The 115,343-nt window shown below is 62.9% G+C and carries 96 protein-coding genes and 2 tRNA genes (2 of these 98 running past the window's edge); 44 read left to right on the top strand and 54 right to left on the bottom strand.

All coding sequences use genetic code 11. From position 1 onward, the window contains the following. Positions 1-126: the 5' end (the start) of a phosphomannomutase/phosphoglucomutase gene (locus tag CK218_RS06095; RefSeq protein ID WP_095827163.1), read on the bottom strand. It extends 1,395 nt beyond the left edge of the window; only the first 126 of its 1,521 coding nucleotides appear in the window; the start codon lies at positions 124-126; the stop codon falls past the left edge of the window. 200 nt (positions 127-326) lie between these two features. Between CK218_RS06095 and CK218_RS06090 the strand changes: the two genes are divergently transcribed. After that, positions 327-403, top strand: a tRNA-Pro gene (locus CK218_RS06090). Positions 404-544: 141 nt separating this feature from the next. Here CK218_RS06090 and CK218_RS06085 read toward each other — a convergent pair. The 6 genes from CK218_RS06085 to CK218_RS06060 form a co-directional block, all read right to left on the bottom strand. Then, positions 545-2,335, bottom strand: coding sequence for an alpha/beta fold hydrolase (locus CK218_RS06085; RefSeq protein ID WP_095827162.1), 1,791 nt, complete (start codon positions 2,333-2,335; stop codon positions 545-547). After that, positions 2,332-4,869: a glycoside hydrolase family 2 protein gene (locus CK218_RS06080; protein ID WP_245434920.1), complete on the bottom strand. Its 2,538-nt coding sequence runs from the start codon at positions 4,867-4,869 to the stop codon at positions 2,332-2,334. The genes CK218_RS06085 and CK218_RS06080 overlap by 4 nt, the downstream gene beginning before the upstream one ends. Before the next feature lie 37 nt (positions 4,870-4,906). Next, on the bottom strand, positions 4,907-5,905 hold the full coding sequence (locus tag CK218_RS06075) for a DUF1839 family protein (RefSeq protein WP_095827161.1): 999 nt from the start codon (positions 5,903-5,905) through the stop codon (positions 4,907-4,909). A gap of 1 nt (position 5,906) precedes the next feature. Then, the gene (locus CK218_RS06070; RefSeq protein ID WP_095827160.1) at positions 5,907-6,830 is read right to left on the bottom strand and encodes an amino acid--[acyl-carrier-protein] ligase; all 924 of its coding nucleotides are present in this window, start codon (positions 6,828-6,830) and stop codon (positions 5,907-5,909) included. Between the two features lies 1 nt (position 6,831). Continuing rightward, positions 6,832-7,971: an acyl-CoA dehydrogenase family protein gene (locus CK218_RS06065; RefSeq protein ID WP_095827233.1), complete on the bottom strand. Its 1,140-nt coding sequence runs from the start codon at positions 7,969-7,971 to the stop codon at positions 6,832-6,834. 68 nt (positions 7,972-8,039) lie between these two features. Then, positions 8,040-8,285 (bottom strand): acyl carrier protein, encoded by a 246-nt coding sequence (locus CK218_RS06060; RefSeq protein WP_066997751.1) that lies wholly within the window; start codon positions 8,283-8,285, stop codon positions 8,040-8,042. A 352-nt stretch (positions 8,286-8,637) separates the two neighbouring features. On the opposite strand from CK218_RS06060, the gene CK218_RS06055 reads away from it, so the two are divergent. Beyond that, positions 8,638-8,961 (top strand): hypothetical protein, encoded by a 324-nt coding sequence (locus CK218_RS06055; RefSeq protein ID WP_095827159.1) that lies wholly within the window; start codon positions 8,638-8,640, stop codon positions 8,959-8,961. Between the two features lie 27 nt (positions 8,962-8,988). On the opposite strand, the gene CK218_RS06050 is transcribed toward CK218_RS06055, so the two are convergent. From CK218_RS06050 to CK218_RS06035, 4 genes are all read right to left on the bottom strand, one after another. Next, complete coding sequence (locus CK218_RS06050; RefSeq protein WP_095827232.1) at positions 8,989-10,605, bottom strand: ABC transporter ATP-binding protein; 1,617 nt, start codon at positions 10,603-10,605, stop codon at positions 8,989-8,991. A gap of 17 nt (positions 10,606-10,622) precedes the next feature. Then, on the bottom strand, positions 10,623-11,747 hold the full coding sequence (locus CK218_RS06045; protein WP_095777923.1) for an ABC transporter permease subunit: 1,125 nt from the start codon (positions 11,745-11,747) through the stop codon (positions 10,623-10,625). Continuing rightward, positions 11,740-12,663 (bottom strand): ABC transporter permease subunit, encoded by a 924-nt coding sequence (locus CK218_RS06040; RefSeq protein WP_066997760.1) that lies wholly within the window; start codon positions 12,661-12,663, stop codon positions 11,740-11,742. Before CK218_RS06040 ends, CK218_RS06045 begins: the two co-directional genes overlap by 8 nt. Positions 12,664-12,837: 174 nt before the next feature. Beyond that, a complete protein-coding gene (locus CK218_RS06035) occupies positions 12,838-14,430 on the bottom strand; it encodes a peptide ABC transporter substrate-binding protein (RefSeq protein WP_066997763.1) in 1,593 nt (530 codons plus the stop codon). A gap of 167 nt (positions 14,431-14,597) precedes the next feature. Here CK218_RS06035 and CK218_RS06030 point away from each other — a divergent pair, with 167 nt between their 5' ends. Then, complete coding sequence (locus tag CK218_RS06030) at positions 14,598-15,167, top strand: TadE/TadG family type IV pilus assembly protein (protein WP_245434917.1); 570 nt, start codon at positions 14,598-14,600, stop codon at positions 15,165-15,167. Next, the gene (locus tag CK218_RS06025) at positions 15,167-16,984 is read left to right on the top strand and encodes a pilus assembly protein TadG-related protein (RefSeq protein WP_348628712.1); all 1,818 of its coding nucleotides are present in this window, start codon (positions 15,167-15,169) and stop codon (positions 16,982-16,984) included. Before CK218_RS06030 ends, CK218_RS06025 begins: the two co-directional genes overlap by 1 nt. 6 nt (positions 16,985-16,990) lie before the next feature. Here CK218_RS06025 and CK218_RS06020 read toward each other — a convergent pair whose 3' ends face one another. The 10 genes from CK218_RS06020 to CK218_RS05975 all read right to left on the bottom strand — a co-directional run bounded on the left by CK218_RS06020 (position 16,991) and on the right by CK218_RS05975 (position 33,262). Continuing rightward, positions 16,991-18,634 carry an alpha-glucosidase family protein gene (locus CK218_RS06020; RefSeq protein ID WP_095827156.1) on the bottom strand — a complete coding sequence of 548 codons (1,644 nt, stop codon included), beginning with the start codon at positions 18,632-18,634 and terminating at the stop codon, positions 16,991-16,993. Next, complete coding sequence (glgX, locus tag CK218_RS06015) at positions 18,634-20,634, bottom strand: glycogen debranching protein GlgX (protein ID WP_095827155.1); 2,001 nt, start codon at positions 20,632-20,634, stop codon at positions 18,634-18,636. Before glgX ends, CK218_RS06020 begins: the two co-directional genes overlap by 1 nt. Before the next feature lie 196 nt (positions 20,635-20,830). Continuing rightward, positions 20,831-22,459: an alpha-D-glucose phosphate-specific phosphoglucomutase gene (locus tag CK218_RS06010; RefSeq protein WP_095827154.1), complete on the bottom strand. Its 1,629-nt coding sequence runs from the start codon at positions 22,457-22,459 to the stop codon at positions 20,831-20,833. A gap of 3 nt (positions 22,460-22,462) precedes the next feature. Then, entirely contained in the window at positions 22,463-23,908 is a 1,446-nt protein-coding gene (glgA, locus tag CK218_RS06005; protein WP_095827153.1) for a glycogen synthase GlgA, read from the bottom strand. A gap of 66 nt (positions 23,909-23,974) precedes the next feature. Then, entirely contained in the window at positions 23,975-25,240 is a 1,266-nt protein-coding gene (gene glgC, locus CK218_RS06000; RefSeq protein WP_066997781.1) for a glucose-1-phosphate adenylyltransferase, read from the bottom strand. A 14-nt stretch (positions 25,241-25,254) separates the two neighbouring features. Further along, a complete protein-coding gene (gene glgB, locus CK218_RS05995; protein WP_095827152.1) occupies positions 25,255-27,489 on the bottom strand; it encodes a 1,4-alpha-glucan branching protein GlgB in 2,235 nt (744 codons plus the stop codon). Positions 27,490-27,604: 115 nt separating this feature from the next. After that, positions 27,605-30,067 carry a glycogen/starch/alpha-glucan phosphorylase gene (locus CK218_RS05990; RefSeq protein ID WP_095827151.1) on the bottom strand — a complete coding sequence of 821 codons (2,463 nt, stop codon included), beginning with the start codon at positions 30,065-30,067 and terminating at the stop codon, positions 27,605-27,607. Between the two features lie 149 nt (positions 30,068-30,216). Next, positions 30,217-30,999, bottom strand: coding sequence for an ATP-binding cassette domain-containing protein (locus CK218_RS05985; RefSeq protein WP_066997791.1), 783 nt, complete (start codon positions 30,997-30,999; stop codon positions 30,217-30,219). A gap of 2 nt (positions 31,000-31,001) precedes the next feature. Beyond that, positions 31,002-32,066, bottom strand: a complete 1,065-nt coding sequence (locus CK218_RS05980; protein WP_066997793.1) for an ABC transporter permease — start codon at positions 32,064-32,066, stop codon at positions 31,002-31,004. A gap of 161 nt (positions 32,067-32,227) precedes the next feature. After that, entirely contained in the window at positions 32,228-33,262 is a 1,035-nt protein-coding gene (locus tag CK218_RS05975) for a sugar ABC transporter substrate-binding protein (RefSeq protein WP_066998169.1), read from the bottom strand. Between the two features lie 212 nt (positions 33,263-33,474). Here CK218_RS05975 and CK218_RS05970 point away from each other — a divergent pair, with 212 nt between their 5' ends. The 4 genes from CK218_RS05970 (at position 33,475) to CK218_RS05955 (ending at position 37,466) form a co-directional block, all read left to right on the top strand. Then, entirely contained in the window at positions 33,475-34,701 is a 1,227-nt protein-coding gene (locus tag CK218_RS05970; RefSeq protein ID WP_095778019.1) for an ROK family transcriptional regulator, read from the top strand. Between the two features lie 2 nt (positions 34,702-34,703). Further along, on the top strand, positions 34,704-35,150 hold the full coding sequence (locus tag CK218_RS05965) for an RbsD/FucU domain-containing protein (protein WP_095827150.1): 447 nt from the start codon (positions 34,704-34,706) through the stop codon (positions 35,148-35,150). Then, the gene (locus CK218_RS05960; RefSeq protein ID WP_066997802.1) at positions 35,147-36,070 is read left to right on the top strand and encodes a carbohydrate kinase; all 924 of its coding nucleotides are present in this window, start codon (positions 35,147-35,149) and stop codon (positions 36,068-36,070) included. The genes CK218_RS05965 and CK218_RS05960 overlap by 4 nt, the downstream gene beginning before the upstream one ends. Positions 36,071-36,323: 253 nt before the next feature. Next, the gene (locus CK218_RS05955) at positions 36,324-37,466 is read left to right on the top strand and encodes a DegT/DnrJ/EryC1/StrS aminotransferase family protein (protein WP_066997804.1); all 1,143 of its coding nucleotides are present in this window, start codon (positions 36,324-36,326) and stop codon (positions 37,464-37,466) included. A 20-nt stretch (positions 37,467-37,486) separates the two neighbouring features. On the opposite strand, the gene cysQ is transcribed toward CK218_RS05955, so the two are convergent. From cysQ to cysD, 3 genes are read right to left on the bottom strand one after another with little or no spacing between them, the layout of a single operon-like run. Then, entirely contained in the window at positions 37,487-38,272 is a 786-nt protein-coding gene (gene cysQ / locus CK218_RS05950) for a 3'(2'),5'-bisphosphate nucleotidase CysQ (protein WP_179294446.1), read from the bottom strand. A 10-nt stretch (positions 38,273-38,282) separates the two neighbouring features. Continuing rightward, entirely contained in the window at positions 38,283-40,220 is a 1,938-nt protein-coding gene (gene cysN / locus CK218_RS05945; RefSeq protein WP_179294436.1) for a sulfate adenylyltransferase subunit CysN, read from the bottom strand. A gap of 2 nt (positions 40,221-40,222) precedes the next feature. Then, positions 40,223-41,128, bottom strand: a complete 906-nt coding sequence (gene cysD / locus CK218_RS05940) for a sulfate adenylyltransferase subunit CysD (protein WP_095827148.1) — start codon at positions 41,126-41,128, stop codon at positions 40,223-40,225. A gap of 455 nt (positions 41,129-41,583) precedes the next feature. Between cysD and CK218_RS05935 the strand changes: the two genes are divergently transcribed. Together CK218_RS05935 and CK218_RS05930 are read left to right on the top strand one after the other, a co-directional pair. Then, a complete protein-coding gene (locus CK218_RS05935; RefSeq protein ID WP_095827147.1) occupies positions 41,584-42,873 on the top strand; it encodes an O-antigen ligase in 1,290 nt (429 codons plus the stop codon). Continuing rightward, a complete protein-coding gene (locus CK218_RS05930) occupies positions 42,804-43,805 on the top strand; it encodes an NAD-dependent epimerase/dehydratase family protein (RefSeq protein ID WP_348628711.1) in 1,002 nt (333 codons plus the stop codon). The genes CK218_RS05935 and CK218_RS05930 overlap by 70 nt, the downstream gene beginning before the upstream one ends. Here CK218_RS05930 and CK218_RS05925 read toward each other — a convergent pair. The 3 genes from CK218_RS05925 to CK218_RS05915 form a co-directional block, all read right to left on the bottom strand. Next, positions 43,793-44,287 carry a sugar transferase gene (locus tag CK218_RS05925; protein ID WP_095781959.1) on the bottom strand — a complete coding sequence of 165 codons (495 nt, stop codon included), beginning with the start codon at positions 44,285-44,287 and terminating at the stop codon, positions 43,793-43,795. The genes CK218_RS05930 and CK218_RS05925 overlap by 13 nt on opposite strands. A gap of 45 nt (positions 44,288-44,332) precedes the next feature. Next, a complete protein-coding gene (locus CK218_RS05920) occupies positions 44,333-45,244 on the bottom strand; it encodes a glycosyltransferase family 2 protein (RefSeq protein WP_245434915.1) in 912 nt (303 codons plus the stop codon). Positions 45,245-45,330: 86 nt separating this feature from the next. Further along, positions 45,331-47,367, bottom strand: coding sequence for a nucleoside-diphosphate sugar epimerase/dehydratase (locus CK218_RS05915; protein ID WP_179294435.1), 2,037 nt, complete (start codon positions 47,365-47,367; stop codon positions 45,331-45,333). A 406-nt stretch (positions 47,368-47,773) separates the two neighbouring features. On the opposite strand from CK218_RS05915, the gene CK218_RS05910 reads away from it, so the two are divergent. The 8 genes from CK218_RS05910 to CK218_RS05875 all read left to right on the top strand — a co-directional run bounded on the left by CK218_RS05910 (position 47,774) and on the right by CK218_RS05875 (position 55,455). Further along, complete coding sequence (locus tag CK218_RS05910; RefSeq protein ID WP_095827145.1) at positions 47,774-48,565, top strand: ABC transporter permease; 792 nt, start codon at positions 47,774-47,776, stop codon at positions 48,563-48,565. 7 nt (positions 48,566-48,572) lie between these two features. Then, positions 48,573-49,316, top strand: a complete 744-nt coding sequence (locus CK218_RS05905; protein WP_095827144.1) for an ABC transporter ATP-binding protein — start codon at positions 48,573-48,575, stop codon at positions 49,314-49,316. 192 nt (positions 49,317-49,508) lie between these two features. Continuing rightward, on the top strand, positions 49,509-50,639 hold the full coding sequence (locus CK218_RS05900) for a DegT/DnrJ/EryC1/StrS family aminotransferase (protein WP_095827143.1): 1,131 nt from the start codon (positions 49,509-49,511) through the stop codon (positions 50,637-50,639). Further along, a complete protein-coding gene (locus CK218_RS05895) occupies positions 50,636-51,574 on the top strand; it encodes a glycosyltransferase family 2 protein (protein WP_210201058.1) in 939 nt (312 codons plus the stop codon). Before CK218_RS05900 ends, CK218_RS05895 begins: the two co-directional genes overlap by 4 nt. Then, positions 51,571-52,521: a WxcM-like domain-containing protein gene (locus CK218_RS05890; RefSeq protein ID WP_095827141.1), complete on the top strand. Its 951-nt coding sequence runs from the start codon at positions 51,571-51,573 to the stop codon at positions 52,519-52,521. The genes CK218_RS05895 and CK218_RS05890 overlap by 4 nt, the downstream gene beginning before the upstream one ends. Further along, complete coding sequence (locus tag CK218_RS05885; RefSeq protein ID WP_095827140.1) at positions 52,511-52,888, top strand: GtrA family protein; 378 nt, start codon at positions 52,511-52,513, stop codon at positions 52,886-52,888. The genes CK218_RS05890 and CK218_RS05885 overlap by 11 nt, the downstream gene beginning before the upstream one ends. After that, positions 52,885-54,396, top strand: coding sequence for a glucosyltransferase domain-containing protein (locus tag CK218_RS05880; protein WP_179294434.1), 1,512 nt, complete (start codon positions 52,885-52,887; stop codon positions 54,394-54,396). The genes CK218_RS05885 and CK218_RS05880 overlap by 4 nt, the downstream gene beginning before the upstream one ends. 411 nt (positions 54,397-54,807) lie before the next feature. Then, entirely contained in the window at positions 54,808-55,455 is a 648-nt protein-coding gene (locus CK218_RS05875; protein WP_095827138.1) for a sulfotransferase, read from the top strand. A 110-nt stretch (positions 55,456-55,565) separates the two neighbouring features. On the opposite strand, the gene CK218_RS05870 is transcribed toward CK218_RS05875, so the two are convergent. The 6 genes from CK218_RS05870 to CK218_RS05845 form a co-directional block, all read right to left on the bottom strand. Beyond that, on the bottom strand, positions 55,566-59,870 hold the full coding sequence (locus tag CK218_RS05870) for a glycoside hydrolase family 99-like domain-containing protein (protein ID WP_143749602.1): 4,305 nt from the start codon (positions 59,868-59,870) through the stop codon (positions 55,566-55,568). 182 nt (positions 59,871-60,052) lie between these two features. Beyond that, on the bottom strand, positions 60,053-61,030 hold the full coding sequence (gene rfbD / locus CK218_RS05865) for a dTDP-4-dehydrorhamnose reductase (protein WP_095827136.1): 978 nt from the start codon (positions 61,028-61,030) through the stop codon (positions 60,053-60,055). Continuing rightward, on the bottom strand, positions 61,027-62,193 hold the full coding sequence (gene rfbB, locus CK218_RS05860; protein WP_245434936.1) for a dTDP-glucose 4,6-dehydratase: 1,167 nt from the start codon (positions 62,191-62,193) through the stop codon (positions 61,027-61,029). Before rfbB ends, rfbD begins: the two co-directional genes overlap by 4 nt. 11 nt (positions 62,194-62,204) lie before the next feature. Then, positions 62,205-62,759 carry a dTDP-4-dehydrorhamnose 3,5-epimerase gene (rfbC, locus tag CK218_RS05855; protein WP_095827135.1) on the bottom strand — a complete coding sequence of 185 codons (555 nt, stop codon included), beginning with the start codon at positions 62,757-62,759 and terminating at the stop codon, positions 62,205-62,207. Further along, entirely contained in the window at positions 62,752-63,642 is an 891-nt protein-coding gene (gene rfbA / locus CK218_RS05850; protein WP_095778025.1) for a glucose-1-phosphate thymidylyltransferase RfbA, read from the bottom strand. Before rfbA ends, rfbC begins: the two co-directional genes overlap by 8 nt. 218 nt (positions 63,643-63,860) lie before the next feature. Beyond that, on the bottom strand, positions 63,861-64,451 hold the full coding sequence (locus tag CK218_RS05845; protein ID WP_095778026.1) for a biotin transporter BioY: 591 nt from the start codon (positions 64,449-64,451) through the stop codon (positions 63,861-63,863). A 201-nt stretch (positions 64,452-64,652) separates the two neighbouring features. On the opposite strand from CK218_RS05845, the gene CK218_RS05840 reads away from it, so the two are divergent. Next, positions 64,653-65,561, top strand: a complete 909-nt coding sequence (locus CK218_RS05840; protein WP_095827134.1) for an MBL fold metallo-hydrolase — start codon at positions 64,653-64,655, stop codon at positions 65,559-65,561. 1 nt (position 65,562) lies between these two features. On the opposite strand, the gene CK218_RS05835 is transcribed toward CK218_RS05840, so the two are convergent. Then, a complete protein-coding gene (locus CK218_RS05835) occupies positions 65,563-66,348 on the bottom strand; it encodes a DUF1499 domain-containing protein (RefSeq protein ID WP_066998193.1) in 786 nt (261 codons plus the stop codon). A 79-nt stretch (positions 66,349-66,427) separates the two neighbouring features. Further along, positions 66,428-68,056, bottom strand: coding sequence for a fatty-acid--CoA ligase (locus CK218_RS05830; protein WP_095827133.1), 1,629 nt, complete (start codon positions 68,054-68,056; stop codon positions 66,428-66,430). A gap of 195 nt (positions 68,057-68,251) precedes the next feature. On the opposite strand from CK218_RS05830, the gene CK218_RS05825 reads away from it, so the two are divergent. Together CK218_RS05825 and CK218_RS05820 are read left to right on the top strand one after the other, a co-directional pair. Then, a complete protein-coding gene (locus CK218_RS05825; protein WP_066997860.1) occupies positions 68,252-68,608 on the top strand; it encodes a hypothetical protein in 357 nt (118 codons plus the stop codon). 159 nt (positions 68,609-68,767) lie between these two features. Next, positions 68,768-69,157 carry a DUF427 domain-containing protein gene (locus CK218_RS05820; RefSeq protein WP_095827132.1) on the top strand — a complete coding sequence of 130 codons (390 nt, stop codon included), beginning with the start codon at positions 68,768-68,770 and terminating at the stop codon, positions 69,155-69,157. Positions 69,158-69,232: 75 nt separating this feature from the next. Here the strand turns inward: CK218_RS05820 and CK218_RS05815 are convergent, their stop codons facing one another. From CK218_RS05815 to ppdK, 3 genes are all read right to left on the bottom strand, one after another. After that, positions 69,233-69,979, bottom strand: a complete 747-nt coding sequence (locus CK218_RS05815; RefSeq protein ID WP_179294433.1) for a polysaccharide deacetylase family protein — start codon at positions 69,977-69,979, stop codon at positions 69,233-69,235. A gap of 152 nt (positions 69,980-70,131) precedes the next feature. Continuing rightward, positions 70,132-71,235, bottom strand: coding sequence for a glycosyltransferase family 9 protein (locus CK218_RS05810; protein ID WP_066997866.1), 1,104 nt, complete (start codon positions 71,233-71,235; stop codon positions 70,132-70,134). A gap of 121 nt (positions 71,236-71,356) precedes the next feature. Continuing rightward, entirely contained in the window at positions 71,357-74,041 is a 2,685-nt protein-coding gene (gene ppdK, locus CK218_RS05805) for a pyruvate, phosphate dikinase (RefSeq protein WP_095827130.1), read from the bottom strand. A gap of 218 nt (positions 74,042-74,259) precedes the next feature. Between ppdK and CK218_RS05800 the strand changes: the two genes are divergently transcribed. The 4 genes from CK218_RS05800 (at position 74,260) to CK218_RS05785 (ending at position 76,924) form a co-directional block, all read left to right on the top strand. After that, the gene (locus CK218_RS05800; RefSeq protein ID WP_066997872.1) at positions 74,260-74,604 is read left to right on the top strand and encodes a VOC family protein; all 345 of its coding nucleotides are present in this window, start codon (positions 74,260-74,262) and stop codon (positions 74,602-74,604) included. 171 nt (positions 74,605-74,775) lie between these two features. Continuing rightward, a tRNA-Gln gene (locus tag CK218_RS05795) sits at positions 74,776-74,850 on the top strand. A gap of 359 nt (positions 74,851-75,209) precedes the next feature. Then, the gene (locus CK218_RS05790; protein ID WP_095827129.1) at positions 75,210-76,157 is read left to right on the top strand and encodes an ABC transporter substrate-binding protein; all 948 of its coding nucleotides are present in this window, start codon (positions 75,210-75,212) and stop codon (positions 76,155-76,157) included. A gap of 131 nt (positions 76,158-76,288) precedes the next feature. Then, positions 76,289-76,924, top strand: coding sequence for a TetR/AcrR family transcriptional regulator (locus CK218_RS05785; RefSeq protein WP_095827128.1), 636 nt, complete (start codon positions 76,289-76,291; stop codon positions 76,922-76,924). A 61-nt stretch (positions 76,925-76,985) separates the two neighbouring features. Here the strand turns inward: CK218_RS05785 and CK218_RS05780 are convergent, their stop codons facing one another. From CK218_RS05780 to CK218_RS05770, 3 genes are read right to left on the bottom strand one after another with little or no spacing between them, the layout of a single operon-like run. Continuing rightward, on the bottom strand, positions 76,986-77,657 hold the full coding sequence (locus tag CK218_RS05780; RefSeq protein WP_095827127.1) for a 4-carboxy-4-hydroxy-2-oxoadipate aldolase/oxaloacetate decarboxylase: 672 nt from the start codon (positions 77,655-77,657) through the stop codon (positions 76,986-76,988). 35 nt (positions 77,658-77,692) lie between these two features. After that, entirely contained in the window at positions 77,693-78,715 is a 1,023-nt protein-coding gene (locus CK218_RS05775) for an amidohydrolase family protein (RefSeq protein ID WP_095827126.1), read from the bottom strand. Positions 78,716-78,734: 19 nt separating this feature from the next. Continuing rightward, entirely contained in the window at positions 78,735-79,832 is a 1,098-nt protein-coding gene (locus CK218_RS05770) for an alcohol dehydrogenase catalytic domain-containing protein (protein ID WP_245434934.1), read from the bottom strand. Between the two features lie 236 nt (positions 79,833-80,068). Between CK218_RS05770 and CK218_RS05765 the strand changes: the two genes are divergently transcribed. Together CK218_RS05765 and CK218_RS05760 are read left to right on the top strand one after the other, a co-directional pair. Next, the gene (locus CK218_RS05765) at positions 80,069-80,422 is read left to right on the top strand and encodes a DoxX family membrane protein (protein ID WP_095777955.1); all 354 of its coding nucleotides are present in this window, start codon (positions 80,069-80,071) and stop codon (positions 80,420-80,422) included. A gap of 28 nt (positions 80,423-80,450) precedes the next feature. Next, positions 80,451-80,990: a cupin domain-containing protein gene (locus CK218_RS05760; protein ID WP_095827124.1), complete on the top strand. Its 540-nt coding sequence runs from the start codon at positions 80,451-80,453 to the stop codon at positions 80,988-80,990. A gap of 56 nt (positions 80,991-81,046) precedes the next feature. Here the strand turns inward: CK218_RS05760 and CK218_RS05755 are convergent, their stop codons facing one another. After that, entirely contained in the window at positions 81,047-81,946 is a 900-nt protein-coding gene (locus tag CK218_RS05755; protein WP_095827123.1) for a LysR family transcriptional regulator, read from the bottom strand. Positions 81,947-82,053: 107 nt separating this feature from the next. On the opposite strand from CK218_RS05755, the gene CK218_RS05750 reads away from it, so the two are divergent. The 3 genes from CK218_RS05750 to CK218_RS05740 all read left to right on the top strand — a co-directional run bounded on the left by CK218_RS05750 (position 82,054) and on the right by CK218_RS05740 (position 85,339). Beyond that, positions 82,054-83,433 carry an aminomethyltransferase family protein gene (locus CK218_RS05750; protein WP_095777958.1) on the top strand — a complete coding sequence of 460 codons (1,380 nt, stop codon included), beginning with the start codon at positions 82,054-82,056 and terminating at the stop codon, positions 83,431-83,433. Between the two features lie 156 nt (positions 83,434-83,589). Then, positions 83,590-84,438: a formyltetrahydrofolate deformylase gene (purU, locus tag CK218_RS05745; protein WP_095827122.1), complete on the top strand. Its 849-nt coding sequence runs from the start codon at positions 83,590-83,592 to the stop codon at positions 84,436-84,438. Between the two features lie 16 nt (positions 84,439-84,454). After that, positions 84,455-85,339, top strand: coding sequence for a methylenetetrahydrofolate reductase (locus CK218_RS05740; RefSeq protein ID WP_095827121.1), 885 nt, complete (start codon positions 84,455-84,457; stop codon positions 85,337-85,339). 183 nt (positions 85,340-85,522) lie between these two features. Here CK218_RS05740 and CK218_RS05735 read toward each other — a convergent pair whose 3' ends face one another. Next, positions 85,523-86,107, bottom strand: a complete 585-nt coding sequence (locus CK218_RS05735; RefSeq protein WP_095827120.1) for a YceI family protein — start codon at positions 86,105-86,107, stop codon at positions 85,523-85,525. A 34-nt stretch (positions 86,108-86,141) separates the two neighbouring features. Continuing rightward, entirely contained in the window at positions 86,142-86,969 is an 828-nt protein-coding gene (locus tag CK218_RS05730) for a hypothetical protein (protein WP_095827119.1), read from the bottom strand. 329 nt (positions 86,970-87,298) lie between these two features. Here CK218_RS05730 and CK218_RS05725 point away from each other — a divergent pair, with 329 nt between their 5' ends. The 7 genes from CK218_RS05725 to CK218_RS05695 all read left to right on the top strand — a co-directional run bounded on the left by CK218_RS05725 (position 87,299) and on the right by CK218_RS05695 (position 93,490). After that, positions 87,299-88,093, top strand: coding sequence for an ABC transporter ATP-binding protein (locus tag CK218_RS05725; RefSeq protein ID WP_245434912.1), 795 nt, complete (start codon positions 87,299-87,301; stop codon positions 88,091-88,093). Then, the gene (locus CK218_RS05720) at positions 88,090-88,800 is read left to right on the top strand and encodes an ABC transporter ATP-binding protein (protein ID WP_095827117.1); all 711 of its coding nucleotides are present in this window, start codon (positions 88,090-88,092) and stop codon (positions 88,798-88,800) included. Before CK218_RS05725 ends, CK218_RS05720 begins: the two co-directional genes overlap by 4 nt. 1 nt (position 88,801) lies before the next feature. Beyond that, on the top strand, positions 88,802-89,089 hold the full coding sequence (locus CK218_RS05715; protein ID WP_095827116.1) for a hypothetical protein: 288 nt from the start codon (positions 88,802-88,804) through the stop codon (positions 89,087-89,089). Beyond that, positions 89,086-89,967: a branched-chain amino acid ABC transporter permease gene (locus CK218_RS05710; protein ID WP_095827115.1), complete on the top strand. Its 882-nt coding sequence runs from the start codon at positions 89,086-89,088 to the stop codon at positions 89,965-89,967. The genes CK218_RS05715 and CK218_RS05710 overlap by 4 nt, the downstream gene beginning before the upstream one ends. Beyond that, positions 89,964-90,965, top strand: coding sequence for a branched-chain amino acid ABC transporter permease (locus CK218_RS05705; protein WP_095827114.1), 1,002 nt, complete (start codon positions 89,964-89,966; stop codon positions 90,963-90,965). Before CK218_RS05710 ends, CK218_RS05705 begins: the two co-directional genes overlap by 4 nt. An 8-nt stretch (positions 90,966-90,973) precedes the next feature. After that, positions 90,974-92,188 carry an ABC transporter substrate-binding protein gene (locus tag CK218_RS05700; protein WP_245434910.1) on the top strand — a complete coding sequence of 405 codons (1,215 nt, stop codon included), beginning with the start codon at positions 90,974-90,976 and terminating at the stop codon, positions 92,186-92,188. A gap of 312 nt (positions 92,189-92,500) precedes the next feature. Beyond that, positions 92,501-93,490 (top strand): membrane dipeptidase, encoded by a 990-nt coding sequence (locus CK218_RS05695; RefSeq protein WP_066997935.1) that lies wholly within the window; start codon positions 92,501-92,503, stop codon positions 93,488-93,490. A gap of 43 nt (positions 93,491-93,533) precedes the next feature. On the opposite strand, the gene CK218_RS05690 is transcribed toward CK218_RS05695, so the two are convergent. The 5 genes from CK218_RS05690 to CK218_RS05675 all read right to left on the bottom strand — a co-directional run bounded on the left by CK218_RS05690 (position 93,534) and on the right by CK218_RS05675 (position 99,799). Beyond that, positions 93,534-94,436 (bottom strand): aspartate/glutamate racemase family protein, encoded by a 903-nt coding sequence (locus tag CK218_RS05690; RefSeq protein ID WP_245299654.1) that lies wholly within the window; start codon positions 94,434-94,436, stop codon positions 93,534-93,536. Between the two features lie 336 nt (positions 94,437-94,772). Continuing rightward, on the bottom strand, positions 94,773-96,104 hold the full coding sequence (locus CK218_RS05685) for an HlyD family type I secretion periplasmic adaptor subunit (protein WP_066997938.1): 1,332 nt from the start codon (positions 96,102-96,104) through the stop codon (positions 94,773-94,775). Continuing rightward, positions 96,097-97,830 carry a type I secretion system permease/ATPase gene (locus CK218_RS05680; RefSeq protein WP_179294432.1) on the bottom strand — a complete coding sequence of 578 codons (1,734 nt, stop codon included), beginning with the start codon at positions 97,828-97,830 and terminating at the stop codon, positions 96,097-96,099. Before CK218_RS05680 ends, CK218_RS05685 begins: the two co-directional genes overlap by 8 nt. Positions 97,831-98,091: 261 nt before the next feature. Next, positions 98,092-98,292 (bottom strand): hypothetical protein, encoded by a 201-nt coding sequence (locus CK218_RS29955; protein ID WP_128373525.1) that lies wholly within the window; start codon positions 98,290-98,292, stop codon positions 98,092-98,094. 124 nt (positions 98,293-98,416) lie between these two features. After that, the gene (locus CK218_RS05675; protein WP_095777969.1) at positions 98,417-99,799 is read right to left on the bottom strand and encodes a calcium-binding protein; all 1,383 of its coding nucleotides are present in this window, start codon (positions 99,797-99,799) and stop codon (positions 98,417-98,419) included. A gap of 925 nt (positions 99,800-100,724) precedes the next feature. Here CK218_RS05675 and CK218_RS05665 point away from each other — a divergent pair. Further along, positions 100,725-102,437 (top strand): HAD family hydrolase, encoded by a 1,713-nt coding sequence (locus tag CK218_RS05665; RefSeq protein WP_095827228.1) that lies wholly within the window; start codon positions 100,725-100,727, stop codon positions 102,435-102,437. Between the two features lie 30 nt (positions 102,438-102,467). Here the strand turns inward: CK218_RS05665 and smc are convergent, their stop codons facing one another. From smc to CK218_RS05650, 3 genes are all read right to left on the bottom strand, one after another. Continuing rightward, the gene (gene smc, locus CK218_RS05660) at positions 102,468-105,926 is read right to left on the bottom strand and encodes a chromosome segregation protein SMC (protein WP_095827110.1); all 3,459 of its coding nucleotides are present in this window, start codon (positions 105,924-105,926) and stop codon (positions 102,468-102,470) included. A gap of 60 nt (positions 105,927-105,986) precedes the next feature. Continuing rightward, positions 105,987-106,715, bottom strand: coding sequence for a DsbA family protein (locus tag CK218_RS05655; RefSeq protein ID WP_067327871.1), 729 nt, complete (start codon positions 106,713-106,715; stop codon positions 105,987-105,989). Between the two features lie 197 nt (positions 106,716-106,912). After that, positions 106,913-107,413, bottom strand: a complete 501-nt coding sequence (locus tag CK218_RS05650) for a DUF721 domain-containing protein (protein WP_067327870.1) — start codon at positions 107,411-107,413, stop codon at positions 106,913-106,915. A 31-nt stretch (positions 107,414-107,444) separates the two neighbouring features. On the opposite strand from CK218_RS05650, the gene mutY reads away from it, so the two are divergent. Continuing rightward, positions 107,445-108,578 (top strand): A/G-specific adenine glycosylase, encoded by a 1,134-nt coding sequence (gene mutY, locus CK218_RS05645; RefSeq protein WP_095781695.1) that lies wholly within the window; start codon positions 107,445-107,447, stop codon positions 108,576-108,578. Positions 108,579-108,588: 10 nt separating this feature from the next. Beyond that, positions 108,589-109,200: an HAD-IA family hydrolase gene (locus tag CK218_RS05640; protein ID WP_095781696.1), complete on the top strand. Its 612-nt coding sequence runs from the start codon at positions 108,589-108,591 to the stop codon at positions 109,198-109,200. A gap of 45 nt (positions 109,201-109,245) precedes the next feature. On the opposite strand, the gene CK218_RS05635 is transcribed toward CK218_RS05640, so the two are convergent. Then, the gene (locus CK218_RS05635; RefSeq protein ID WP_095827109.1) at positions 109,246-110,379 is read right to left on the bottom strand and encodes a site-specific DNA-methyltransferase; all 1,134 of its coding nucleotides are present in this window, start codon (positions 110,377-110,379) and stop codon (positions 109,246-109,248) included. Between the two features lie 175 nt (positions 110,380-110,554). Here CK218_RS05635 and CK218_RS05630 point away from each other — a divergent pair, with 175 nt between their 5' ends. Next, positions 110,555-111,244 carry an HAD family phosphatase gene (locus tag CK218_RS05630; RefSeq protein ID WP_095827108.1) on the top strand — a complete coding sequence of 230 codons (690 nt, stop codon included), beginning with the start codon at positions 110,555-110,557 and terminating at the stop codon, positions 111,242-111,244. A 30-nt stretch (positions 111,245-111,274) separates the two neighbouring features. On the opposite strand, the gene CK218_RS05625 is transcribed toward CK218_RS05630, so the two are convergent. After that, positions 111,275-112,018, bottom strand: a complete 744-nt coding sequence (locus CK218_RS05625; RefSeq protein ID WP_066997974.1) for a hypothetical protein — start codon at positions 112,016-112,018, stop codon at positions 111,275-111,277. A 128-nt stretch (positions 112,019-112,146) separates the two neighbouring features. On the opposite strand from CK218_RS05625, the gene thrC reads away from it, so the two are divergent. The 3 genes in view from thrC to CK218_RS05610 are tightly spaced (at most 16 nt apart) and all read left to right on the top strand, a layout consistent with a single transcriptional unit that may run on beyond the window. Then, positions 112,147-113,544 carry a threonine synthase gene (thrC, locus tag CK218_RS05620; RefSeq protein ID WP_095827227.1) on the top strand — a complete coding sequence of 466 codons (1,398 nt, stop codon included), beginning with the start codon at positions 112,147-112,149 and terminating at the stop codon, positions 113,542-113,544. A 14-nt stretch (positions 113,545-113,558) separates the two neighbouring features. Next, complete coding sequence (locus tag CK218_RS05615) at positions 113,559-114,851, top strand: pitrilysin family protein (protein ID WP_066997977.1); 1,293 nt, start codon at positions 113,559-113,561, stop codon at positions 114,849-114,851. Positions 114,852-114,867: 16 nt separating this feature from the next. Continuing rightward, on the top strand, positions 114,868-115,343 hold the 5' portion of the coding sequence (locus CK218_RS05610) for a GNAT family protein (protein WP_066997979.1). 121 nt of this gene lie beyond the right edge of the window; only the first 476 of its 597 coding nucleotides appear in the window; its start codon is at positions 114,868-114,870; its stop codon lies beyond the right edge, outside the window.

The following is a 115,343-nucleotide window of genomic DNA, read 5'->3' as shown; positions in this document are numbered from 1 at the left end:
GGTCGAGCCGGGATGGCCGACCCACCAGCGCGCGTCGTACTCGCGAAAGCCCGACGCCTTGATCAGCGCCGAGGTCTCGAATTCGAAGCTGTTGGGCCGGGCTTCGCCAACAATCGTGAAGGTCAATGGTCGAAACTCCAGAGAGCCGGAATGCCGATCTGTAAAGGGCGCGGCTTATCACGAAAGCCTTTAAGCCGGTCTTTATCCGACGGCTATATCGCATGCCATCCGGGCAAGCTGGGTGAAAGCCGAGAAATGCGACACAAGTGCAGCCATTGACGCTTGCAGGATCGGAAAGTGGCGGCTATAAGCCCGCCGTCTGGTCACGGAGTGTAGCGCAGTCTGGTAGCGCACATCGTTCGGGACGATGGGGTCGCAGGTTCAAATCCTGCCACTCCGACCAGAACGAAATCTCCCGAAAGTCTTTAGTTTCCCTGATTTATTCAAACCTTTCGGCGTCGCGCAGAGAACCGTATCGCTGCGTGACGCTTCAAGACGCGACGCGCTTGCCGCATGTCAATACTCAAGCCGAACTGATGATCCCCTACGGCGCCAGGAAGGAAGGGCTTGCCGTCGCGCGCGCCGGCTCGGAACGAGCATAACCGTCACGCCTGATGCCGCCATGGTCGATCAAGCGAGCGATCACGGCGCGCCGTGCGTGATACGGCGTCAGCGTGTGGTCGGCATTCGGCAGCGAGACCCTGGTCACGCCGCGAATGCTATCGAGCCGCTCTTCCTCCGAGCCAAAATGGCGGGCGATCTCCTTCAGGCTCAGATCGCCTTCCGAGGTTACCAGGAGGACCCGCACGCCGCGGCCGCATAGGTCGCGCATCCAGCGTTCCACCCGCCGCTGTCCAAGCAGCGCGGCCGGATGCAGCATCGACAATGTGGACTTGATCGCCTCCAGCCCGCGCCGGACGATCAGCCGGGCGCATCGCGAAGCGATCCCGCGCCATGCGGCGTCGGCCGGCTCGCGGCTCTCCTGCCTGGCGGCAGCGTTCTGCCCGAGCACGGCCTTGGACGTCTCGTAAGTCTTCCAGACCGCCATCTCCAGCGCGTAGGAACCGTTCCAGGCGAAGCAGAGCGGGTTGATCATGGTCAGCATCCGTACCCGCCGATCGGCCCGCGCCGCGTGAAAAGCCTGAAATGCGCCTGCGCAGGTGCCGACCAGGCCGACCCCGGGGTAGCCGGCTCGCTCCATCCAGTTGATCGCACGACTTACATCATGGCGCGTGCGCCGGTCATAAAGGAACAGGCGCCCTTCCTCGGTCGGATCGCTGAGGCCAAGTCCGGGCAGGTCGACGCGCAGCGAGGCTACGCCTTCCGCCGCCAGAGCTCGCGCCGCTTCCACCGTGCCGCGCGCCCAGCCGACATGCGGCACGCCACCGGCATTGAGGAAGATCACCGGCTCAGCCTCGGTCTGGCGTTCGCGCGGTCGGCAAAGCACACCGCAGATCATCGGCGCCGGTCCAATCAGCACCGGGCTTTCCGTGTAATGCGGACCGTCCAGTATCTCCGACGCAGCGCGCGGCATGGCCTTTCCCGCTGCCGCTTCGCCGGTCTGGTCGGCGATCCAGGCGGCGCAGCGATCTAGAGCGGCGGCCGGAATCCGGTTGGCGGTCGGGTCGCACATCAAGAGAGGATAGCCATCGAACTCGGCCGTCGCGATTTCCGCAGCGCCAGCCGTGTCGCCGCGCACCTCTTCCGCAGCCAGCGGCTTGCCGTTTGTAAGCACCAGCATCGGCAGGGATGGAAGGCCAGCCGCGGCATGCCGCCAATCGAGCGCCGAGAGATCAGCCAGCGTTTCATGCGAAATTCGGAAGCCGGCGGCCTCGCGCCCCTCGGCGAAAACCCCTTCGCCCGCCGAGCGGCTGGCCAGCGGCGCGTCGATCATGCGCGACATGGCTGTGATCTCGCGAACATAGGCCTTGCCGGAGGACGGCGGCGCGAGCAGCACGAGACCCGCCACGTCGTCGCGTCCGGCCGCCGCCAGCGGGGCCAGCAGGGCACCAAGCCGGAAGCCGACCAAAATGACGTCCGCCACGCCGCAATCCTGCTTCAGCCGATCGATCGCCGCGCCTATGCTCGCCGTCCACCGTTGCACCTGACCGGGCGTTGAATGGTCCCCGGCGGCATTGCCGCAGCCGGGATAGTCGAATTGCAGCGCCGGCAGACCGTTTTCGGCCGACTTGTCAGCCAGAAGCCGCAGGAAACGCCGGCTGCACAGGTCCTCGTGGCCATGCGCCCCAGCGATCACGACACCCCGGCCGCGCCGCCCGGTGCCCCTGCCTTCATGAAGCCAGCCGATCGTGTCGGCGAAGACGACCCCCTTCATGCCACGCTCCCAGCAGGCCGCAACGACTGCATGCTCTCCACCCTGGTCTCTACATTGTCGGCTTGCGGCGCATCGTAGGCCACCTCGCGATCGCCATTCAGCGCCGTCACGACGCCGGCCGGAGTGGCAGAGGCCGGCCCATCCAGGCCAATTTCCTTCACCGCGCCCGGCATCAGGTGGAAGCCGTTCTCGCGCGGGAAGAACAGCCCATCCTTGATGGCGACGTGATAGGCGGCGCGTCTGCAGGCGAGCCGCAGACGCCAGCCGTCGCTTCCGCGCATCAGCCCTGCGGACAGGCCGACATCGCGTCGCGCGGTCATGGCGCCTGGAAGCACATGAAAGGCTTCGGCCAGGATCTCGCCGTCGTGGCCTTCCAGCCTTGCCACCGTTACTTCGTGCCCGGCTGGGCCGAAGCGATAGGCGTAAGACAGATCAAAGAAGGCGCCGAGCAGCGAGAATGCCGACAGCGACTGCGCCCCGCGCGCCTGCAGAGTGACCGGCCGGCGCACCGCCACCACCGGGGTGACGCCGTCGCGCAGGCAGGCAAGCGATAGCGTCGCCTCGACTGCCCTTGCCGTGTCATTGACGAGATGGACGCCCAGCCCGTTGACGCCCTCATCGCTCAGCGTCAGCCGGAGCGGCGCGAAGGCGCGTCTCAGCGCATGCCAGACCGATTTCGGCCGACCGGCAGAATCGACGACGCCCCACCCTGCTCCCGGGAGCAGATCCTTCCAGAAGAACACCAGCGCGCCCGCCGTCGGGGAGGCCGGTCTGCGCCATTCATCGATCGTGCGCTCAACCACCTCGGCAATGACGGCGCGCGAGAGGTCGAGGTAGCACGCCGGATCCTCCATGCGCAGCCGGCGAGCGTCGACGCCGAACAGCGTCTCCAGATAATGCTCGCGCACGTCCTCGAAATCCCACGACGCACCTGCATCGCGCGGCACGCCGGCCTTCCAGCGCGGGTCGTGGCCGGGCGGAACGGGCAGATGCTCATCGAGCGTCGCCTGTTCCGGCACGTTGGCGAAGGCGAGGCATTCGCTGGCGAAACGCACCTCCGCGCGGCGCGCGTCCTCCAGCGGCCGGCAATAGGCGCCGACGCCATAGTAGTGCGTCGGGCCGGCATCCGCGGCAAAGGGCAGGCTGCCGCCGGAGGGCGAGGAGGACACCAGCGCCAGATCGGGCAGGATCGCCTGCGCGGCCGGACGCACGACATCGTCGAACCAGGGTGTCGGATCCATCGCCACCGGCATGCCGAGCATCGCGGCCTGCTGCGCCACCTCGCTGCCGCCGCACAGCACCGCCAGCGACGGCGAATGCCGAAGCCGCCTCAACAGGTTCTCCACCTCGCGCGACAGCGCCGCCCGCCAGGCCTCGCTCTTCGCCGGATAGTCGAAATTGGCGAGCATCAGGTCCTGCCAGACCAGAATGCCCATCTCGTCGCACAGCTCGTGGAAGGCATCGCTTTCATAAGCGAAGGTGCCGCCGACCCGCAGCATGTTGACGCCGGCTTGGCGCGCGAGATCGAGGTCGGGCTCGATTTCGGCTCGCTCGCAGGGCAGTCGCACGGGATCGGAGGGCGTCCAGACCGCGCCGCGGCAGAACACCGGCACGCCGTTGACGACCAGGCGAAAATCGCGTCCGTCGGCACCGCGATCGATCTCGATGCGGCGGAATCCGACCCGGCCCAGCCGGCTGCGCACCGTGCCCAGCGTCGCCATCACTTCGTGCAGCGCCGGCTCGCCATGTCTGTTCGGCCACCATGGGGCGACATCGGCAATGGCCAATTCCGCCGTCAGCCGGGTGGGTGTCTCGAACTTGAGGGGCGCGCGCACTCCGGCACAGCTGACATGCGCCCTTTGCGCATTGTCGAAGGGTTCGGCGAGGGTGATCGCAACGGCAAGATGCCCGGTGGCGCCGTCGAGCCTGGCGCGCATATGGGCATCGAGGATGCGCGGCCCGCCAACTTCCCGAATCAGCTTGATGGGACGCCACGGCCCGACGACATCGAAGCTCGGACACCAGCCCGGCATATGGCCGATCAGGGTCGTGCGCACCAGCCGCAGCCGCTGATCGTCGATCATGCGAGGGCGCCAGCGGGCGCGCGGACCGATCGCCGTTTCCAGATGGCGGTCGAGACTGCGAAAGACGATGGCGAGCTGCTCGCCCCCTGAAAGGCTTACCGCAGCCTCATGGCGCTCGAACATCGAGGTCGAGGTGAGCAGCAGCCGCTCGCCAAGCCAGACCTCGGCGACAGTCGCCAGCCCCTCGAACACCAGCCGCACCGAGCCGGTCGCGTCGAGCCTGCGGCTGTACCAGACATCGCGGTCGTGCAGCCGGGTTGGCTGCTTGCGGTCCCAGCGGCCATGCTTTTCCAGCGTGGCGGCCGCCGTGCCGGGACAGGCCGCGCCCAGCCATTCGGCGTTTGCGTCGATGTCATTCGGCGAAGCCCAGGCACCGGCCGCCGAGATAGCCATCCGCCACCCACGATCCAGCAATCCGGCAGTGCCGGCGATCGACACCGTGGCGTCCATTCCCCCACCCATCATCAAATGCGCCTCGGCCGGCCCGCTAGGCCGCCTTGGAGGCGACACCGGCCATGCGGGCGTCCAGCACGTCCATCACCGTTTCGTAAGCCTGCGCCATCGGCGCGATTGCTTCGGTCAAGCCGTCGAAGCGCTGCCGCGCCATCGCGCGGGCGAGCTTGAACTGCATGACCTTGGCGCCCTCGGCAATGTTACCGGCGGCTTGCACCGCCTCTGCCAGACAGGTTTCGCCGTGCTGCCCCAGCCATTCGAGATGACTGCCAAGAAGTTCGAAATTCGCGCCGACCTGCCGCAGCGTGTTGAAGGCATAGGTGTGGAAATAGGCAGGCGACTTCGTCGCCAGCCTTTCAGCGTGGCGGCCGAACGCGGCCGCATAGGCGCCGAGCGGATTGCGCTTCGGCCGCCGCTTCAGGTGATGCGCGAGCAGCGCCGCCGCGGTCCCGACCGTGTCGCGGGCCGGGCGCGTGGCGTCGAGCTTCACGAATTCCGCGTAAGGAAACAGCGGCAGGTCGCCTGCCGTCACACCATCCCATTGGCCGAAGATGCCGTCATAGTCTTGGCCCTCGAGCGCGAAGTAGCCGTCATTGTGGAAGTAGCGCATCTGCCGCGCCTCGGGATCGAGCGCATTGATGCCGACCGTGGTCTTGGAATGGCCGCTGCGGTAGGTGATGCCTTTGGTGTCGGGCAGGTAGAAGGCATCGACCTCGACCAGCGGCAGCCGGCCGAGCTCGACTTGCGTCAGCACATGCGTCTCCAGCCGGTCGAAGACCGCCAGCTCCTGGATGTCCAGCCCCGCCAGCCTCTGCAGGTCGGCGGTCGGAAACTTGAAGAACGTGAACTGATCACCTTCGAAATCCTGCGCCGCAGTGAAACCGAGCGCTGCGACCGGATCGTGCCCGGTCGCGTGCAGAACCTCGATCAGGAGATCCACGTAGCAGTTGGTTTGCGGCCAGCGCCTTTGCGGATCGTGCAGCCAGTGCGGCCGGTAGCTGGCCGGATCGAGGCCGGCGATCGCGCTCAGCATCTCACACGCCCCACAGCACGTCGCGGACCGCCGCCGGCCAGGCTTCCGTGTCCGGCCCGTGGTGGCGGAACAGCGCCAGCGCCACGCGCTCCAGCCCGAAGCCGACGCAGGCCGAATGGCAGAACTCCCCGTCGGCGAACTTCAGGCCCCAGGTCTGGCCAAAATGGTCCTGGTGATAATTGAAGCTCAAGCAGGCGGTCGGCTTCTCGATGCTGGTCACCGGAATCAGCAGCTCGAATTTCAAGCCCTGATCGCGCTGGTTGTTGGCCATCATCCTGCCGCCTCGGCCGAAGAACGGATCGTTGGCAAGATCGACCTCGCAGGGCAGGTCGAGCGACTCGATCATGGCCCTGCCGCGCTTCAGCCAGCTTTCGCGGAACGAGCGCACCTGCTCGGCCGTGCCGATCTTGACGAATTCGCGCATGCGGAAGAGCTGCATGCGCGCCGGGTCTTTCGACGGCTCGTGGCGGAAGCAGTAGGAGGAGAGTTCGAAAAGCAGGCCCTGCGCCGGCACCGGGCCGCGCGCAGCGATGGTAGGATAGAGCGGATAGCAGGCGGCGGGTGTCAGCGCGAGGTCCGTCGCCTTCTGCAGCTCCGTCCAGTCTCCGCCGTCAGCCATCATGCCGAGCAGCTGCGCATGCTCCCGCTCGCCGCCCATGAAGGAATGCACGCAGCCGGCAAGCTGCGGAAAGTTTTTCATGTAGCCGCTCTTCTCCAGCGTCGCGCGGCTCATGCCCGGCGGAAAATGGATGCGGGTGGCCTTGTCGGGCGCGCCGAGGCGGCTGACGAGACGCTCGAACCGCTCGATCACGTCCTCGAACGCGCCCGAACGGCCATAAAGGCCGTCAACGCCGGATTCGAACAGGATGCCGTTCTCGAACAGGCTGTCCAGCAACGACTTGGAGTCGAATGTCTTGGCGTCCATCTCAGCTCCCCAGGCCGGTGTCGAAGCGGCTCATCAGCATGAGCGTCGCGGTATTGGAAAGGATGCGGTCGTTGGAGATCATCACCGGCGCCGAGGTCACATCGCGCAGCTGCCGGCCGACGCTGAACGGGGTGCCGTTCTTGTAGCCAAGAATGCCGTTGACCAGCATGGCGAGACGCACCACGGCGCCGGCTTTCTCGCTGGCCGCGACCTTCAGCGCGTTGATCTCGGCGGCGAAGCCGATCGAAGACAGCGCGTCGTCCTCGCCCGCGGCCGCTTCGAAGCGGTGGATGGCGGCCGCAAGGTGGCCTTTCATCTCCTGCAAAAGGGCGGCCGCTTCGGCCAGCCTCAGCGCGCCCGGCGGCATGGAGTCGGGCTGCTTGCGCGCCGCCGCCTTGACGAAGGCCTGCGCCCGATTGAAGGCGTCGGCGGCGATGCCGAACCAGGTCGCCGCCCAGAAGATGTGCGAGCTGGCCAGCATCGACTGCGCCGCGATCTCGGAGAACGGCTTCGGGAATATCTGCGCCGCGTCACCCGTGGCGACCAGATGAAAGCCGTCGGAGCAGGTGCCGCGCATGCCGAGCGTGTCCCACACCGACGTGCGCTCAAGCGTGCGGTTGCCATCGGCCGGGATCACCACCATCACCTGATCGGAGCTGGCCGCATCGGGGGCGCGACGCGCCGTGGCGAGGATGGCGTCGGCATAGTTGCCATAGGAGATGACGGTGGCTTCCTTGGTCAGCGCGAAGCGCCCGCCGGCGACCTCGACCGCACAGATCGAATTGCGCAAATTGCCGCCGATGCCGGCCTCCGTAGTCGCCGAAGCCATCAAAAGCTGCTCGTCGGCGATGCGCCGCATATAAGCGCGGTGCCAATCGCTGGCGCCTCCGTGAGTGACAAAGCTCGACGTCTTGATCTGATGCATGGCATAGATCATCGCGCTCGAGCCGCAGGCCTGGCCGAGCTGCACGATGAGGTCGGCGATCTGCATCGTGCCGAGCCCCTCGCCGCCATGCTCGATCGGGATCGCCACGCCGAGCAGGCGCTCGCGCTTCAGCGCCTCGATCGTCTCCGCCGGGAAACGCCCCTCCTTGTCGACGGGGTCGGCATGGCCGGCGGCGATCTCGGCGACGCGGCGCATGCGCTCGGTCGCGACTTCGGGCGCCTCCGCGAGCGAGGCCGCCTCTATCTTTCTCAACACGTTCATGGCTACGCCGCCTTGCGCGTCAACTGCGAAACCGCATCCGCGATGCTGGCCAGCGAAGAGAAGGTGCGCCGCGTCAGCATCGTCTCGGGGAATTCGATGTCGAACTCCTCTTCGAGCGCCAGCATCATCTGCACGGAGGCGAAGGAGGTCAGCCCCGCGTCATAGAGATTGGCGTCGTCGGCGAGCGCGCCGAAATTCAGCGGAATCATCGGATGCTGCTCGAGCAGCGAACGTATCTGGTCGATCATGGAGGCCCCACCCTTGCGTTGTGCAGCCGGCAATATCGCAGACGCAGCGCAACCGTGGCGTTAACGCCGCAGAGCAGTTTCAACCATGCCTAAGGATCGGTAACGGACCGCAATACAATTTTACGGCTCTCGATTCGGAGGGGCCTCTGTCCGGGATTTTTTGTGGCTGCGTGTCCGCATCGATATCACGCCACGGCCCCTCCGCCGCCGCCGCGACCTGGCAAAAGCCTGCCGTCAATCAATCGATCAGATAAATGGTCGACAATGGGCCCTCACTTTGGCCTAATGGTTGCCGCTATCCCATTCGAGAGCTGCTGGACGATTTTTGGAACGGCGAGACCGGGGTAAGAGTATGAAGTTCACGCTGCGGGCTCTCTTGCCGTTGACCTTGATCGCAGGCTGCTCGTCGAGTGTTGCGTCGATCAATCCGGCGAAATACGGCGGGATGAGCTGCGCCGAGCTCAACAGCGCGCTCGGCGACACCGCCACCGATATTTCGCGGACGGCAATCAGCCGCGGCAAGGTCGCCAATACCAGCGTGCCGACTTGGCTGCTCGGCGGCGAGCGCGTGAAGACGGTCGTGGCCAATCGCGATACCGCCAGGATCGAGCGGCTGCAGCAACAGCAGCAGGCGATCATCGCTGCCAGGAAGAGCCGCTGCCCGTCCTCGCAGTGAGCAGGGCGTCGCCGAGCGGCGGAAATCTCAAGCGCTGATGCGGAACCTGGTCGTATCGATCGCCGCCTTCATCAGTGTCTGCGTGTAGGCTTCCCGCGGATTGCCGAAGATCTCCTCGGCCGGCCCTTCCTCGACGATCTTTCCCTGCTTCATGACGATGATGTAGTCAGCCATGGCGCGCACCACTGCGAGGTCGTGGCTGATGAAGAGGTAGGACAGTCCGTGGTCCGCCTGCAGCTTGCGCAATAGCTCGACGATCTGCTTCTGCACCGAGCGGTCGAGCGCCGAGGTCGGCTCATCAAGCACCACCACTTTCGGCTTCAGGATCATAGCGCGGGCAATGGCGATGCGCTGGCGCTGTCCGCCGGAGAACTCATGCGGGTAGCGGTTGCGCGCGTTGGGGTCGAGGCCGACCTCGCGCAACGCCTCGACGGCACGCTGGTCGCGCTGCTTGCCCGTCAGCGAAGGCTCGTGCACCAAAAGCCCTTCGGTGATGACCTGGCCAACCGTCATGCGCGGCGACAGCGAGCCGAACGGATCCTGGAAGACGAGCTGCAATTCGCGCCGCAGCGGCCGCATCGCGTGGCGGTCGGCCTCTGAGATGTCGCGGTCGCCAAAGCGGATGACGCCGTCGCTGGGGAGCAGCCGCAGCAGCGCGCGGCCGAGCGTCGATTTGCCGGAGCCGGACTCGCCGACGATGCCGATCGTCTGGTTGCGCTTCAGCCGGATCGATATCTTGTCGACGGCCCGCAACATCAGCGGCTCGCCGCCGAGAAAACCGCCGCCGATCTTGAAGACGACCTCGACGTTGCGGCCTTCGAGCAACACGGGCGAATTGGCGGGCGCGGCCGCCTTGGTGCCGGTCGGCTCGGCGGCGAGCAGCATCTTGGTGTAGGCGTGCTGCGGATTGGCGAAAAGCGCTTCCGCCTCGCCCTCTTCCACCACCTCGCCCTGGCGCATGACATAGACGCGGTCGGCGAAACGGCGGACGATGCCGAGATCATGGGTGATGAAGACGATCGCCATGCCGAGCTTGCGCTGCAGTTCGGCAAGCAGCATCAGGATCTGCGCCTGAATGGTGACGTCCAGCGCCGTCGTCGGCTCGTCGGCGATCAGAATATCGGGATCGTTCGCCAAAGCCATCGCGATCATGACGCGCTGGCGCTGGCCGCCCGACATTTCGTGCGGATAGGATTTCATCCGCCGCTCGGGATCGGGGATGTGCACCAGTCTCAACAGCTTCAGCGCCTCTTCACGCGCGGCCTGGGCGCTCAGGCCGCGATGGCGGCGGATCGGCTCGATGAGCTGGTTGCCGATGGTGTAGAGCGGATCGAGCGAGGTCATCGGCTCCTGGAAGATCATGCTGATCTTGCGGCCGCGAACCTTGTTGAGCTCGCTCTTGGTCATCTCCAGGAGGTTGCGGCCGCGGTAGTCGACCTGGCCGGTCGCTTCGCCATTGGAGGAAAGCAGGCTCATCGCGGCCATCATCGTCTGGCTCTTGCCGGATCCGGATTCGCCGACGACGGCGACGGTCTCGCCGGCATTGACCTTTATGCTGATGCCCTTCACCGCCTCGACGGTGCCGTCGAGGGTCTGGAAGCGGACGCGCAGGTCCTTGACGCTGAGGATCGTTTCGGAAGCCATGTCAGCGATCCCCATCCTTATCGATCTTTGGGGTCGAGCGCGTCGCGCAGGCCGTCGCCGACAAAGTTCAGCGCGAACAGCGTCGAAACGAGGAAGAAGGCCGGGAACAACAGCAGCCAGTTGGCATAGCCGATGTTCTTGGCACCGACCGAAATCAGCACGCCCCAACTGGTCATCGGCTCCTGCACGCCAAGCCCGAGGAAGGACAGGAAGCTTTCCAGGATGATGACCTGCGGCACCAGCAGCGTCATGTAGATCACCACCGGCCCGAGCAGGTTGGGGATGACGTGGCGCACGAGGATGCCGCGCTGGCCGACGCCCATCGCTTCCGCCGCCTGAACGTATTCTTGCCTGCGGATCGACAGCGCCTGGCCGCGCACGATGCGCGCCATGTCGAGCCACAGCACCGCCCCTACCGCCAGGAACATCAGCACGAAGTTGCGGCCGAAGAACACCACCAGCATGATGACGAAGAAGATGAAGGGCAGCGAGTAAAGCACGTCGACGATGCGCATCATCACTTCGTCGACCCTGCCGCCGGCAAAGCCGGCCGTCGCGCCGTAGATCACGCCGATGACGCCGGCGACGACACCGGCAAGCAGGCCGATCGCGAGCGAAATGCGCCCGGCCATCAGCGTGCGAGACAACAGATCGCGCCCGGTGTTGTCGGTGCCGAAGAAGAAATACTGCTGCTTGACGGCCGCGCTCATGGTCAACTCGAGCCCATCGGGCGACTTGCTCTCGATCTTCGTGTCGTCGAAGGCGTCGGAGCGGTCGAGATAGCGGATATTGCGGTCGTCGATCGGCTTCTTGGAGGTGACGGTGACGACGACGCGGCTGCCGTCCTGGTGCCACTCCTTGATGTCGACGCGCATGCGTTTGATCGCGTCGCTCAGCGCGCCCTGGATCATGTCGGGCTTCGGATAGGCCGACAGGCTCGGCGGCGTGCGCACATAGTCGCCGTAGATGGTCGTGTATTCATGCGGCACGACCATAGGGCCGAATACGCTGATGACGGCAATGAATGCCAGATAGTAGAGGCTGAACATGGCGGCGCGGTTGCGCTTCAGCCGCGCCCAGGCATTGCCCCAGAGCGAGCGGCCGACGATCGGCTCCGGAGCGGCTACGGCAAGCTCAGTCATAGCGCACCCTCGGATCGACGACCGCATAGAGAAGATCGACGATCAGGTTGAAAACGATCGTGAAGAGCGCGATCACCACCACGGTTCCCATGACCAGCGTGTAGTCGCGGTTGAGCGCAGCGTCTACGAAGTAGCGGCCGACGCCTGGAATGGAGAAAATGGTCTCGACGATGATCGAGCCGGTGAGCAGCGCCGCCGCCGCCGGACCGGTGAAGGAGACGATCGGCAGCACGGCGCCGCGCAGCGCGTGCTTGACCACCACCGACCAGTCGGAGAGGCCGAGCGCGCGGGCGGTGCGGATGTGGTGCGAGCGCAGGCTCTCGATCATCGAGCCGCGCATCAGGCGGGCGACGATGGCGATCTGCGGCAGGGCGAGCGTCAGCACCGGCCCGACCTTGTTGATTAGGGCGCCGTCGCCCCAGCCGCCGATCGGCAACAGCTTCCAGGAAAGGCCGAAGACGAGCTGGATCACCGGCGCGGTGACGAAGGTGGGGATGGTGCTGCCGGCCGTGGCTAAGGCGATCACCGAATAGTCGGCTATTTTATTCTGATTGAGCGCCGCGATCGTGCCGAGGATCGAGCCCAGCAGCAGCGCCAGCACCAGCGCCGAGGTACCGATCTGGACCGAGATCGGCAGGCCCTTGGCGAAGAGTTCGGTGACGGTGAAATCCGGCAGGTTGTAGCTCGGTCCGAAACTGCCGCGCAAAAGATTGCCGAGATAGTGGAGATATTGCAGCCAGAGCGGATCGTCGAGGCCGAACTGGGCTTCGAGATTGGCCCTGATCTCGGGGCTCAAGCCCCGCTCCTGGTTGAACGGGCCGCCTGGGGCGACGCGGATCAGGAAGAACGCCACCGTCACGATGACGAACAGCGTCGGGATGGCGGTCAATAGCCGCCGGAAGACATAACGCAGCATCGGCGCCCCGCTTCAGCCAGGGCGACGGCTCTCCAGACGAGATCGTGGCGCGCTGGCATCTCTGATCTTCGCACCGGCGTCGCCGAAAATACAATGCGACTTTCGGCCCGGCACGACGACAAACCGCGGCCGCCGCTCCCTAAAAGAGAGCGGCGGCACGGCCAAGGTTCCTTGTCAGTCCTTGGAGATGAAGCGAGACGGATGAATGTCCATGACATTGTCCTCGAAGCCATGCAGCTTGGAGGAAACGATGTCGTGGTAGCTGTAGTAGAGCAGCGGGATCTGGCCGACATCGTCGACGAGGATGCGCTCGGCTGCGGCGAGGTCCTTCATGCGCTCCTCAGGCTTGCCGCCGGCGGCGGCTGCCTTGTCCATGGCGGCTTCATAGGCAGGGCTGTTGTAGTTCGAGTAGTTGTTGCCGCTCGCCTTGCGCGAGATGCCTAGGAAGGTCTCCGGATCCTTGTAGTCGGCGATCCAGGCGGCGCGGGCGACGTCGTAGTTGCCCTTCTGCTCGAGGAAGCCATAGTGGGTCTTGGTGTCGGTGTTGAGCAGCGTCACCTCGATGCCGAGCGGCTTCAGCTGTTCCTGGATGGCGACCGCCGTGTTCTTGTGGTTCTCCGAGGTGTTGTAGCGGATCTCCATCTTCAACGGATGCTCGGGTGTATAGCCCAGCTTTTCCAGCACTTTCTTGGCCGCATCCTCGCGGTCGATCTGAGACATGTCGGCGTATTTTGCCAGTGCCGGCGTGTAGCCCTCGATGCCCGGAGGAACCATCGAATAGCCGGGCAGCATCGAGTTCTGCCAGACCTTCTCGGCGAGGAAGTCGCGATCGATCGCCATCGAGATGGCGTTGCGCAGCTCGACGTTGTCCCAAGGCGCCTTGTCGGTCTTGACCGCATAATAATAGGTGCCGAGATATGGCCCCACACGGATCTGGTCACCGAATTTGGTTTTGAGATCGGCGAGCTGTTCGGTCGGCAGGTCGCCATAGCTGTCGAGTTCGCCGGCCTCGAAGCGCTTCATCGCGGACGAGCGATCCTCGGTCGGGATGTAGTTGACCACGTCGAGCTTGACGCTTGCGGCGTCCCAGAACTTCGGGTTCTTGACCAGTTTCATATGGTCGTTGGGAACCCACTCCGCCAGCGTATAGGCCCCGTTGGAGACCAGTTTGCCCGGTTTGATCCAGTCGGCGCCGAGCTTGTCGATGGAAGCCTTGTTGACCGGATAGGTCGCCTGGTGGGTCAGCATCTCCAGGAAGTAGGGCGTCGGAGCCTTCAGCGTGACTTGCAGGGTGTTGGCGTCGATCGCCTTCACGCCCATATCCTCGGCCTTGCCTTTCTTGGTGTTGAAGTCCTCGGCGCCTTTCACCGGATAGAGCATCGAGGCGTATTCTGCAGCGGTGGCCGGGTCTTCCAGCCGATGGAACGAGTAGACGAAGTCGTCCGCCGTCACCGGGCTGCCATCCGACCACAGGCCGTCCTTGCGCAGCTTGAAGGTGTAGACAGTGCCGTCGTCGGACACCGTCCAGCTTTCGGCGGCGCCCGGAATGAGGTTCGTCTTCGGGTCATGCATGACGAGGCCCTGGAACAGGTCGCGTATGATATCGGCCTCGTAGACCGTCGACGTCTTGTGCGGATCGACCGTCTCCGCCTCGGCAGCGGATCCGCGATTGTAGACGGTCTCGGCAAAGGCAGGCGTGTAGAAGGCACCGGTCGCCAAAGCCATCGTGGTGGCGAACACGGTCGCCTTCAGCAGGTTTTTCAGCATGAAGTTTCTCCCTTTGGGCGCGGCCCCTCAACCACGCCTTGAGTGTTGACGCCCCGGAACCGTCAACGGGTCCCTTTTGAGCGCGCCCCCGGTTCCCTTCCGGCGGCTGGTGGCGGGAGACTAGACAGAGGAATATCTTATTTCAACTGCCCGCTGCTTGACGTCGAGTGAGCAGCGTTTCGCTAAAACAGCGATATCTAAAGCTTAGGCGCCCCGTTCAACTGTGTGCACCTTTCGGTTGTTCCAGCCGTTTTCTGTTTTTGCAAGCAGGTTTTGGCATTCTCCGGCCCATGCTGAAGAACCGAAATTTCCTTGCTCCTTGGTTCCGATTCCGGGCTGACGCCGCGGGCACATCGGCGGTCGAGTTCGCCATGCTGGCGCCGATCTTCATCCTGCTGTTGCTCGGAATGGTTGCATACGGAATCTATTTCGGCGCCAGCCATTCGGTCCAGCAGATCGCCGCGGACGCGGCGCGAACGGCGATCGCCGGCCTCAACCAGACGGAGCGCCAGGCGCTGGTCACCGATTTCATCAGCCATGACGTCGCGGGCTATGCTTTTGTCGACCCGAAAAAGCTGACGGTGGACGCCAACGACAGTACCGTCGACGGCAGCCAGTTCATCGTCTCAGTCAGCTATGACGCGCGCGACCTGCCGATCTGGAGCCTGTTCCGGACACTGCCGTTGCCGGGGACCACGATCCAGCGCCAGTCGACGATCCGGGTCGGAGGCATATGATGCGCTACTCCGCGGGGGGAGTGATGGACGCTGCGCGACGGCTGATCGCCGATGGGCGCGCCAATTTCGCGGTTATGACCGCGCTCTGCACGCCAGTGGCGCTGACGCTGACCGCGTTCGCGATCGATGAGGGCTCGCTCTATAACGAACGCCGCGCCGCGCAGTCGATCGTCGACCTCGCCGCGATCACCGCCGCCGCCAACATCAACAAAGCCCAGCAAGCCGTACTGACGACGTTGAAGGACAACGGAATCACGTCCGTCGCCGTGCAGCAGCAGGGCACCAACATCGTGCCGACCGCCAGCAAGGCGGTCGTCGAGGTCGTGCCCGGACGCTATTCGGGGGTCAGTTCCATCGCGGCCGGCAGCCGCTTCGAAGCGGACAAGCTGCCCTACAATGCCGTCCAGGTGTCGATGAAGAAGCTCGGCACGCTCTATTTCGCCGCTTCGGTGATGGCCCCGCCGGTGATCGGCACGACAGCCACCGCAAGCGCCCAGCCCGCAGCAGCATTCTCGGTCGGATCACGGCTCGCCAGCGTCAATGGCGGCGTCCTCAACGCGCTGCTCGGCGCGCTTCTGGGCGGCAACCTCTCGCTCAGCGTGATGGACTACAATTCGCTGATCTCGGCCGATGTCGACGTGCTCTCCTTCACCGATGCGCTGGCGACGCAGCTGCGTCTGACCGGTGTTACCTATTCGGATGTGCTCGGCTCGAAGGCAACGGTCGGCCAGATCGCCACCGCCATGGCCAACGTGCCCGGGCTCGACCGCACCGCCAAGCTCGCGCTGCAGACCATGGCCTCGAGCGCCACCAACTCGGTCAAGGTCCCGCTTGGCCATCTCGTCGACCTCGGCTCGGTAGGCAGTCTCGGGCTCGGACAGAAGCCCGCCGAGCTTTCGGTCAGCGCCAGCGCCATGAGCATGCTGAGCGCAGCCGCGGCGCTCGCCAACAGCACGAACCAGGTTACGGTCGACCTCGGGGCGATGATACCGGGACTGACATCGACGACGCTCCAGGTCGCCATCGGCGAACCCATGCAATCGTCGCCATGGCTGGCGGTGGGAGAATTGGGCACGGTGGTGCGCACGGCGCAGACGCGCATCAAGCTCAATGCCAGCGTCGGGATTGGAAACGGGAACAACGGCAATGGCTTTGGCAACGGCACCGGAAATGGCACAGCCGGAATGAATTTGGGGGGCGGCGTCAAGCTGCTTGCCGTCAACCTGCCGCTCAATATCGAGGTCGCCTATGCCGAAGCCAAGCTGACCGACATCAGCTGCCCAACCGGCCCCTCCAGCATCAAGGTCTCAATCGCCGCGCAGCCGGGCGTCGTCGCGGCCCATCTCGCCGACAGCAACGCCGGCGGCTTCGCGGATTTCGACAAGCCGCAATCCTTCAGCGACGCCGACATCGCCGACGTCAGCCTCAAGATGCTGCTGGCCAACCTCAATCTGCTGCAGATCAAGGGATCGTCGGCCTTCTCGGTCACCAACATGGCGCCGACGAACCTGACCTTCAGCGCCACCGAGATCGCCAACAAGGCGATCAAGACAGTGTCGACCAAGAACCTGACGCAGTCGCTCACCACCTCGCTGGTGAACAACCTGTCGCTGACGGTCAACGCGCTCGGCCTCGGTCTCGACGCGACCACCCTGCTCGGCACGGTGAAGCCGGCGGTGACGACGCTGCTCAACGGCGTCACCGCGCCGGTCGACAACCTCGTCTACAATGTGCTTGCGGTGCTTGGCGTGCATGTCGGCGAGGCCTATGTGCGGGTCACCGGCGCGACTTGCGGACGCTCGGTGCTGGTGCAGTAGCGACCGTCAGCCAATTCTCCCGACGAAGTACCCTACAGGCGGCAGCGCCAGCGCAGTTTCTCCGAGAACACCGCCAAGAACGCCGGCGACGTCTACGGCAAGAACCGTTATCTCGACATCGCTGATCTCGGCCGGCAGCGTCCAGTTCGCCGGCTCACCGGCGAAGTTGAAGACGCATAGCAAGTTCTCGTTTTCGCGCTGACGGATGAAAGCAAGCACATCGCCCTCCGCCCCTAGGAACCGGATCGAGCCGGCGATCAGCGCCGGATGGCGCTTGCGAAAGGCCAGCATCGAGCGATAGGCGGCAAGGACAGAACCGTCCTCGCCCTCCTGCACATCGACCGCGCGGGCGCGATGCGCCGGCGGTACCGGCAGCCAGGGCTGGGCCGCGGAGAAGCCGCCATTTTCGGCCCCGGCCTGCCACACCATCGGAGTGCGGCAGCCGTCCCTGCCCTTCACGCCCGGCCAAAAACGGATGCCCAGCGGATCGCGCAGGTCCTCATAGGCAAGCTCGGCTTCCTCCAGCCCAAGCTCCTCGCCCTGGTAGAGGCAGATCGAGCCGCGCAGGCAGGACAGCAGCGCGATCGCGAATTTCGCTACCGCATCAGGATTTTCGCCCGGCTGCGTCCAGCGGCTGACATGGCGCATGACGTCGTGGTTGGAGAAGGCCCAGCAGACCCAGCCGTCGGCAACCGCGTTCTCGAACGCCTCGACGCAGCCGCGCACATGGGCGGCCGAAAATTGCGGGCCGAGCAGGTCGAAGGTGTAGCACATCTGCAATTTGTCGCGGCCGGAGGTGTAGGCGGCGAGCGTCTGCAGCGAGCGCTCCTCGTCGCCCACTTCGCCGACGGCGGCACGGTCCGGATATTCGTCGAGCAACGCGCGCAAGCGCTTCAGGAAATCGAGATTCTCGGGCCGCGTCTTGTCGAAGAGATGCTCCTGGAAGGCGTAGGTGGTGGTGGCGACGTTGGTGCCGGCGACGCTTGAAGCCAGCGGCGGGTTGTCGCGCAGCCAGCGGTCGTGGACATAGTAGTTCACGGTATCCAGCCGGAATCCGTCAACGCCGCGCTCCAGCCAGAAGCGCACGGTGTCAAGGACCGCATCCTGCACCTCCGGATTGTGGAAATTCAGATCCGGCTGCGCGGTGAGAAAATTGTGCATGTAGTATTGCCGGCGGGTGGCGTCCCACTCCCAGGCCGGCCCGCCGAACAGCGATTGCCAGTTGTTGGGCGCGCTGCCATCCGGCTTGGCGTCGGCCCAGACATACCAGTCCGCCTTGGCATTGTCGCGGCTGGCGCGGCTCTCGACAAACCATTCGTGCTTGTCGGACGAATGCGAGATCACCTGGTCGATGATGAGCTTGAGGCCGAGCCGGTGCGCCTCGGCGACCAGCGCGTCGAAATCCTCCAGTGTGCCGAACATCGGATCGACATCGCGATAGTCCGACACGTCATAGCCCATGTCGGCCATCGGCGACTTGAAGAAGGGCGAGAGCCAGACGGCGTCGACGCCGAGCGAAGCGACATGGGCAAGACGCGACGTTACCCCCTTGAGATCGCCGCTGCCGTCGCCGGTCGTATCCTGGAAGGAGCGCGGATAGATCTGGTAGACCACGCAGCCGCGCCACCATTCGGCATTCCCACCAGCCATTACGAACCCTTCCCGGCGTGGGCGTTTCCGGCCGCCCTGCGCTCGATCATGAAATTGACGGTGCGGCCGGGCAGCGGCCGCGCCAGGTCGATCGCCTGCGTGTCGATCGCCGAACGCCACTCGTAGCCATCTCGCAGCGGCAAGGTGAAGACGCATTGGCGGCGGTCGCCATTGACCATGACGGCAAGGCGACCGCGCTGGCTATCGCCGAGGATCATGACGAGGCGGTGTCGGCCGAGGTCGGTCCAGTCGCTCTCGCCGAGCGGTGCGCCGGTCTCGGTCAACCACTCGACGTCCGGGATTTCCATTCCGTCTGCAGCTTTGCCGGTCAGGAAATTCGTGTCGGATAACGGTGGAAAGGCACGGCGCAGTTGCGCAAGCGCTGCTGTGTACCGCTCCAGCGCCCGGTCGCGGCCGGCCCAGTCGAGCCAGGTGATGGCGTTGTCCTGCGCATAGGCGTTGTTGTTGCCCTTCTGTGTGCGGCCGAACTCGTCGCCGGCGGTCAGCATGATGGTGCCGCGCGAGGCAAAGAGCGTCGCAAGCAGCGCGCGCTGGTCATCGAAGCGGGCCTTGGCGATTTCGGCGTCATCCGTCTCGCCCTCGACACCGCTGTTCCACGACAGATTGTCATTGTGGCCGTCGCGATTGTGCTCGCCATTGGCCGCATTGTGCTTCTTCTCATAGGCAACGATGTCGGCCAGCGTCATGCCGTCATGCGCGGCGATGAAATTGACGCTGCGGCTCACCGGCTGGCCCGCCCTGCCGAACACATCGGAGGAACCGGCAAGCCGCGTGGCTAAAGCGCCGATCGCGCCCGCGTCGCCGCGCCAAAAACGCCGGACGTCATCGCGATAGCGGTCGTTCCATTCAAGGTATGGCGGCCGGAAATTGCCGAGCTGGTAGCCGGTCGCGCCAATATCCCATGGCTCGGCGATCAGCACGCGGTCGGCGAGCACGGGGTCGCCGGCGATGGCTTCGAGAAGCGGCGCGTCCGGATCGAACGTGCCGTCAACGCGGCCGAGCACCGGCGCCAGATCGAAGCGGAAGCCGTCGACGCCGGCATGGCGGACGAAATGGCGCAGCGTGTCGAGCACCATCCTCTGCACGACCGGGTGGTCGCAGGCGACGGTGTTGCCGGTGCCGGTGTCATTGGCCAGTCGGCCGTCCAGCATGTGCCGGTAATAGGTCCGGGCGTCGAGGCCGCGCAGCGACAGTGTCGGCCCGAGCCGGTCGCTTTCGCCGGTGTGGTTGAAGACGAGGTCGAGGATCGTGCCGATACCCGCTTCACTCAGCGCCGCGACGGTATCGCGCAATTCGCTCAGGCCGCCCGGTGCCAGGCGCGGATCGAGCGCCATGAAGGTGACGGGGTTGTAGCCCCAGGCATTGTTCAGCCCCAGCGGCGGCAGATGGCGCTCGTCGATCGAGGCCGGGATCGGCATCAACTCGACGGCGGAGACGCCGAGACGCTTCAGATGCTCGACGACAGCCGGATGGGCAAGCGCCGCGATGGTGCCCCGCTGGGCCTCGGGGACGTCCGGATGCAGCCTGGTGAAGGAGCGGACGTTGAGTTCGTAAATCAGGCCGCCGGGCCGGAACAGCAGCGGCTTCGCGGGCACAGGCTCAGGCAAAGAGCGCGCCACGGCCTTCGGCATGAGCGGCGCAGTGTCGGCGCCTTCATTGCGTTTGGCGGCCAGCCTCCAGTGATATTGGTATGGACGATCGACCTCGACGGCATACGGATCGATGAGAAGCTTGTTCGGATCGAACCAGAGGCCGCGCTCCGGCGCATAGTCGCCGTCGGCGCGAAAACCGTAACGCGTGCCGTTCCCAAGGCCGGGGACAAGGAGTGCATGCACGCCCTCGCCTTCCGGGTTGAGTTCCAGCCGGTCGATCTCGCGCGCGCCGCTGTCGTCGAAGAGCGAGACCCAAAGACGTCTGGCTGATGAGGAGCAAACGGCAAAGCGGATGCCTTCGGGAGTGATGCTGGCGCCGAGGGTCATGCGGGCCTCTCCCCTTCTCCCCTTGTGGGAGAAGGTGGATCGGCGCGCAGCGCCGAGACGGATGAGGGGCGTTGGAAGGAATGAGGCGTCGATGTTCTGGACACGGGTTTGCGCCAAGCTGGAGCACCCCTCAACCGTCCGAACTTCGCTCGGCCACCTTCTCCCACAAGGGGAGAAGGGGAAATCCTCACCACTTTCAAGTAATCACGCTCGGCTTGTTGCGACCGGTGTGGCTCTTGATGCCGGCGATGTCGTCGGCGGCGGCGATGAGGTCGGCGAGCGCTTCCTGCGTGTCGAGGTCATGCCTCGCCTTGTCGGGCTCGTAACGCTCGATATAGACGCGCAGCGTGGCGCCGGACGTGCCGGTGCCGGAGAGCCGGAACACGACGCGCGAGCCGCCCTCGAACAGGATCCTGATGCCCTGGTTTTTGCTCACCGAGCCGTCGACCGGGTCGTGATAGGCGAAGTCGTCGGCGCTGGCGATCTTCATGCCGCGCACGCTGGTGCCGGGCAGCGAGCCGAGCTTGGCGCGCAATTCGTCGACCAGTGCGTTGGCGCGGTCTGTCTCGACCTCCTCATAGTCGTGGCGCGAATAATAGTTGCGGCCGTAGCTTTCCCAGTGCTTGGTGACGATGTCCTTGCAGCTCTCGCCGCGCACGGCGAGGATGTTGAGCCACAGAAGCACGGCCCACAGCCCGTCCTTCTCGCGCACATGGTTGGAACCGGTGCCGGCGCTTTCCTCGCCGCAGATCGTCGCCATGCCAGCGTCGAGCAGATTGCCGAAAAACTTCCAGCCGGTCGGCGTCTCGTAGATGCCGACGCCGAGCTTCTCGGCAACGCGATCGGCCGCTCCGCTGGTCGGCATCGAGCGGGCGATGCCCTTCAGGCCTTCCTTGTAGCCGGGCGCCAGATGCGCGTTGGCGGCCAGCATTGCCAGCGAATCCGACGGGGTGACGAAGATTCCCTTGCCGATGATCAGGTTGCGGTCGCCGTCGCCGTCGGAAGCGGCACCGAAATCCGGCGCGTCCGGCCCCATCATCTCGTCATAGAGATGTTTGGCATGGACCAGGTTCGGATCGGGGTGATGGCCGCCGAAATCGGGCAGCGGCTTGAAATTGCGGCAGGTCCCGTTCGGGGCGCCGAGCCTACGCTCGAGGATCTCCTTGGCATAGGGGCCGGTCACCGCGTGCATGGCGTCGAAGCGCATGCGGAAGCCATATTTGAAATTCGCGCGGATGGCGTCGAAGTCGAACAGGCTCTCCATCAGCTCGGCATAGTCCTTGACCGGGTCGAACACCTCGACCGTCATGCCGCCGGCTTGGAAGGTGCCGATCGTGTCGATGTCGACGGTGCCGATGTCGGCGATCTTGAAGCTCGAGATCGTCTTGGTCTTTTCGAAGATCGCGTCGGTGATCTTCTCCGGCGCAGGGCCGCCGTTGCCGGCATTGTATTTGATGCCGAAGTCCTCGTGCGGGCCACCCGGATTGTGGCTGGCCGACAGGATGATGCCGCCAAAGGTCTTGTATTTGCGGATGATGTTGGACGCGGCTGGCGTCGACAGGATGCCGCCCTGCCCAACCATCACCTTGCCGAAGCCGTTCGCAGCGGCCATGGCGATGGCCGTCTGGATGACCTCGCGGTTGTAGAAACGGCCGTCGCCGCCGATCACCAGCGTCTTGCCCTGAAAACCCTCCAGAGCGTCGAAGATCGACTGGATGAAGTTCTCGGCATAGTGCTCCTGCTGGAAGACGGGCACCTTCTTGCGCAGGCCGGAGGTGCCGGGCTTCTGGTCGGTATAGGGTTTGGTAGGGACGGTCCGTATCATGCTTCAGGCAGTCCTTTTTGAAAGCAGCAAGCGATAGAGTTCGACATATTTGTCGGCGCTCTTATCCCAGGAAACGTCGGCCTTCATGCCCTGGCGCTGGATCGAGGCCCAGGCGGCTGGTCTGGCATGCGCCTCGACCAGGCGACGGATGGCGTGCAGGAGGGCGCCGCCATTGTTCGGGGCGAATTGAAAACCGGTGGCGACGCCGGCCGAAAGTGCCGCCTCGTTGGCGTCGATGATGGTGTCGGCGAGGCCGCCGGTGCGGGCGACGACCGGCACGCAGCCATAGCGCAGGCCATAGAGCTGTGTCAGCCCGCAGGGCTCGAAGCGTGAAGGGATGACGATCGCGTCGCAACCGCCCTGCATGATGTGGGAGAGCGCCTCATCATAGCCGATGACGACGCCGACGCGGCCGCGATGCCGCGCGGCCGCGGCAAGCAGCGAGCCTTCGAGGCCGGCATCGCCCGAGCCCAGAACCGCCAGCCGTGCTCCGCGCTGAACGATGCCGTCGACGACCGCGGCCAATATGTCCATGCCCTTCTGCCAGGTCACACGGCTGACCACGCAGACGATCGGGCTGTCGTCAGGCTCGAGACTGAAACGGTCCTCCACGGCCTTGCGGTTCAGGGCGCGCGCTTCCAGCGTCTCGGCCGAGTAGTTGGCGACCAGGTGCTTGTCGGTCGCCGGGTTCCAGATGTCGACATCGATGCCGTTGACGATGCCGTAGAGGTCGACGGCGCGCATGTTGATCAGGCCGTCGAGGCCCATGCCGAATTCCGGCGAGCGGATTTCCTGCGCGTAGGTCGGGCTCACCGTGGTGATCGCCCAGGCGGCCTGCAGGCCGGCCTTGAGGAAGCCGACGCCGCCATAGTATTCGACGCCATCGAGCTGCATCGCCACGCCCGGCAGGCCGAGCTCGCCGAAAATGCCGGAGCCGAACTGTCCCTGAAAAGCAAGGTTGTGCACGGTGATCAGCGACGGCACGCCGATCGCGTTGCCGTAGCGCATATAGGCGAGCGTCATTGCCGACTGCCAGTCATGGGCATGCACGATATCTGGCTGGTAGCCGGAGATCGCGCCGCCGGCGATGTCGCCGCCGACCTGGCTCAGCGCCGCGAAGCGCCGCCAGTTGTCGGGCCAGTCGGAGCCGGAGGCGGTACCATAGGGCCCGCCCTGGCGGTCGAAAAGATGCGGCGCGTCGAGCACGAAGAGCTCGAGCTCGCCGATCTTGACCGCATGAACCGAAGCCTTGCCGCCCTGCAGCAGCGGGTACTGGTAGACGGCCTTCTTTTTCTTGAAGGCGTCCATCACCACCGGGTAGCCGGGGATGAGCGTGCGCATCGCCACGCCCTTGCTGGCGAGCGCGATCGGCAGGGCACCGGTCACGTCGGCAAGCCCGCCGGTCTTGATCAGCGGGAAGATTTCGGGCGTGACGGACAGAACCTGCATGCGCCTAAGATCCACGGCTAAAGTGACAGCTTGTTGATCAGGCTGACAACTTGCCGATCAACCCTATCAGGTTGACAGCTTGTTGATCATATCCTGAGTGATCAGGCATATGCCCTTTTCCGAAACGCGGAAGCGCTTGGCGTCGAGTGCCGCATCCTCGCCGACCACCAGTCCCTCCGGAATGTGGACGCCATGGTCGATGACGACGCGCTTGAGGCGCGCGTTGCGCCCAACCTGAACGTCGGGCAGCATCACCACTTCCTCGAGCTTCGAATAGGAATTGATGCGCGCGCCGGTGAAGATCAGGCTGCGGCGCAGCGATGCGCCGGAAACGATGCAGTCGCCGGACACCAGCGAGGAGATCGCCTCGCCGCGACGGCCGTCCTCGTCATGCACGAATTTGGCCGGCGGCTTCAATTCGGCATAGGTCCAGATCGGCCAATCCCGGTCGTAGAGATCGAGTTCGGGCGTGACATCGGTCAGGTCGATATTGGCTTCCCAATAGGCGTCCACCGTCCCGACGTCGCGCCAGTAAGGCTCCGACTCGTGCGAGGAGCGGACGCAGGATTTGGCGAAGCGGTGGGCGATCGCCTTACCGTGCTGGACGATGTAGGGGATGATGTCCTTGCCGAAGTCGCGGCTGGATCCTGGCTCGGCCGCGTCGCGGCGCAACTGCTCCATCAGGAACTTGGTCTTGAAGACATAGATGCCCATCGAGGCCAGCGCATGGTCCGGCTTGTCCGGTATGCCGGGCGGGTCGGCGGGTTTCTCGATGAAGGAGATGATGGTGTCCTTCTTGTCGACATGCATGACGCCGAAGCCGGTCGCCTCCATGCGCGGCACTTCGAGGCAGCCGACGGTGACATCGGCGCCGGCATCGACGTGCTGGCGCAGCATCAGCTCGTAATCCATCTTGTAGATGTGGTCGCCGGCTAGGATGACCATGTATTCGGGGCCATAGGCCTCGATGATATCGATGTTCTGGTAGACCGCATCCGCCGTGCCCTCGTACCACTGCGTTTCCGAGACGCGCTGCGAGGCGGGCAGGATGTCGAAGCTCTCGTTTCGTTCGGGGCGCAGGAAGTTCCAGCCACGCTGCAGGTGGCGGATCAGCGAGTGCGCCTTGTATTGGGTGGCGACGCCGAGACGGCGAATGCCGGAGTTGAGCGCATTGGACAGCGCAAAATCGATGATGCGCGTCTTGCCGCCGAAATAGACGGCGGGCTTGGCGCGCCGGTCGGTCAGCTCCTTGAGGCGGCTGCCGCGGCCGCCGGCCAGCACATAGGCCATGGCATCGCGCGCCAGCGGCTGGGTTCTCTTGATCTCTGCCATCGTTTGCCTCCCTCCTAAGCTGTCCGGACCTTTGCTTCGTCCGCGACGAATTCCAGCATGATCGTCGACAGCGGCGGCAAGAGCATCGTCGCCGACGTGCCGCCCCCTTCCCTGCTCGCCACGATCATGCCGCCATTGCCCATGCCGGAGCCGCCATACTCGGCGGCGTCAGTGTTGATGATCTCGCGCCACTCGCCCGCCTTCGGCAGCGGCACGCGATAGTTCTCGCGCGGCACCGGCGTGAAGTTGGAAATGACGGCGATCGGGTTGCCGTCCGGCGCGCTGCGCAGCCAGGCAAAGACCGAATTGTCGCGATCGTCGACGATCAGCCAGGAGAAGCCTTCCGGCTCGCAGTCGCGCGCATGCAGCGCCGGGCGCGAACGATAGAGGTAGTTCAAGTCCCGCACCGCCTGCCGGACGCCGCGGTGCGGGGCGTGCTCCAGCAGATTCCAGTCGAGCGCGCGTTCCTCGCTCCACTCGCGGCGCTGGGCGAATTCCTGGCCCATGAACAGGAGCTTCTTGCCGGGATAACCCCACATGAAGGCGTAGTAGGCGCGCAGCGTGGCAAATTTCTGCCAGTCGTCGCCTGCCATCTTGTGGAGCAGCGTGCCCTTGCCGTGCACGACCTCGTCATGGGAGAGCGGCAGCACGAAATTCTCGGAGAAAGCGTAGACAAGGCCGAAGGTGATGTCGTTGTGATGGTGCTTGCGGTAGATCGGCTCCTTGGAGAAATACTCCAGCGTGTCGTGCATGAAGCCCATGTTCCATTTGAAGCCGAAGCCGAGCCCGCCTTCATGCACCGGCTGCGATACCTTCGGCCATGAGGTCGATTCTTCGGCGATCGTCATCACCCCGGGATGATGGCCGTAAAGCTCCTTGTTCATCTTCTGCAGGAAGCTGACCGCCTGCAAATTCTCGCGCCCGCCTTTCTCGTTGGGTATCCACTCGCCTGACCTGCGCGAATAATCGAGGTAGAGCATCGAGGCGACAGCGTCGACGCGCAAACCGTCGACATGGTATTTTTCGGCCCAGAACAGCGCGTTGTTGACGAGGAACGACACCACCTCGCGGCGGCCGAAATTGTAGATGGCGGTATTCCAGTCGGGGTGAAAACCCTGGCGCGGGTCGGCATGCTCGTAGAGCGCGGTGCCGTCGAACTTCACCAGTCCATGCTCGTCGACGGGGAAATGCGCCGGCACCCAGTCGAGGATGACGCCGACGCCGGCACGATGCGCGCCGTCGACGAAGCGGGCGAAGCCGTCGGGGTCGCCGAAGCGCGCGGTCGGCGCATAAAGGCCGGTCGTCTGGTAGCCCCAGGACGGATCGTAGGGGTGCTCCGAGATCGGCAGGAACTCGATATGGGTGAAGCCGGTTTCGACCACGTAAGGAATAAGCTGCGCGGCGAGCTCGTCCCAGCTGAGAAAGGTGCCGTCATCGCGGCGCTGCCACGAGCCGGCATGGACCTCGTAGATCGAGATCGCCTCGCGCCGCGGATCGGCCTTTTGCCAGAAGCTGCGATGGGCCTCGTCGCCCCATTGATGCGCCATCGGCGGCGCCGTCACCGAAGCGGTCGCCGGGCGCAGCTCGGACTCGAAGGCGAACGGATCGGCCTTGAGGGGCAGGCGCACGCCGTCGGGACCGATGATCTCGAACTTGTAAGGCTGGCCGGCGCCGAGGTCCGGAATGAACAGCTCCCAGATGCCGGTGTCCTTGCGGTCGCGCATGGTGTGCCGGCGGCCGTCCCAGTCGTTGAAGGCGCCAACCACCGAGACGCGCCGGGCATTGGGCGCCCATACCGCGAAATGCACGCCGGTGGCCCCCTCATGCTCGATGATATGGGCGCCGAGCTTGTCGAAGAGCCTCAGGTGTGAGCCCTCCGCCATGTAGTAGTCGTCCATCGGTCCCAGCACCGGGCCGAAGGAATAAGGGTCGGTCAGCCACCAGTCGCCGCCGGCATTCCTCGCGTGATAGCGCAACGGCTGACGCTTGCGGATCGAAAGCTTGCCCTCGAAGAAGCCGGCATCGTTGCTGCGCCCGAGTTCCCCGGCTTCCTTGCCGGTGAGCGTATAGGCGGTGACGCATTCGGCATTGGGTACGAAGCAGCGGGCGACAAAGCCCTTGCCGGCCGCGTGCACACCCAGAATTGCAAAGGGATCGCCATGCGTTCCGGCGACAATGGCCGCGACATCGCCGGCTGGCGCCAGTCCGTCCGGCCCGCTTGTTGCAGCGGTCGCGCGCGGCTTCCTCATCAGGCGGCGTCCCTCCCTGGGAACTATTCTGGTTTGTGCATATGTTGGCCCAAAACGGCTAGGCACTTTTGGGCGACATGCACGTCCACGTTGTCGGCGGCCTCATGCAATCACATCAGACAGGTACGTTCCAGATTTCTTTCGCGTATTGGCGAATGGTGCGATCGGACGAGAACCAGCCGACGCGGGCGACATTGCGGATGGCGCGCGCGTACCAGTCGGGACTGTTGCGCCAGACATCGTCGACCTCGCGCTGGCAGGCGGCGTAGGAGTCGAAATCGGCCGCCACCATGAACCAGTCGCTCTGATAAAGGCCGTTCATGAGGTCGCGGTAGCGGTTGGGATCGTCAGGCGAGAAGACGCCGGAGGAGATCGCCGACACCGCCTGCGACAACTCCGGCGAGGACGCGATCACGCCGCGCGGATTGTAGCCGTTGTCGCGGCGTTCGGCGACCTCGGCGGTGGTGAGGCCGAAGATGAAGATGTTGTCGTCGCCGACGCGCTCCTTGATCTCTACATTGGCGCCGTCGAGCGTGCCGATGGTCAAGGCGCCGTTGAGGGCAAACTTCATGTTGCCGGTGCCGGAAGCCTCCATGCCGGCGGTCGAGATCTGCTCGGAAAGATCGGCCGCCGGCATCATCACCTCGGCGAGGCTGACATTGTAGTTCGGGACAAACACAACCTTGAGCAGGCCGCGCGTCGAGGGATCGCCGTTGATCACCCGGGCGACGTCGTTGGCCAGTTTGATGATGAGCTTGGCGTTGTGGTAGCTCGGCGCCGCCTTGCCGCCGAAGAATTTAACCCGCGGCATCCAGTCCCGCTCGGGATGCGAGCGGATCTGGTCGTAGAGCGCGATCGCCTCCAGAATATTGAGCAGCTGGCGCTTGTATTCGTGGATGCGCTTGACCTGGATGTCGAACAGCGCCGAAGGATCGAGCCTGATGCCGAGCCGGTCGGCGATGAGGTTTGCAAGCCTCACCTTGTTCTGGCGCTTCACGGCGGCAAACTTCTCGCGGAAGGCGGAGTCGCCGGCAAGAGGATCGAGATCCTTGATCGCTTCGATGTCGTCCATGAAGCGGTTCCCGATCGCTTCGCGGGCAAGCGCGGTCAGGCCCGGATTGCACTGGATCAGCCAGCGCCTGGGCGTGATGCCGTTGGTCTTGTTGTTGATGCGGTCGGGATAGAGCTTGTGGAGATCGGCAAACACCGTCTCCTTCATCAGATCGGTGTGCAGCGCCGAGACGCCGTTGATCGAATGCGAGCCGACGAAAGCGAGGTTGCCCATGCGCACGCGGCGGTCGCCATTTTCCTGGATCAGCGAGATGCGGGCGATCTGCTCGCCCGAGAATTTTCCGGTGGCCCGCGCCTCCAGGAGAACCTGGGCGTTGATGGCGTAGACGATCTGCATGTGGCGCGGCAAGAGACGCTCGAACAGCGGCACCGGCCAGCTTTCCAACGCCTCCGGCAGCAACGTGTGGTTGGTGTAGGCGAAGGTACGCTTGGTGATGTCCCAGGCAAGGTCGAAATCCATGCCGTGAACGTCCATCAGAAGCCGCATCAGCTCCGGCACGGCGACGGCCGGATGGGTGTCGTTCAGGTGGATCGCGGCCTTGTCGGGCAACGATCTCAGGTCGCCGTACTGGCTGAGATGCCGCTGGACGATGTCCTGCAGCGAAGCAGTCGAGAAGAAATATTCCTGGCGCAGCCGGAGCTCCTGCCCGGCCATGTGCGAGTCGGCCGGATAGAGAACGCGCGACAGCGCGTCCGCCTTGTTGCTTTCGGCGAGCGCGCCGATGTGGTCGCCGGCATTGAACTTGTCGAGCAGAATCGGGTCGATCGGCATGCCGGACCAGAGCCGCAGCGTGTTGACGCGCTTGGCGCGCCAGCCCGCCACCGGCGTGTCATAGGCGACTGCCAGCACATGCTCGTTGGGCCTCCAGACATGGCGCTCCAGGCGGCCGTCCTTTGAGGTGATCGATTCCACGGAGCCGCCGAAGCCGACCTCGAAGGAACGTTCGCGCCGCTCGAACTCCCACGGGTTGCCGTGGTCGAGCCAGGTCTCCGGCAGCTCGACCTGCCAGCCGTCATGGATCTCCTGCCGGAACATGCCGTTGGCGTAGCGGATGCCGTAGCCGTGGGCGGGAATATCGACCGTTGCCATGCTTTCCATGAAGCAGGCGGCGAGCCGGCCGAGGCCGCCATTGCCGAGGGCTGCGTCCGGTTCAAGGCCGGCGATGAGGTCGAGATCCACGCCGAGCGAAGCCAGCGCCTCACGCATGTTCTCCATCAGGCCGAGATTGGAGAAGGCGTCGCGCATCAGGCGCCCGATCAGGAATTCGAGCGAGAGATAGTAAACGCGCTTTTCCTGCTGGTCGTAGGCTTCCTTGGTCGCCTGGATCCAGTGATCGACGACGCGGTCGCGCACCACCTTGATCGAGGCGGTCAGCCAGTCGTAGGGCGTTGCGACGGTGGTGTCCTTGCCGACCCGGTATTTGAGCGACATCAGGACTTCTTCGGCGAGCGTCCTGGGATCGGGGTGGTCGAGAGCGGGGGCTTCGATCGTCATGGCGGGCTTCATGTCGCCTCTCGTTCGGTTGGCCTGATCATAGCGGCTTTCACCGTTTCTCCTACCCCAGTTTGCCGCGCTGCAGCATATAATGTTAAATCGATTTAGGACGGAGTGTCCATCCGATGCACCTGCGGCCAATTACCATGGTGGAGCGGAGATCAGGCCGCCAGCGCGTCCTCCGGCGGCTTCTTGGCGCCGGTCATGAGCGCGACGGCATCCGACATTGAAATCTGCTTCGGATCGACGACGCATAGACGCCGTCCAAGCCGGTGGATGTGGATGCGATCGGCGACCTCGAAGACATGCGGCATGTTGTGCGAGATGAGCACGATCGGCAGGCCGCGCTTCTTGACGTCGAGGATTAGCTCGAGGACGCGGCGGCTTTCCTTGACGCCGAGCGCCGCCGTCGGTTCGTCCATGATCACCACCTTCGATCCGAAGGCGGCGGCGCGAGCCACGGCGACGCCCTGGCGCTGGCCGCCCGAGAGCGTCTCCACCGCCTGGCTGATGTTCTGGATGGTCATCAGGCCGAGTTCGGTCAGTTTGTCACGGGCGCGCTTTTCCATCGCCGGACGATCCAGCATGCGGAACCAACTGCCGAGCGGACCCGGTTTGCGGATCTCGCGGCCGAGAAACATGTTGTCGGCGATCGACAGCGCCGGCGACAATGCCAGGTTCTGGTAGACGGTCTCGATCCCCGCCTCGCGGGCCTCGATGGGCGATTTGAACTGGACCTGCTTGCCGTCCAGCTCAATCACCCCTTCATCGGGATGCACGGCGCCGGAGATCGCCTTGATGAGCGTCGACTTGCCGGCGCCGTTGTCGCCGATCACGGCCAGGATTTCTCCCGGGTAGAGATCGAAGTCGCAGTTGTTGAGCGCGGTCACGCGGCCGTAGCGCTTGGTCAGACCGCGCGCGGTGAGAACAGCCTGCTGGGTCATGGTTACACCGAAACCTTTCTGATCCACTGGTCGATCGCCACGGCGCCGATAATCAGGACACCGGTGAGCAGCACTTTCCATTGCGGGTCAGCGCCCAGCATGTTGAGGCCCATCGAGACGACGCCGACGATCATGGCGCCGAACAGCGTGCCGAGGATGGAGCCGCGGCCGCCAAAGAGCGAGATGCCCCCGATCACGGTCGCGGTGATCGCTTGCAGATTGTAGTCGGTGACGGCGGCGGACGGCGAGATCGAGCCGTTGCGGCCGATCGACACCCAGGCAGCGAAGGCGGCGATCAGACCGGCAAGCGTATAGACGGCCATCAGCACGGACTTGGTCTGGATACCGGAGAGTTTCGCCGCTTCCGGGTCGTCGCCGACGGCATAGACATGGCGGCCCCACGCCGTGTGGTTGAGCACATACCACAAGAGCAGCACCAACAGCACCATGGCGATGACGCCGGCCGTCAGCACGGCGGAGCCGACCCTGAAGCTCAGCGCGAAGAGATGCAGCAGCGGCGCCTGAGCGTCGACATCGGCGTCGCGGATCGTCTCATTGGCCGAGTAGATGAAATTGGTGGCCATGACGATGTTCCAGGTGCCGAGCGTCACGATGAAGGGCGGCAATTTCATATAGGCGACCAGCAACCCGTTGAGCATGCCGCAAACCGCGCCTGCGCCAAGCCCAAGCACCACGGCCAGGATTGTCGGCATGCCATAGGTGATGGCGCAGTTGCCCATGACCACCGCCGAGATGACCATCACCACGCCGATCGAAAGATCGATGCCGGCGGTCAGGATGACCAGCGTCTGGGCAGCGCCCAGGATGCCGACGATGGCGATCTGCTGCAGGATCAGCGTCAGCGTGTAGGACGAAAAGAAGCGGCCGCCGATGGCAACGCCGAAGATGATGACCGACAGCACCAGCACGATCAGCGGCACCGCCGCCGGCGTGGAGTGCAGGAAATGCTGGGCGCGCTTGACGAACGACTTGCCGTGCTCGTCGAAGGCCGCGACGCTGGAGTCGCTGCCCGAAAGTACCTTCTCGAATTCCTGAATCTGAGACATGTATCCTCCCGTATGCGCACAGCCTTCTCATTGCTGCGCGCGCCGTCGACGCCTCTTCCGGTCTGTCGCCAGGATTGTCCGCGCTTGACGAAGGCGCATCGTCCACCCGATGCGGCCGGGGATCAAGCCCCCAGCCGCAAGCTTTGTGAACCGTCAGAGCGTCAGCCCCAGCACTTGGCGAGGCCTTCCTTGGTGTCGATCGACTTGACGCCGTTGGCCGGCTTGTCGGTGACGAGATTGACGCCGGTGTCGAAGAAGTTCTTCCCTTCGGTCGGCTTCGGCTTCGTTCCGTCCTTGGCAAATTTGGCGATCGCCTCGATGCCGAGCGCCGCCATCTGCAGCGGGTACTGCTGCGAGGTGGCGCCGATAACGCCCTCGGCAACCGACTTGACGCCCGGACAGCCGCCGTCGACCGAAACGATCAGCACCTGCTTTTCCAGACCGACGGCCTTGAGCGCCTGGTAGGCACCGACTGCGGCCGGCTCGTTGATGGTGTGGATTACGTTGATGGTGTTGTCCTTTTGCAGGAGGTTCTCCATCGCCTTGCGGCCGCCTTCCTCGTTGCCGTTGGTCACGTCGTGGCCGACGATGCGCGGATCGTCTTCGTCGCCGATCTTGTTGGGATCCTTCACGTCGATGCCGTAGCCCATCATGAAGCCCTGGTCGCGCAGAACGTCGACGGTCGGCTGCGAGGGAGTGAGGTCGAGGAAGCCGATCTTGGCGTCCTTGGCCTTGTCGCCGAGCGTGGCGGCGGCCCAGGCGCCGATCAGCTTGCCGGCCTCCAGATTGTCGGTGGCGAAGGTCGCATCGGCAGCGTCGATCGGATCGAGCGGGGTGTCGAGGGCGATCACCAGCAGGCCGGCGTCACGCGCCTTCTTCACCGTCGGCACGATGCCCTTGGTGTCAGAGGCGGTGATCAGGATGCCCTTGGCGCCGTCGGCGATGCAGCTCTCGATCGCCGCGACCTGGCTCTCGCTGTCGCCATCGATCTTGCCGGCATAGGTCTTCAGGTCGACGCCGAGTTCCTTGGCCTTGGCGGTGGCGCCTTCCTTCATCTTCACGAAGAAGGGATTGGTGTCGGTCTTGGTGATCAGGCAGGCGCCGACGCCTGCAGCCGATGCGGACGAGGCGAATGCGAGCAGGCCCAGCCCGGCCGCCGCGAATACGGTGGACTTCAGCAGCGATTTCTTGGTCACGATTTCCTCCCAATGGAACCATTCCGGACGCCGGCCAACCCGACGCCTCGAGCGCATCCAACCATTTTTCCCAGCGTGGACGCCACCCCAAAAGACACCAGTCCGCATCATCTGTCAATAATTAAATCACTCTTATTTATTATTGACAGACTTGCGCTGTTCACTCATTCTGAACGAAAAGCCAGTGTGGGGAAACCGACGGGAGGAACAGGGTGGAGACCGGCATTGCGAGGCACGGTTCGCCCGAGGCTCTGGAGAGCCGGCTGCATCGCGGCACGAACCAGAGCGGCATGCGCGACCACAATGAAAGGCTGGTGCTGTCACTGGTGCGCCAGCATGGCAGCCTCGCCAAATCCGACATCGCGCGCATGACCGGGCTGTCGGCCCAGACGGTATCCGTCATCATGCGGGAGCTGGAAGAGGACAAGCTGCTCGTGCGCCAGGCGCCGCTGCGCGGCAAGATCGGCCAGCCGTCGATCCCGATGGCGCTCAATCCGGAAGGAGCTTTCTTCATCGGTCTCAAGATCGGCCGCCGCAGCGCCGAGCTGGTGCTGATCGACTTCCTCGGCAATGTGCGATCGATGCTGCAGAATTCCTATCGTTATCCGGCGCCGCGCGAGACGGTGGAGTTCGTCGGCGCTGGGATCAAACAAATGCGCGGCGAGCTGACACCGGCGCAGGACAAGCGCATCGCAGGGCTCGGGATCGCCATGCCGTTCGAGCTTTGGAGCTGGGCCGACACAGCCGGCGCGCCGCGCGAGATCATGGATGAATGGCGCCATCGCGACATCCGCGCCGACATCCAGTCCCAATGCGACTTTCCGGTCTATCTGCAGAACGACGCCACGTCCGCTTGCGGGGCAGAGCTCGTCTTCGGCCAGGCAGGCGCGGCGCGCGACTTCGTCTATTTCTATATCGGCGCCTTTGCCGGCGGCGGCATCGTGCTCAACGGCCGCCTGTTCGGCGGGCCGACCGGCAATGCCGGCGCGCTGGGTTCGATGCCGGTGCCCGGCCCGGACGGCAAGCCGACACAGCTTATCGACGTCGCCTCGATCGCCATGCTGGAAAAGGCGCTGAGCTCCAAGGGCATCGACGGCTCCTATCTGTGGACCTCGCCGCAGGAATGGGGTGAGATCGGCGCCGAGCTCGACGACTGGATCGCAAGTGCTGCACAGGCGCTGGCCTATGCGATCGTCGCCGCCTCGTCGGTCATCGATTTCGAGGCAGCGGTGATCGACGGCTGGATGCCGCTCGACGTGCGGCGGAGGCTTGTCGATGCGGTGACGGACGCGATCACCGGTATCGACGCCGAGGGGCTGAAGCTGCCGGTCGTACGCGAAGGAACGGTCGGCATCCATGCGCGGGCGCTTGGCGGCGCCAGCCTGCCGCTTTCCGAACGCTTCCTGATCGGACCGACGACGATTTCCAGGAGCGCCTGACCATGCTGATCGGCATTCCGTCGCTGCTCGGCCCGCAGCTTCTGGCGACGCTCAGGGCCAAGGGCCATGGCGACGAGATCGCCATCGTCGACGGCAATTATCCGGCCGAGGAACAGGCGCGCAGGCTGATCCGCGCCGACGGCCATGCCGTCATTCCGGTGCTGGACGCCGTTTTGAGCGTGCTGCCGGTGGATGAGGCGGTGCCGGAGGCGCTGTTCCGCGCCTCGGTCAAAGGCGATCCGGCGCTCGCCGATCCCGTGCATCACGAGATGGAAGCGGTCTGCGCGAAACGCGCGCCGGGCCGCAAGGTGATTGCGCTGGCGGGGGCCGACTTCTATGCACGCGTCAAGGCCGCGCATGCGATCGTCGCGACCAGCGAGCCAAGGCTTTATGCCAACATCATCATCCGTAAGGGCGTGATCCATCCGCCGGAGACCGAGACACAATGATCCTCTGCTGTGGCGAAGCCCTGATCGATATGCTGCCGCGCACGACGACGGAAGGCGAAGCGGCCTTCGCGCCTTATGTCGGCGGGGCGGTGTTCAACACGGCGATCGCGCTCGGGCGGCTCGGCGCTCCGGCAGGCTTCTTCTCAGGTCTCTCCTCCGACCTGTTCGGCGGCCAGTTCCGCGAAGCGCTGGGAGCAAGCAAGGTGAGCTCGACCTATGCGCACACCTCGCCCAGGCCCACCACGCTCGCCTTCGTGCGGCTCACCGATGGCCAGGCGACCTACACGTTCTACGACGAGAACACCGCCGGGCGCATGCTCGCCATCGAGGACCTGCCGAAGCTCGGGGCCGAGATCGAGGCGATGCTGTTCGGCGCGATCAGCCTCATCTCGGAACCGGCGGGATCGGCCTATGAGGAGTTCATGCGGCGCGAGCACAACAGCCGGGTGATGATGCTCGACCCCAACATCCGGCCGAACTTCATTCCGGACAAGGCCAAGCATCTGAGGCGCATCCGCGAGATGATGGCGATGGCCGACATCGTTAAACTGTCGGACGAAGACCTCAACTGGTTCGACGAAGCGGGCTCGCACGAGGAGGTCGTGCGCAACTGGCTGGACCGCGGCCCCAGGCTGATCGTCGTCACCCATGGCAGCGAGGGCGCCGTCGGCTACAGCAGGGAGCACAAGGTCACGGTGGTGCCGCGGAAGGTGAAGGTGGTCGACACCGTCGGCGCGGGCGACACCTTCAATGCCGGCATCCTTGCCTCGCTGCACGAGCAGGGTCTGCTCACCAAGGCAGCGATCGGCGGCCTCTCGGAGGAAGCCATCCGCAGCGCGCTGGAGCTTGGCGCCAAGGCGGCCGCGGTGACGGTATCTCGGGCCGGCGCCAACCCGCCATGGCGGCACGAAATAGCCTGATCGGCTGCCCGGTCTCGCCGGCGGTCCGTGCCCGAGCGATCACTTTATGTTTCGAAGGGCCGGAACAGCGCGACGAGAGCCGCTTCGAATATGCTTGGAAGCCCGGATTTCCGGCTTCTTCTGGCAATGGGCAGGCAAAAAAACGGTAACAGGCTGCGACACTTGCGCAATTCGGCCTGGCCATGGGCGGCTTTTTCAGCCGTGGCAAGTCTGGTACCAGCGGGCCGGTTTACTGGCAGCATCTGAGGCCGACATGCAGTTCATCGATCTTGGCGCGCAACGCGAACGAATCCGCGACCGGCTGAAGGCCGCGATCGACACGGTGGTCGAAGACGGCCGTTACATCCTCGGCCCGCAAGTCGCAGAATTCGAGAACAAGCTCGCGGCTTATGTCGGCGTCAAGCACGTGGTGGCCTGCGCCAACGGCACCGATGCGCTGCTTCTGCCGCTGTTTGCGGCCGGCATCGGTCCGGGCGATGCCGTGTTCGTGCCAAGCTTCACCTTCGCCGCGACGGCCGAGGTGGTGGCGCTCGCCAAGGCCGAGCCTGTCTTCGTCGACGTCGATCCCGACACTTACAACATCGATATCGCCAGCCTCGAGGCGGCGATCGACATGATCAAGAAGCAAGGAAGGCTGAAGCCGAAGGCGATCATCCCGGTCGACCTGTTCGGACTTGCCGCCGACTACGAGGCGATCATGGCGATCGCAAAGCGCGAGGGCCTGCTGGTGATCGAGGACGCGGCCCAGTCGATGGGCGGCTCGGCCGACGGCACGATGTGCGGCGCCTTCGGCCATGTCGGCTCGACCAGCTTCTATCCGGCCAAGCCGCTCGGCTGCTACGGCGATGGCGGCGCGATGTTCACCAATGATGCTGCGCTCGCCGACAAGCTGCGCTCCTTCGCCTTCCACGGCAAGGGCGAGACGCAGTACGACAACATCCGCGTCGGCATCAATTCCCGCCTCGACACGCTGCAGGCGGCGATCCTGATCGAGAAGCTCGCCATCCTCGAGGAAGAGATGGTGGCCCGTCAGGCGGTCGCCGACCGTTACGCCAATGGGCTTGGCGACATCGTCAAGGCATCACGCAATCTCGGCCACGGCCGCTCGGCCTGGGCACAATATGCCATCGAGACGCCGAAGCGCGACGGGTTGAAGGCGCATCTCGGCGAAAAAGGCATCCCGTCGGTCATCTATTACGTGAAGCCGCTGCACGAACAAATCGCCTACCGCGACTATCCGCGCACGCCGACCGGTCTTGCGGTTTCGGAAAAGCTGCCGAAGCAGATCCTCTGTCTGCCGATGCACGCCTATCTCAGCGAAGCCGACCAGGACAAGATCATCGAGACGATCCGCAATTATATCGGCTCCAACTCGGCGCAGGTCGCGGCTGCCTGATCTCCCCCTTCAGGAGGAGATTAAGCCTCCACGCCCTTCCCCGTCGCAATGAAGTACGGGTTGGCGAAATCCGTGTCAGTGGCCTGGTTGCGTTTGCCGTAGCGGAGCGGCTGGCCGTCCAGCGTGCGGGTCATGCCGCCGGCGGCGCGCAGCACCGCATCGCCGGCCGCCGTATCCCATTCCATGGTGCGACCGAAGCGCGGATAAACGTCGGCCTCGGCGGCGGCGAGCAGGCAGAATTTCAGCGACGAGCCTATCGAGACGATTTCGGTGGCGCCGAGATCGCGAATGAAGGCTTCGGTTTCCGGCGTGTTGTGCGAGCGGCTGGCGACGACAGCGAGCGGCGTGCCGCCTGCCCGCACGGTGACTGGCCGACGGCCGGCGACACGATAGTCGCCGTCAACGTCGATCGCTTCCGCCGTCCCCGGCCGACCGGAGAAGAAACGTCCTGTGCAAGGCGCGAACACGACGCCGACTTCCGGCACGCCGTGGCGCACCAGCGCAATGTTGACGGTGAAATCGGTGCGGCGGTTGACGAATTCCTTGGTGCCGTCGAGCGGATCGACGAGGAAGAAGGCGCCGTCGAGGTCGGGCGTGGCAATACCCGCCGCAACCTCCTCCTCGGCGACGCAAGGGATGTCCGGATAAGCGGCGCGCAGGCCGGCCAGGATAATCTTTTCGCTTTCGCGATCGGCTTCCGTCACCGGCGAAGAGTCGGACTTGCTGTCGACGGCGCAGCCTTCGTGGAAGACGCGCATCACCGCGCGGCCGGCATCGAGCGCGAGGCGCTCGAACACGCCAAGCATTGCCGCGTCCTCAGATGCCGCCGCCATCGTCATACTGCTCTTCGGCAACGTCGCGCTCCGTCAGCCAGTGTTCCAGGGCTTCCGCCATCTCCTCGGGCGTCCTGCCGAGAGTCTTGAGGTGGATCTCGGGGTTCTCCGGCGTCTCGTAGGGAGAATCGACGCCGGTGAAGTTCTTGATCTCGCCGCTCAAGGCGCGGGCGTAAAGGCCCTTCGGGTCGCGGCGGGCGCATTCCTCGAACGGCGTGTCGACGAACACCTCTACGAATTCGCCCTCGCCCATCAGCTCGCGCGCCATGCGCCGCTCGGCGCTGAAGGGCGAAATGAACGAGACGATGACGATCAGGCCCGCATCGGCCATCAGCTTGGCCACTTCGGCGACGCGGCGGATGTTTTCGACCCGATCCGCGTCGGTGAAGCCGAGATCGCGATTGAGGCCGTGGCGAACATTGTCGCCGTCGAGGATGTAGGTGTGGCGGCCGGACGCGAACAGCTTCCTCTCGAAGAGATTTGCGATGGTCGACTTGCCGGAACCGGACAGACCGGTGAACCAGAACACCGCCGGGCGCTGGTTTTTCAGGTCGGAGCGGCCGCGCTTGCCGACGTCGAGCGATTGCCAATGAATATTTTCGGCGCGGCGCAGCGAATGCAGGATCATGCCGGCGCCGACGGTGGCGTTGCTGATGCGGTCGATCAGGATGAAGGCGCCGGTCGTGCGGTTCTCCGCGAAGGGATCGAAGGCGATCGGCGCCCGGGTCGACAGGTTGCACACCCCGACCTCGTTGAGGTCGAGAGACTTCGCAGCCTCATGCGCGAAATCGTTGACGTTGACGCGGTATTTCAGATCGGTGACGGTCGCGCTCACCTGATCGGTTTCGGTGCGCAGGATATAGGACCGGCCGGGCAGCAGGGCCTGCTCGTCGAACCAGACCAGATTGGCGGCGAACTGGTCGGCGACCTGCGGACGTGCGGCCGGCGATACCAGCATGTTGCCGCGCGAAACCTCGACCTCGTCCTCGAGGACGAGCGTGATGGCCTGGCCGGCAACAGCCTGCTCAAGGTCGCCGCCATGCGCCACGATGCGCTTGACCCGGGAGGCCCTGCCCGACTTGGCGACCACGACCTCGTCGCCTTTGGAAACGGAACCGGATGCAATTGTTCCGGCAAAGCCGCGAAAATCGAGGTTGGGACGGTTCACATACTGGACGGGAAAGCGGAACGGCAATTCGATCGCCGCCTCGTCGACGGACACGGTTTCCAGATGCTCGATAAGCGACGGCCCGGAATACCAGGGCGTGCGCTCCGAGCGGCTGGTGACATTGTCGCCGAAGCGCGCGGACATCGGAATCGGCACGATACTGTTGAAGCCCAGGCTTTGCGCGAATTCGCCGTAGTCGGCGACGATCCGGTCGAACACGGTCTTGTCGAAGCCAACGAGGTCGATCTTGTTGACGGCAAGGACGATGTGGCGGATGCCAAGCAGCGACGCGATGATCGAATGGCGCCGGGTCTGGCGCAGCACGCCCTGGCGCGCATCGATGAGCACGATGGCGAGGTCGGCGGTCGAAGCGCCCGTCGCCATGTTGCGCGTGTATTGCTCATGGCCGGGCGTGTCGGCGACGATGAACTTGCGCTTCGGGGTGGCGAAGAAGCGGTAGGCGACGTCGATTGTGATGCCCTGCTCGCGCTCGGCCTCCAGCCCGTCGACGAGCAGCGCGAAGTCGATGTCGTCGCCGGTGGTGCCGTGCTTGCGAGAATCGTTCTCCAACGCGGCGAGCTGGTCCTCGAAAATCTGCTTGGTATCGGACAGCAGTCGGCCGATCAGCGTCGACTTGCCGTCGTCGACCGAGCCGCAGGTGAGAAAGCGCAGCAGCGATTTCCTCTCCTGCGCGGCCATGTAGTCGCGGATCGAATCGGTCGGGGCGAGGCTCGTGGCCAGGATGTGGCGCATGCTCAGAAATACCCCTCGCGCTTCTTCTTTTCCATGGAACCTGCCTCGTCGCGGTCGATGAGGCGGCCCTGACGCTCGGAGGTGCGGGCGGTCAGCATCTCGCCGACGATGGCTTCGAGCGTGTCGGCATCCGATTCGATGGCGCCCGTCAGCGGATAGCAGCCCAGCGTGCGGAAGCGCACGAGACGGTTCTCGATCTTCTCGCCGGGGCGCAGTTGCATGCGGTCATCGTCCTTCATGATGAGCATGCCGTCGCGTTCGACGACCGGCCGCTCCTTGGCGAAATAGAGCGGCACGATCGGGATGTTCTCCTGCAAAATATACTGCCAGATGTCGAGCTCGGTCCAGTTGGACAGGGGAAAGACGCGGATCGATTCACCCGGCGCGATCCGGGTGTTGAAGATCTTCCACATTTCGGGCCGCTGGTTCTTGGGGTCCCAGGCATGCTGGGCATTGCGGAAGGAAAATATGCGCTCCTTGGCGCGCGACTTCTCCTCGTCGCGACGGGCGCCGCCGAAGGCCGCGTCGAAGCCGTATTTGTCGAGCGCCTGGCGCAGAGCCACCGTCTTCATCACATGGGTGTGGGTGTTCGAGCCGTGATCGAAGGGGTTGATGGCGTCGCGCACGCCGTCTTCGTTGACATGAACAAGCAGGTCGAAGCCGAGCTTCTGCGCCATCTGATCGCGAAAGGCGATCATCTCACGGAACTTCCAGGTCGTGTCGACATGCAGGAAGGGAAATGGCGGCTTGGCGGGATAGAAGGCCTTCATCGCCAGATGCATCAGCACCGAGGAATCCTTGCCGACCGAATAGAGCATCACCGGCTTGGCGAAGGAGGCCGCAACCTCACGGAAGATGTGGATGGATTCGGCCTCTAGCCGCTGCAGATGAGTGAGCGCGATATTCATAAGCTATTGAGCGTTCTTTCATGCCGGCCAGGCCCTTGCAGCAGGCGATTGGCGCGGTTTGCTAAAACAGCCCGTCAAGCCCTGGACACTTGTCGCGGGCGTTCTAGCAGATCGCCATCGCCCATAACAATGCAAGACCCGCGCCGGGCACAGCGCTTTGGGAATGAATTTTCCAAGTGAGCTTGATAAGTCGGAAAATTCTCCCAGACAAGCCGAGCAATTGAAAGGGGCCGAACAAACCTATTTGCTTCGATCGGCTAGGTTGACTTCCAAGAGCTTTCGTCCACGCCGCCGATTTTTGGCTGGACATCCTTCGGTCGCCCTATCGGAGATCGGAGCCAGCCGCTATACCGGCGCGGGAGCGGGCGAGGCGCGGCAGAACGGGATCGGTCAAGGCCAATTGTTCGGTACTCCGGCGGGTCTGCGCACAACCTGGAAGATTGCGAAGCAAGGCATTGAACCCGTTTACATCGCTTCGGCGGCATCTCACGCCGACACAGATCAACATCTATTTCTCGATCGTCTGCTTCTTCTCGCCGCCGGTGCTGGGGTCGGTGGTCAGCTTCGTTTTCAACGGCGGCGCTCTCTGGTCCGTGGTTCTGCTCGCCATCAAACGGCGGCGGTTCAACATCGACCGGCCGATGCTTGCCATGACGGTGGCGATCTGTGCCTATTGCGCGGCCATCGTCCTTGCTTCGATCGTCAACGGCACGCTGGCGGCGGATCTGCGGTTGTTCCTGCCGCTGATCACTTTCCTCTTCTTTCCGATCTCCTATTCGACCTGGAGCATCACGGAAAAGACCGTGCTTGTACGCATCGTCGTGCTGGCGAGCGCCGCGGCATGTTTCGGCGCGCTGCTGCTCGCCGTCGTTCAGTATTACTGGATCGGCACCAGGGCCGAAGGCGGTGCCGGGAATGCCATCGTATTCGCGACGGTGACCTGCCTGGCCGCGGCGATGAGCCTCGCAGGCGCGCTGTCGGGGATCGAGAAGCGCTGGAAGCTGCTGACTCTCGCTGCGCTGTCGGGCAGCTTGGCGGTGCTTTATTCGGGCTCCCGCATCATCTGGCTGGCGCTGCTGCTGGCGGGCATCGCCGTGCTCTCGATCAACCGGCGCCGGCTCAGCGGGTTGAAACTCGCGCGCATTGCGCTGATTGCCGGCGGCGCCTGCCTGCTGCTCGCCGCGATCGCGTTTCCCGTCATTGCCAATCGCGCTGACTTCCTTTTCAGCGACTTGGATGCGCTCACCACCAAGAACGACCATACGACGGCGCTTGGGCTGCGGGTGGCGATGTGGGAGATCGGCACGAACGCGTTTCACGAGGCTCCGATTTTCGGACATGGCATCACAGGCAGCCGGGCGCTGATGAAACAGGGTTTTCACGATCAATTCGGCATGGACGCAGGCTACAACCATTACCACAACGGTTTTCTGACCGCGGCGGTGCAGGCCGGTTTGTTAGGGGCGTTCGCCTTGGCGGCGATCTTCGTCGTCGCGGCCTGGAACGCGGCAAGGGCGCTGCGCCGCAGCGCCGTCCCAGCGGAACGGTTCGGCGCAACCATGATCATCGTCACGGTCGTCACCTATCTCATAGGCGGGCTGACCGGTATCCTGGTCGGCCAGGACCTCCTCGATTCGACGCTGATGGTGTTCCTGGTTTCGGGAACCTATCTGGCTTGCGGACGAACGGTGCCGCCGACCGGCAAGAGCGCAGCCATTCCTTCGGCCGCCAGCCGGCGAACATGAAGGTCCTGGTCACCGGGGCGACGGGGCTGATCGGACGCCAGGTGACCGGCCGGCTGCGTCAGGCCGGCTTCGACATACGCATTGCGTCCCGCTGGCCAGAACGACTGCAGGCTGCGGGCGAGGTCTTTGCGCTGCCCGGCGCCGATGCGCCGGACGACGCCTTCCTGGCACTGATGCGCGAGGTGAGCCATGTCGTCCACTGCGCGGCGCTGAACAGCGATCGGAACGCCAGCGACGCCGACTACCAGGCCGCCAATGCGACGCTGACCGCGCGGCTGGCCAAGGCCACGGCTGCAGGTTGCGGCGGGCGCTTCATCTATCTTTCCTCGATCCGGGCCGTGGCGGGTCCCGGCTTCAGCGGCACGATCAACGAGACGATGGCCCCTGCTCCGCAATGCGCCTATGGCCGCTCCAAACGCGAAGGCGAGATCAGGATGATCGCCGCTTACGCCGGACGCCCGGATGCCACGGCACTGCGCCTGCCGCCCGTCTATGGCGAGGGCATGAGGGGCAACATGGCGTCGCTGATGCGGCTTGCCGACACCGCCCTGCCGCTGCCGGCCGGCGCGCTGGCAGGTGTGCGTTCGCTGATCGCGTCCGACACGGCGGCGGGCGCGGTGCTGCACCTTGTCAGCCGTCCAGGACCGCTCCACCCGGCCTATGTCGCGGGCAACTCAGTTCCGCTGGCGATGTCGGAAATCATTGCCGCGTTCCGGCGTGGTTTCGGCCGTCCGCCGCGGCTTTTTCCCATGCCCGCGATGCCGCTCCGGCTGGCGGCAAGGCTGCTCGGCATGCAGGCATCGTGGCAAGCCTTGACCGCGACCCAGATCTGCGATCCGTCACTGCTGGCCTCGGAAGGTTGGATGCCGGAAACCGATACGCTCGGCCGGCTTGAGGAACTGGCGCGAAAGAAGGCCGCTCAGGCCCGGTAGAATGTCCCCAGCAATATTCTGAGGTCGAGGCCGATCGAAGCGGCCTTCAGATAGGCTGCGTCGGTCTCGGCGCAGAGTTTCGGATCGGACATGTCGATGCCCTTGATCTGCGCCAGCCCGGTGATGCCCGGAAGCGCCGAAAGCACGCCCAGCCGCTGCCGGTGGCCGATCAACTCCGTTTGCGTCGGCAGGCACGGACGGGGACCGACAAGGCTCATCTCGCTCTTGAGCACGTTCCAGAGCTGCGGCAGCTCATCGATCTTGGTCGCGCGCAGCACCCTGCCGACCGCGGTGACCGACCCAGCAGGCGCCTCGTGCGTTGGCAAGGACGGGGTGTTGCGATGCATGGTGCGCAGCTTGTGGCAGGCAAAGACAGCGCCGCCCCGCCCGACGCGCAGCTGCGAAAAGATGGCCGGTCCGGGCGATGTCGCCCTGACCGCCAGCATGGCGATCAGCACAACAGGCGAGGTAACCGCCAGCATGACGGCCGCGATAGTCAGGTCGAAAGCCCGCTTTGCCGTCACGGCTCAGATCCGCCGCCAAAGAAAGGCAAGGTAGAGGCCGAGCGTGCCCATCAGGGTCTGCCGGTAGACGCCGCTTTTGCCGAGCAGGCTGAAGCGCCTGAGAGCACTGCCCTTGCGCGCCCTGATGAACAGGCGAAGGCAACGTGCTGCATCGCGTGTAACGAGGTCGCGGTTGACGGCAAGGCCTCTGAGATTGCTGTCCGTCCAGGTGGCGAACTGGCCCTGGAACAGCCGCCCGAGCCTCGAAAGCCTTGCCCTCCAGGAGACGTTGGCGCCCACCAGGTTCGCCCCGTGCTGCCGGTATTTGACCAGCGGCCGCGGCTCGTAGCGGACCGTGCCGCCGGCGGCGGTGACGACGAGATAGGCCCACCAGTCATGGCTGACGAATTCGGTTCTTGCCGAGGCCTTCGCCAGAAGGTCGCGCGCCGCGCGGTTGAAGAGCATGGTGTTGCCGCCGGCGATGCTCTGCACAAGGGCGTTGCGGAAGGACGGCGGGCGGTGGAACAGCGGCGAATGGCCGGCCGGGACGCCGGTCTCGGAAATGGTCGCCGTGCGCGAGCAGAACAGGAGCGGCATTGCCATATCCTCTTTCTCCATCCAGCGAATGGCGCTCTCCAGCCGGTCCGGCTCCCAGACATCGTCCTGGTCGCAAAAGGCGTAGTAATCGGCATCGACGCGCGGCTCGATGATCATCGAGCGGAAGTTGGCGGCGAAGCCGTTTCGCGGGCCCTGCACCAGCGTAAGGGAGCCCTTGTTCCAGCGGGACCGCCACGCATCGAGGATCGCGAGGGTGGCGTCCGTCGAGCCGTCGTCGGAAACCCAGAGATCGACATGGGGCCACGACTGGTCGAGCAAGGACTGCAACTGCTCGCCGATAAAGGCCGCGCCATCCCTCGTGCCCATGAGAACGGCCACGCGCTGATCTTTCCCGGTCACTGTTTCAGAACCCGCAGGGCATTCGAACAGGCTTCAATAGCCAATTGCGGGAGGGCGGCACAGGCCTAACCGATCTGTCCGGCCGCTTTCGGCACCGCCCGCTGGGGCGCGCCGCCAATGCCTTGCCCTGCCCGGTAGAGCCCGGCCAGGATCGCGAGGGCCGCGGCCTTGTCCTGGTCCCGTATGGCGGCCACCAGCGCCGGCAGCGCGGCCTCGATCCTCCGCCACTCCACCACGTCGGTCCTGAGGCCGAAGATCTTGGCGATGTCGAGCTTGACGACCTCCTCGCTTTCGCCATGCAGCGCCTCGTGCAGCTTCTCGCCGGGCCTGATGCCGGTGAAGCGGATCGGAATGTCGGTATAGGGGCTTTTGCCGGCCATGCGGATCATGGTTTCGGCGACTTCGAGGATCGGCACGGGCTTGCCCATGTCAAGCATGTAGATGGCGTAGTCGTCCCTGCCCTGGCGCCGCTCGGCATCGGCGGCCGACATGATGACGAGATCGACGGCCTCGGCCACCGTCATGAAATAGCGCGTCATGCGCCGGTCGGTGATGGTGACAGGCCCGCCGGCCTCGATCTGCGCCTGGAAGATGGTCGCCACCGAGCCGTTGGAGCCGAAGACGTTGCCGAAGCGCACGGCGATGAATTTGGTGCCGGGACGACGCACAGTTGGGGTGCCGGCATGGTGGCCGTTCAGCCCGCCGGCATGGAAAGGCGACGGCTCGGCGTGCGTTTCATGCAGCGAGGAGACGATCTGCTCGGCCGCGCGCTTGGTGACCCCAAGCACCGAGCTCGGGTCGACGGCCTTGTCGCTGGAAATCAGCAGGAACTGCGGCACCCCGCATTCGGCCGCGACCTCGGCGCAGGCGAGCGTGCCGAAGACATTCGTTTCGATCGCCGCTTCCCAGTTCTCTTCCAGCAGCGGCACATGCTTCAGCGCCGCGGCGTGAAAGATGATCGCGGGTTTGAACTCGCTGACGAGGCGCATCATGTGCGGCCGGTCGGTGACATCGACGATGCGGCTTGCCAGCCGGTCGCGGTCTTTCTCGTCGATGATCTGATCGAGCTGGAAGATGCCGAACTCGGAATTGTCGGCCACCAGCACCGCCTCGGCGCCGAGCTCCAGCGCGCGCTTGACCAGCACACGGCCGATGGAGCCGGCCCCGCCGGTGACCAGCACGCGCTTGCCGCCGACGAAGGCGCCGATGCGCGCGATGTCGGTGGCGACCGCCGAACGGCGCATGATGGTTTCCATCTCGACGGCATCGAGAACCAGCTTGCCGCCCTGCCCCAGTTCCGAAAGACCGGAGAACTGGACGACGGCGATGCCGCTGTGGCGGGCGACGCGCACCAGCTCGGCATAGTCTTCGATCTCGCGCTCGACCCCCTTGCCGAAGATCAGGAGGTCGAGGTTTTCCGTGCCCTTGACATACTCTTCCAGCACCTCGACCAGACGCGGCCGCAGCGCCACGACCGGAACGCCCTGGATCTGCGTGCCGAGCGGCGCGTCGGCTTCCGTGGCCATGATGCCGGCAATGGCATATTCGGCCGGCACCGCCGTGCGGGTGAAGCGGACGATCACGTCGGCCTCGCTCAGCCGGCCGATGAACAGCGCCTGCTTGATCGACGCATCGCCGGCGGCGCGGCGCAGGATGCGCCAGGACGCGCCGTCGCGCAGGAAGCGATAGTAGAGCCTGGGTGCCGAAATGATGGTGAAGGAGACCAGGAAGAAGACGATGAACTGACGCTCGTTGAGACCGGCGACCGGCTGGAAAAAGGAGCGGTAGGCAATCGAGGCCAGATAGAGAACCACCGTCAGGCTGCCGCAGCCCTTCAGGATGTTGAAGAAGTCGGGCGTCGAGGCAAAGCGCCAGACGGTGCTGTAGAGGCCGCAGGTGCGAAACAGGAGATGGGCGAGGAGCACGATCAGCGCCCAGCAAGCCAGCCCGCCGGAGGAGAACGCATCGAAGGAAAGCCGCGACTGCGAGAGCGTGAGGCTGAGCGCCACCGCGATCAGGACCATGACGAGGTCCTGGACCATGATGATGGCGCGCCGCATCTTCGGTCGGAGGCCCGATACGGCTTCTACATAGGCGGTCATTGGGTAGTACTGAACTCCAGGCGCGGGAAATATTACCAGAACGGCGCAGGACAGAACACCGTCCCTCGCCACTCCAGATTGCAAATCCCCAACCCCGTCACCGGTTATGGCATTAGCGCGGAGTTGGGGGGAGAGCTAGGGGTTTTTTAGACATATGTGATCGTGCCAACGATTTGTCTCGACGCGGCAACAACTCGGACTGGACTGTTAGTCGCTTCAGGAAAACTGTCGGAGCATTCAATAGAATTCGCTAATAAATATCACAGGCTGACGACCCAGCTTCACTACGACGCGGCGCGCTGCCATAAGCTTGTCGCAATGGCTATGAAAGAGGTGCGCGGCGGGCGTGTGAGCGTGAGACCGGGCACAGAACAACCGGGCACAGAACAATTGTGGCACCACGACAATGATTTCGGCACTGAACGGCGCTCTTGAAGATATCTTCGGGGCCATGAAGCTGCGAAGAGTATGGATCGCGCTCGCTCACGAGGATATCGGTGACCAGCATCGGCGGACCACGCTCGGGCCGCTTTGGCTTCTGGTCAACTATCTTGCCTTCGCAGGGACGTTTGTCTTCGTATTCAAACCCGCCGGCAAGGACGCAGCAGGTTATTCCGCTTATGTGGCCATCGGTCTCATGGTATGGTTTTACCTCATGGAGGTCATTTCCTTGAGCGTGCCGCTCTTCAAGCGCGAAGAGAGCTTCATCGAGGGCACGACGCTGCCCCTGTTCGTTTATGTGATGCGATTGACGGTACAGTCGGCGATTCGCGCGGGCTATGCGGTTGCCGGATGCGCCATCATTCTCCTGATCAGCGGCCCGGTGCCGACGCCTGCTTGGCTGTGGTCGCTGGCGGGATTGCTCTTGATCCTGTTGACCACGCCAGCCCTGATTACAGTGTTCGCGTTTACCGGCGCATTCTTCCCTGACAGCGAATTCATCGTTGGCAATCTGATGCGCGTCGGGATGTTCTTCACACCCGTCTTCTGGGTGTATAACGCGCAAGACGCCATACAGAGATACGCCTATCTCTGGAATCCATTCTCTTATCTCCTGGACGTTGCGCGCATTCCGATCCTCAGAGGTGAGTTTCCGATCAATGCCTTCGTCGTCACTGGGACCACAGCCTTGGTCATGTGGGCGATCGCGTTGCTGCTGCTTGGCAGATACCGCCGGCAGGTCGTCTTCCTGATTTGAGTTTGTGATGGTTTCGATAAAACTGGACAACGTGAGCCTGGTCTACAAGCTGCACGAAAAGCTGACGCTTTCGGCGCCGGACCGGCGTTTGGGCGCGACAGGCGGCAGAATTGAAGCCTCCGGTCGTAAGCAGTTCGTTCAGGCGCTCGACGGCGTCAACTTCGAACTGAAAGCCGGCGATCGACTTGGCCTTGTCGGCCCGAACGGAGCCGGCAAGACGACACTGCTGAAGGTGCTTTACGGCATCTATGAGCCTTCAGGAGGAAGCGTCGCGATCGAAGGCAAGGTCGATGCTCTTTTCAACATCAATATCGGATTTCGCCGTGAAGCGACGGGCCGCCGGAACATCGTGCTGCGAGGCCTGATCAACGGATGGTCGGAAGCCGAGATCGAAGAAAAGATGGAGGACATCATCGCCTTCAGCGAGCTCGGCGATTTCATCGACCTGCCATTCAAGGCCTACAGCCAGGGCATGGCTGCGCGGCTCGCCTTTTCGGTGGCGACCACGCTCGACCCTGAAATCCTGCTGATGGACGAATGGATCGGGGCCGGCGATGCCTCTTTCCAGGAAAAGGCCAAGAGGCGCATGGACGAACTGGCCGAAAAGGCGGGCATCATCGTTCTGGCGAGCCACAGCGAAAGCCTCATTCAAAGCGTGTGCACGAAGAGACTGACGCTCAAAGGAGGCCGAGTGGAGTCGCTGACGACAGTGCTGGCCCAGCCCGCCGAAGCGGCAGTGGCCAACTCCTAGGTTTACACGTTTCGCAAAATGGCGCCAAGCTGTTGCGAGGGAGTCGGAATCTCAATAGTTGTGCGCATTGTTATGGTTTCCACCACGCCGCGATGCAAGATTTACAGATGCGCTATGTTAGCAACAGCTTAACTTGCAGAGTTTTACCGCGCGAGCACGCTGGAACGAAGAAGCCACGCTATTGAGTTGTTGATGACGAAGCCAAATGCCGTTCCGATGAATGATCTCAAGCGATTGTACCAGCGCTACGAGGTCAAGATCGCGCGCGAAATAGCGAGAACGTTACAGTCCGGATGGTGGCTCAATGGCGCGACAGGAAAGCGATTTGCCGCAAACTTTGCGAAGTTCGCAGGGGTCTCCGATTGTATCCTTGTCGCCAACGGAACGGACGCCCTGGAACTCGCCTTGCGCTCGGCCGTCGGACTCAACGATGCGCGTGGACGCGAGGTGATCATGGCCGCCAACGCCGGGGGGTATGCCAGCTGTGCCTGCTGGCACAACGACCTCATTCCGCACTACATTGACATCGAACCAGCCAGCCAGCTTGTGAGCATCCAATCGGTGCTGGACGCGGTGAGTACTGACACCGCCGCGATCGTTGTTACCCACCTTTACGGCGGTGCAGTCGATGTTCGCGCTATCCGGGCAGAACTTATCAATGCCGGCATGTCGCACATACCAGTCATCGAGGATTGCGCCCAGGCACATGGCGCTCGCATCCGTGGTGAAATGGCCGGATCACTTGGGGATATCGCCACTTTCAGCTTTTATCCGACCAAGAACCTGGGCGCGATGGGTGACGGTGGTGCAGTCCTCACCTCGGATTCAAGACTGGCGGAGCGCGTTCGTCAGCTTCATCAATATGGCTGGAGCTCCAAATATCATGTGAGTTTGCCCAGAGGGCGCAATTCCCGCATGGATGAGCTCCAGGCCGCGATTTTAGATGTTCTTCTTCCGCATTTGGACAGTCGCAATGAACAACGTCGCGCCATCCTTGACCGCTTCAAGGCTGCTACTGGGCGCCGGCTGAAATTCCTCGACGGCGGCGACGGCGCCGTGGCGCACCTCGCGGTCCTGCTCTGCGACGATCGGGACACATTCCGGACGTTCATGAAGGAGCGCGGCATCGATACCGATGTCCACTATCCCGTGCTCGATTGCGATCAGCCCGGTTGGGTGGATCTGCCGATGAAAGGAACTCACAATCTCGCAATCTCCAGAGCAAGCATCGGTCGTCTTTGTTCCGTCCCATGCCACCCGGACATGACGAATGACGAGATAGTGCAAGTGTGCAAGGCCCTCGGCGAATGGGAGGCAATGTGACGGCGCGCTCTATCGTTTTTCCCATCTATCGAAACGAGGCGAATATCTCTGCCCTGCTGCAGGCCGTTGCCGGTTTTCATGACAGATACCAAGGCGACATCCAGTTTGTCTTCGTTGTTGATGGATCGCCAGATGCGTCCGGCGCGCTGCTGGCCACGGCTTTGAAGGAATCGGGGCACGATTATAAGATCATCTTTCACAGTCGGAATTTTGGCTCCTTCACGGCCATTCGGACCGGGCTTGAGCACGCATCGGGCAAATATGTGGCCGCAATGGCGGCCGACCTTCAGGAGCCACCCGAACTCATCGTCGAATTCTTTTCGATATTGGAAAGAGATGGAGCAGACGTCGTCTTTGGCAAAAGAGCGGGGCGAGACGATCCGTTTTTGACACGGTTTCTCTCACGAGTTTTCTGGGGAGTTTACCGCAGACTGATTTTGCCCAGCATGCCTAGCGGCGGTGTCGACATTTTCGCCTGCAACCGCCAGGTGCTCGAAGCGATCCTGTCAATCGAAGAGCCGAACAGCTCGCTTGTCGTGCAACTCTTCTGGGTAGGATTCAGGCGGGAATTGGTGCCGTATCACCGCCTCGGAAGGGAACATGGGAAAAGTGCCTGGAGCTTGGGGCGCCGCCTCAGATATATGATGGACTCGATCTTCTCGTTTTCGGACTTTCCGATAGTTCTTACACTCTGGGTGGGGATCGCAGGCTGCATTCTCAGCCTTATGTTTGCTGCAATAACCGTCATTGCGCGCCTGATGGGCAGGATTGATCCGGCCGGATACACGACGCTGGTGCTGCTTATCGTGGGATTTGGATCGGCGATCCTTGCGGTGCAAGGCATCCTTGGCTGTTACCTTTGGCGGGCGGTTGAAAATACCAAATCCCGCCCATTGCGGATAGTAAGCCGCATCGTCGACGGAACCTCCGCATGAGCGACAAAACTTTTTTTGTTCATGATCGCGGCATTTGCGAAAGCACGCGCGTCGGCGCCGGCACACGCATATGGGCATTTGCCCATGTCCTTCCTGGTGCCGTGATCGGCGCGAACTGCAATGTCTGCGATCACGTCTTCATCGAGAATGATGTGACGGTCGGTGACGATGTGACGATAAAGAGCGGCGTTCAGTTATGGGACGGCGTCCGACTTGGCGATCGCGTGTTCGTCGGTCCGAATGCCAGCTTCACCAACGACCGGTTCCCTCGCTCGAAACACTATCCGGAAGCGTTTCTCCAGACGGCTGTCGAGGACGACGCATCTATCGGCGCGAACGCAACGATCCTGCCGGGCATAACCATTGGTCGCCACGCGATGATCGGTGCCGGGGCCGTGGTGACCAAGAACGTTCCGGCCAATGCGGTGGTGGTCGGAAATCCTGCCGTCATCATTGGTTATCAGACAGGCCCGCAAGTCGAACCCGTGGTCACGCAAGCCATCCCGGGGGCATCCGGCGACAGGAAGCCGCTTGGCGTCGGCGGATGCGAGCTCTGGCGATTGCCGCACTTCAGCGACCTCCGCGGAGAACTCGCTCCACTCGAGTTCAAGGATAGCCTTCCCTTCAAGCCGTTGCGTTCCTTCCTTGTCTACGGTGTTCCTTCTGACAAGGTCAGGGGGGAGCATGCGCATCGCCAGTGCCACCAGTTCCTAATCGCCGCTCACGGCCGGCTCTCCGTGGTAGTCGATAACGGTCACGACAGAAAGGAGGTGTCGTTGGCAGATCCCTCCATTGGCCTGTACCTGCCGCCCGGAATATGGGGTATCCAGTACAAATTTCAGCCGGATACGGTCCTGCTGGTCATGGCCTCGCATCCATATGACGGGGACGACTACATCAGGGATTATTCGGTTTTTCTTTCCACGGTCAGGCCATATGACTACTGACCAGGTGGGCTCGGACGCGATCCGCTTTCTAGTGGCCGGTGGATTGAACACCGCGCTGACCAGTCTCATCTACTTCGTCGGTCTGACTGTGCTTCCGTCAGCTATTTCCTATATGATTGCCTGGCTGCTAGGCCTCGCATTCGTGATGGTGTTCTATCCCGATCGGGTCTTTCCCGGCGGGCGTGCCGGCTTCGCGGACCGGCTGGCGGTCGGATCGTCGGCCGTCGCAGTGTTCGTGGCCGGGTTGGCGACCCTTCATTTTCTCGAGCGAGTGCTGCAAAGCCGAACAGCAGCATTCTTTGCAACGCTGGCCGTCACGACGATGCTAAACTTCCTGGTTTCTCGATGGATACTTCGCAGACAATGATGATACGTCCCGCTACGATCCGGGCGTCTATCAATCTCTTTGCGATCTTTGTTGCAATGTACTTTTCCGAGCTTGCCTCCTTTTCGCTTTCCATCGACGAAGAGGTGGCCGCCTTCAGAACCGATTCTTCGATCTGGATTGCTCAGGGACGTTGGGGGGCCTACCTGATCGAGAGGTTCCTTATTCCAAATCCGGTAATGCCGTTGCTGGCGCCGGCGATCTTTGGCGCCGGTTGCGTTGCCGCTTATCTGCTCGTTATGGACGCCATCGGCAAGCACGAGCTTTCCGTCACCGAATATGCTTGCTTCGCGATCTTCTGTGCCTTCCCGACGTGGTTCTTCATCGTCGAGTTCTACTCCAACATCGCTGCGGTCGGGATCGGCATGGCTGCCAGTGCCCTTGCGATTTGGCTGATCAACAAGAAGGATATCCCCGCAGCTGTTTCGCGCTTCCTCGTTGCGGTCGCTGCCGGCGGTTTTGCGATCTCAATCTATCAGAGTTTCGCACCGGCAATCCTGGTATTGGGCATTGCTGTCTGCGTTCTGCAGGCCCGGGCCGGCATTGAGAGATCGCTGCCGACAGACCTGACCCGAGTCGGCATTCTGGTAGCAGGCTCGGCGATTTTCTACGCCGTCGGCAATGCAATTTTCAAATCGTTCACTTCCAAAAGAAGCGAGTATTTCGAGTCGCTTTTCCAGCCGGGTTTCCTTTTTCAGCATCCGATGGTGGTGACGGGCCGGGTGCTGGAAGCGATGGGAGGCGCGCTTGGCCTCGACCGTGGCATTTATGGTGTCATTTTGTGGGCAGTTCCGCTGCTGCTGGTCCTCGGCGGTTGGACGCTTTTCAAGGAATCCTCACGCACAAGGTTGCTGCTGCTCGCAGCCGCTTTGGTCTGCCTGTGCATTCCTTTCGGCGTCCACGCCCTGGCCGCTGGCGTCATGCCCGTCAGAAGTCTCGTAGGTCTGCCGATAGCGGTCTGGCTCTTCGTCTACCTTGCGGTGACAAGCGGCAACGCCAGGATCAGGATCCTGTCGGCGATCCTGCTTGGGGTGGTAGTCTTCCAGATCCAGGTAATCCAAAACAATCGCCAGGCGTCCAGCTATCTTGTCGACAAGCACGATACACTCCTGGCCGCAGCTATCTACGACAGGTTGGCGGCGACGCCCGGCTTTGACGCCAAGCGCTCATACGCCGTAAGCGTGTTCGGCGGCCTGCCGTTTGCCACCCAATATCCGAGGCCCCCGAGTTCAACCGTCGGATATTCATTCTTCGAGTGGGACGGCGGCAACCCCTGGCGCATCACCTCCTATATGAAACTGCTCGGCTATTCTAATCTGGACGGCACTACGGATCAGCAAGTCGATCAAACAATTGTTCGACTTTCAACGATGCCTGTATGGCCCGCGCCTGGCAGCCTGGAAATAGAGGGCGACATTGTATTGATCCGGCTTGGCGAGACCCCGAGCTACGCAAACCAACAGGCACTCGCAAGGGTGGCCAACCGCTGAAGGGCGCGGCAAGCCTCACATGAATCCCTTCAATGCCGTGCGAGTTGATTACGCCGCTGAGATTGTTTTGATTGACAATGCCAATGTCTGTGCCGGGTACCGAGCCGAAACGTTGCGGGTCGAGCGCACTGGGAACCTTGCGAAACGTTGTCGCTGAATTCGCTGAAAAATCACGATCTGCTAATGACATTGCGGCTTCCGTGATCGATGCTGTTGGCCTCGGCTGAGGTCGATTCTATGACGATCATTCATGTCAGAGTCTGCCAGGCTGGGTACGATCGCTGCTTCGAACCTTCTCACTGACCGCAGGCTACATCTTGAGAAAACCAAGGTGCCCCGCCAGTAGAGCATGAAGGAGGATTCGCCCACGGCAGATTGTTGGGCAGATAGCTGTCCCGCTGCGAGGATACAATGAATTTTGATTTTGTTTTTATCGTTACTTATGGACGATCGGGCTCAACGCTGCTCCAAGGCATCCTAAACGCTATCCCTGGCGTGGTTATCCGCGGCGAGAATGCCGGTACCCTTCATGGGCTTGCACAAGCCTGGCATGCTGCAAAGACTGCCCAGGAACTCTTTTCCTTTGAAAGCTATAAGACCACCAGCCCATGGTATGGCGCAACCTTTATGGACGTTGACACCTTCGGAAAAGATCTTGCTGCCAGCTTTATTCGGAATGTTCTGAGGCCGCCTTCATCTGTTCGCACCACAGGCTTCAAAGAGATAAGATATAATTTGACCGCTGAAGAACTAGCGATTGACTTTGAATTCATCCGCCGCTTCTTTAAGCACTGCTCATTTATTATTAATACGCGTGATATTTCTGCAACAATTGCCAGCAGTCAAAAATCCAAACACGGGATTAGTGAGGAAGAGCTATTGGACGCCGACAGACTTCTTCGACAAGTAGCAGAATCGTTGTCTGACGACATCTTCCATGTTCACTATGATGACTATCGAAATGACCTTAGCCGCCTTAAGCCGCTATTTGATTTTCTTGGGGCTACATTTGATGAAAATACCTTGCGAAATATCCTGTCAACCAAACATTCAATGTAGCCGCCTGTATTCGAATCCGATTCCAGTTTAAGACTTGGAGTGTTTATCCCCTGCGACATCCCACTACTAGCTGAATTCACCTCGCCCTCAACTGTCCCAACCTTCCGCCTCTAGGGCATCGCCAAGCCAAATTGCTTGTGCAAGCGCTGCACATATGCAGTTGCCGCAAGCCGTGCCGGCTCGCCAAGGTGGAACCGCTCGATCGTCTCGATTTGCACTTTGGCGATTTCCTGCAAGTGCCTAACATCGAAACGGGTGACGCTTGACTCATGCCGGCGATGCGAGTTGAGCGGCTGCGGATGGAACGCGATCCCCCCCTTCTCGAGCAACCGCAGGTATGCAACCCAGTCGCCGGCATCCCTGTAGGAAGCGATCTCTTCGAGCCCCCCGCCAAGAACCTCAAGCAGCGGTTCTCGACGAAACAAAACTGCGCTGACGTTAGGAATCGTGTTTTTGAGGTATAGAGCTTCGGTTACTTCCTGACGCCCATCCATGACGTAGGGTTTGGTCCAGCGAGACCGGTCGATATCGGAGACATATTCGAGATAATGTTCGCTTAGTATCCGCCCGTCGCCGCCCATCTGCCGCGATTGGCAGTAGCTCAAGACCACGTCCTCACGTTCGAACGCGGGCAGAAGTTTTTCCAGAAAGGCGGGGTCGGCGAGATCGTCCGCTTCGGCGATCCACACGTAATCCCCCCGCGCAGCTTCGACGCCGCGCATCCACTGGCGGAATACCGAGCCTGAATTCCGATCGTTCCTGATATGCTGGTTGGGGATCTCGCAATTGGCCAAAACCCGTTCGATGACTTCGACACTGCCATCCGTCGAGGCGTCATCAAGCACAATCAGCTCATAAGGTCGAACGGTCTGTGTCATGATCGAACCGAGTCGTGCTTCCAGGTATCGAGCGTAGTTGTAGTTCGGCACGACGACAGAAACCTTTGGCAAGGGCTTTCCGGCATAGGACAGCAAATCACGAAGGTAATCATTGAAGCCGAATTCCTGACGAACGATCTCTCGTCCGGTCCGTGCCAGGCTCTCAGCTTGGTCTGGATCGTCGAGGAGGTTGAAAATGGCTCCGGCCATCGCATCCGTATCGAGCTTAGGTACAAGGATGCCGCAATCGCGCTTCAGCAAATCCTGAAAACCGCCAGCGCCCTCGAAGGCGACGACCGGAAGTGCTGCATCGAGAGCTTCGAGCACCACTGAAGGGAACGGATCTTCACGCGAAGCCAAAGCATATATGTCGGCCGAGAAGTAGTAATCTCGTGGGTTGTCGACCAATCCGACAAAGATAAATCGATCTTCAAGCCTGGCATCCCTTACCCGCTGCATTTGAGTCGCTTGCAGCGCGTTGTCTACGTGGCCCACCCAAACGGCTGCCACATCCGGCTTGGCCCTCATTACTTTGAGGCATGCATCCACAAAGAGATCCAGCCCTTTGCGATGGTCGCCATACCCGGCGCACAAGACAATGCGGTCGTTCGCCTGTAGCCGCAATTTCGCCCGAACCGCGTCGCGAAGCCGACTGCGGTCGTCTTCGCGGTAGGACGCACGCAGGTAAAGGCCCTGCGGTCTGACGATCGACTGATTGACTACCTCACCGACAAATTCCTCAAATCCGGTCTTCACGACCTCGGCCGGGAAAACAACTCTATCTGCGCTCCTAACGATAGCCGATGCGGCATCGGTAAGACCATAAGAACGCAGTAGTCCCGGCAACTCATGGATCAGCGAAACTGTCCGGAAGCCTGCCTCCTTCAAGACAGGGACCAAGCGGCCGGATACGGTCGTGTTGATCATGGCGACCTCGGCGCCGGCGCTGCGCATTGCCTGGAGTTTTGCGAGCAGGCTTTCCCCAGGCTGACCGGCGAGGTCTATGCGGTGAACGGTTGCGACTTCGGCGAAGCGCGGCAGCATCGGCCCGTCGCCCAGGACGATCATGTCGACGTCGAATCCCAGCGCCCCCAGCTCGCGCGCTATCGCCAGAGCCAGATATTGGGCTCCATGCGGATGGGCGTCGTGGGAAACGACCACGATCCGGGGCTTGGATTTCCCGTTCGCCGCCTCCAACGCATCACGGGTTGCCTGCAGGTAAGCAAAACCGTTGGCGGCGTCCGGCTCCAGATGCGCCCCTTCCGCCCATTCGTTCCAAGCGTTGACGAAGACCAGCCGCTCGCTCGGTTCTTCGACATGAGCCAACGTGTCGTCGATCGCGTTCTTCAACCATGCGCGGTAGAGTTCCGGGGTGTTGTTGATGAATACGGCGCCGCCATGCCTGCGACGCGCGGTATTGTCCCAGCCCGGGCAAACCGACCGAAAGAGTTTGTACTCGCGAGGCGGGTAGTTCTTGCTGCGTTCGGGAAAAACCGACCAGTCATAGACGGTCGAGTCAAAGTCGTCGTTCAACGGCGTCACCAAATGCGTGACATTGGGGGGCGCCGACCTGTTCGGTGGGAATTCTACGGCGGAATCGAACCCGTATCGTTCGGGCGGCACGAATTCGAAGGATTGCGTATAGGCGAGAAAAATTTCGCCTATGCCATCCTCCCGGCACCACTTTCGCCAACGTTGGACAGTCTCCTCCGCGGCCGGAAGCAGGCTCGGGCGGTAAACGAGCAGAAGCGGCTTGCCATCGATACGAATATAGCGGGGGTCGCGCAGATAGGGCGCGACCTCGGCGATGAAGCCAAGGTCGTCATCCGAGGAATGGTCCTGAGCGATCAGGATCTCATGGTCGAGCCCGTCCCATCGGCGAGACCAGTTCTCGTTTGCCCAGCACAGGCAGAACGGCAGGTCCAGGCTCCGGTCGGCGAGCCAGTTTTCAAGCGGCTTCTCCAACAGCCTCTTGCCGCCAAACCAGTAGAAGTAGAAGCAGAAGCCTTCGACGCCGTAGAGCTTCGCCAATTCGACTTGGCGGCGCTGCACGGCCACATCGCGCAGATCGTAGTAACCGAGTTCGGCTGGCACATGCGGCTGGTGATGACCTACAAATTGCGGCTGCGCCGGCCCGACGTTGGTCCATTCAGTGAAGCCCTCTCCCCACCATTCGTCGTTTTCGGGAATTGGGTGAAACTGGGGAAGGTAAAAAGCGACCACGCGAACGGGCTTTTGCAGCAGCGGTCGGGCGTCGAGGCGCGGGACGTAGATGGCGCTGGGCGGCAAAACTGCGCCCTTCGCGCCGGAAGGCGACCGGCTTTCCCGCGTCCAGCTCGGCAATTGAAAACTCTTCCAAGCACGATAGGCATTGGTCGACGAAAAAAGCGCGGGAAATGCAGAGAATGCCGCACCCTTCAAACGCTGCTTGATCCGGGTGGACAAGGGTATTCGATGCCAGGCGAAACGGGCCGTTTGCGCCAGCGTTCTGCGAGCGCCGCCAACACCGTTTCTGGTTCCGCTCATTCCGAGCCTCAAGGCTCTCAACGGGTGGGTCAGGCGCCAGGAGGTGCTTGTGTAGACTGCATCGAGAACGTCGTGCAGTCGCTTCTCTTCCGAACGAGCGCTGTCGCGATCGGCAAGCAGCGAGTTCGACGCCGCTTCCATGGCCGAAAGCTGCGCCCGAAGGAGTTGGGCTTCCTGTGTCTTCTCGGCGACTTCGGCTTTGGCGTGTGCCAGTTCGACCTCGCCGATCATTATCTTTTCTCGTGCTTCCGCGATCTGGTCAGCGAGCGCCTTAAGCCCTGCAGCAGTTTGGCCGACAGATGCTCGTGTTTCGATGATCTCCTGCTCAATTGTCACCGACCGTAGTGACCATGGATTTGCGGCCTGGTTGGCAGCCACTACCGCCGCGCCGTCCAAGCTCAGGATGCTCTGCTCAGCCTGGGCGTCGCGACCGACTACGTGGCGGGAGCCCAAGATATTCTGCTCATGGGGTCGCTTGGTTATGACGCAGAGCGAATTCAGGAATTCAATGGAGTGGATGGACGCGAGCGCGAATTCATCGATCGCAATTTCGTAGCGATTCGCGAAGACATTGAGAGCATCGGCTCGACTACGATCCAGTCCCCAGTGCTCGTGGTTGATCAGATCGAGCAGCCGTTTAAAAAACGAGAGTGAGGAAAGCGGATCATAGAGGCCACCTTCGAAGTCCTGCCAATAGCTGGTATGCAGATCTTCAACAATGAACGTGCCACCATCCGCAAGGTTAGGGAAATATCTAGCGAATGTCCTTATCACGTCGGAAGATTTGTGCGATCCGTCATCTATGATGACGTCGAATGTCCCGGACCTTTCAACAATTCTCCGCTGGGTGTCGTCTAAACTGACATCGCCGACGATCACGCCGACTCTCGCGTCATCAAAACGCAGCAGACCGCAATTCTGATTTATGTCGCAGCCCAAAATGAGCTCGGCTTGCGGAAAATACCTACTCCATATCTCAAGTGAGCCGCCGTTCTGGACACCGATTTCCAAGATCCGAATTGGGCTGTTCCGATACTTTGAAAGTATCCGATCATACTCAGCTAGGTAAAGCGACCATTTGTCGGAAACTTTGCCCTCATGCATCTCATAAAGACGGCGCAGTGAGAATGTCCGACTCCTGGGTTTCGCAACGGGCCTCCGTTCGCCGCTTGCCGGCGAGGGTGTTGACATCGTCATCGCTGGAAGTCGTCCTCGACTGTGGTCGTGCCGCTTGGAACCGGCTTCGGCAAAAGGTCCATTGTGCTGCGTTTCGATGGAAAGCCCGAGCCACGGCCATCCCCCACGCAACGAGCAATCACGGTCATCGCGGAAGATTGGCACTCCGGCGCCGTCCACCCAAACACCCCCGCAAACTTCACGCTCGACAGCCGCGAATTGGCCGGCCGCCTTGCCTTGGTTGGATAATCCACTGTCGCGATATCGCGCACGCGCGCATACGAGCCACCAAACGCCCGGCTTGTGTCGAGGATGTGACGGGCAAAGCCGCTCCAGTTGGTCTCGCCGCTGCCTGTCAGATGGTAGACACCGAAGGCGGCGAAATTCTTGTCGTGTCGCAGCCTCGCCGCCGCATGCAGGATGGCGTCGGCGATGTCGAGCGCCGAGGTCGGATTGCCCCATTGGTCGGCGACGACCGAAATCTCGTCGCGGTCGCTAGCTAGCCTCAGCATCGTTTTGACGAAGTTCTTGCCGAACGGGCTGTAGACCCAGGCGGTGCGCAGGATGAGGTGGCGTGGGTTGGCCGCCGCCACGGCCTTTTCGCCGGCGAGCTTGGAGGCGCCATAGACGCCGAGCGGGGCGGTCGCGTCGGTCTCGACATAGGCGCTGTCCTTGGCGCCGTCGAAGACATAGTCGGTCGACAAATGGATGACGGGAACGCCGAGCCCTGCTGCCGCCTCGGCCACCTTGCCGGCGCCGGTGGCGTTGACCGCGAAGGCCAGGTCCTTCTCGTCCTCGGCCTGGTCGACGGCGGTGTACGCGGCGGCGGAAACGACGATGTCGGGCCTTGCCGCTTCCAGCGCCGCGAACACGGTGTCGGGCCGCGCGAGGTCGAGCGCCGGGCGGCCGACGGCAACGACCTCGACATCCTTGCTGCCCCGCTCTATCAGGCTGGCGGCAACCTGGCCCTCGCGTCCGGTGACGGCAAGCCTCACGCGGCGCCCTCCCTGGTCTGGGCCTTCCCGTTTCCGACCTTCCTGGCCGGGCTGTTTTCGATCGCCGCGTCTTCCATCGGGCCGTTCTCGATCGGGCGGTTTTCCATCGGACCCTGGCCCAGCCGCTCGCCATTGTAGCGCTGCTCGCGGATCGGGGCCCACCACCATTTGTTGTCGAGATACCAATCGACCGTCCTCGCCAGGCCGCTGTCGAAATTCTCCCGCGGCGCCCAGCCGAGATCGCGCGCGATCTTGGAGGCGTCGATCGCGTAGCGGCGGTCATGACCGGGGCGGTCGGTGACGAAGGTGATCAGGTCGCGGTAGCTTCTGCCGCCGGCGCGCGGGCGCCTCAGATCGAGAAGATCGCAGATCGTCTCGACGACGCCGAGATTGGTGCGCTCGGAGTTGCCGCCGACATTGTAGCTCTCGCCCGGCCGCCCTTTCGTCGCCACGAGTTCCAGCGCGCGGGCGTGGTCCTCGACGAACAGCCAGTCGCGCACATTGGCGCCGGCGCCGTAAACCGGCAGCGGCTTCTCGTCGAGCGCGTTGAGGATGACCAACGGGATGAGCTTTTCGGGGAAATGGTAAGGGCCGTAATTGTTCGAACAGTTGGAGAGCACCACCGGCAGGCCGTAGGTCTCATGCCAGGCACGCACCAGATGGTCGGACGCGGCTTTGGACGCGGAATAGGGCGAGGACGGCGCATAGGGCGTCTCCTCGACGAACATGCCGCCGTCGAAGGGAAGGTCGCCGAACACCTCGTCGGTCGAGACATGATGGAAGCGGAAGCCGGCCTTTCGCTCCCCCGACAGCCCGCGCCAGTAGTCGAGCGCGGCGTTCAGGATACGGTAGGTGCCGACGATGTTGGTCTCGATGAAGGCGCCGGGGCCGTCGATCGAGCGGTCGACATGGCTCTCGGCGGCGAGGTTCATGACGATGTCGATGTCGTCGCGGCGCAAAATCTCAAGCACCGCTCGCTCGTCGCAGATATCGGCCTGCTCGAAACGGTAATTATGCGCATTCTCGATCGGCCTGAGCGAAGCGAGGTTGCCGGCATAGGTCAGTTTGTCGAGATTGGTGATGCGGTGGGCCGGGTTGGCGCACAGATGCCGGCAGACGGCCGAGCCGATGAAGCCGGCGCCACCGGTGACCAGGAAATTCATGCCGCCCTCTCTCACGCAAACACCTCCGCCGTGGCGAGCAGAGGCGCCTTGCGATCCTTGTCCGAAAGCTGGAATCCGCCTGGGATCGCCGGCCATTCGATGCCGATTTCTGGATCGTCGAAGCGGATCGACCGATCATGCCCGGGCGAATAGGTGTCGGTCACCTTGTACAGCACCTCCGTGTGCGACACGAGCGTGACGAAGCCGTGCGCAAACCCTTTCGGCACCAGGATCTGGTTGCCCTTCTCAGCCGATATTTCCAGCGCCACCCACTTGCCGAACGTCGCCGAGGAACGGCGGATGTCGACCGCGACATCGAAGACGCTGCCGCTTATCACGCGCAGCAGCTTATCCTGGGCGCGCGGCCGCAACTGGTAGTGCAGTCCGCGCAGCACGCCGGCGGCCGCGGAATAGGAATGGTTGTCCTGCACGAAGGCGAGATCGATGCCGGCCTCGGCGAAACGCCCGGCATTCCAGGTCTCGCTGAAAAAACCGCGCGCGTCGCCGTGCCGCTTGGGCACGATCTCCAGCACGCCGTCGAGGCCGAGCGGCCTGACCTCAAGCAAACCGTTCCTCCGTCAGGTCGGCGGCCCGCTTGCGCAGATAGGCAGCGTACTCATTCTTGCCCAGGCGCGCCGCGCGCTCCAGAACCTTTTCAGCGTCGAGCCAACCCTGCTCCAGCGCTATCTCCTCCGGGCACGCGACCTTGATGCCTTGGCGATGCTCGATCGTGCGCACGAAAGACGATGCTTCGAGCAGGCTGTCATGCGTGCCCGTGTCCAGCCAGGCGTAACCCCTTCCGAGGCGGCGGACATGCAACTCACCACGCTCGAGATAGACATTGTTGATCGCCGTGATCTCGAGCTCGCCGCGCGCCGAAGGGCGGATCGTGGAAGCAATGTCGACGACATCATTGTCGTAGAAATAGAGACCGGTCACGGCCCAGTTGGACTTCGGCTTTTGCGGCTTCTCCTCGATCGTCAAAGCCTTGCCAGTGACCTTGTCGAAGGAGACCACGCCATAACGCTCCGGATCGTCGACATAGTAGGCAAAGACCGAGGCGCCGCCATCACGCGTCGCCGCCTCGCGGCAGAGTTGCGACAGGCCGCCGCCAAAATAGATGTTGTCGCCGAGGATCATCGACACACTGTCCCTGCCGATGAAGTCGCGGCCGATGATGAAAGCCTCGGCAAGACCATTCGGCTGAGGCTGCTCGGCATAGGAAAGCTCCACACCGAATTCCGAACCGTCGCCCAGCAAAGCCTGAAACACCGGCAAGTCACGCGGAGTGGAAATGACCAGAATCTGGCGGATTCCCGCGAGCATCAGCACGCTCAGCGGGTAGTAGATCATGGGCTTGTCGTAGATCGGCAGTATTTGCTTAGAAACCGCTAATGTTAGGGGATAGAGGCGTGTTCCGCTGCCGCCGGCAAGGATAATTCCTTTCAACAAGCTCTCCTTGAACTACCGCGGCCCCCGCCTCGACGCCAAGTTGCCCGTGCTTATGTTTCGGGCACTGGCTTGTCAATTGTCGGCTTGATTTCTTCCCCGACGCTATTTCACTGCTTTCTTGCATCCGGCATGCGGCGATTGCGAGCGAATCCGGCTGTGCGCAAAAAGGGCCGGCCGGCGCCAAGCGCCCATCGGCCCTTGTCTTTTGGTCGCGATCAGGAGCGCTTGAGCAGCGCCCAGACCGCCGGCACGAGACTCGCGGCCAGCGCCACCTTGATCAGGTCGCCGGCGATGAACGGCGCGACGCCGAACTGCCAGGACTTTTCCGGTCCGATGAGCGCCGCCAGCCAGGCAAAGCCCATCGCCATCATGACGATCTCGGCGGCAAGCATGGCGCCGAACAGCTTGAAGGGGTGGCGGTCCCAGCCGCGGTCGGCGGCCCAGCCGGCGATCGCCGCCATCACCACGAAGCCGGCAAGGTAGCCGCCGGTGGAGCCCAGCATATAAGCGATGCCGAGGCCCTTTTCCGGCGTGCCCTGGAACACCGGCAAACCAAAAGCGCCCTCGGCGAGGTAGAGAAGGAGCGTCGCGACGGCAAGACGCATGCCGAAGGCCGAGGCGATCAGCAGCACCGCAAGCGTCTGCAGCGAGATGTCGACCGGGCCCAACACCACTTTCGTCTTCGCCGACAGGGTGAGCAGGAGGGTTCCTGCAAGCGCCAGAAAGAGCTGGCTCGCAAGCCGGGCCGCGCCCTGGTCGGGCAGAGCGAGAGAAACGAGCGGGCGCATCGTGGTTGCAGTTGCCATGGTCTTCCCCATCGTGGCTGATTTGCTGTGTTTGAGGCGCGTCGCGGAGAAACGAGTTCAGGCGGCGCGCTTCAAGATTTCGTCCTGATGCGTGTCGTTCTCCCAAGACTGCTGCGCAGTTTTGGGCGACATGCATTGATTTTCCTATATTGGCTTCCGCAGGATGCGGCAATCATTTTGCCGCGAGCAGCAGGACCCGGCATGACGCTTGAATTCGACACACGCTTCGATCCTGCCTATGGCCAGGCGGTCACGGTCGCTGCGGACGTCCAGCGCGTCACGGCCAGGAACCCGAGCCCGTTCACCTTCCACGGCACCAACAGCTACCTCGTCGGCCGCGACACGCTGGCAGTGATCGATCCAGGGCCGGACGACGATGAGCATCTCGAAACACTGCTCACGGCGATCGACGGCAGGCCGGTCAGCCATATCTTCGTCAGCCATACCCACCGCGATCATTCGCCGCTCGCGGCGCGGCTGAAAGAACGCACGGGCGCTCCCATGCTCGCCGAAGGCCCGCATCGGCCGGCGCGGCGGCTGCGCATCGGCGAGATCAATCCGCTGGATGCCAGCGCCGATTTGGGCTTCGTGCCCGACATTGCGCTGGCGGACGGCAGCCTTACCCATGGCGACGGCTGGGCGATCCGCACCGTGCTGACGCCAGGGCATACCGCCAACCACGCGGCCTTTGCGCTGGAGGGGACAGGCATCCTGTTTTCGGCCGACCATGTCATGGCCTGGGCCACATCCATCGTGGCGCCGCCCGACGGGGCGATGGCCGACTATATGAAATCGCTCGACCGGCTGATCGAGCGCGACGACCGCCTGCTGTTGCCCGGCCATGGCGGGCCGGTGACCGCGCCGCGCAGCTTCATGCGCGGGCTGAAGATGCATCGCAAAATGCGCGAGCAGGCGATCCTGGAACGCATCCTGAGCGGCGACCGAACCATCAGGGAGATGGTCGCCGCGATCTATCGCGGCACCGACCAGCGGCTGCACGGCGCAGCCGGCCTTTCGGTTCTCGCGCATCTCGAGGACCTGGTGGCCCGCGGTCTCGTCGCCAGCGAAGGCGACCCGGCGATCGACGGCATTTTCAGGCCTGCCGGTTGACTCACTCGGCCGGCGCCGCGCCGACCTGGCCGGCGACCTCCTGATCGAGCTCGGCGAGGAAATCGGTGATACGGGCGGCATTGTCGCCCAAGTCATGACGCCCGTAGCGCGAGGCCGAACGCATGTCGACGACGACCGAATCGCCGTCGTCGGCGACGCGGATGGCCACATCTGCCGGCAGACCGAGCACCAAGCCTCTCGCGACCGCGGTGATCGTCGCCTCGCTCTGGCTGTTGATGTCGGGATAGGGCGCGGTCAGCTGCCAGTCCCGCCGGTCGAGCACCGTCTCGACAGCATCGACCACGGTTTCGAAGGGCAGGTTGTAGCTGCGCCCGCTCACCAGCGGATATGCTTCCGCCTGCAGGCTCTGCTCGCCGGGCGTCGGCGGCGACAGCGCGTTCATGTCGCTTGTCCGGTCGCTGGTGTCGAGCGCCGGCGGGTCGTCGACGTCGGTCGAAATGTCGCGCAGCGGCGGATAGACGGTCGCCCAGTAGGCGGCGATGCCGAAAGGCGCAAGCACCAGCACTGCCAGCAGGGCGCCGACGCTGAGATCGCGGCCGCCGCGGTCGCCGAAATTCCACAGCCTCGACAGTGCAAGCCCGGCGAGCAGCAGCGCGAGCGCCGCAAGCAGCGCAACGAGCGCCAGCACCCACAGGAAAGGCGGGGTGTCGACAAGGTCGAGCCGGTAGCCGGCAACGACGGTCAGCAAAAGGACGAGCGAGAATGCCCCGATCCGCCGCGACCAGCCGGCCGCCCTCGACGTCTGCCGTTCAGGAATTGTAGCCATCGTCTGCCGCATTACCCCAGTCCGCATCGAGACTTAGAGCTTTTTGCGCCAGCCTTGAAGCCGAAAGATTTAACAATCCTCAATCCGTCGGCAGCCGATACTCCTTGAATTGCTGGCGCAAGGTGGTCTTCTGGATCTTGCCCGTCGCCGTGTGGGGAATCTCGCTGACGAAGGCGACGTCGTCGGGCATCCACCACTTGGCCACCTTGCCGCTCATGAAGGTCAGGATATCGCTCTTGCTCGGCTCCTTGCCCGGCTTGCGCACGACCACCAGCAGGGGGCGCTCGCCCCATTTGGAGTGCGGCACGCCGATGGCCGCCGCCTCCGCCACATCGGGATGGCCGACGGCCAGGTTCTCCAGATCGATGGTGGAGATCCACTCGCCGCCCGATTTGATGACATCCTTGGCGCGGTCGGTGATCTGCATATAGCCGCTGGCGTCGATATGGGCGACGTCGCCGGTGTCGAACCAGCCCTCGGCGTCGAACTGCTCGGCGCCGACGCCGCCGTAATAGGCGCGCGCGACCGCAGGGCCGCGAACTTTCAGACGCCCGAAGGTCTTGCCGTCCCAGGGCAGCGCGTTGTTCTCGTCGTCTGTCACCTTCATTTCAACGCCGAAGGGCGGGTGGCCCTGCTTGCCCTGGATATCGAGCCTGGCATCGCCGGTCAGCCCTTCATATTCCGGCTTCATGGTGCACAACGTGCCGAGTGGCGACATTTCGGTCATGCCCCAGGCATGCACCACCTGAACCTCGTATTTGTCCTGGAACTTGGCGGTGATGGCGCGCGGGCAGGAGGAACCGCCGATGACGACCTTATTGAGATAAGGCAGCTTCCTGCCGGTCTCCTCGAGATACTGCAGCAGCATCATCCATACCGTCGGCACAGCGGCGCTGAAAGTTACCTTTTCGATGTCGAGCAATTCGTAGATCGAGGCGCCGTCCATCTTGCAGCCTGGCATCACCAGCTTGGCCCCGATCATCGGCGCGGCCTGGCCGAGCCCCCAGGCATTGGCATGGAACATCGGCACCACGGGCAGGACGACGTCGCGCGTCGAAACGCCCATGGCATCGGGCATGGCGGCCATCATGGCGTGCAGCACGTTCGAGCGATGGCTGTAGACGACGCCCTTCGGATCGCCGGTCGTGCCCGACGTGTAGCACATGCCGGCAGCCGTGTTCTCGTCGAATGTCTTCCAGGCGAAGGCGCCGTCCGCCTCGGCAAGCCATTCCTCATAGGCGACAGCGTTCGGCAACGAGGTTTGCGGCATATGCGCCTGGTCGGTCAGCACGATCACCTGCCTGAGCGACCTGACCTGGCCGGCGATCTTTTCCAGCAGCGGCACGAAGGTCAGGTCGACGAAGATCGCCTTGTCCTCGGCGTCGTTCATGATCCAGGCGATCTGTTCGGGAAACAGGCGCGGATTGAGCGTGTGGTAGATCGCGCCGATCCCCATGATGCCGTACCAGGCCTCGATGTGGCGGGCGGTGTTCCAGGCAAGCGTTGCGATGCGGTCGCCGAGCCCGAAGCTGTCACGCTCCAGCCGCTGCGCTACTTTGAGCGCCCGATGACGGATGTCGGCAAAGGTGGTGCGCACGATCGGGCCTTCGATCGAGCGCGACACGACCTCGCGCCCGCCGTGCTGGCGTTCGGCGTGATCGATCAGCTTATGGCAGAGCAGCGGCCATTCCTGCATCAGTCCGAGCATCTCGGCTCCTCCCCTTTTTCGCGCTTTCGCGTCATTGTTTCACGCATTGTGGAATGATCCGGCGGATTGTCCAGCCACCATAAGTCCAAGGCGGTCGGATGGGCGGATGACCCGTGAAACCCGCCATAATCCGGCCATCGTCGCCGTTAAGATTCATTAATGGGCTGGGTGAGATTGGCGAATGGAGAGATTCGCATGGACGTGCAGCTCGATGAAAAAGCCCTCGAAAGCACGCTTGCCGAAAGTCTGGACGATCTGACGCCGGACTCCAAAACCGTTTCCGACGATGAATTTGCCGAAGTCGTCGGCGGCGCGCTGGAGGCCGTCGGCGGAACGCTGCTGTTCAAGATGTGCGTCGAGAATGACGGCGAAGGCCAGCATGTCGCTGCCGCAAGCGTCGGCGACGGCGGCAACCGCCAGTTCCTGCTGCTCACGCTGCCGACCGCCGGCGGCGCGCTGAAGGTCGAGACAGCGGCGAGAAGCAGCAATCCGGTCGCCGGCATCGCTGCCGCCTATGCCGGCCTCATGGACGCATTCCAGGCCGCCGCCTGACTGTCGGCGCCGGTTAGAACATTATTTCGCCTGCACGCGATTTTGCGTCATGGCGCTGCCTTGCGCGAGGCGTCGGGCCGACCCACCTTTGACGGACGAGAGCGGTTCCGAACGGAAAAACCGCCACGCACCTTCCTCAAACTGCCGATGAGACCCGTCTTGGACAAGCGCGCCAACCCCGCCCCCGGCTTTCAGCGCAATCCCGACAAGGTGATAACGATCGAGCCTTATCGCGGCGCCGTCACGGTCAGCGCCGGCGACGTCGTCATCGCCAGGTCAACCCGGGCCAGGCTCTTGTCGGAACCGCCCTACCCAGCGGTTTTTTACATCCCGTTCGACGATATCGACTTCAGCAAGCTCGCCAGGACCGAGCATTCGACGCATTGTCCCTACAAGGGCGACGCGAGCTATTGGAGCGTGCTGCCGGCCGGCGACAGCGGCAGGGACGCGATGTGGGCCTATGAGCAACCTTTCGACGAAGTGGTCGACATCCGCGATCACGGCGCGTTCTATACGAGCAAGGTGACGGTCGAGACTAAGCCGGAGTGATAGACTGCGGCGGAAAGCATCGCGGATCTCCGAGGTCGCTGAGCCTCCCAACCGTCGTCATCAACCCCCCGCGGATCAATCCGTGGTGCCGTCGTTGCCGACGTCGTCGGCGTCGTCCAGCCGAACGAAGGTCAGGCCCTTCTGCTTCAGGGCGAGCAGGCCCTGGACGACACCCTCGCCCGCGGCATGGGTCGGCTGGTTGATGTGAGCGATGATGACGTCGCCATCCTTGGCAGCGGCGATGCGCCGGGCGGTTTCCTTGGCGCCGAGCAGTGAGCCGCCGTCGCCATTGACGGAAAAGCCCGCGACCTTGAAGCCCAGCTTGCGGATCATGGCGATCGCCGACGGGCTGTATTCGGCGGTGGCGCCGCGGAACCATTTCGGCGGCGGGCCGCCAGCGCTCGCAAGCGCCGCGGCACCCAACTCGACCTCGGCCTGAACGGCATCTGGACTGCCGGCACTGCTGATGCCGTAGATCTTGCGGGGCGTGTCGACCGCCGGGATGTGGCGGCCACCGTGGTTTTCCAGTTCGAACAGATCAGGATGCGCGCGCATGATCCCGACAGCGGCGGCGTTGCGCTTCAGCCAGATGCCGGTGACGAAGATAGTCGCGGGAATCCTGTTTTCGATCAAGGCCGAAAGAATGCGCGTATCGGTCTTCCCGCCGCAGGCGTCCAGCGTAAGCGCGACACGGCCACCGCCGCCTTGCAGCTTCAGATGCAAGGTCGGTTCGACCAGCGTCCCGGCATTGCCGGCCGAGACCACGACAAGCGACAGCGCGATCGCGCAAAGAGATTTTTGAAGCAAACCCGTCATTCCCATGCCCGGCCCGTCAAGCCGCTCAACCGCGAGACGGCCTCAACAAGACGCGCATCTAGGCGAAAATCGGAACGGTTCGCATCCGAAAAGCCACCGCGCGACAATTTGCATGGAGAGTAGCTGCAAAAGCTCAACACGCCTTTAGCAGACTTGAGCTAGACCGCCTGCTCAAGCGCCACGTCGGTACGCGCCAAAAGTTCGCGCACCGCCTCGACCACGGAATCCACTTCAAGGCGCCAGACACAGCATGCCTTGCTCGAATCGGTCCGACGGCACAGGTCGCCGCCGACGCAATCGCAGGGCATGGAGGGGCGCAACGAGATGCTGGGGACGCCGACCGGGCCCCATCGAACCGGATTGGTCCGGCCGAACAGACCGACGACCGGAGTGCCGGCTGCGGCCGCCATATGCATCGGGCCGCTCTCATTGCCGAGGAATAACCTGGCCTCCTTGAGCAGCGCCAGCAACGTTTCGAGCGAGAGCGTGCCGACCAGATTGACGACCGGCGTTTTCGCTGCCGCCATGATCTTGTCCGCCGCCTCGTGCTCATCAGGGCCGCCGATCAGCACAGCGTCCAGGCCAGTTTCGGACGATATCCGTTCGATCGCGGCCGCAAAGCGCTCCGGCTGCCAGCGACGCCCGATGAAGCTCGCCCCCGCATGCACCGCCACGAAGGCATTTGGCCGCAAATGATGCTTGCTCAGCAAGGCGAGCGCTTGCGTCGTTTCGAAGGGCAGCGGACGGATAGCCGGTGCCCTGACGCGCAGGTCGACGCCGAGCACCTCGAGCGGCGACAAATAGCGGAAGAGATAATGTTTTTCGCCGAATCCGTACGGCTTCATCCTGACATTGGCAGGCTGGCGCTCAAGCCAGCGCAGAGGTCGCTCCGTCGGATAGTGGCCGACACGAATCGGGGCACGGACCAATCCGGACACCAGCCGCGAAGTCTTGGAATCGGTGATGTCGATGACCATGTCGAAGCGGTGCCGCCGCAAAGTTCGCACAACCCGGACAAGCTCGCGCCCGCGCTGGAGCGGCGTGCCGCGCATGCCGGCACGGCTGAACGAAACGACCTCCGCTGCGATGCCATGCGCTGTTAGAAATCCAGCAAACCTGGCATCGCACAGGAACACGACCTTCACACCTGGATATTCGAGCTGAAGGTTCTTCGCCAAGGCAGAGGCAAGCACGATGTCGCCTATGAACTTGGTCTGCATGATCAGGATCGATCGGAAAGAGGTGGGGGAAATCTGCAACATCTGTTTCACGCCCCGAGTAATTCGGAACCAGAAACTGCCCAGGAACGATGTCGAGATTGAGAACCAGCGCGCGCACGTTCGCGTGAGTTTCCATACGAAATCGTAAGATGGAGCGCGCCGTTCAGGCGCGCTTGGCTCTTCCCTTCGCGGCCTCCACGGCCGCCTGGGCCGCAGCCAGCCGGGCAATCGGTACACGGTAAGGCGAGCATGACACATAGTCGAGGCCGACCTCTTCGCAGAAGCGGATCGAGGCCGGGTCGCCGCCATGCTCGCCGCAAATGCCGAGCTTGATGTCGGGTCGTGTTTCCTTGCCCTTTTCCGCCGCAATCCGCACCAGTTCGCCGACACCGTCGATGTCCAGCGAAACGAACGGATCCTGTTCGATGATACCTTTCTGCCGGTAGGTTTCAAGGAAGGAGGCCGCATCGTCGCGCGAGATGCCGAAAGTCGTCTGGGTCAGATCGTTGGTGCCGAAGGAGAAGAACTCGGCCGCTTCGGCAATGACATGGGCGCGGATGGCTGCGCGCGGCAGCTCGATCATGGTGCCGGTAAGATAGTCGATCTTGGTGCCGGTCTCCTCCATGACGCTTTGCGCGACGGCATCGATGCGCGCCTTGACGTATTGCAGCTCCTTCACGAGGCCGACCAGCGGCACCATGATTTCGGGCACCACCAGCGCGCCGGCCTTGTGGCCGGCCTGAACCGCCGCCTCGAAAATGGCGCGTGCCTGCATCTCGGCGATCTCGGGATAGGAGACCGCCAGACGGCAGCCGCGATGCCCGAGCATCGGATTGAACTCATGCAGGGCCTCGGTACGCTGCCTGAGCTTGTCCGCCGGCACATTCATGGCGGTCGCGACCTCGGCGAGCTCGGCGTCGGTCTTGGGCAGGAATTCGTGCAAGGGCGGGTCAAGCAGCCGGATCGTCACCGGCAAGCCCGCCATGATCTCGAACAGCTCTAGGAAATCCGAACGCTGCATCGGCAGAAGCTTGTCGAGCGCCGAGCGCCTGTCCTTCTCGGTGTCGGCCAGGATCATCTCGCGCATGGCGACGATGCGGTCGCCTTCGAAGAACATGTGCTCGGTGCGGCAAAGGCCAATGCCTTCGGCGCCGAAGGAGCGCGCCATGCGCGCGTCGAGCGGCGTCTCGGCATTTGTGCGCACCTTCATGCGGCGCGCGGCATCGGCCCATTCCATGATGGCGGCGAAGTCGCCGGACAGCTCCGGCTGCAGCATGGCGACGGCGCCCTTCAGCACCTGGCCGTTGCCGCCGTCGATGGTGATGATATCACCCTTGCGGAAGGTCTGGCCCATCGAGATCAGCGTGCCGGCCTTGTAGTCGACACGCAGCGAGCCGGCACCCGAGACGCAGGGCTTGCCCATGCCGCGCGCCACCACGGCGGCATGACTGGTCATGCCGCCGCGCGTGGTGAGGATGCCTTCGGCGGCATGCATGCCGTGGATGTCCTCCGGGCTGGTCTCGACGCGCACGAGAATGACCTTGCGGCCTTGCGCCTTGGCATCCTCGGCCTCACCGGAGGAGAAGACGATCTCGCCGGTGGCCGCACCCGGCGAGGCCGGCAGGCCGACGCCGATGACGTCGCGCGCCGCCTTGGGATCGATGGTCGGATGCAGGAGCTGGTCGAGCGAGGCCGGATCGATGCGGGCGACCGCCTCCTCTTTCGTGATCAGCCCGTCTTTGGCCATCTCGACGGCAATCCTGAGCGCCGCCTTGGCGGTGCGCTTGCCGGAGCGGGTCTGCAGCATCCACAATTTGCCGCGCTCGATGGTGAATTCGAGGTCCTGCATGTCGCGGTAATGCTTCTCCAGCCGGTCGGAAATATCGACGAAGGCCTGGAAAGCTTCCGGCATCAGTTTCTGCAGCGAGGGTTTGTCGGAGCCCGCAGCGATGCGCGCGGCCTCGGTTATGTTCTGCGGCGTGCGGATGCCGGCCACCACGTCCTCGCCCTGCGCATTGACCAGGAATTCGCCATAGAGCTGCTTTTCGCCGGTCGAGGGATTGCGGGTGAAGGCAACGCCGGTGGCGGAGGTGTCGCCCATATTGCCGAACACCATGGCCTGGACGTTGACCGCCGTGCCCCAGCTTTCCGGGATGTCGTGCAGGCGACGGTAGGTGATGGCGCGGTTGTTCATCCAGCTCGAAAACACGGCGCCGATGGCGCCCCAGAGCTGCTCGCGCGGGTCCTGCGGGAACGGCTTGCCGAGCTCCTCCTCGACCCTGGCCTTGTAGAGCGCGATCACACCCTGCCATTCGATGGCCGTCAGTTCGGTGTCGAGCTCATGGCCGAGGCTCGCCTTCTGGTCCTCGAGAATTTCCTCGAAAACCTCGTGATCGAGGCCCATGACGACGTCGGAATACATCTGGATGAAGCGGCGGTAACTGTCATAGGCAAAGCGGGCATCGCCGGAATCGGCGGCAAGCGCCTCGACCGTCTCGTCGTTGAGGCCGAGATTGAGCACGGTATCCATCATGCCTGGCATCGAAGCGCGGGCGCCGGAGCGCACCGAGACCAGAAGCAGCTTCGACGGATCGCCGAAATTGCGGCCGGTGAGCCTGCCGATATGGTTGAGCGCCGCCAGGACATCCGCTTCAAGCGATGTCGGATAGGTGCGGCCGTTGGCGTAATAGGCATTGCAGACTTCAGTGGTGATGGTGAAGCCCGGCGGCACCGGCAGGCCGAGGCTGCACATCTCGGCAAGGTTGGCGCCCTTGCCGCCGAGCAGGTTGCGATCACCGGCTCGGCCTTCAGCGGCACCGTCGCCGAAGGTGTAAACCCACTTGGTCATGCATGCCCTCCAGGTCCCTTGGAAGATAGACAACACCCGGGCCAAGGCCCCGGTCCCCGCCCTTCCGATCCGAGCGATAAGATGCTGCATTGCGAAAGGCAAGCGCCGGCAAAGCAAGCGCCGCGACTACAATCGATTAAGCAAAAGCTGCGTCAAAAAGACTTGCCGGTGTGAGTTGCGCGAGATAGAACACAACAAGAACAAAGTGGAGTAGCGCGATGAAACTCGAGGGAAAACTCGACTATCTGGAACTTCCGGCCACCGGCGGCACGCTGGACAGCGTCAAATCCTTCTACAGCGCGGCGTTTTCCTGGTCTTTCACCGATTACGGGCCAACTTACTCCGCTTTTGCCGAGGGGCTCGACGGCGGCTTCCAGGCCGATGCGGGCGAAGCGCCCGCCAGACCGCTGCCCGTGCTCTATTCCGAAAACCTGGAGGAGACGCTGGAGGCCGTTGAGAATGCCGGAGGCAGCATCATCAAGCCGATCTTTTCCTTCCCAGGCGGCAGGCGGTTCCACTTCACCGACCCGGCCGGCAACGAGTTGGCCGTGTGGGGCGAATAGCCCGCAATTCCGGTCGCCGGATCGATCTCCCCTCCAGATTACGCCCGAACGCGGCGGCAATCCGCCGGCGCAGACATGCGGCAAGATTACTTTGGATGTCAGCGGTCCAAGCATTGAGCTTTCGACCGGCTCGTCCTATAAGGCCGCGCGCAGCGGGCACCGCCCGGCTGCTGGGGCGTCGCCAAGTGGTAAGGCATCGGTTTTTGGTACCGACATTCCCAGGTTCGAATCCTGGCGCCCCAGCCAACCATTTTTTATCTTTTATTCAATGATTTAGCTAAATCGATCAGGTCTTCGTCTAGGGCACTCGGCTAGGGCCTTGGATGCGTGGACCGGCAGCAAGAATCTGGCGTCCGGAACTGGACTTAAGAGAAGCGGCGCCGTTTAGGACCGCTTCGAATTCACGATAGCATGTGCGGTATGGTGCCAAGGGCCGTAGCCCCTGTTGGCCGCTTTTCGCGATCGAGAGCACGCGGAGCAATTGTTCACGGTAGCTCAGTCAGCCGGGCTGCGAGGAAAAAAGCGTGGCCGATTGACATACCGATTGGAATTCCAATACCTATAGTATTTAAACGCCCAGTGCTGAATACCGGCGGGAGGAGCCAATGGCCGAAAACACGACAGCTGATCCTTCCACGGCTGCCCAGCTTCGCCTCGCGGGCGGAGCGCAGGGGTTCAATTGGCTTCCGGTCTTCCTTGCAGACGAGTTGGGATTATTCGGCAAGCACGGCATTGCCATCGAATACAAGCGCTTCGGCAGCGTCGACAAGGCAACGGGAGCTGTCCTTGAGGGTGAGGCCGACCTTGCGATTACGCCGCCAGAAGGAGCAGTCGCGGACTTCGTGAACGGTGGAGAACTGCGCATTGTTGCGGCCAATGCAGTGCGGCTGCCGATGTCTCTCGTGGCGCGGCCAGAAATCGCCACCCTGGCGGACCTTCGAGGAAAGAGGATCGGCACGTCCTCGCTCACCGAGGGTACTGCGATTTACACGCAGATTGTGCTGGCTTCCCAAGGACTGCACTACCCCGCCGACTACGAATTCGTGCTTGCGGGTATTCATACCAAACGGTGGGAGGCGCTGCAGGCCGGGCAGGTCGACTGTGCTCCCCAGCCCGCGCCGTGGAACTTCCTGGCCGAGGACCAAGGCTACAAGCTGATCGGCGAGGTCAATGAGTTCATACCCGAGATCCTCTTCACCGCGGTCATCGGCCGATCATCGTGGCTGCAAGCCAATCGAGATGTGGTCATACGCTTCATCAACGCCCTGATTGAGGCCCATGCGATCACCAATGAACCGGCACGGCAGGACGTAACATTGCCGATCTTCCAACGCATCACCACGCCGGAAAGCTCCACCCTGGCCGATCGTGGTCTAGGATACATGCGTGACATGGGCATGTGGCCGGACAAGCTGGCCGTGCCGGCAAACGCGTTGCGCACGACGATTGACCTGATGATCCGCGCGCATTTGCTCGATGAGGCCCTTCGGAGCCAAGCGCTGCACGCCTTCGATGCTTCTTACCTCGACGCGGCTTGCACCACTGTCGGCTGAACCCATCCTGCCGTGCACCAAAGCAATCCCGCAACTGACCCCTCACCTTCGCTTGCCCTTGGAGGTCGACGACCCTAAGTTGCTTGCTCAGATACGCTGGGTATCCCGATACGTTCATTGGATGATCAAAGATGGCGCGACTGACCCGTGAACAAAGCCAAGCCTTGACGCGCGAAAAGCTTTTGGCTTCGGCCAGCGAGATGGTGGCCCGAGACGGCTATTCCGGCGCATCGATCGAGCGGATCGCAGAGGAGGCCGGCTTCTCGAAGGGGGCCTTCTACTCCAATTTCACGAACAAGGAAGACATCTTCCTGCAACTGCTGGAGCGCAACGCCGGCGGAGATGTGGTCGAACTGACCGAAAGGCTTCGCAGCGTTGACGAGCCGAAGGATGTCATCGAATCCATTTGCGAATGGGCCAACCAACGCGCCAAGGACAAGCGCTGGGGAACGCTGGCCATCGACCTGCTGCGCATCGCGCGCCGAGACAACACGCTGGAGGATCGGCACCTGCGCCTGTTCAGGGATCAGTGGGAAGGGCTGGGCAGGCTGTTGTCGGAGAAGCTGTTTCCGTATGGGAATGCGGAACCCCGGCCACTCTATGTCGGCGGTATCGTCCTCGAACTCGTCTATGGCGGCATGTCGAGTTTTATGGACGACAGGGCGCCCGGCGAAATGGTGCGGGTCGCGCTGACGTCGATGCACGAGGCTCATCTTTTTAGGCATAAGAACGGAAAGGCCGTGCGCAAGCGGACTGCAGCGTCCTGACGCGAACCATGCCACGCCACGTTGGAAGGCCGACCGATTCTCCTTCGTGGACGTCGGGTGCCTATTCGTAGACAAGTCCCTTCAAGCGCAGCCGTTCGCGCATTGAGTTGACGTCCAGGCTGAGCTTGCCTGCAGCGTAGAGGCGACGTTTGTCTTCCTCGGCCGCCTCCCGCTCTCGTGCCGTTCTCGCAACCAACTCGGCATTGGCACGGGGCACCACGCAGACGCCATCATCATCGGCGACGATCACGTCGCCAGGGCAGATGCGGGCACCGGCGCAGATGATCGGAACCTGGCAATCGCACAGCGTCTCCTTTACCGTTCCCTGAGCGAAGATCGCCTTCGACCAGACCGGGAACTTCATCGCTCGCAAAGCAGCCACATCGCGCACGCCGGCATCGATCACGAGGCCTCGGATGCCGAGCGCCACCGCCGATTCAGCCAGAAGGTCGCCGAAAAATCCGTCTTCGCATGGAGAGATCGGAGTCACGACGAGCACATCGCCCGGCCGCGCCTGCTCCAATGCAACATGAATGGTCCAGTTGTCGCCCGGCGCCACCTCGCAGGTAAGCGCATTGCCGCCGATCCTGGCGCCGTCATAGATGGGACGCAGCCGCGAGGCCAGCAGCCCCTTGCGTCCCTGGGCCTCGTGAACGGTTGCCACCCCCAGCGCGCCCAGTGCGTCGCACACTTCGATCGGCGTACGTTCGGTGTTTGTGACGACTTTTGCCATTGATATCTCCAGAGATTCGTGCCGGCCGGACCTCGCTAGCGACCCTGTCGCTTGAGCCTCTCGTCCAGCCGCGGGTAGACTTTGCGCGCATTGCCCTCGAACACCGCCGCGCGGTCGGCTTCGTCGAGGCCCAAAGCATCGATGTAACGGCGCGTGTCGTCGAAGTTGAAGCCGGTCAGCGGGTCAACCGCCTTGACCGCGCCCAGCAGTTCCGAGCCGAAGAGGATGTTGTCCGGACCGATCACGCGAAACAGCGTGTCGATCCCCGCCTGGTGGTAGACGCAGGTGTCGAAATAGACGTTGCGCATCAGGTGCGTGGCGAGATCCGGCTTTTCCATCATGATTGCCAGCCCGCGATAGCGGCCCCAGTGATAGGGAGCGGCGCCGCCGCCGTGGGGAATGATTAGCTTGAGGTCTGGGAAATCGCGAAACAGGTCGCCCTGGATCAGCTGCATGAACACCGTGGTGTCGGCATTGATGTAGTGCGCACCGGTGGTGTGCAGGCAGGCCGCGCACGCGCCCGAGACATGGATCATGGCCGGCACCTGGAGCTCGACCATCTTCTCGAAGAGCGGATACCAGTAGCGGTCATAGATTGGCGGCGCCGACCAGAAGCCGCCGGACGGATCGGGGTTGAGATTGCAGCCGACGAAGCCGAGTTCGTCCACGCAGCGCTCGAGTTCAGCCAGCACAGGAGCCAGGTCACCGCTCATCGACTGCGGCAGCTGGCAGACGCCGGCAAAGTTCAGCGGGAACAGGTCCACGATGCGCGCAATGAGATCATTGGAGACACGGGACCATTCGGCATTCAGCGCAGCGCTGCCGACATGATGACCCATGCCCGAGGCCCGGGGCGACAAAATTGTAAGGTCCGAGCCGCGCTCCCGCTGAAGACGAAGCTGGTTGTCTTCGACGGTCGCGCGAAGCGTCTCGTCGCTTATGCCGGGATAGACCGGACCTGCGTCCCGCTGGCCCTCGGCAAACGCCACCTGGGCCTTGCGATAGGCATGATGCGCCGGGGGCTCGGTGGTGTAGTGACCGTGGCAGTCGATTATCATGGCATTCTCCAACCGCAGCTCAGGGCTCCAGCACATAGTTGGTGAAGCCACCGTCGCCCGAGGCTACGCCGTTGATCGCCTCATTGATCTGGTCCAGCGGATAGGTGCGGGCTTCCAGCACGGACAGGTCGACCGCGCCAGACCGGACCAGCTCCGCTATCTCGATGCCCTCCGCGGTGCTGAGCCAGGCCGAACCGGTGAGCACCATCGAATTGTCCATCCACCATTTGGTGTTGAACAGCATGTCGGCGCCCGTACCGCCGATGTTCACGATGGTGCCGCCACGTTTGACGCCCATCATCGCGTCCCTCATGGCGTTGACGTCGGCCACCGCGCCAAGGCTGTCGAGCATGGAATCCGCGCCGGAGTGGTGCTTGGAGCGCACCCAGTCCGCGACCTTGCCGTCCAGGCTGGAAAAAATCTCGATCCGGTTCGGTGCGAGGCGCTTCAGCTTTTCCAGCAATGGCTTGCCGCGCGCGACCGCATAGATGGTGGAAATCCCCATGGCGAGCGCGAACATGGTGGCGCCGACACCCAGCGTTCCGGTCGCGCCGTTGATGATCAGCGACTTGCCCGCAAGGTTGCCCAGCTTTCTGAGCGCCGAATAGGACGTGCCGAGATAGCCCATGCGGGCAGCCTGCGGAAACGTCATATTGTCGGGTATCTTGACGATGGCGCTCTGGGGCGCGCGCATGAATTGAGCGAAGCCGCCGCCGGGATAGCGCTTGTAGATTTCCAGGCTGTTGCGATTGAACCCGAAATATCCGGCGAAGGTGAAGTAGTCGCACTTCATCTGGTTGCCGCTGGCGCAGGCGTGGCAGGCACCGCACGAACGCAACGGATTGACGTAGACACGGTCTCCGGGCTTCAAGGCAACGACCTGCTCGCCCACTTCGTGCACGATGCCGGCGGGGTCAAGGCCCAACGTCGCGGGCTTGGGAGGCAGCGGCTGGTGAGGATACCAGTTCTCCCAGTTGTTCAGCACGTTGGCGAGGTTCGGGACCATACCGCAGGCTTTGACCTCGACCACGACATCTGTTCCGGACGCTCGAGGCTTGGCGATCTCCTCGATCCGCATTGGTTCGTTTACCGCATGCAGCCGTGCGGCGCGCATCATCACTGTCACGATGTTCCTCCTCAAATTCCGCCAACCGGATCGAGTTGACATTCCGATTGGACTGTGGATACCGTACAGTATCTGGATTGGGTGACGCAAGACCCGATTTGCGGTGCCGGTACCAACCATCGCTGCTGCCCTCGGGCCTACGCTCGATTTCGCAGGGTGGCTGGCGGCCAAAACGGGGCCCGCTCACAACGACTGCAGCCGTCACGCTGCTGGGGAGGAGACGTACAATGCCGTTCGAGTTGCAGCCTCAGGACTGCCTGAGGATCCTATGTGGAGTCTGGTTCCTGCCGCATCTGATCGGGAAGGTCAGGAACTTCGATAAGGCGCCGGTGACGTTTGAGAAGGCCGGTCTGAATCCTGGCAAGCCATTCCTTGTCTTGACAATCGTCCTCGAGGTGCTTGCCGCGCTCGGCATGGTTTTCAACGTCTATTCGAAAGCAGCAACCGGTTGCGCGATCGTCGTGCTGCTCGGAGCAGCCTACGCAGTGGTGAAGATCAACGGCGCCAAATGGCGCTGGCAGCAGATGGGACCGGAGTTCCCGCTTTTTTGGGCGCTCGCTTGCCTCATCTCGGCACTGTGACTTTGAACATCCACCTGGGAGGTTTCATATGAAGGTTCGGCGCGTCGTCACTGGCAGGGACAACGCCGGTAAGTCAGTGGTCGTCAGTGACGGTCCCTCCCCTGGGGAAATGGTCCTGCGCCACACGCCAGGTTTCGTATCGTCGCCACAGTGGAAAATCGAGGGGGCGCCAGAGCTGGGGAGCATCGACAACAAGGACCCCATGGAGACGACCGGCACCATGGTCATGCCGGCAGGCGGATCATCGTTCTGGATCATTACTTTCCCTCCCGACAGCGTCTACATGTCATCGGAATGGAACCCCGCGGTAGCTGGTCCCGAACTCATCGAGGCATCACCTGGCATTGCCGAGCGGATGGAGCCGGACAGCCCTGGCATGCACCAGACCCCGACCGTCGACTACGTCACGGTGGTCAAGGGCAGACTGATCCTGGAACTCGATGACGGCAGGACTGTCGAGCTAAATGCCGGTGACACCGTGGTCCAGCAGGGCACTCGTCACGCATGGCGCAATCCAGGCGACCAGCCAGCGACGATCTCCGTGATCATGCTCGGCGCCACTGTCTGACGCGGCGGTTACCATCCCAGAGAGACCACACCAGCCTCGGCTGGGCTTCGGACCGCTCAGATCGTTGCCGCCACGTCGGCGAGGATCTGGCGCGTCCACGCATGCAGGCCCGAATAGTGAGAACGCTCGGTCCAATACATGTCGATCTGGATCAGCACCTCGAGAGGAAATGGCTTCAACGTCAACTTGTCCGAAAGCCGGCGGGCCAGGCGATAGGGAATGGTCGCGACCAGTTCCGTGCCCCGGATCAATGCTTCAAGATTGTCGTGGCTCGGCACGATCACGCTCGGCGTAATCCTGACGTCGATTGCCCGAAGCGCCGCGAAGTACAACGCTTCCCACTGGCCATTGTGGGTCACGGCGATATGCCGCGTCTGCCGGTAGCGATCCATCGTCAGTTCGCCGGCCGCAAGCGGATGGCTGGAATCCATGATGCAAGCGTAGCGGTCGGTGAAGAGTTTGCGCCGGTAGTAGATATCGCCGAAAATCGCCACCGGGCCAAGCACGATATCGCAGATGTTTTCCTTGAGCTGCTGCTTGCCGTGCACCGCGGATTCAAAAATGTTGACCGCGATCTGGGGCGCCTGCTGCTGGACCTGGCGCACAAAGGCCGGCATCAGGAACATACGCTCGTGATGGTTACAGGAGATCGTCACGCTGCCTGTGGACGTAGCGGGATCAAAACCTTGCAGAGAGGACAACGCCTGCATGCGCTCGAGGACATCGCGTGCTTCCTGGGCGAGTTGACGGCATTTGTCGGTCGACAGGATCGAGTTGCCCTGCCGAACGAATATCGGGTCGTTGAAGGCCTTTCGAAGCCGCTTGATCGAATAGCTGATCGTCGACTGGTTGACGCCGAGGCGCTCCGACGCCTCTGAAAAGGACCGGCAGTCGTTGACCATGACCAATGCCTGCAAAGCACTCAGGTCGATCTGGGCAAGTTCCTCCGACAGCATGGCGCCTACTTTCTATGCAAAATTTCGATCACCTGTATCGAACCTATTGGGTTGTTAGATGTCCTGCAAGGGCTTAGCCGGAAAGGAGCTGCACAGGAGGATTGAAAATGGCTGCTAATCTCGAACAGAAGATCGCTGACGCTGGAAGCGCCCAAACCATGCTCTGGGAATCGCAGAGCCCGCCGATCGTCAGCACGCCGGTGACGCCGGAATTCACCAACTGGCGCGACGAACAGCTCGCTTGGCGCAGCAACGCCGTGCTCTATGACCAGTCGCACCATCTCGCCGACCTGAACATCCGCGGCAAGGATGCGCTGAAGCTCATCCGCGACACGGCGATCAACAGCGTTGAATACTTTCCCGTCAACGCCGCGAAGCAGTATGTAGCGGTCAACGACGAGGGCCAGCTCATCGGCGACAACATCCTGTTCCGCTATGAGGAAGACGAATTCCAGGCGGTGGGCATTCCGCCGACGATCAACTGGCTTCAGTATCATGCCGAGACCGGCGGTTACGACGTCGAGCTTGTGCGGGACAATCCGTCCTATGCCCGCAAGGGAAATCCGCTGTGCTACCGCTACGAGATCCAGGGACCTGGCGCGTTCAACGTGATCCGGGAACTCATCGGCGGCGAGCCGCCGGATGTGAAGTTCTTCCACGGCACCCGCTTCACGATCGCCGGCAAGATGGTCCGCGCGCTTCGCCACGGCATGGCGGGCGAACCAGGCTTCGAGTTCGTCGGGCCCTGGGCCGATCATGAGGTCGTTCGGGCCGCTCTGCTCGAGGCGGGCAAAAAGCACAACATGATTCAGGTCGGCGGCCGGGCGTACCTGACCAACTCGCTCGAGTCCGGATGGCTTCCGCGCCCGTTGCCGGCGTTCTACTCGGGCAAGAGCACGGCGGGCTTCCGCAAGTGGCTTGCCGCGGACGAGATCGATGCCAATGTGTCTCTAGGCGGAAGCTTCTTTTCCGAGAACATCGAGGACTATTATTTCTCGCCCTACGACGTGGGCTACGGAAAGATCGTCAAATTCGACCACGACTTCATCGGCCGCAAGGCGCTCGAGGCCCAGGTCGCCGACGGCCAGACCACGGCCAACCGCAAGGTGACGCTGCAGTGGAACGGCGACGACGTCGCCAAGGCGTGGGCCTCGATGTACCAGCCAGGTGTCGGAGCGAAGTTCATCAACCTTCCGATCGCCCACTACGCGACCTATCACTACGACCGGGTCGAGGCGCCAAACGGAAGCTTGGCCGGGCGTTCGCTTCATACCGGATACTCGGCCAACTACCGTTCGATGATGTCGATCGCGGTCGTGGATGCGGCAGTGGCAGAGCCTGGCACCGAACTGGTGGTGGTCTGGGGCGAGCCCAAGCCATCCTCCAAGGTGCAGGTTGAAGACCACGTGCAGTTCAAGATCCGCGCCACCGTCCACCCGGCGCCGATCGACGCGCACGCACGCACCAGCTATCGCAAGAACGCCTAAGCCGCACGCCTGAACCGAGGGCGGCATCACGGCCGCCCTCCCCTCACGGCAATCGCACCCGACGACAACAGACTGGCGGGACCTCCTGCCGGTGTCGCTTTGCGACGCGACAAACCGCCTTGCCCTTCAGCTCGGCCGTCAACCCGGAGACCGGGTATGGAAAAGTCCTATCTGCTTACGCTCCAATGCAAGAACCGGCCGGGCATCGTCGCCGGCGTCGCGAGCCGTTTGGCCGCACATGGCGCCAACATCACCGCGGCCCAGCAATTCGACGACCCCGAGACGGATCGGTTCTTCATGAGGGTAGCGTTCGATTTGCCTTCGCCCCTCGATGATCTCGCCGGGCGTTTTTCCGAGGAGGTCAACCGCTTCGGCCTGCAATGGACATTGCGGCCCCAGAACCTGCCCCGCAAGGTTCTGCTGCTTGTCTCGAAATTGGACCACTGCCTGGTAGACCTGCTTTACCGCCAACGGCTGGGCGAGTTGCCAATGCAGGTTGTCGCCATCGTCTCCAACCATCCGCGAGAAGGTCTCAACCTCGCCTCCGACGACGCCATTCCCTTCCACCACTTCCCGATCAGCCATGAGACCAAGGCCACCCAGGAGGCGAAGATCAAGCGCGTGATCGAAGATAGCGGCGCCGAGCTTATCGTGCTGGCCCGCTATATGCAGATCCTATCCGACGACTTCTCAGCCTATCTCTCCGCCCGCTGCATCAACATCCACCATTCTTTCCTGCCGGGTTTCAAGGGCGCCAAGCCCTATCACCAGGCGCATGAGCGCGGCGTGAAGATGATCGGAGCAACGGCGCACTACGTCACCGAAGACTTGGACGAGGGTCCGATCATCGCCCAGGACGTCGAACATGTGACCCATGCCGACACGCCCGAGGACCTCGTTCGCAAGGGTCGGGACATCGAACGCCGCGTGCTGGCCCGCGCGGTCGCCTTCCACCTTCAGGATCGGGTCTTGCTCAATGGACGCAAGACCGTCGTCTTCGCCTAACAACGGAGCCACGCGCATGGAAAAAGCTGCTATCCGCCCCTCCGCTATCGACGCCTCGATCGAGATGGCGCCAAGCCAGGTGATCGACTCCCCTGACCTACCGGGCCTTTTCCCGTCGGGGGTCCGGGTCTACATCACCGATATCGGCCTGGCGGACACGCCGACCCTGGTCAAGGCAGCGCGTCGCGTCGCGGACCTTGGCTACACCGCGGTTCCCCATATGGCCGCTCGCCGACTGACCACGCGCCAAGCGCTGGAAACGCGGGTGAAGGCTTTGGCTGAGGAAGCGGGTGTCCGCGACTTGCTCATCATCGGCGGCGACGTGGCTACCCCAGCCGGTTCATTTTCCTCCTCTTTCGAGGTGCTCGAGACTGGTTTCGTTGACAAGTACGGCATCGCCGAGGTCGGTGTAGCCGGCCATCCGGAAGGCAGTCGCGACTTTGGCGACGAGGCGGCGATTGCAGCGCTCCAGATGAAGAGCGCCTGGGCCGAGCGGACCGGGGCAAAGATGCGTGTCGTCACCCAATTTGGCTTCGACGCGGACAAGTTCATCGCCTGGGCGGACGGCCTGGCGCTTTCCGGGGTGGACCTGCCGATCCATCTTGGCGTGGCCGGTCCCGCCAAGATCACGACCTTGCTAAAATACGCCGCCTTGTGCGGCGTCGGCAATTCGCTGAATTTCTTGAAAAAGCGCAGCGCCTCGCTTGCCGCCCTTGCCACCAGTCACTCGCCGGAGAGCTTCGTCGGCCCGATCGAGCACCATCTGCGGGCAAAGCCGGATTCGGCAATCGCGCAGCTGCATGTCTTTCCGTTTGGCGGCATCAAGAATACGGCCAGGTGGCTCTACGAGCGTGGCTCGTGGCAAGACCTCGAAGCCGACGATCGCTCGTCGATCGCTTAAGCGCGTAGCTGCCTCCCGAGAGCCGAGCCAGACCATCGCGCGCCGATCGTCGGCGCGCCATGGTCTCTCGTTGCCGCGACATGGGCGAATGTTGCGGCACGATTGCTACGCGCAGCCTCTCAGTCAGCTCCGCCGGACATCCGCGAGGACGTCCGGCGCGCTCAGGACAGCGCGAAGCCGCCGTCAGCTGCGGCCGCGCCCCTCCGTTTCGATGCGCAGCGTGACCTCGTCCCCGATCAGGGGAAGATTGGCCGTCATACCGAAGTCGCTGCGCTTCAACTTGGCAGTCGCGCTGAAGCCGGCCTCAAGACTGCCGTCCCACGGGTTCTTGCCTTGGCCGTTGAAGGTCACGTCGAGCGTCACCGGCTTGGTCACACCGGCGATGGTGAGATCGCCCGTGATGGTGCCCTGCTTGTCGCTCGACTTGGTGAATTTGGTGCCGACGAAGGTGATGTCCGGAAACTCGGTGGCATTGAACCAGTCGGCGCCCTGGATGTCGCTATCGCGCTGGGCATTGTTGGTGGAGATGCTGGACACCTTGACCTTGGCCTGCAGCTTGCTGGCCTCAGGCGCGTCCTTGTCGAAGGTGAATTCCCCGGAGAACTCTTTTGCAACGCCGATGACGTTGGAGAAGCCGAGATGATTGATGAAGAACACGATGCCGGAATGAACCGGATCGATGTCGAACGTGATCGGCTGTGCGGTTGCCGGCCCGATTGGCGCCGATGCGAGTGCAGCTAGCAAAGCTAGTTTCAGTCTGTAGTTCATTCCATCCTCCTTTGTTGATGCACGAAAAGCGAATTCACAGCGGAAGGCTGAACCCCTTCCGTGCCAGCATCACTGCGACTGCCGCGACGGCCGGCACCAGGCAAAACCCTGCGAAGACGAACGTGGCGAGTGCAGGGGTTTTCTGATCGAGACGATCGAGGATCACGCGGCAGGCCGAAGGGACCAGGAAAAGCAGCAGGAGCACCGCAAGGGCGAGAAGGTCGATCTTGCGGGTGATCAGCGCGACGGTCTGCGCCACAGCCATCATGCCCGCCGCTCCGCCGAGCAAGGATGCCCATCCGAAGCGGTAATTCGGCCGGGACAGGTGCCCAACCACGATGCCGGCGATGCCAAAGGCGACGCCAAGAGACAGTTGCAGGCTGGATGATGAAGCCCCCATGAAGGCAATGGGAGCAAAGCCTGCGCTGGCAACCGCGAGCATGATCGCAGGGCGCAGGCCTGATCCCTCATCGGGATAGTCAGCTTCCCGATGAAGCGCATATAGCGCTGCCACTCCGGCCAGAGCGGCGACAACCAGGTCGAGAGGCTGCGCCAGGGCAATCGTATCGCCGATGTAAGCTGCTGAGGCGACCGGCATTGCCGCCAACAGCAACTGTCCGAGCCTGCGGCTGCCTGTCCATTCCGTCGCCACGCCCAGGATCGATCCAACCGCCGCCAGGTAGAACACCTTGTTGACGGCGCCGACCGGAGGGAAGGAGGGAAGGCGATTGTAGGTCAACCAGTAGGACAGGAAGAAGCCGAGCGGGATCAAGAGATCGTACCAACGGCGATCGACGCGCCCCCATCGCATCAGGCCGCTCAAGGCGAACGACAAAAGGCCGCAAATGGCGACCGCCAGCATAACGGCCTCCTGCGGCGATCGGGCAACGCCAATCACGTCGCATTGCCGTTGTTGGCTACAGGATAGCGGGCACACGCTCGCGGCACCTTGCGGCAGGATGAAGTCACACCGTCCTCCCCGGTCTGAGTTCTCCATGACCGGCCCCTTCCGGATACCGGTTAGGTTTCAAATACCAAAGCGTATCTCACTAACCTTGTCAATCCGACTGGGCAGTGCAGGTGCACCGGCGAAGTCGGTTGACATACGACTCAGACTTCAAATACTATATGGTATCTAAAGTGGGACAGACGCGGAAGCGCCGGCTCCGCTGACACGCCTGGGAGGAGTGCGTGGCTGTGCAGGAACATATCAACGCCTATTTGCCTGTGCTCGCGGCGGATGGCGTATCGGTCAGCTTCGGAGGCGTGCAGGCGCTCGACAATGTCTCGCTCGACGTCGGCGATGGCGAGATTTGCGGCTTGATCGGCCCGAATGGCGCGGGCAAGACCACCTTCCTGAATGCCATCACCTGCCTTGCACGCCTTCAACGCGGCACCATCAAGCTGTCGGGTCGGACAATCTCCAATTCGGCGGTGCGCGACATCATCGGTCTCGGGATCGCTCGGACGTTCCAAAATGTCGGCGTGTACGGCTCGCTGAGCGTCCTGGAGAACGTCATGCTCGGCGCACACCACAAGATGGGTGGAAAAGTCGCGCGTGCCCTTCTCAATCCCTTCGGTGCGTGGGCCGAGGAGAAGACGGTCCGCCGCAAGGCTGAATCAATTCTGGATGAATTGGGAATGGCCGCATTATCGAGCGTGCGCGCCGACTCCCTGCCCTATCCCTTGCAAAAGCGGATGGAGATCGCACGCGCCCTGGCGGCCGAGCCCAAGCTCCTGTTGCTGGATGAGCCGGCCGGCGGACTGACCCATGGCGAGGTCACCGAATTCGGCACCCTCGTCAATACGATCCGGCATAGCCGCAGGCTCTCGATCCTCCTGATCGAGCATCACATGGGTCTGGTGATGAGCCTGTGCGACCGGATCCATGTGTTCCACCTCGGTCGAAATCTGGCGTCAGGACGCCCCGAAGAAATCAGGACCAATGAAGCCGTCATCGGCGCCTATCTCGGGAGGAGCACGTGAGACTGCTTCACGTCCGCAATCTCTCGGCCTCCTACGGCAAGGTACGGGCGCTTTTTGACTGCTCGCTCGCAATCGCGCAGAACGAATTCGTCGTCCTGCTCGGCGCCAATGGCGCGGGAAAAACCACTTTGCTGCGCGCGCTTTCGGGCACGATCCGCTCGGCCGGCGAGATCGCCTATATGGGAAGCGACTTGCAAAAGATGGCGCCGGAACGGCGTCTGCAACGCGGCTTAGCGCAGATTCCCCAGGGCAGAGGCACTTTCACGGAATTCACGGTCGACGAGAATCTGACGCTGGGCGCCACAATCGACTCCGATGCCCGCCAGGTCCGACAGGACAAGGAGCGGTGGTACGATCGCTTTCCGCGATTGCGCGAACGACGCTCCCAACTGGCCGGCAATCTGAGCGGAGGCGAGCAGCAGATGCTCGCGGTTGCGCGAGCGCTCATGTCGCGGCCAAAACTGCTGCTATGCGACGAGCCGTCATTGGGTCTCGCACCCGTCATCACGCGCGAAATATTCGCGATCTTCAAGGAACTCCGCGACATCGATGGCTTGACGCTCTTGGTCGTGGAGCAGAACGCGGACCTGTCGCTCAAGTTCGCCGACCGCGCCTATGTCATCGAGGCCGGGCATATCGTGGCCGGCGGCTCAGCCGGCGCGATACTTGCAGATGAGCATATCCAGAAATCTTACCTTGCGGACTAACGTGGCGACGTTTCACCAGATCATTGTTTGCGGCATTGCCCCAGGCGCTGTCTACGCCGTGCTGGTGATTGCCCTCGTGCTGGTCTCGCGTCTTACAAGGCGGGCGTCGGCCGACCGCCTCGATGCAGCCTCCTTCATCGACATTCACGATACCGCCGGACTGCCATTCCTGATCGTGGTAACCGCCATTTCCCCGTCCTCAAACGCCAGGGTTCCCTCGGCCAAGGCTCTCGGATCGAAGGCACGCAGGTCGACGGCCTCGGCGTTGCAGTTGGGAGGCTGGGCTTGACCCTTTTCGTGCAAATCGTCCTCAGCGGTCTTGCCACCGGCGCCATCTATGCGGCTCTTGCCCTTGCGCTGGTGTTGATCTTTCGCGCCACCAACGTCGTCAATTTCGGTCAAGGCGAAATGGCGACTTTCTCGGCATACTGCACCTGGCAGCTATGCCTGTGGGGCCTGCCATTATGGCTTTCGATTGCAATCGGCCTGACCGGTTCTTTTGTGCTGGGAATCTTGGCGTTTCGGGTCTTCGTCCGCCCGCTCCTGGCAGCTCCGGTCGAGGCGACAGTGGTCGTCACGCTCGGCATGTTTGTGCTCTTCCAGGCGATGGTGACGTGGCTCTGGGGCGCCGAGCAGAAGCCGTTCCCCAGCCTGTTTCCCGAAGGCAGCTTCAGCCTCGGTGAGGTACGGGTGCTGGCTTCGTCGGCCGGTACCTTGCTGATCCTCATTGTCCTGGCCGCGGCCATCGCCTCCCTCTTCGCCTTCACAAGGCTTGGGCTCTCCATGCGTGCCGCGGCCTTCGACCGCGTTCGCAGCGTTCTGGTGGGCATCAACGTCGAGCGCATGCTGATGCTCGGCTGGGGCTTCGCCGCGGCGATCGGAATGATCGCGGCGGTGCTGGTCGCGCCACGGCTGTTTTTGAGCCCGACCATGATGACCCCGATCCTTTTCTACGGTCTTGCCGCGGCAACCGTGGGCGGCTGGGACAGTCCGCTCGGCGCCATAGCCGGAGGCCTTCTGGTGGGCGTCAGCGAGAGCCTTGGCGCCAACTACATCGGCTTTCTCGGTGCGGACATGCGCATCGCGGTCCCGATCGGGCTCACCCTTTTCGTCCTGCTGGTCAAGCCGGTCGGTCTGTTCGGCTCACAGAAGGTCACCAAGCTATGAGCAACGACATTCGGCGCACGGTCGCGGCAAGCGTTGGGTTTGTGCTGGTCGCCGCATTGCTGCCGGCCACTTTGTCAGGCTTCCAGTTGCAGCAGGTGAGCATCGCCATCTCCTATGCGGTCGCCATTCTTGGCCTCAACCTGCTTATGGGGTTTGCCGGGCAGATCTGCCTCGCCCAGGGGACGCTGTTCGGCATCGGCGCCTACGTCACCGCCATCTTGAACGCGACCTACGGCGTCCACCCGTTGGCGACCCTGCCTGCGGCAGCTGTTTTTACCGCGCTGGCCGGTCTCGTCGTCGGCCTGCCGGCCCTGCGTCTGCAGGGGCTGCAACTTGCGATCATCACGTTTGGTGTCGCGGCGGCCTTTCCGCAGCTTCTGTTGAAGCTCGGCAGTTGGACGGGCGGAGTCTCCGGCTTGCCGATCGATTCCCTGGAGCCGCCTGCGTTCCTGGCCGATTACCCCGAGCTCTGGCTCTATCTGGTGTCGCTGGGGTGCGCCTGCGTCGCGGCATTCATCGTCTATCTCGTTCTCCTCGGCGACGTCGGCCGCGCGCTCCAGGCGCAACGGGACAGTCCGCAGATCGCGGAGGCTCTCGGCGTCAACCTGACCAAGACCAAGCTGTGGGCGTTCGCCATCAGCTCTGCGCTCGCTGGCCTTGGCGGCGGCGTCTTCGCGATCCTCAACGGCTTCATCAGCCCGCAGTCCTTTCTCGCCCCACTTTCCATCACCATCGTGATCGGGAGCATCGTCGGCGGCTCGACAAGCATTGTCGGCGCCTTCATCGGCGGGCTGTTCATCACCTTCGTCCCGACATGGACGTCCAACATCAATCTCGCACTCGGCAACGTCATCTACGCGCTGGCACTGATCGGCATCATGCTTCTGGCGCGCGGAGGGGTTGCCGGTCTGCTGGAGAGACTCGCCGCTGCCTTGAAGGCGCGGTCGAACGCCAACGGCAAAGCCGGATCAATGAGCCAATCAGGGAGGAAGTTATGAGACCATGTATGCCAAGAATGCTTGCGACGGCAGCAATACTTGCGCTGGCCGTCGGTGTCGCTCCGGCGAAAGCTGACGAGACACCGGGCATCACCGACAGCACCGTGAAGATCGGCATCACCGGTCTGCTCACCGGTCCCGTCGCCGTCGTCGGCGCGGTCGCAGAAGGCATCCGCGCCCGGGTCGAGGCCGCCAATTCCCACGGCGGCGTCAAGATGTCCGACGGCAAGACCCGCAAGATCGAGCTCGTGATCAAGGACGACATGCTCGATCCGCAGCGAACGCTTGCGAATGTGCGCGAGATGGTGGAGCAGGACAAAGTTTTCGCTCTCGTCGGCACGGCTGCCACGCCGAACAATGTGGCCATCGGACGCTATATCGAGCAACGCAAAGTCCCCAATGTCTTCATGTATTCAGGCGTCCACAAGCTGAACGCGCCGCACGAGGAAATAGGGTTCGTCCCGGCCTTCTCGACCGAGGCGGCGTCGTTCGCCACTTATCTGAAGGACAACAAGCCCGAGGCAAAGGTAGCGCTCCTCTATCTCAACACCGAGACCGGCGAAACCTTCATGAAGGCCTTCGACAAGGCCATCGACGGCTCAGGCGTCAAGGTCGTCGATCGGCAACCGGTGACTTCGCAGGATCCGACCGTCGAAACGCAACTGACAGCGCTCAAGGCTTCCGGCGCCGATACGCTGGTGATCATCGCCGCGCCGCAACAAGGCGGTGAAGCAATCCGCTTCCAGGCCGAGAGCGGCTGGAAGCCGCTGACGCTCGTCACCAACCTTTCCTCGGCCTACCCGATCCTGCAGGCGGTGGGGCTCGAGAACGCCAAGGGCATCATCACCTCGAATTTCCTGAAACCGATCGTTAGCCCGGAAAAAACCGGTGACGCGGGTATCGACCAGTATCTGGACGATATCGCCGCGGCCAAGGTCAACTTCGTCTTCGCCAACACCATCGGACAGGTCGGCTACGCGACCGGCGATGCTCTTGTGAAGGCGCTCGAGCACATGAAGAAGCCGACCCGGGCTGAGCTCCTCGACACCGTCTTCAACATGCAGAAGTGGGACGATCCACTGTTGCTGGACGGGATCAAGCTGAACACCAAAGCCGGCTCCGATATTTTCCCGATTGAGGCACTGCAGCTCTATCAGTTCGACGGGCAGAAGTACGTGCCTGTTGGCAAGCTTCTGGATTTCGAGGGCAAGACGGAAGAGTAACGGACGATCGACACAGGTTGCTGCCGGCTGCGAGCGTCCGCGTTTTGCGGGCGCCTTTCTCGCCAGAGCGAAGTTCGATTTGTTTGAGCGATTCGTGAGCCGACAATATCGTCGGCAGTCCTATCTGCGATCCGTTTTTGCCGGAAGTCATTCGGCAGAAGATGCTGGCGAAGGCGAATCCGGATTCCGTTGCGCGTGACGGCAGATCCAGCTTCAGGCAGTTTGCAAATGCTCTGCGTACCGGACGCAACTTTCCCATTCTAGCCAGTATGGTAGAGATTGGGGCTGGTGCAAATTCCGGTACGAACGGCAATGAACCTTCAAACCAGAGCCCGGTCCATTCTCGATAGCGAAGTCGTCTGGGACGCCCATTCCGGCTTCATGCCGGATCCTGCCGCGGACTTGAACAACCTGCGGATCTGGCGAGACGCCGGTGTCGACTATCTGTCCATCGATGTCGGGTTCGATCTTCTGTCCTGGGAAATGACGGTAACCAATCTCAGCTGCTTCCGCCACTGGATCCTGGCGCGTCCCGCCGACTACGTGCTCGTCTCGTCGGCCGACGAAATCCTCGCTGCTAAGGCGCAAGGCAAGCTGGCGGTCACCTTTGACATCGAAGGCATGAATGCCCTGGACGGCCGGATTGAGATGGTCGAGTTCTATCAAGGCCTTGGCGTGCGCCAGATGCTTTTCGCCTATAACCGCAACAACCTTGCCGGCGGCGGATGCCATGACGAAGACCCGGGTCTGACCGCGTTCGGTCGGCAGGTGATCGACGAGATGAACCGCCTCGGCATGTTCGTGGATGTGAGCCACACCGGCTACCGCACCACCATGGACGTGATGGAGTACACGGACCGGCCAGTCATCTTCTCGCACTCCAATCCGAAAGCGCTCTGCGCCCACGGTCGCAACATCACGGACGAGCAGATCAAGGCCTGCGCCCGCACCGGCGGCATCGTCGGCGTCGTCGGGCTCAGCCGTTTCCTTGGCGAGGCGCGCACCGATTCCGAACGGCTGGCCGACCATGTCGAATATCTGATCGATCTCGCTGGCCCACGCCATGTTGGCATCGGCCTCGACCATGCTTTCCCGGTCGAGATCGAAGGCATCGACGACATCATCGCCAGCAATCCGCATTTCTGGCCGAAGAGCGAATATGCGGGAGAAACGACCTATTCGGCACCAGCCCAAATGAAAGAGCTGACCGAGGTTCTGCTTCGTCGCGGTCAGCCGGAAGGAGCGGTCCGCGACGTCATAGGCGGCAACTTCATGCGCCTTGCCCGGGAAATCTGGAAATAGCCACCGGAGCAGCTGTTGAGCGCTCCGTGGGACCTTCTTTTGGTCAGGCGGGTTGGTCCGCGCCAAGAAGGACGCGCAGCTTCGCGACGGCCGCATCCGGACTGGTCGATACGGGGATGTTCGTCGCCGCTTTGACCGCATCCCGCGCGCGCGCCATGGAGAACTGTGCCAAGACGATCGCATCGAAATCCTTCAGCTTGGCGGCTTCAGCCGCGATCAGCCGGTTGTGGGTTTCCACGTCTCCTGCACGCACCGCCTCGATCGCGCCCGGCACGAAATAGCTCGTGATGGTGGCAGCTTGGCCCATACGGGCGGCTTCGTCCCGGAACTCCTGCTCCATTCCTTCCCTCGACGGCGGGAAAGTGTAGAGCATTGCGGTGCGGCCGCCACGGCGGATCGCCATCTCAAACATGGCCTCGTTCGGTTTCAGGACCGGAACGTCCAGCTTCGCCGCGGCCTGTTCGATCGCTTGCCCGAACGCCGAGCAGGTGAACAGCACGGCATCGCTTCCAATCGAACGGGCATAGCTGGCCAAGGCCTCGATGCGCCGGATCATGTCGCTCGTCAGGTCAGCGGTTTTGGCGCGGTCCACTGCCAGGCTGTCCTCGAGGATATTGACGGTTTCGACGCCAGGCCATCGCGTTTCGAACGCCGATCTGATCGACTCCATCGAGATGGGCGTGGCATGGATCAGGGCAATGCGAGGCTGTGACGTCATTGTGCGAGACCGAATGTTAAACGAGGCCGCCCCGAGAGCAAGCGGCGTTGGTACCAATGAATATTTCGCGGCTGCCGCCGCGAAGACCCATACGCTCTCGGCAGGGATCCGCGCCCATACATTGCGCGAGGCAAGTTGCCGCGCGCCGTGCGCTTTGGCGACGAAGTCGCCACGGCGCAGACGGTACTCCCACTTGTCGCCGGGATAGATGCTGTCATCGAGATGCATCTCGATGCCGTCCGGGTGCAAGGGACCGCGGCTGTTGAAACTGACTTCGAGATCGAGACTCTGGCGATGGACGGGATCATCCCGCTTATCCTTTCGAGACCAGCTCACCATGGCAAGGAAGGAGGAAGGCGACCGCAGCCCAATAGGTGATGGTCCTTGCCTTCGATCACGTGGCGAGACAGCCACTACAAAGCCCGTCGCCTCGAGCGCTACGAGCGTGCGACGTTTTGGCCGTGAAAACCGAGGACCGTGACTGGCCGAACCACGGTTGCGCATAATCCGGCGGAAGAGTTCCACTTCGGGTAATGTTGAAGGCCGCAGGAGGCAGGATCGGGCCTATCTTTCCCGAAACGCGCGCTGGAACGAGTCCACTAGTGGCTTGGTCAGATAGCTCAGAAAGGTTCGCTCGCCGGTTGAAATGAAGGTTTCGACCGGCATGCCTGGGTAGATCTGCTCGGGCTTGACCTGCGGTGGCAGCTTGTCGGCCATCTTAAGCCGCACGGTGTAATAGGGCTGTCCAGTGCTGGGAGTGGTCAGCCGGTCCGCCGAAATGTAGAACACCTTTCCCGGCACTTTTGGTGTGGTCCGCGCGTTCAGGGCTGTGAACATCATGTTCGCGCCTTGGCCGACTCGGATAGAATCGATGTCTTCAGGCTTGATCTTTGCCTCGACGATAAGTTCCTTCGTCGGCAGGAGCTCCATCGCAGGCTCGCCAGCACGAATGACGCTGCCTTCGGAATTGTAGAGAGAGCGGACGATGATGCCGTCCGCCGGGGCACGAATGGTCGTTCGGACCAGGACCGATCGAGCGGCGTTGATTTGTTCCTCAAGGTCGGCCACCTCTACCCGGGCCTTGTTCAATTCCGTGACGGCATCCTCGACCCGGGTGGTTGTTAGTCTTTCAATCTGCTGGCGCGCTTCCACGATCTGGGTGGCCGCGCTGGCGATTTGCGCCTCCAGCGATCCCTCCTGACCTACCAACTCGGCGGTGCTACGCAGAAGATCGGTGTATTCGGAACGATTTGTCAGTCCCTTGTCGAGCAAGTGCTTTTTGCGTTCCGTCTCGGCATTGACGATCGCGAGCTGGTTTGCCGCAGCATCCTTTTGCGCCTTCAAGCCGGCAACAGCTTCCCGAAGGGCTGCCACCCGTTCCCTAAGGATCTCCTGATCTGCGCCATAGCGCGCTAGCCGAGCCCGGAACTCCTTGGTTTGCTCTGCAAAGACGTCACTGAATTCGGACGCGTCTGAGTAGGCGCCTAAATCGCGGGGCAGGACGATTTTCTCCAAGCCGTCCCGTTCTGCCTCGAGCCGCGCGATCTCGGCCTTTTGTGCGACCCACTGTTTGAGGACTCGGTTGAGCTGCGACTGCGCCACCGTTGGATCGAGCACGATCAGCGCCTGCCCTCGTAAGACTCTGTCACCCTCTCGAGCTTTGACGCTGCTGACCACGCCACCTTCGAGATGCTGGATCATGACATTCTGTCCAGCTGCTGCAATCACTCCTGGCGCGATCGTTGCTCCGGCAATCGGCGCCATTGCGCCCCAGAATACGAAGCCAAGCAAGAAAACGGACACGCTTGCATACCCCGCCAGCGTGATGCGATCTGTGCGCGTATCGACGTTGCGCTGCCAGCTGTACGTCCTGGCGCCGATGGCTTGGCTAGTCATTAGCGACCTTTATCTCGCCTCGAGCAGATGAGGGGAAAGGCACCACTCCTTCGCGCGACTGAGAGGCTGCAGGCCACCCCGCCTGGGCCCGTCGCTCGACAAGTCTATCGAGCACGCCCTTGGTCAAACCGTAGATCTCGACCTGGCCATTGCGTAGCATCAATACGCGATCGCATTTGGAAGCGAGAGAGGGCCGATGGGTTATGACAAGCACGGTCGTTTTTCGTGAACGCGCCCCGCTGATCGCGCGCTCGAGCGCGGCTTCGCCGTTGGAATCGAGATTTGCATTGGGCTCGTCGAGAACCAGCACCTTGGGATCGCCGTAGAAGGCCCGAGCAAGCCCGATGCGTTGACGCTCGCCACCCGAAAGGCGAACGCCGGTCGGGCCGATCAGCGTCGAGTAGCCATCCCTCTGACCCAGGATGAGCTCATGCACTTGGGCCCGCTGGGCTGCTTGAACCAACTTCTCGCTGGACGCATTCGGTTCGAACCGCGCGATATTTTGCGCGATGGTTCCCGGGAAGAGTTCCACATCTTGCGGCAGGTAACCAATATGGCGGCCGAGTTGTTCCGGGTCCCAGTTCCGAATATCGCCGCCGTCGATCCGGATCGCCCCCGAGCGGGGCGCGATCGCACCGACGATGAGGCGCGCCAGAGTCGATTTTCCAGCCTGGCTCGGCCCTACAATCGCGACTGTCTCGCCGGCGGCGACCTCAAAGGTCAAGCGCTTGATCAGCGGCAGCGAGCCGTCGGCCGCGCCCGGAAGATGATAGACTATTTGCTCCACGCTTAGCGCTCCTTCAGGAGCCGGCAATGCTACGTTTTCCTGGTTGTCGAGCCCGGACCGGAGAGCTGAAAGCCTCTTCCAGGCAAGATTGGCGTCGATGATCTGCCGCCAACTCCCAATGATCTGATCAAGAGGTTGCAGAGCGCGCGCCGAAATCATCGAGGACGCAAATATCATACCGGCGGTCATCTCGTTGTGGAGAACCAGATAAGCGCCGGCCCCCAATATCGCGATCTGCAGTGTCGAACGAGTGGTGCGCGATACACCGCCATAAAACGAATTGATGCGAGCGAGCCCATCCGAGGCGTGTAGAGAGCCGGAAAAACGGGTGCCCCAGAATTCTATCGCGTTGGACACCATGCCAAGTGCGCGAACGGTTTCGAAGTTTCGGGCGAAAGCCTGCGCCGAATTCATCGAGGCGTTGAGACTCTCCGCCGCCTCCTTGCCAGGTCGCGAGCTCGCGACCTGGTTCAGAATGGCGATGGCGACCATGAGAACCGCTCCGACGATCGTCACAAGGAAGAGCAGCGGATGGATGAAATAGAGCAGGCCCACGAAGATCGGCCCGAAAGGAAGGTCGAAGAGAAAGAAAATGGTCCTCGAAGCGATGAAGCCTCGCAGGGTGGCCAAGTCGCGCAAGGCTTGAACATCGCCGAGGCCAGCGCGGGGGCCACTCATTGCAGCGAGAAAAGACGATGTGCCCAACGAGACATCCAGTCGCGCCGCGAGCCGGCTTGCGTATACACCCCGCACGACTTCGAGCACGCCGAAGAGCAAGAGCGTCGAAAGCGCAAGCAATGTTAGGTAGGTGAGCGTGTCCAAATTGGCGGCGGGCAAAACCCGATCATAGACCTGCAGCATGTAGAGAGGCAGAACTAGCACCAGGGTGTTCATCACCGCGGAGAACAGGCCCATTTCGACCACGCTCTTCGACAGCACCCTTCTATTCGTGTAACTGGGCATCCCCGAAATCGTCTCTTTTGGTTAAGGGATCATTTTAGACAATGTTTATATATCATGCCAAGCAGCCGCGCTATCGGTTGCGACCTTTTGACAGCCTAGCCTTACGTTCATCGGAAGTTATCCACCGGTCATCCAGTTCGGCTGGGACGCCAGGAACCACCAATCCAGGATGGCGCTAAGCGTCTGATTCTCACTCAGAGAATTGAAGCGTCCAAACCTCAAAACTGCCTTAGTCAGCTAATCGCTTGCTGGCAGTGAAAATGACGTCTGCGAACGAGGCGGCGTGAAACTCAAGTTGCTAAATGTTTCCAATAATAGCGTCGCCGCCGCAGTAAGCTGGCCGCCGATAATGGTGTCGCCGCCATCGGCCCGATCGGTTTGGATGGTGATGGCAGCGCCGACTGCAAAGGCCGGCGCATGCGCATCCGCGGCGATCAATGCGGCCGACGTTTATGGCAACTTGATCGGCGTCCGCCGCCTTTCTGATCGGTGACCGTCGGAACCAGGCACGGCGGGGGGCGCGCCCGCCCCTCGCCATGCCATGGTCCGATCGCATGAACGATCAAACGACGAATACGTCGTGATAGGTCAGTGCCGCTCCGGGCTCCAGGTGGGCGATTTCCACCTGCGGGGCCGATTTCGAGCCGTCGGGATCATAGGACAAGACGCCCGTGGCCCGGTTGTAGAGCAGGTGATCGTTGCTATGGGTGGCGTGTTCTCGCAACTCGAAATACGACGAGTTCACCTGCGTCGGGCTGGACGAGGAACCGGCGCCGAGTTGGGTGAAGACGGCGTTGTCGAGATAGAGCGCGTCGTTTACCGCGTCGAAGTCGGTCAGTGTGTCGACATTGCCCGCGCCATAGGCGGTGTCAAACACAAAGGTGTCGTGGCCCGCGCCACCGGTCAGCACGTCGTTGCCACCCTTGCCCCGCAATGTGTCGTTGCCAGCCAGGCCATCAAAGGTATCGGCCGCGGCAGTGCCGACAAATGTATCGTTCCCGGTCGTTCCGTGGGTCGGGTCCGTCGGCAGGGTCGGAGATGACGGTAGCGGGTCGGTCGGCACGGTCGGAGATGACGGTAGCGGGTCCGTCCCGTCATGGGCTGCGTGCCAGGCTGCCTTGGCGTGGGCCCAATAGTCGCGGGCCGCCTGGCCCTGAAGGACCGTCCAGCCGGCGGGCGGCATTGGATAATCCGCCGGCAGCGGCGTGTCGGAGAGGTTGAGATAGTAATTGCCGTGCGACTCGACCGTCTTGTCCCAAGCCCGCTGCACCCGTTCCAAGCCGTTGTGGTTAACGTCGGTGATCGCCACCACGCAGTCGATAAAGTGCAGGCTGGGCACGATATCGGCAGCGCCTGTGCCCTTGTCGAGTTTGAATGGCGAACCGTGGGTCATCTCGCCTTTGCGAAGGTACTCTCCCATGCCTAGAAGCATGCCATCCATGGTGACCGAGTTGTCAGACCCATCCACGTCACCATCGCCAAGGCTCACTCCGGAAAACACGTGGTCGAACAGCGAATCCCGGATGGTGCCGCCGATGACGTCGTCGTCCTCGACCGCGTCGTCTCGTGAGTTGCCGACATAGGTATCCTCGATAAGGAAGGTGCCAGTGCCGCCGACACGGATGCCATCCCAGGGCTTGGTGATCGTCCAGTCGTCGATGACAAAGCTGTGGGCTGAATTCACGCGGACTGCGGCGGAGTTGACGTAAACGTCCTCCCAGGCGCCGGTTTGGGAGACCGTGCCGTTGATCGTGCCGCCCGACGCCACGAGGTTGTCGCCGGGGTTGACGACCGCGAAGGGATAGAGGTTGGTGGAGCTTCCCTGATTGGCGACAATCCACGAGGCTTTGCTGGCATCGATAGTGGTGTCGGCGGGGAGACCGGATGCTTTATATTGGCGGTAGCCGTAGTCACCGCTCAAGACAATGGTATTCGTATCGGCCATTCTTGGCGACCTTTCACACCCCCACCCTTTCTGCCCAACATGCCTGAAGCCCGAATGGCTCGCGGCCAAAAGAGCCCAGGTTAGCGGTATGGAGCAAATCACAAAATTTAAAAAAAGTGTCTCAAAATGTAACAATATATCTCTCGCGGGAATTGGGTGGCGCGGCGATTTCAGCGCGGATTCTCTTCAGTGGTCTCAACGCGGCTTTCGACCCCTTGCCACCTCCGAAACCCACCGGCCTCGCAGGAGCAGTCCATGAGCGGAGACTGTGCGCACGAGTTCCATCGTTGCAAATCATCGAAATCCGGACGATTGGCGAGACGATCAAATTCGTCCGTGAGTTATGGGGCAAGAACGCACGCCGGGATGTCGAGCGCCCGGCAATGAACTGACCGATATTTGCGTCAGCTCGACATCACGCTGTCTCAATATGAAGTGGAAGTCCGTGCTCTGGTCGCGGCGAGCGGTGGGGCAGGTCCCTCGACAATATCGGCCCGACCTCCTATATGCTTCGCGCAAAAGCACGGAGAAAGGGTGTGTCCCGAGAGCGTGACGTGCTTATGTGGCGCGAAGCCGGGAAACTTGCGTTATCTGGCGATTATGAAGGATGGCTTGCCATCGAATGGGAGCTTCGTAGCAGAGGATTCTCACGCGCCAAGCTGCTGTTCGATAACGACCGGGTCCGAAAAAAATTGGATGAGATCTGCAAGAGGGCACAGGAGCAACGCGCCGACCCCAAACGGACCTAAAGACCAGAAGCGCCCCGCCTTTCCAGAACCCAGCCAACCTTCTCTCTCCGATGAATTGCATTTCTCCAAGCCTGGTTCGCGCCAGGGAGGCGAAAGCGCCGGCCTAAACCTTTTCCGCCGACAGACGTTGTTTGTTCCAGACGGACCGAGCGACCGGCAGCGGAGAGGATCACCCGATGTATTTCATGGCACTGGCCACCGACTACGACGGCACGCTGGCGCATGACGGACTGGTCACCGCCAGCACGCTGTCGGCGCTGAAGAAGCTGAAGAAGTCCGGCCGCAAGCTCATCCTGGTCACCGGCCGCGAACTGCCCGATCTCAAGGAGGTGTTTCCGGAGGTCGGGCTATTCGACAAGGTGGTGGCCGAAAACGGCGCGCTGATCTACACGCCGGCGAGCGAGGAAGAGCAAACGATCTCGCCCTCGCCTTCCGCCGATTTCGTCGACAGACTGAAGAAGCGCGACGTCAAGCCGCTCTCGGTCGGCCGCTCGATCGTTGCTACCTGGGAGCCGCACCAGGCCACCGTGCTCGACGTCATCAAGGAGCTCGGCCTTGAGCTGGAGATCATCTTCAACAAGGGCGCGGTGATGATCCTGCCCTCAGGCATCAACAAGGCCACCGGACTGGCGGCTGCGCTCAAGGACCTCAGATTGTCGCCGCATAATGTGGTGGGCATCGGCGATGCCGAAAACGACCATGCCTTCCTCAGGGCTTCGGGCTGCAGCGTCGCCGTCGCCAACGCACTGCCCGCCGTGAAGGAAACCGCCGACCTCGTCACGAAGGAGGCGCGCGGCAAGGGTGTCGAAGAACTGATCGGCAAGCTGATAAAGCAGGATCATCTGATAGCTCGCAAGCGCTTGCGCGGCGTCCTGCTGGGAACTGCCAACGGCAAGAAGGTCTATCTGTCGCCCGTCGAGACCGTTCTGATCGCCGGAAGCTCCGGTATCGGCAAGTCGACATTGGCCACAGCGCTCACCGAGCGGCTTGCCGAACAGGGATTGCAGTTCTGCATTTTCGATCCCGAGGGCGACTATGACGGACTGGAGGGCGCCGTTCCGCTAGGTGATGGCTCGACTACACCCAGCAAGGAGCAATTGCTGGAGCTGATCGAAAAGCCTGGCACCAATATCGTGGTCAACGGGCTGGCGCTGAAGGTCGACGAGCGGCCCGACTTCTTTGCCGAATTGCTGCCAGGCCTCGGCAGCGTCCGCTACCGCACGGCAAGGCCGCATTGGCTGATCATCGACGAGGCGCATCACCTTCTGCCCAAGCGCCGCGAGGACACGCGCGCGGTGTTGTCGCTCGAGCTGCCGGGCACGGTGCTGATCACCGTGCATCCGGAAGCGCTCTCGACCGGGGTCCTGCGCCTGGTGACGGCGGTCATCGCGCTCGGTCCGAAGGCGAAGAGCGTGATCAAGACCTTCTGCAAGGAGGCCGGGCTGGAGGCGCCCAAGAGCATTCCTTCGCCGAAGGGTGACCGGGTCCTGCTATGGCGGCCGCAAGACGGCAAGAAGCCGTTCACGGTCAAGGCGATCGAACCCGACCAATCGCTGAAGCGGCACAGCCGCAAATATGCCGAAGGCGAGCTCGACGAGGCCGGCAGTTTCTATTTCACGGGGCCGGAAAAGGCGATGAACCTCAGAGCCCACAATCTGATCATTTTCGCCCAAATGGCGGAAGGCATCGACGACAAGACCTGGGAATACCACCTGCGCGCTGGCGACTATTCCAAATGGTTCCGCCAACAGATCAGGGACAAGGAACTCGCCCGCGAGACGTCAGAGGCCGAGAAGGACAAGAGCCTATCGCCCGAGGAGAGCCGCAAGCGCGTGCTGGAGGCCGTGCGCCGGCGTTACACGGCGCCAGCCACGGCACCGGAGACGTAACTCAGTCGGTTCCGGGCGCCAAGCCCGCCCTCAACTCGCCTCGCGCATCGCCTCAGCGGCCTGCAGGTCGACCGAGACCAGCTGGCTGACGCCCTGCTCGGCCATGGTGACGCCGAACAGGCGGTCCATGCGCGCCATGGTGATCGGGTTGTGGGTGATGATGACGAAGCGGGTTTCCGTCGTTTTCGACATCTCGTCCATCAGGTTGCAGAAGCGCTCGACATTGTGGTCGTCGAGCGGGGCGTCGACCTCGTCGAGGACGCAGATCGGCGCCGGGTTGGTAAGGAAGACGGCGAAGATCAGCGACATGGCGGTGAGCGCCTGCTCGCCGCCGGAGAGCAGCGTCATGGTCTGCGGCTTCTTGCCGGGCGGCCGGGCGAGGATTTCGAGGCCGGCTTCCAGCGGATCTTCGGACTCGATCAGCTGCAATTCGGCCGTGCCGCCACCGAAGAGATGTGCAAACAGCCGCTGGAAATGGCCGTTGACCACCTCAAAGGCCGACAGCAGGCGTTCACGGCCCTCGCGGTTGAGGCTCTGGATCGCTTGGCGCAGTTTTCTGATCGCCTCTATGATGTCCTCGCGCTCGGACACGATGATTTCCAGGCGGTCCGACAGCTCCCTCTGTTCTTCCTCGGCGCGCAGATTGACGGCCCCTAGCCGCTCGCGCTCGATCTTCAGCCGGTCGAGCTGGCGCTCGACCTCGGCCATGTCCGGCATCGGGTCGTCGGTCTCTAGCCCGGTATGCTTGATGACGAGATGCGGCGGCGTGTTCAACGCTTCCTGGATGCGAGCCTCGACCTCGGCGCGGCGTTCGTCGGCCGCGGTCAGCCGCTCCTCGGCGCGGACGCGGGTCTCGCGCGCTTCGGCAAGCGACTGGATCGCCGCGGTCGCCGCCTTGTCGAGCTCGGCTTGTTTGGTCTCCGCTTCCTGCAGGCGATCGCCGGCGGCCTGGCGCAGCGCCTCGGCCTCGGAAAGCTGACTCAACAGCGCACGGCGCTTGGCGTCGATCTCGTCGGGCGCGTCGGCCAGCCGCTCGCGCTCAGCTTCGGCCTCAGCCTTGCGCTCGCCAAGCGCGGCGATCTGCGTCGAGGCGTTTTCGGCCCGCTCCAGCCAGTTCTTGCGCTCGGTGCCGATCGCGTCGAACCGGCGCATGCGCGCTTCGGCCTCGCGCCGTAGGCCGTCATGCACGGCGCGCGTATCGGCAAGCGTGGCGCGGTCGCGAGCTACACTGGCGGAGGCCTGCTCGAGCTGGAGCTGCAGGTCGCCGAGATCGGGCGCGTCCCTGAGCATCTCCTCGGCTTCGAGGAAAGCGGCTTGCGTCTCTTCATGGCTGTCGACGATGCGCGCGCGGGCGTCATCCAAGGCAGCACGGCGGCTGGCCAGCTCGCCGCCGGCCTTCTCGGCCTCGGCTAGCGCGTCACGGGCGGCGTCCAGTGCGTGCTGGGCATCGCGGCCGGCCTGACGCGCGTTGCGCTCGGCCTCGCTCGCCTGGCGCATCGCCTGCTCGGCGCGCGCCAGCGCCTCCTCGGCCTCGCGCACGACGCGGGTCGCCTGCACGGCCTCGGCATCGAGCTCCGCCAGGCGGTTCTTCTGCGCCAGCCGCTGCGCGGCAGCGGTCGGCGCATCGGCGCTGGCCGTCAAGCCGTCCCAGCGCCAGAGCGCGCCGTCGCGGCTGACCAGCCGCTGGCCGGGCGCGAGCTGCGCTTGAAGGCGACGGCCATCGGCGGCGTCGACGATGCCGATCTGCGCCAGGCGGCGGGCAAGCTGTGCCGGCGCGCGGACCACACTCGCCAGGCTCCTCACGCCTTCAGGCAGCGCCGCGTCACCCGGTTTAACCGCGCTCTCGCCCCAATGCACCGGGGCGCTGCGGTCGAGCGGCACGTCGAGGTCCTCGCCGAGCGCGGCGCCAAGTGCCGTCTCGTAGCCGCGCTCGACGCTGATCTGCTCCAGCACCGAAGGGAAGAGATCGCCGCTCGCGGCGTTGAGTATCTTGGCCAGCGTGCGCGCTTCCGTCTCGATGCGCTGCAATTCGGCCTTGGCATCCTGCAGAGGCGGACGCGCAGCACTTTCGGCGGCGCGCGCCTCGGCGACCGCCTGCTCGGCGGCGATGGCACCCAGTTCGCTCTCTTCCAGGCGGGCAAGCGCGTCCTCGACCAGCAGCCGCTTCTCGGCGGGATCGGGCAGGCCGGAAATGCGCGCCACAATATCGGAGAGCTCGCGATCGACCTCGGCAAGCTGGCGTGCGAAGCGGTCGCGGCGCTCGGCGGTCTCACGCAAAGTGCGCTCGATCTGGTGGCGCGAGGCGGCCGCCTCGGCGCGTTCGGCAGTCAGCGCGGCCAGCCTGGCTTCGCTCTGCGAGAGCGTCGCGCCGGCCTGCTCGAAGGCGGCGCGGGTGGTGGCTTCGCGCTCGGCAGCACCTGCATTGTCCGAATTGAGCTCGGCTTCCTCGGTGCGGAGACGCTCGAGAATGTCGGCATTGTCGCGCACCATCCGCTCCTCGCGGGCGATGTCTGCATCGAGCTGCTGCAGGCGCCGCTCCAGCTCCGCCTGGCGCGAGCGGATGCGGCCGGCCTCTTCTTCGATCTGCGTTTTGGCGATCGACAGGCGCTGAAAGGCCGCCGCTGCGGCCGCTTCGGCGTCGCGCAGGTCGGGCAGGCGGTGGGCGGCGATGCCCTGCTCCCTCGCAGCGGCCATCTGGGCTGCGGCGCGGTCACCGACCAGCGTGGTCGCAACGGCAAGCGCCGAACGCGCTTCGCCTTCCTGGGTTTTGGCCAGTGTCCAGCGCAGATGCAGAAGCGTCGCCTCGGCCTTGCGGATGTCGGCCGACAGGTTCTTGAAGCGCGAAGCCTGGCGCGCCTGGCGCTTCAGGCTGTCGATCTGGCTTTCCAACTCGCCGACGACATCGTCAAGCCGTTCGAGGTTTTGTTCGGCCGCCTTCAGCCGAAGCTCGGCCTCGTGCCGGCGCGTGTGCAGGCCGGAGATACCGGCGGCTTCTTCGAGCAGCGCCCGGCGCGCCTGGGGCTTGGCCTGGATCAGCTCGCCGATGCGGCCCTGGCCGACCATGGACGGCGAGCGCGCGCCGGTCGACTGGTCGGCGAAGAGCAGTTGCACGTCCTTGGCACGCGCTTCCTTGCCGTTGATGCGGTAGAGCGAGCCCGCCTCGCGCTCGATGCGGCGCGACACCTGCAATTCATCGGCGTCGTTGAAGGCGGCGGGCGCCGTGCGGTCCGAATTGTCAAGGAAAAGCGTGACTTCGGCGGTGTTGCGCGCCGGCCGCGCGCCGGAGCCGGAAAAGATCACGTCGTCCATGCCTGACGCGCGCATGTTCTTGTAGGAACTTTCGCCCATCACCCAGCGCAGCGCCTCGACAAGGTTGGACTTGCCGCAGCCGTTCGGCCCGACAATGCCGGTCAGCCCGCGTTCGATGACGAACTCGCCGGGCTCGACGAAGGACTTGAAACCGAGGAGGCGAAGGCGCGAGAACTTCATTCGCGCCGCTCCGCAAAGACCAATATGCCGAAGCCAAGCAGCTTCGGCGCGGCCTGGACGTCAGAGCAGAGGGTCGATGATGGCCGACATTTCCTCAATCGACATCGCCCCTTTGTAGGTCTTTCCGTTGATGAAGAAGGTCGGCGTCGAGTCGACCTTGAACTCGTCCGCTCCGCGTTTCTGGACTGCTCTCACATCGTCCAGAAGCTTCTGGTCCGTCAAGCAGGCCTCAAATGACTCCTGTGTAAAACCGGCGAGCTTGGAAATCTGCAGCAGCGCTTCCTTGGTGTTGCTGACGCCAACCCAGCTCGGCTGCTGCTTGAACAACACGTCCACCATGGCGAAATAGTTGTCCTTGGCGCAGCGCGCCAGCATGAAGCCGGCCTCGGCGCTCGGGTCGAAGGGGAATTCGCGCAGGATATAGCGCACCTTGCCCGTGTCGATGTATTTCGACTTCAGCTCAGGGAAGGTTGTGTCGTTGAAATGCGCGCAATGCGGGCAGGTCATCGAGGCATATTCGACGATGGTGACCTTGGCGTCGTCCTTGCCGAGCTGCTTGTCGGGCAAAGCGCCGGGCTTGAGCAGTTCCGCCATGTCGACGGTGCCCTGCGCTTCCGGCACCTGAGCGGCCGCGGGCGTGGCAGGCTTGGCTGGCGTCGACGGATTGGCGGGCTTCACATCGGCCGCCTTTGCCTCTTCACCCGAGTCGCTGCACGCGGCAAGCAGCGCCACTGCCGGAACGGCGGCCAGCGTGGTCAGAAGGTTTCTGCGAGACAAAGAGCGGTTCATGCGAATCACCTGATATCGGTTGGATTTTGCAATGCAAGGGCTAGAAAAGGCGAGAGTTGGCGCGAATTAAGGCATCGGCATCCCCAATCCAATCGCCAAATTTTTCGGGCGCGATCACGAATATGCGATATTGACGACAATTTTGCAGCGCGCTCCACGACTTTTCCCGAAACCGCCGGAACTTTCGGGAGACATGCTCAGGGCTTTTTTTGTCCGAGGATGGTCGCGCCGAGCCGCTCGAGCGAAGCGCGCAAGCCATCATCCTCGATCTTGCCGACCGTTCGCGCCAGCTTCGATTTCTCGGCCTCGCTGAGAGGCCGCGGTTGCGGTTTCGGCCGCGCTTTCGCCGAAAGGACCGGCTTCTGCAGGATCTTGATGCGGCCTATGGCGTTGAAACCCAGGAAGGCGTTGACGCGGTTGATGACCTCGCCCGCCTCATGCTGAAGATGCAGCGCCGCCATGCCTTCGCAGGCAATGATCAGCACCGCCGGCTCGAACGGATCGTCCTCATGCAGGCGGCGCGGCCACTGGATCTTTTCCGGGCGCGAGTGGCTGGCCAGGCGCGGCCCGGCGATCTCTTCCCAGGACTGCACCAGTCCGATCGAGATGCCGGCGCGCTTCTTCAGGACAGGATCGAGGATCTCGGTAGCGAGATCGCTCACCGGAACGGGATTGCCGAAGGGCCTTTTCCCTGCCATGTGCGTTCTCCGATCCTAACTCACCCGATCAATGGCACCGCAAGACCAGACCCGCAAGGCCGCAGCCGAGAAGTGCGTATCCGGAGATAGCAGCATCGCCGTCCGCCTGCTTGCCTGGTACGACGCGCATCACCGCGACCTGCCCTGGCGCGTGACGCCGAGTGCGTTCTCGCGTGGGACAAAACCCGACCCTTATCGCGTCTGGCTCTCCGAGGTCATGCTGCAGCAGACCACGGTCGAGGCGGTGAAAGCCTATTTCCGGACGTTTGTCGAGAAATGGCCGACCGTCGAGGCGCTGGCGGCAGAGCCGGCCGAGGACGTCATGAAGGCCTGGGCCGGGCTCGGCTATTACTCGAGGGCACGCAATCTCAAAGCCTGCGCCGATCTCGTGGCGCAGCGGGGGGGCCGCTTTCCCGACACCGAGGCCGGATTGAAGGAATTGCCGGGCATCGGCGCCTACACGGCGGCCGCCATCGCGGCGATCGCCTTCGACCGGCCTGCCGCAGTCGTCGACGGCAATGTCGAGCGTGTCATCTCGCGGCTCTATTCGGTGGAGACGCCGCTCAGCGAGGCCAAGCCGGAAATCCGAGCGCTGGTCGAGAAGCTCGTGCCACGGGCGAGGCCCGGCGATTTCGCCCAGGCGATGATGGATCTCGGCGCCACGATCTGCACGCCGCGGCGGCCGCGCTGCATGCTGTGCCCGCTGCGCGAGGATTGCAGCGCGATCCTGTCAGGCGATCCGGAGCGTTTTCCAGTCCGCCTGCCCAAGGGCGACAAGCCGCTCAGGCGCGGTGCTGCCTTTGTCGCTCAACGCGATGACGGCGCCATCCTGCTGCGCAAACGGCCCGACAAGGGGCTGCTCGGCGGCATGACCGAGGTGCCGACCACGGCGTGGACGGCGCGGGCCGACGGCGCTACGACGGCGGACGCAGCGCCCATTTCGGCCGACTGGCGGCGCGCCGGGCGGATCGGCCATGTCTTCACCCATTTCGCGCTCGAACTCGACGTCTTCCATGCCCACATCAGGGGTGATGCGCCCAACGGGCATTTCTGGTCGCTAGCCCACGAAATTCCCGGGGAAGCGCTGCCCACCGTCATGAAAAAGGTAATCGAGGCAGCGATACCGGGCGCAACCAAAAAGCAAGCCCCGCTGCGCCCGCGTTGAAAGGACCGCAATGACTGACATCCGCCACATCGTGTTCGATATCGGCAAGGTGCTGATCCACTACGATCCGGACCTTCCGTTCAGCCGGCTGATCCCGGATGCCGAGGAGCGGAAATGGTTCTTCGACAATGTCTGCACCAGCGCCTGGAACATCGAGCAGGATCGGGGCCGCACCTGGCAAGACGCCGAGGCGCTGCTGATCGCCGAACACCCCGATCACGCCGAGAACATCCGCAACTTCCGCCGCTGCTGGCACGAGATGGTGCCGCATGCCTATGACGACAGCGTCGCCATCATGGTCGGCCTGATCGACAGGGGCCGCGATGTGACCATGCTGACCAATTTCGCCGCCGACACGTTCGCCGAAGCCCGCCGGCGCTTCGACTTTCTCAATCGGCCGCGCGGCGTCACCGTCTCGGGCGAGATCGGCCTGATCAAGCCGGATCAGGCCATCTACGACCGTCACGTCGCATCCTTCGACCTGGAGCCGGCCGCCACACTCTTCATCGACGACAGCCAGAAGAATGTCGACGGCGCCAAGACCGCCGGCTGGCAGGCGGTGCTGTTCACCGAGGCCAAGGCGCTTCAAGCGGATCTTGAACGGCTCGGGATTGCGGCCTGAACTGAATCACTTGCAGCAATCGGTTGAGCTTTCGATTCAAGCGGATCAGCCGCCTGCCCGCTCCATTCCGAGGCGGGCGATGCGGCGCAATTCGTCGATCGGGGTGAGGCCGCCGCTGCGCTCATAGTGCCAGAAGGTCCAGCCGTTGCAGGCGTCCAAACCCTGCACCTCGGCGCCGATCTTGTGGATCGAGCCGGCGCTGTCGCCGATGGCCAGCGTGCCGTCGGCGCGCACTTTTGCAGCCCAGCGCTTCTTGGCGTCGTAAAGTGTGGCGCCCGGCGCCACCAGGCCGGTGTCGATCAGGCTTATGAAGGCGACGCGCGGCTCGGCGCGCTTGCCGGACAGCACGGTGAGGTCGGCCTCATCCAGCGGGCGCACGGCGGCGATGCGCTCATTGGCGGCATCGATGTAGGATTGCTCGCGCTCGATGCCGACGAAGTGACGGCCGAGGCGCTTGGCGACCGCACCCGTGGTGCCCGAGCCGAAGAAGGGATCGAGCACGACATCGCCCGGCTTGGTCGAGGCCATCATGATGCGGGCCAGCAACGCTTCCGGCTTCTGCGTGGGATGCAGCTTGTTGCCGTTCTCGTCCTTCAGGCGCTCGGCGCCGGTGCAGATCGGGAACAGCCAGTCAGAGCGCATCTGCAAATCGTCATTCGAGGCCTTGAGCGCTTCGTAGTTGAAGGTGTAGCCCTTGGACTTCTGGTCGCGCGAGGCCCAGATCATCGTCTCATGCGCGTTCTGGAAGCGGCGGCCGCGGAAATTCGGCATCGGGTTGGTCTTGCGCCAGACGACGTCGTTCAGGATCCAGAAGCCGAGATCCTGCATCCTGGCACCGACGCGGAAGATGTTGTGGTAGGAGCCAATCACCCAGATCGTGCCATTGGGCTTCAGCACGCGTCGCGAGGCAAGCAGCCAGGCGCGGGTGAAGGCGTCATAGGCCTCGAAGCTCTCGAACCGGTCCCAGTCGTTGTCGACGGCGTCGACCTTGGACTGGTCGGGCCGATGCAGGTCGCCGTCGAGTTGCAGGTTGTAAGGCGGATCGGCGAAGATGACGTCGATCGACTTTTCGGGCAGCCTGTCGAGGACGGCGACGCAGTCGCCTTTGAGGATCGTGTCCAGCCATTCGGACTGCTGGGGAGCGTGGGAAAGCTCGTCGAGAAGACGCACGGCAGACATCAAAACACCCAAAGCACGCGTTACGGTTTACTGGCCGTTATGGTTACCGATCAGCGTAAACATTCGGTGAAGGTCGGGCGAGAGCCTGCGCCACTGATTTGCGAACATCGGCCCATTGGTGTATGCCGCGCCGCTTGGGCCAGTCAGGCCATTTTCCTCCCAACTTCGGATTGCCATGCCCCAGCCAGACCTTGTCATCTTTGATTGCGACGGCGTGCTCGTCGATTCCGAAATCATCGCCGCGCGCGTCGAGGCCGAGCTTCTGACATCGGCCGGATACGAAATTTCGGCGGAGGAGCTTGCCGAGACCTATGCCGGGCTGACCTTCAAGGACATCCTAATGCGGGTCGAGGAAAAATCTCACCTTCCCTTCCAGGCCTCGCTCATCGACCGCGCCGAGGAACTCGTCGATCGCAAGCTGCGCAGCGACGTGCGCATCATCGACGGCGCACGCGAGGCGGTGGCGGCGGTGACCACGCCGCGCGCCGTCTGCTCCAATTCGCGCACCGAGCGGATCGAGTTCATGCTTGAAAAGGTGCGCCTGCTGCCCTTCTTCGCCGGCCGCATCTTTTCGGGGCTCGACATCCCCAGCAAGAAGACCAAGCCGGCGCCGGACGTGTTCCTCTATGCCGCCGAACAGCTCGGCGCCAACCCGAAGAACACTTTCGTCATCGAGGATTCGGTGCACGGCGTCACCGGCGCCAGGACGGCGGGCATGCGCGTCATCGGCTTCACCGGCGCCGGGCACAGCTATCCCGGCCATGCCGACGCGCTGACCGAAGCGGGCGCCGAAACCGTCATCCGCCGTTTGGCGGAACTCGGCAGCACGATTGCGGCATTGTCGGAGTGGTCGGAGGACGCCTAACCGCGCAAGCGCGATTGGCGGCGAACCAGATCAGTTTGTCGCCGCCGCGGCGACGCGCTTCTTCCTCTTGGCTTTGGACTTGTCCGTCGCTGCCGGCGCGTTCTCGTCATAGCCGGCATAGGCTTGGTAGTCGCGGGCGGTCGGCTCCGGCACTACGACGTTGGTGTCGGTGAAGACGAATTGCGTCGCGGCAGACGGATCGGTGACCTGCACTTGATACTGATGAAGCTGCGAATAGAGCACGTCAGGCCCATGTTGGACCGCGATGCGGATCGGCATCGTCACGGTACCGGGCGTGAACAGCGGTCCCGGCACGACCTTACCGGCCACCGCGATCTTCATCGTCAGCTGGCCGTTTTCGTGAGTGCAGTCGCGCGTCACATCGGTGATCGAGGCCTGGTAAATGATCTTGGCGGGATCGCGATTGGGGTCGACGGGTTGACCGTTCGGTCCGGTCTGTGCGGCTGCGGCTGCCTCGGCTTCAGCGTCCGCCGCAGCATCGACTTTCTTTTTCTTCGTCTTGGCGGCGGCGCCCTTGGCATAGGTATTGAAGAAGGCGGTGCCGTCGCGCAGCGTCACTTTCGGGCAGTAGGCGCGCAACTGGCTGGCAAGCACCTTGGGGTCCTGCGGCGGTGGCGGCGCGGTCGGGTCCTTCTTGCTGAAGCCGAAGTTCAAAATGCCATTGTCGCTCGATTGGCAGCCTGCGGCGGCAAGCATAAAGCCGGTGAGCGCCAGACCCGCGACAACACGGCGGTTGACCGAATAAAACCTCATGAACTGCACTTCCCTCTCACAAAGCCGGTGACGTATATCAACGCCGCGGCGAAAATGCGACTGAGCCGGCTCGGAAAATTAACCAATTTGCCGTGGATGACGCGGCCGGCAGCAATGGGTTCTTGACGATGCAATATGTGAGTACCCGCGGGGATGCGCCCGTGCTTGGATTTTCGGACGCGGTGCTGGCCGGACTGGCGCGCGACGGCGGGCTTTACCTGCCGCGCGAATGGCCGCAATTCTCGTCCGCCGATATTCGCGCGATGCGCGGCCTCGCCTATCCCGACCTTGCCATCCGCGTCTTGACACCCTTCCTCGGCGGCGAGATCGCCGCACCCGTCTTCGAACGGCTGGTGCGTGAAGCCTACGCGACTTTCCGGCACGATGCGGTCTGCCCGCTGGTGCAGACGGGCAAAAACACCTTCATCCTCGAGCTCTTCCACGGCCCGACGCTGGCTTTCAAGGACGTGGCGATGCAGCTGCTCGCGCGGCTGATGGACCATGTGCTGGTCGAACGGGGCAACCGCGCGACCATCGTCGGCGCCACCTCCGGCGACACCGGGGGCGCGGCAATAGACGCCTTTGCCGGCCGCGACCGCACCGATATCTTCATCCTTTTCCCCAACGGCAAGGTCTCGCCGGTGCAGCAGCGGCAGATGACGACGTCGAGCGCGGCGAACGTCCATGCGCTGTCGATCGAAGGCAATTTCGACGATTGCCAGGGCCTGGTGAAGGACATGTTCAACGACCACGGCTTCCGCGACAGGGTGTCGCTGTCGGGCGTCAACTCGATCAACTGGGCCCGCATCATGGCCCAGATCGTCTATTACTTCTCTTCGGCGCTGGCGCTCGGCGCGCCCGACCGGCCGGTGTCATTCACCGTGCCGACCGGCAATTTCGGCGATATTTTCGCCGGTTATGCCGCCAAGCGAATGGGACTGCTGGTCGAGCGGCTGATCATCGCCACCAACGACAACGACATATTGGCGCGCACGCTTGCAAGCGGCGAATACCGCACCAAGGGCGTGTTCGCCACCACCTCGCCGTCGATGGACATCCAGGTGTCCTCGAACTTCGAGCGCCTGCTGTTCGAGGCGGCGGGCCGGGATGCCGCGACGGTCAGGCGCTATATGAACGGGCTGAAGCAGTCCGGCGCCTTTACCGTCGAAGCGGGCGAAATGGCGAGGATCCGTGCGGAGTTCGACGCCGGCCGCGCCAGCGTCGACGAGGTCGCGGCAACCATCCGCCAGACGCTTGAAGCGAGCAGCTATCTGCTCGATCCGCACACGGCCGCCGCTATGCACGTAGCGGCCGGCCATATGTCGGGCGCCGTGCCCATGGTGGTTCTCGGCACCGCGCATCCGGCCAAATTCCCGGCTGCGGTCGAGGCCGCCAGCGGCGTTACGCCAGCGCTGCCTGCCTGGCTCGCCGGCTTGATGACAGCCGACGAAAAGTACACCATACTTCCATCCGAGCTGAAAATGGTGGAAGAATACGTGAGCCGCCACACGCGGGCGGCCCGTTAGGGAGTAGTTGCCATATGGGTGTTGAGGTAAGCCGTCTGTCGAACGGCCTGACGGTCGCCACCGAAACCCTTCCAAGCCTCGAATCCGTTGCCCTTGGCGCCTGGGTCAAGTCGGGCGCACGCAATGAACGCGACGAAGAGCATGGCATGGCCCATCTGCTCGAGCACATGGCTTTCAAGGGAACGAAACGGCGCAGCGCCTTCGAGATCGCCTCGGAAATCGAGAATGTCGGAGGCGAGATCAACGCCGCCACCAGCGTCGAGACGACCTCCTACTACGCCAGGGTGCTTTCCGCCGACGTGCCGCTCGCGGTCGACATCCTGGCCGACATCCTGCAGGAATCGGAGTTCGATCCGGAGGAACTGGAGCGCGAGCAGCATGTGATCCTGCAGGAGATCGGCGCCGCGCACGACACGCCGGACGACATCGTCTTCGACCGTTTCACCGAAACCGCCTTCCGCCACCAGACCATCGGCCGCTCGATCCTCGGCACGCCGGAGACGGTCAAATCCTTCACCTCCAGGCAGCTGCACGATTTCATCGAACGGCAATATGGCGCCGAGCGCATGGTGATCGTGGCCGCCGGCGACATCAAGCACGACAATTTCGTGCGCGAGGTGGAAAGACAGCTTGGCGGCTTCCGCGCCAAGGCCACCAGCAACATCCCGCAATATGCGCAGTATGTCGGCGGCGACTTCCGCGAGGACCGCGACCTGATGGATGCGCAGATCGTGCTCGGCTTCGAGGGCCGCGCCTACCATGTGCGCGACTTCTACGCCTCGCAGGTGCTGTCGATGATCCTCGGCGGCGGCATGTCGTCGAGGCTGTTCCAGGAAGTGCGCGAGAAGCGCGGCCTGTGCTATTCGGTCTATGCCTTCCACTGGGGCTTTTCCGACACCGGCATTTTCGGTGTGCATGCGGCGACCGGACAGAGTGATATCGCCAAGCTGGTGCCGGTCATCATCGACGAATTGCAGAAGGCCGGGGAAAGCATCCAGCAGGATGAGCTCGACCGCGCACGCGCGCAATATCGGGCCGGCCTCATCATGTCGGCCGAAAGCCCGGCAAGCCGCGCCTCGCAGATCGCCAGGCAGTTGCTGCTGTTCGGGCGGCCGATCGCCAAGGAGGAGTTGATGGAGCGGCTGGCGGCGCTGACCGTCGAGCGGCTGACCGATCTCTCCTCGCGGCTGTTCTCGACCAAGCCGACGCTGACGGCGGTCGGCCCCGTGGGCACGCTGGCGCCCTACGAGGCGATCCTCGAATCGCTTGCGGGCCCGCAGACGACGGCTCGCAGGCTCGCCGTCTAACCTTCGTTCCAAAGTCGTGTTCGCGCTTCCTTTCTTTCGCCGCGACCTGCCGGCACTGAAGGGCGAAAAGGTCACGTTGCGCGTGCCTTTGACCAACGACTACCGCGAATGGTCGACGCTGCGCGGCGAAAGCCGCGCCTTTCTGGAGCCATGGGAGCCGCGTTGGCAGCCTGACGAGCTCGACCGCACCGCCTGGCGGCTGCGCATCGGCCGCTACCGCGAGGACTATGCGCAAGGCACGGCCATTGCCTTCTTCATCTTCGAGAAGTCGAGCGGCAAGCTCGCCGGCGGCATCACGCTCGGCAACATCCGCCACGGTGTCGCGCAAAGCGGCCACATCGGCTACTGGATCGGCGAGCGCTTCGGCGGCCGTGGACTGATGACCGACGCGGTCAAGGTGGTGTCGCGTTTTGCCTTCGATACGCTGCGGTTGCACCGGATCGAGGCTGCCTGTATTCCCGACAACGCACGGTCGATCCGCGTGCTTGAAAA

The organism is Mesorhizobium sp. WSM3879, from assembly GCF_002294915.1.
GTDB lineage: Bacteria > Pseudomonadota > Alphaproteobacteria > Rhizobiales > Rhizobiaceae > Mesorhizobium.
Note: the sequence above shows the minus strand (reverse complement) of the source record. Positions and strands in the feature narration are given on the sequence as shown.

Excerpts from the sequence above, each read along its gene's own strand:
- CK218_RS06085 (WP_095827162.1), bottom strand. The coding sequence starts at position 2,335 with ATGAAGGGGGTCGTCTTCGCCGACACGATCGGCTGGCTTCATGAAGGC.
- CK218_RS06080 (WP_245434920.1), bottom strand. The coding sequence starts at position 4,869 with ATGGACGCCACGGTGTCGATCGCCGGCACTGCCGGATTGCTGGATCGT.
- CK218_RS06075 (WP_095827161.1), bottom strand. The coding sequence starts at position 5,905 with ATGCTGAGCGCGATCGCCGGCCTCGATCCGGCCAGCTACCGGCCGCAC.
- CK218_RS06070 (WP_095827160.1), bottom strand. The coding sequence starts at position 6,830 with ATGGACGCCAAGACATTCGACTCCAAGTCGTTGCTGGACAGCCTGTTC.
- CK218_RS06065 (WP_095827233.1), bottom strand. The coding sequence starts at position 7,971 with ATGCGCCGCGTCGCCGAGATCGCCGCCGGCCATGCCGACCCCGTCGAC.
- CK218_RS06060 (WP_066997751.1), bottom strand. The coding sequence starts at position 8,285 with ATGATCGACCAGATACGTTCGCTGCTCGAGCAGCATCCGATGATTCCG.
- CK218_RS06055 (WP_095827159.1), top strand. The coding sequence starts at position 8,638 with ATGAAGTTCACGCTGCGGGCTCTCTTGCCGTTGACCTTGATCGCAGGC.
- CK218_RS06050 (WP_095827232.1), bottom strand. The coding sequence starts at position 10,605 with ATGGCTTCCGAAACGATCCTCAGCGTCAAGGACCTGCGCGTCCGCTTC.
- CK218_RS06045 (WP_095777923.1), bottom strand. The coding sequence starts at position 11,747 with ATGACTGAGCTTGCCGTAGCCGCTCCGGAGCCGATCGTCGGCCGCTCG.
- CK218_RS06040 (WP_066997760.1), bottom strand. The coding sequence starts at position 12,663 with ATGCTGCGTTATGTCTTCCGGCGGCTATTGACCGCCATCCCGACGCTG.
- CK218_RS06035 (WP_066997763.1), bottom strand. The coding sequence starts at position 14,430 with ATGCTGAAAAACCTGCTGAAGGCGACCGTGTTCGCCACCACGATGGCT.
- CK218_RS06025 (WP_348628712.1), top strand. The coding sequence starts at position 15,167 with ATGCGCTACTCCGCGGGGGGAGTGATGGACGCTGCGCGACGGCTGATC.
- CK218_RS06020 (WP_095827156.1), bottom strand. The coding sequence starts at position 18,634 with ATGGCTGGTGGGAATGCCGAATGGTGGCGCGGCTGCGTGGTCTACCAG.
- glgX (WP_095827155.1), bottom strand. The coding sequence starts at position 20,634 with ATGACCCTCGGCGCCAGCATCACTCCCGAAGGCATCCGCTTTGCCGTT.
- CK218_RS06010 (WP_095827154.1), bottom strand. The coding sequence starts at position 22,459 with ATGATACGGACCGTCCCTACCAAACCCTATACCGACCAGAAGCCCGGC.
- glgA (WP_095827153.1), bottom strand. The coding sequence starts at position 23,908 with ATGCAGGTTCTGTCCGTCACGCCCGAAATCTTCCCGCTGATCAAGACC.
- glgC (WP_066997781.1), bottom strand. The coding sequence starts at position 25,240 with ATGGCAGAGATCAAGAGAACCCAGCCGCTGGCGCGCGATGCCATGGCC.
- glgB (WP_095827152.1), bottom strand. The coding sequence starts at position 27,489 with ATGAGGAAGCCGCGCGCGACCGCTGCAACAAGCGGGCCGGACGGACTG.
- CK218_RS05990 (WP_095827151.1), bottom strand. The coding sequence starts at position 30,067 with ATGAAGCCCGCCATGACGATCGAAGCCCCCGCTCTCGACCACCCCGAT.
- CK218_RS05985 (WP_066997791.1), bottom strand. The coding sequence starts at position 30,999 with ATGACCCAGCAGGCTGTTCTCACCGCGCGCGGTCTGACCAAGCGCTAC.
- CK218_RS05980 (WP_066997793.1), bottom strand. The coding sequence starts at position 32,066 with ATGTCTCAGATTCAGGAATTCGAGAAGGTACTTTCGGGCAGCGACTCC.
- CK218_RS05965 (WP_095827150.1), top strand. The coding sequence starts at position 34,704 with ATGCTGATCGGCATTCCGTCGCTGCTCGGCCCGCAGCTTCTGGCGACG.
- CK218_RS05960 (WP_066997802.1), top strand. The coding sequence starts at position 35,147 with ATGATCCTCTGCTGTGGCGAAGCCCTGATCGATATGCTGCCGCGCACG.
- CK218_RS05955 (WP_066997804.1), top strand. The coding sequence starts at position 36,324 with ATGCAGTTCATCGATCTTGGCGCGCAACGCGAACGAATCCGCGACCGG.
- cysQ (WP_179294446.1), bottom strand. The coding sequence starts at position 38,272 with ATGCTTGGCGTGTTCGAGCGCCTCGCGCTCGATGCCGGCCGCGCGGTG.
- cysN (WP_179294436.1), bottom strand. The coding sequence starts at position 40,220 with ATGCGCCACATCCTGGCCACGAGCCTCGCCCCGACCGATTCGATCCGC.
- cysD (WP_095827148.1), bottom strand. The coding sequence starts at position 41,128 with ATGAATATCGCGCTCACTCATCTGCAGCGGCTAGAGGCCGAATCCATC.
- CK218_RS05925 (WP_095781959.1), bottom strand. The coding sequence starts at position 44,287 with ATGCTGGCGGTTACCTCGCCTGTTGTGCTGATCGCCATGCTGGCGGTC.
- CK218_RS05915 (WP_179294435.1), bottom strand. The coding sequence starts at position 47,367 with ATGACCGCCTATGTAGAAGCCGTATCGGGCCTCCGACCGAAGATGCGG.
- CK218_RS05910 (WP_095827145.1), top strand. The coding sequence starts at position 47,774 with ATGATTTCGGCACTGAACGGCGCTCTTGAAGATATCTTCGGGGCCATG.
- CK218_RS05905 (WP_095827144.1), top strand. The coding sequence starts at position 48,573 with ATGGTTTCGATAAAACTGGACAACGTGAGCCTGGTCTACAAGCTGCAC.
- CK218_RS05900 (WP_095827143.1), top strand. The coding sequence starts at position 49,509 with ATGACGAAGCCAAATGCCGTTCCGATGAATGATCTCAAGCGATTGTAC.
- CK218_RS05890 (WP_095827141.1), top strand. The coding sequence starts at position 51,571 with ATGAGCGACAAAACTTTTTTTGTTCATGATCGCGGCATTTGCGAAAGC.
- CK218_RS05885 (WP_095827140.1), top strand. The coding sequence starts at position 52,511 with ATGACTACTGACCAGGTGGGCTCGGACGCGATCCGCTTTCTAGTGGCC.
- CK218_RS05880 (WP_179294434.1), top strand. The coding sequence starts at position 52,885 with ATGATGATACGTCCCGCTACGATCCGGGCGTCTATCAATCTCTTTGCG.
- CK218_RS05875 (WP_095827138.1), top strand. The coding sequence starts at position 54,808 with ATGAATTTTGATTTTGTTTTTATCGTTACTTATGGACGATCGGGCTCA.
- rfbB (WP_245434936.1), bottom strand. The coding sequence starts at position 62,193 with ATGAATTTCCTGGTCACCGGTGGCGCCGGCTTCATCGGCTCGGCCGTC.
- CK218_RS05845 (WP_095778026.1), bottom strand. The coding sequence starts at position 64,451 with ATGGCAACTGCAACCACGATGCGCCCGCTCGTTTCTCTCGCTCTGCCC.
- CK218_RS05840 (WP_095827134.1), top strand. The coding sequence starts at position 64,653 with ATGACGCTTGAATTCGACACACGCTTCGATCCTGCCTATGGCCAGGCG.
- CK218_RS05835 (WP_066998193.1), bottom strand. The coding sequence starts at position 66,348 with ATGGCTACAATTCCTGAACGGCAGACGTCGAGGGCGGCCGGCTGGTCG.
- CK218_RS05830 (WP_095827133.1), bottom strand. The coding sequence starts at position 68,056 with ATGCTCGGACTGATGCAGGAATGGCCGCTGCTCTGCCATAAGCTGATC.
- CK218_RS05825 (WP_066997860.1), top strand. The coding sequence starts at position 68,252 with ATGGACGTGCAGCTCGATGAAAAAGCCCTCGAAAGCACGCTTGCCGAA.
- CK218_RS05815 (WP_179294433.1), bottom strand. The coding sequence starts at position 69,979 with ATGGGAATGACGGGTTTGCTTCAAAAATCTCTTTGCGCGATCGCGCTG.
- CK218_RS05810 (WP_066997866.1), bottom strand. The coding sequence starts at position 71,235 with ATGTTGCAGATTTCCCCCACCTCTTTCCGATCGATCCTGATCATGCAG.
- ppdK (WP_095827130.1), bottom strand. The coding sequence starts at position 74,041 with ATGACCAAGTGGGTTTACACCTTCGGCGACGGTGCCGCTGAAGGCCGA.
- CK218_RS05800 (WP_066997872.1), top strand. The coding sequence starts at position 74,260 with ATGAAACTCGAGGGAAAACTCGACTATCTGGAACTTCCGGCCACCGGC.
- CK218_RS05790 (WP_095827129.1), top strand. The coding sequence starts at position 75,210 with ATGGCCGAAAACACGACAGCTGATCCTTCCACGGCTGCCCAGCTTCGC.
- CK218_RS05785 (WP_095827128.1), top strand. The coding sequence starts at position 76,289 with ATGGCGCGACTGACCCGTGAACAAAGCCAAGCCTTGACGCGCGAAAAG.
- CK218_RS05780 (WP_095827127.1), bottom strand. The coding sequence starts at position 77,657 with ATGGCAAAAGTCGTCACAAACACCGAACGTACGCCGATCGAAGTGTGC.
- CK218_RS05775 (WP_095827126.1), bottom strand. The coding sequence starts at position 78,715 with ATGATAATCGACTGCCACGGTCACTACACCACCGAGCCCCCGGCGCAT.
- CK218_RS05770 (WP_245434934.1), bottom strand. The coding sequence starts at position 79,832 with ATGATGCGCGCCGCACGGCTGCATGCGGTAAACGAACCAATGCGGATC.
- CK218_RS05765 (WP_095777955.1), top strand. The coding sequence starts at position 80,069 with ATGCCGTTCGAGTTGCAGCCTCAGGACTGCCTGAGGATCCTATGTGGA.
- CK218_RS05760 (WP_095827124.1), top strand. The coding sequence starts at position 80,451 with ATGAAGGTTCGGCGCGTCGTCACTGGCAGGGACAACGCCGGTAAGTCA.
- CK218_RS05755 (WP_095827123.1), bottom strand. The coding sequence starts at position 81,946 with ATGCTGTCGGAGGAACTTGCCCAGATCGACCTGAGTGCTTTGCAGGCA.
- CK218_RS05750 (WP_095777958.1), top strand. The coding sequence starts at position 82,054 with ATGGCTGCTAATCTCGAACAGAAGATCGCTGACGCTGGAAGCGCCCAA.
- purU (WP_095827122.1), top strand. The coding sequence starts at position 83,590 with ATGGAAAAGTCCTATCTGCTTACGCTCCAATGCAAGAACCGGCCGGGC.
- CK218_RS05740 (WP_095827121.1), top strand. The coding sequence starts at position 84,455 with ATGGAAAAAGCTGCTATCCGCCCCTCCGCTATCGACGCCTCGATCGAG.
- CK218_RS05735 (WP_095827120.1), bottom strand. The coding sequence starts at position 86,107 with ATGAACTACAGACTGAAACTAGCTTTGCTAGCTGCACTCGCATCGGCG.
- CK218_RS05730 (WP_095827119.1), bottom strand. The coding sequence starts at position 86,969 with ATGCTGGCGGTCGCCATTTGCGGCCTTTTGTCGTTCGCCTTGAGCGGC.
- CK218_RS05705 (WP_095827114.1), top strand. The coding sequence starts at position 89,964 with ATGAGCAACGACATTCGGCGCACGGTCGCGGCAAGCGTTGGGTTTGTG.
- CK218_RS05700 (WP_245434910.1), top strand. The coding sequence starts at position 90,974 with ATGCCAAGAATGCTTGCGACGGCAGCAATACTTGCGCTGGCCGTCGGT.
- CK218_RS05695 (WP_066997935.1), top strand. The coding sequence starts at position 92,501 with ATGAACCTTCAAACCAGAGCCCGGTCCATTCTCGATAGCGAAGTCGTC.
- CK218_RS05690 (WP_245299654.1), bottom strand. The coding sequence starts at position 94,436 with ATGCATCTCGATGACAGCATCTATCCCGGCGACAAGTGGGAGTACCGT.
- CK218_RS05685 (WP_066997938.1), bottom strand. The coding sequence starts at position 96,104 with ATGACTAGCCAAGCCATCGGCGCCAGGACGTACAGCTGGCAGCGCAAC.
- CK218_RS05675 (WP_095777969.1), bottom strand. The coding sequence starts at position 99,799 with ATGGCCGATACGAATACCATTGTCTTGAGCGGTGACTACGGCTACCGC.
- CK218_RS05665 (WP_095827228.1), top strand. The coding sequence starts at position 100,725 with ATGTATTTCATGGCACTGGCCACCGACTACGACGGCACGCTGGCGCAT.
- smc (WP_095827110.1), bottom strand. The coding sequence starts at position 105,926 with ATGAAGTTCTCGCGCCTTCGCCTCCTCGGTTTCAAGTCCTTCGTCGAG.
- CK218_RS05655 (WP_067327871.1), bottom strand. The coding sequence starts at position 106,715 with ATGAACCGCTCTTTGTCTCGCAGAAACCTTCTGACCACGCTGGCCGCC.
- CK218_RS05650 (WP_067327870.1), bottom strand. The coding sequence starts at position 107,413 with ATGGCAGGGAAAAGGCCCTTCGGCAATCCCGTTCCGGTGAGCGATCTC.
- mutY (WP_095781695.1), top strand. The coding sequence starts at position 107,445 with ATGGCACCGCAAGACCAGACCCGCAAGGCCGCAGCCGAGAAGTGCGTA.
- CK218_RS05640 (WP_095781696.1), top strand. The coding sequence starts at position 108,589 with ATGACTGACATCCGCCACATCGTGTTCGATATCGGCAAGGTGCTGATC.
- CK218_RS05635 (WP_095827109.1), bottom strand. The coding sequence starts at position 110,379 with ATGTCTGCCGTGCGTCTTCTCGACGAGCTTTCCCACGCTCCCCAGCAG.
- CK218_RS05630 (WP_095827108.1), top strand. The coding sequence starts at position 110,555 with ATGCCCCAGCCAGACCTTGTCATCTTTGATTGCGACGGCGTGCTCGTC.
- CK218_RS05625 (WP_066997974.1), bottom strand. The coding sequence starts at position 112,018 with ATGAGGTTTTATTCGGTCAACCGCCGTGTTGTCGCGGGTCTGGCGCTC.
- thrC (WP_095827227.1), top strand. The coding sequence starts at position 112,147 with ATGCAATATGTGAGTACCCGCGGGGATGCGCCCGTGCTTGGATTTTCG.
- CK218_RS05615 (WP_066997977.1), top strand. The coding sequence starts at position 113,559 with ATGGGTGTTGAGGTAAGCCGTCTGTCGAACGGCCTGACGGTCGCCACC.